At 62.2% G+C, this 114,965-nt stretch carries 101 protein-coding genes (1 of these 101 running past the window's edge); 52 read left to right on the top strand and 49 right to left on the bottom strand.

Going from position 1 to position 114,965, the window contains the following annotated elements:
• Window positions 1–705, bottom strand: the 5' portion of a protein-coding gene (locus E9677_RS07835; RefSeq protein ID WP_235882886.1) for an N-acyl amino acid synthase FeeM domain-containing protein. Its footprint begins 15 nt before the window's first position; only the first 705 of its 720 coding nucleotides appear in the window; it begins with the start codon at window positions 703–705; its stop codon lies off the left edge, out of view.
• 236 nt (window positions 706–941) lie between these two features.
• On the bottom strand, window positions 942–3,251 hold the full coding sequence (locus tag E9677_RS07830) for a putative bifunctional diguanylate cyclase/phosphodiesterase (protein ID WP_136557544.1): 2,310 nt from the start codon (window positions 3,249–3,251) through the stop codon (window positions 942–944).
• 382 nt (window positions 3,252–3,633) lie between these two features.
• Here E9677_RS07830 and E9677_RS07825 point away from each other — a divergent pair, with 382 nt between their 5' ends.
• Window positions 3,634–4,185: a TRAP transporter small permease subunit gene (locus E9677_RS07825; protein ID WP_136557543.1), complete on the top strand. Its 552-nt coding sequence runs from the start codon at window positions 3,634–3,636 to the stop codon at window positions 4,183–4,185.
• A 1-nt stretch (window position 4,186) separates the two neighbouring features.
• Complete coding sequence (locus E9677_RS07820) at window positions 4,187–6,046, top strand: TRAP transporter large permease (RefSeq protein WP_136557542.1); 1,860 nt, start codon at window positions 4,187–4,189, stop codon at window positions 6,044–6,046.
• Between the two features lie 120 nt (window positions 6,047–6,166).
• Here the strand turns inward: E9677_RS07820 and E9677_RS07815 are convergent, their stop codons facing one another.
• The 5 genes from E9677_RS07815 to E9677_RS07795 form a co-directional block, all read right to left on the bottom strand.
• Window positions 6,167–7,273 carry a TRAP transporter substrate-binding protein gene (locus E9677_RS07815; protein WP_136557541.1) on the bottom strand — a complete coding sequence of 369 codons (1,107 nt, stop codon included), beginning with the start codon at window positions 7,271–7,273 and terminating at the stop codon, window positions 6,167–6,169.
• Window positions 7,274–7,529: 256 nt separating this feature from the next.
• Window positions 7,530–8,009 carry a hypothetical protein gene (locus E9677_RS07810; protein ID WP_136557540.1) on the bottom strand — a complete coding sequence of 160 codons (480 nt, stop codon included), beginning with the start codon at window positions 8,007–8,009 and terminating at the stop codon, window positions 7,530–7,532.
• Window positions 8,010–8,086: 77 nt separating this feature from the next.
• Window positions 8,087–9,049 (bottom strand): 2-hydroxyacid dehydrogenase, encoded by a 963-nt coding sequence (locus E9677_RS07805; RefSeq protein WP_136557539.1) that lies wholly within the window; start codon window positions 9,047–9,049, stop codon window positions 8,087–8,089.
• Between the two features lie 57 nt (window positions 9,050–9,106).
• Window positions 9,107–10,123 (bottom strand): LacI family DNA-binding transcriptional regulator, encoded by a 1,017-nt coding sequence (locus E9677_RS07800; RefSeq protein WP_136557538.1) that lies wholly within the window; start codon window positions 10,121–10,123, stop codon window positions 9,107–9,109.
• Between the two features lie 76 nt (window positions 10,124–10,199).
• Complete coding sequence (locus tag E9677_RS07795; protein ID WP_136557537.1) at window positions 10,200–10,727, bottom strand: MarR family winged helix-turn-helix transcriptional regulator; 528 nt, start codon at window positions 10,725–10,727, stop codon at window positions 10,200–10,202.
• A 92-nt stretch (window positions 10,728–10,819) separates the two neighbouring features.
• Between E9677_RS07795 and E9677_RS07790 the strand changes: the two genes are divergently transcribed.
• From E9677_RS07790 to E9677_RS07775, 4 genes are all read left to right on the top strand, one after another.
• Window positions 10,820–11,617 (top strand): creatininase family protein, encoded by a 798-nt coding sequence (locus E9677_RS07790; RefSeq protein WP_136557536.1) that lies wholly within the window; start codon window positions 10,820–10,822, stop codon window positions 11,615–11,617.
• Window positions 11,618–11,710: 93 nt separating this feature from the next.
• Window positions 11,711–12,814 carry a CobW family GTP-binding protein gene (locus tag E9677_RS07785; RefSeq protein WP_136557535.1) on the top strand — a complete coding sequence of 368 codons (1,104 nt, stop codon included), beginning with the start codon at window positions 11,711–11,713 and terminating at the stop codon, window positions 12,812–12,814.
• Between the two features lie 66 nt (window positions 12,815–12,880).
• On the top strand, window positions 12,881–13,867 hold the full coding sequence (locus tag E9677_RS07780; RefSeq protein WP_136557534.1) for a WD40 repeat domain-containing protein: 987 nt from the start codon (window positions 12,881–12,883) through the stop codon (window positions 13,865–13,867).
• Window positions 13,868–14,166: 299 nt separating this feature from the next.
• The gene (locus tag E9677_RS07775; RefSeq protein WP_136557533.1) at window positions 14,167–16,002 is read left to right on the top strand and encodes a methyl-accepting chemotaxis protein; all 1,836 of its coding nucleotides are present in this window, start codon (window positions 14,167–14,169) and stop codon (window positions 16,000–16,002) included.
• 72 nt (window positions 16,003–16,074) lie between these two features.
• Here E9677_RS07775 and E9677_RS07770 read toward each other — a convergent pair whose 3' ends face one another.
• The 3 genes from E9677_RS07770 to odc2 form a co-directional block, all read right to left on the bottom strand.
• Window positions 16,075–16,689 (bottom strand): outer membrane protein, encoded by a 615-nt coding sequence (locus tag E9677_RS07770; RefSeq protein ID WP_136557532.1) that lies wholly within the window; start codon window positions 16,687–16,689, stop codon window positions 16,075–16,077.
• Between the two features lie 550 nt (window positions 16,690–17,239).
• Window positions 17,240–17,836, bottom strand: a complete 597-nt coding sequence (locus E9677_RS07765) for a GNAT family N-acetyltransferase (protein WP_136557531.1) — start codon at window positions 17,834–17,836, stop codon at window positions 17,240–17,242.
• 69 nt (window positions 17,837–17,905) lie between these two features.
• Window positions 17,906–19,039 carry an ornithine/lysine decarboxylase gene (gene odc2 / locus E9677_RS07760; protein ID WP_136557530.1) on the bottom strand — a complete coding sequence of 378 codons (1,134 nt, stop codon included), beginning with the start codon at window positions 19,037–19,039 and terminating at the stop codon, window positions 17,906–17,908.
• Between the two features lie 567 nt (window positions 19,040–19,606).
• Here odc2 and E9677_RS07755 point away from each other — a divergent pair.
• The 3 genes from E9677_RS07755 (at window position 19,607) to E9677_RS07745 (ending at window position 22,346) form a co-directional block, all read left to right on the top strand.
• On the top strand, window positions 19,607–20,500 hold the full coding sequence (locus E9677_RS07755) for a LysR family transcriptional regulator (protein ID WP_136557529.1): 894 nt from the start codon (window positions 19,607–19,609) through the stop codon (window positions 20,498–20,500).
• Window positions 20,501–20,589: 89 nt separating this feature from the next.
• Window positions 20,590–21,234, top strand: a complete 645-nt coding sequence (locus E9677_RS07750) for a DUF1007 family protein (RefSeq protein ID WP_408014698.1) — start codon at window positions 20,590–20,592, stop codon at window positions 21,232–21,234.
• On the top strand, window positions 21,228–22,346 hold the full coding sequence (locus E9677_RS07745) for a nickel/cobalt transporter (protein ID WP_136557527.1): 1,119 nt from the start codon (window positions 21,228–21,230) through the stop codon (window positions 22,344–22,346). The genes E9677_RS07750 and E9677_RS07745 overlap by 7 nt, the downstream gene beginning before the upstream one ends.
• Before the next feature lie 5 nt (window positions 22,347–22,351).
• Here the strand turns inward: E9677_RS07745 and E9677_RS07740 are convergent, their stop codons facing one another.
• The 4 genes from E9677_RS07740 to E9677_RS07725 all read right to left on the bottom strand — a co-directional run bounded on the left by E9677_RS07740 (window position 22,352) and on the right by E9677_RS07725 (window position 24,989).
• Complete coding sequence (locus E9677_RS07740; RefSeq protein WP_136557526.1) at window positions 22,352–22,753, bottom strand: hypothetical protein; 402 nt, start codon at window positions 22,751–22,753, stop codon at window positions 22,352–22,354.
• Window positions 22,754–22,767: 14 nt separating this feature from the next.
• Entirely contained in the window at window positions 22,768–23,457 is a 690-nt protein-coding gene (locus tag E9677_RS07735; RefSeq protein WP_136557525.1) for a GNAT family N-acetyltransferase, read from the bottom strand.
• A gap of 107 nt (window positions 23,458–23,564) precedes the next feature.
• Window positions 23,565–24,263, bottom strand: a complete 699-nt coding sequence (locus E9677_RS07730; RefSeq protein ID WP_136557524.1) for a tellurite resistance TerB family protein — start codon at window positions 24,261–24,263, stop codon at window positions 23,565–23,567.
• 87 nt (window positions 24,264–24,350) lie between these two features.
• Window positions 24,351–24,989, bottom strand: coding sequence for a 2-dehydro-3-deoxy-phosphogluconate aldolase (locus E9677_RS07725; RefSeq protein WP_136557523.1), 639 nt, complete (start codon window positions 24,987–24,989; stop codon window positions 24,351–24,353).
• A gap of 154 nt (window positions 24,990–25,143) precedes the next feature.
• Between E9677_RS07725 and E9677_RS07720 the strand changes: the two genes are divergently transcribed.
• The 3 genes from E9677_RS07720 (at window position 25,144) to trhO (ending at window position 27,591) form a co-directional block, all read left to right on the top strand.
• A complete protein-coding gene (locus E9677_RS07720; protein ID WP_136557522.1) occupies window positions 25,144–25,632 on the top strand; it encodes a CYTH domain-containing protein in 489 nt (162 codons plus the stop codon).
• Window positions 25,616–26,524: a CHAD domain-containing protein gene (locus E9677_RS07715; protein WP_136557521.1), complete on the top strand. Its 909-nt coding sequence runs from the start codon at window positions 25,616–25,618 to the stop codon at window positions 26,522–26,524. The genes E9677_RS07720 and E9677_RS07715 overlap by 17 nt, the downstream gene beginning before the upstream one ends.
• Window positions 26,525–26,646: 122 nt before the next feature.
• On the top strand, window positions 26,647–27,591 hold the full coding sequence (gene trhO, locus E9677_RS07710; RefSeq protein ID WP_136557520.1) for an oxygen-dependent tRNA uridine(34) hydroxylase TrhO: 945 nt from the start codon (window positions 26,647–26,649) through the stop codon (window positions 27,589–27,591).
• Between the two features lie 28 nt (window positions 27,592–27,619).
• On the opposite strand, the gene E9677_RS07705 is transcribed toward trhO, so the two are convergent.
• The 3 genes from E9677_RS07705 to E9677_RS07695 all read right to left on the bottom strand — a co-directional run bounded on the left by E9677_RS07705 (window position 27,620) and on the right by E9677_RS07695 (window position 30,996).
• Window positions 27,620–27,868, bottom strand: coding sequence for a hypothetical protein (locus tag E9677_RS07705; RefSeq protein WP_136557519.1), 249 nt, complete (start codon window positions 27,866–27,868; stop codon window positions 27,620–27,622).
• Window positions 27,869–27,938: 70 nt separating this feature from the next.
• The gene (locus E9677_RS07700) at window positions 27,939–30,173 is read right to left on the bottom strand and encodes a bifunctional diguanylate cyclase/phosphodiesterase (protein ID WP_136557518.1); all 2,235 of its coding nucleotides are present in this window, start codon (window positions 30,171–30,173) and stop codon (window positions 27,939–27,941) included.
• A gap of 184 nt (window positions 30,174–30,357) precedes the next feature.
• Window positions 30,358–30,996, bottom strand: a complete 639-nt coding sequence (locus E9677_RS07695; protein ID WP_136557517.1) for an NAD(P)H-dependent oxidoreductase — start codon at window positions 30,994–30,996, stop codon at window positions 30,358–30,360.
• Between the two features lie 161 nt (window positions 30,997–31,157).
• Between E9677_RS07695 and E9677_RS07690 the strand changes: the two genes are divergently transcribed.
• Entirely contained in the window at window positions 31,158–31,553 is a 396-nt protein-coding gene (locus E9677_RS07690) for a winged helix-turn-helix transcriptional regulator (protein ID WP_136557516.1), read from the top strand.
• A gap of 36 nt (window positions 31,554–31,589) precedes the next feature.
• Here E9677_RS07690 and E9677_RS07685 read toward each other — a convergent pair whose 3' ends face one another.
• Window positions 31,590–32,963 carry a GH1 family beta-glucosidase gene (locus E9677_RS07685; RefSeq protein ID WP_136557515.1) on the bottom strand — a complete coding sequence of 458 codons (1,374 nt, stop codon included), beginning with the start codon at window positions 32,961–32,963 and terminating at the stop codon, window positions 31,590–31,592.
• A gap of 471 nt (window positions 32,964–33,434) precedes the next feature.
• Window positions 33,435–34,607, bottom strand: a complete 1,173-nt coding sequence (locus E9677_RS07680; RefSeq protein WP_136557514.1) for a Gfo/Idh/MocA family protein — start codon at window positions 34,605–34,607, stop codon at window positions 33,435–33,437.
• Between the two features lie 183 nt (window positions 34,608–34,790).
• Here E9677_RS07680 and E9677_RS07675 point away from each other — a divergent pair, with 183 nt between their 5' ends.
• The gene (locus tag E9677_RS07675) at window positions 34,791–35,426 is read left to right on the top strand and encodes a CatB-related O-acetyltransferase (RefSeq protein WP_136557513.1); all 636 of its coding nucleotides are present in this window, start codon (window positions 34,791–34,793) and stop codon (window positions 35,424–35,426) included.
• A gap of 3 nt (window positions 35,427–35,429) precedes the next feature.
• Here the strand turns inward: E9677_RS07675 and E9677_RS07670 are convergent, their stop codons facing one another.
• The 4 genes from E9677_RS07670 to E9677_RS07655 all read right to left on the bottom strand — a co-directional run bounded on the left by E9677_RS07670 (window position 35,430) and on the right by E9677_RS07655 (window position 40,278).
• Window positions 35,430–36,482: a sugar phosphate isomerase/epimerase family protein gene (locus tag E9677_RS07670; RefSeq protein ID WP_136557512.1), complete on the bottom strand. Its 1,053-nt coding sequence runs from the start codon at window positions 36,480–36,482 to the stop codon at window positions 35,430–35,432.
• Window positions 36,483–36,623: 141 nt separating this feature from the next.
• Window positions 36,624–37,577, bottom strand: coding sequence for a substrate-binding domain-containing protein (locus E9677_RS07665; RefSeq protein ID WP_136557511.1), 954 nt, complete (start codon window positions 37,575–37,577; stop codon window positions 36,624–36,626).
• A gap of 69 nt (window positions 37,578–37,646) precedes the next feature.
• The gene (locus tag E9677_RS07660; protein ID WP_136557510.1) at window positions 37,647–38,657 is read right to left on the bottom strand and encodes an ABC transporter permease; all 1,011 of its coding nucleotides are present in this window, start codon (window positions 38,655–38,657) and stop codon (window positions 37,647–37,649) included.
• A gap of 94 nt (window positions 38,658–38,751) precedes the next feature.
• On the bottom strand, window positions 38,752–40,278 hold the full coding sequence (locus E9677_RS07655; RefSeq protein WP_136557509.1) for a sugar ABC transporter ATP-binding protein: 1,527 nt from the start codon (window positions 40,276–40,278) through the stop codon (window positions 38,752–38,754).
• A 176-nt stretch (window positions 40,279–40,454) separates the two neighbouring features.
• On the opposite strand from E9677_RS07655, the gene E9677_RS07650 reads away from it, so the two are divergent.
• A complete protein-coding gene (locus E9677_RS07650) occupies window positions 40,455–41,474 on the top strand; it encodes a LacI family DNA-binding transcriptional regulator (protein WP_136557508.1) in 1,020 nt (339 codons plus the stop codon).
• Between the two features lie 16 nt (window positions 41,475–41,490).
• On the opposite strand, the gene E9677_RS07645 is transcribed toward E9677_RS07650, so the two are convergent.
• Window positions 41,491–42,303 carry a hypothetical protein gene (locus E9677_RS07645; protein WP_136557507.1) on the bottom strand — a complete coding sequence of 271 codons (813 nt, stop codon included), beginning with the start codon at window positions 42,301–42,303 and terminating at the stop codon, window positions 41,491–41,493.
• A 145-nt stretch (window positions 42,304–42,448) separates the two neighbouring features.
• Between E9677_RS07645 and greA the strand changes: the two genes are divergently transcribed.
• Complete coding sequence (gene greA, locus E9677_RS07640) at window positions 42,449–42,931, top strand: transcription elongation factor GreA (RefSeq protein WP_136557506.1); 483 nt, start codon at window positions 42,449–42,451, stop codon at window positions 42,929–42,931.
• A gap of 247 nt (window positions 42,932–43,178) precedes the next feature.
• On the opposite strand, the gene xylA is transcribed toward greA, so the two are convergent.
• From xylA to E9677_RS07615, 5 genes are all read right to left on the bottom strand, one after another.
• Window positions 43,179–44,489 (bottom strand): xylose isomerase, encoded by a 1,311-nt coding sequence (gene xylA / locus E9677_RS07635; RefSeq protein ID WP_136557505.1) that lies wholly within the window; start codon window positions 44,487–44,489, stop codon window positions 43,179–43,181.
• 161 nt (window positions 44,490–44,650) lie between these two features.
• Window positions 44,651–46,105: a xylulokinase gene (gene xylB / locus E9677_RS07630; protein ID WP_136557504.1), complete on the bottom strand. Its 1,455-nt coding sequence runs from the start codon at window positions 46,103–46,105 to the stop codon at window positions 44,651–44,653.
• A 24-nt stretch (window positions 46,106–46,129) separates the two neighbouring features.
• Window positions 46,130–47,155 (bottom strand): substrate-binding domain-containing protein, encoded by a 1,026-nt coding sequence (locus E9677_RS07625; protein WP_136557503.1) that lies wholly within the window; start codon window positions 47,153–47,155, stop codon window positions 46,130–46,132.
• A 170-nt stretch (window positions 47,156–47,325) separates the two neighbouring features.
• Window positions 47,326–48,909 (bottom strand): DHA2 family efflux MFS transporter permease subunit, encoded by a 1,584-nt coding sequence (locus E9677_RS07620; protein WP_136557502.1) that lies wholly within the window; start codon window positions 48,907–48,909, stop codon window positions 47,326–47,328.
• 33 nt (window positions 48,910–48,942) lie between these two features.
• Window positions 48,943–50,130, bottom strand: coding sequence for an HlyD family secretion protein (locus E9677_RS07615; protein WP_168801149.1), 1,188 nt, complete (start codon window positions 50,128–50,130; stop codon window positions 48,943–48,945).
• 173 nt (window positions 50,131–50,303) lie between these two features.
• On the opposite strand from E9677_RS07615, the gene E9677_RS07610 reads away from it, so the two are divergent.
• From E9677_RS07610 to lysS, 5 genes are all read left to right on the top strand, one after another.
• The gene (locus E9677_RS07610; protein ID WP_136557501.1) at window positions 50,304–50,966 is read left to right on the top strand and encodes a TetR/AcrR family transcriptional regulator; all 663 of its coding nucleotides are present in this window, start codon (window positions 50,304–50,306) and stop codon (window positions 50,964–50,966) included.
• An 83-nt stretch (window positions 50,967–51,049) separates the two neighbouring features.
• Entirely contained in the window at window positions 51,050–51,808 is a 759-nt protein-coding gene (locus E9677_RS07605) for a TerC family protein (RefSeq protein ID WP_136557500.1), read from the top strand.
• Between the two features lie 149 nt (window positions 51,809–51,957).
• A complete protein-coding gene (locus E9677_RS07600) occupies window positions 51,958–53,727 on the top strand; it encodes an SLC13 family permease (RefSeq protein ID WP_136557499.1) in 1,770 nt (589 codons plus the stop codon).
• 454 nt (window positions 53,728–54,181) lie between these two features.
• A complete protein-coding gene (gene gltX / locus E9677_RS07595) occupies window positions 54,182–55,639 on the top strand; it encodes a glutamate--tRNA ligase (RefSeq protein WP_136557498.1) in 1,458 nt (485 codons plus the stop codon).
• A gap of 170 nt (window positions 55,640–55,809) precedes the next feature.
• Complete coding sequence (gene lysS, locus E9677_RS07590; protein WP_136557497.1) at window positions 55,810–57,306, top strand: lysine--tRNA ligase; 1,497 nt, start codon at window positions 55,810–55,812, stop codon at window positions 57,304–57,306.
• A gap of 78 nt (window positions 57,307–57,384) precedes the next feature.
• Here lysS and E9677_RS07585 read toward each other — a convergent pair whose 3' ends face one another.
• Both E9677_RS07585 and E9677_RS07580 read right to left on the bottom strand, forming a co-directional pair.
• Window positions 57,385–58,758, bottom strand: a complete 1,374-nt coding sequence (locus tag E9677_RS07585; protein ID WP_136558117.1) for a M20 family metallopeptidase — start codon at window positions 58,756–58,758, stop codon at window positions 57,385–57,387.
• Window positions 58,759–58,983: 225 nt separating this feature from the next.
• Window positions 58,984–60,495 carry a putative sodium/potassium/calcium exchanger gene (locus E9677_RS07580; RefSeq protein WP_136557496.1) on the bottom strand — a complete coding sequence of 504 codons (1,512 nt, stop codon included), beginning with the start codon at window positions 60,493–60,495 and terminating at the stop codon, window positions 58,984–58,986.
• A gap of 212 nt (window positions 60,496–60,707) precedes the next feature.
• Between E9677_RS07580 and E9677_RS07575 the strand changes: the two genes are divergently transcribed.
• From E9677_RS07575 to arsA, 5 genes are all read left to right on the top strand, one after another.
• A complete protein-coding gene (locus tag E9677_RS07575) occupies window positions 60,708–61,595 on the top strand; it encodes a metal ABC transporter substrate-binding protein (protein WP_136557495.1) in 888 nt (295 codons plus the stop codon).
• Window positions 61,592–62,479 carry a manganese/iron ABC transporter ATP-binding protein gene (locus E9677_RS07570; RefSeq protein ID WP_408014697.1) on the top strand — a complete coding sequence of 296 codons (888 nt, stop codon included), beginning with the start codon at window positions 61,592–61,594 and terminating at the stop codon, window positions 62,477–62,479. Before E9677_RS07575 ends, E9677_RS07570 begins: the two co-directional genes overlap by 4 nt.
• Entirely contained in the window at window positions 62,460–63,362 is a 903-nt protein-coding gene (locus E9677_RS07565; protein WP_136557494.1) for a metal ABC transporter permease, read from the top strand. Before E9677_RS07570 ends, E9677_RS07565 begins: the two co-directional genes overlap by 20 nt.
• Entirely contained in the window at window positions 63,359–64,216 is an 858-nt protein-coding gene (locus E9677_RS07560) for a metal ABC transporter permease (protein ID WP_136557493.1), read from the top strand. Before E9677_RS07565 ends, E9677_RS07560 begins: the two co-directional genes overlap by 4 nt.
• Window positions 64,217–64,296: 80 nt before the next feature.
• Entirely contained in the window at window positions 64,297–66,063 is a 1,767-nt protein-coding gene (gene arsA, locus E9677_RS07555) for an arsenical pump-driving ATPase (RefSeq protein WP_136557492.1), read from the top strand.
• Window positions 66,064–66,078: 15 nt separating this feature from the next.
• Here the strand turns inward: arsA and E9677_RS07550 are convergent, their stop codons facing one another.
• Entirely contained in the window at window positions 66,079–66,975 is an 897-nt protein-coding gene (locus tag E9677_RS07550; protein WP_136558115.1) for a DMT family transporter, read from the bottom strand.
• Window positions 66,976–67,162: 187 nt separating this feature from the next.
• Here E9677_RS07550 and E9677_RS07545 point away from each other — a divergent pair, with 187 nt between their 5' ends.
• From E9677_RS07545 to E9677_RS07515, 7 genes are all read left to right on the top strand, one after another.
• The gene (locus E9677_RS07545) at window positions 67,163–68,071 is read left to right on the top strand and encodes a LysR substrate-binding domain-containing protein (RefSeq protein ID WP_136538057.1); all 909 of its coding nucleotides are present in this window, start codon (window positions 67,163–67,165) and stop codon (window positions 68,069–68,071) included.
• 288 nt (window positions 68,072–68,359) lie between these two features.
• Complete coding sequence (locus tag E9677_RS07540) at window positions 68,360–69,517, top strand: ABC transporter substrate-binding protein (protein WP_136557491.1); 1,158 nt, start codon at window positions 68,360–68,362, stop codon at window positions 69,515–69,517.
• Window positions 69,518–69,695: 178 nt separating this feature from the next.
• Window positions 69,696–70,685 (top strand): ABC transporter ATP-binding protein, encoded by a 990-nt coding sequence (locus E9677_RS07535; RefSeq protein ID WP_136557490.1) that lies wholly within the window; start codon window positions 69,696–69,698, stop codon window positions 70,683–70,685.
• Window positions 70,682–71,632 carry an ABC transporter permease gene (locus E9677_RS07530; protein WP_136557489.1) on the top strand — a complete coding sequence of 317 codons (951 nt, stop codon included), beginning with the start codon at window positions 70,682–70,684 and terminating at the stop codon, window positions 71,630–71,632. The genes E9677_RS07535 and E9677_RS07530 overlap by 4 nt, the downstream gene beginning before the upstream one ends.
• Window positions 71,622–72,437, top strand: coding sequence for an ABC transporter permease (locus E9677_RS07525; protein WP_136557488.1), 816 nt, complete (start codon window positions 71,622–71,624; stop codon window positions 72,435–72,437). Before E9677_RS07530 ends, E9677_RS07525 begins: the two co-directional genes overlap by 11 nt.
• 67 nt (window positions 72,438–72,504) lie before the next feature.
• Window positions 72,505–73,929, top strand: coding sequence for a gamma-aminobutyraldehyde dehydrogenase (locus tag E9677_RS07520; RefSeq protein ID WP_136557487.1), 1,425 nt, complete (start codon window positions 72,505–72,507; stop codon window positions 73,927–73,929).
• 149 nt (window positions 73,930–74,078) lie between these two features.
• A complete protein-coding gene (locus tag E9677_RS07515; protein WP_136557486.1) occupies window positions 74,079–74,516 on the top strand; it encodes an SH3 domain-containing protein in 438 nt (145 codons plus the stop codon).
• Between the two features lie 23 nt (window positions 74,517–74,539).
• Here the strand turns inward: E9677_RS07515 and E9677_RS07510 are convergent, their stop codons facing one another.
• From E9677_RS07510 to tal, 3 genes are all read right to left on the bottom strand, one after another.
• Window positions 74,540–78,202 (bottom strand): beta strand repeat-containing protein, encoded by a 3,663-nt coding sequence (locus E9677_RS07510; RefSeq protein WP_136557485.1) that lies wholly within the window; start codon window positions 78,200–78,202, stop codon window positions 74,540–74,542.
• 482 nt (window positions 78,203–78,684) lie between these two features.
• The gene (locus E9677_RS07505) at window positions 78,685–79,077 is read right to left on the bottom strand and encodes a GFA family protein (RefSeq protein ID WP_136557484.1); all 393 of its coding nucleotides are present in this window, start codon (window positions 79,075–79,077) and stop codon (window positions 78,685–78,687) included.
• A 106-nt stretch (window positions 79,078–79,183) separates the two neighbouring features.
• Window positions 79,184–80,140: a transaldolase gene (gene tal, locus E9677_RS07500; RefSeq protein ID WP_136557483.1), complete on the bottom strand. Its 957-nt coding sequence runs from the start codon at window positions 80,138–80,140 to the stop codon at window positions 79,184–79,186.
• 175 nt (window positions 80,141–80,315) lie between these two features.
• On the opposite strand from tal, the gene E9677_RS07495 reads away from it, so the two are divergent.
• Complete coding sequence (locus tag E9677_RS07495) at window positions 80,316–81,296, top strand: sugar-binding transcriptional regulator (RefSeq protein WP_136557482.1); 981 nt, start codon at window positions 80,316–80,318, stop codon at window positions 81,294–81,296.
• Window positions 81,297–81,436: 140 nt separating this feature from the next.
• On the opposite strand, the gene E9677_RS25510 is transcribed toward E9677_RS07495, so the two are convergent.
• The 4 genes from E9677_RS25510 to E9677_RS07475 form a co-directional block, all read right to left on the bottom strand.
• Window positions 81,437–81,670: a hypothetical protein gene (locus E9677_RS25510; RefSeq protein WP_235882885.1), complete on the bottom strand. Its 234-nt coding sequence runs from the start codon at window positions 81,668–81,670 to the stop codon at window positions 81,437–81,439.
• Window positions 81,663–81,962, bottom strand: a complete 300-nt coding sequence (locus E9677_RS07485; RefSeq protein ID WP_136557481.1) for a type II toxin-antitoxin system ParD family antitoxin — start codon at window positions 81,960–81,962, stop codon at window positions 81,663–81,665. Before E9677_RS07485 ends, E9677_RS25510 begins: the two co-directional genes overlap by 8 nt.
• 44 nt (window positions 81,963–82,006) lie before the next feature.
• Window positions 82,007–82,891 carry a methylated-DNA--[protein]-cysteine S-methyltransferase gene (locus E9677_RS07480; RefSeq protein ID WP_136557480.1) on the bottom strand — a complete coding sequence of 295 codons (885 nt, stop codon included), beginning with the start codon at window positions 82,889–82,891 and terminating at the stop codon, window positions 82,007–82,009.
• Window positions 82,892–82,971: 80 nt separating this feature from the next.
• Window positions 82,972–83,466 carry a DUF2244 domain-containing protein gene (locus tag E9677_RS07475; RefSeq protein ID WP_136557479.1) on the bottom strand — a complete coding sequence of 165 codons (495 nt, stop codon included), beginning with the start codon at window positions 83,464–83,466 and terminating at the stop codon, window positions 82,972–82,974.
• 25 nt (window positions 83,467–83,491) lie between these two features.
• Between E9677_RS07475 and nth the strand changes: the two genes are divergently transcribed.
• Window positions 83,492–84,271, top strand: coding sequence for an endonuclease III (gene nth, locus E9677_RS07470; protein WP_136557478.1), 780 nt, complete (start codon window positions 83,492–83,494; stop codon window positions 84,269–84,271).
• A 3-nt stretch (window positions 84,272–84,274) separates the two neighbouring features.
• On the opposite strand, the gene E9677_RS07465 is transcribed toward nth, so the two are convergent.
• Together E9677_RS07465 and E9677_RS07460 are read right to left on the bottom strand one after the other, a co-directional pair.
• Window positions 84,275–84,988: a sulfate transporter family protein gene (locus E9677_RS07465; protein WP_136557477.1), complete on the bottom strand. Its 714-nt coding sequence runs from the start codon at window positions 84,986–84,988 to the stop codon at window positions 84,275–84,277.
• Between the two features lie 63 nt (window positions 84,989–85,051).
• Complete coding sequence (locus E9677_RS07460; protein WP_136557476.1) at window positions 85,052–85,840, bottom strand: carbon-nitrogen hydrolase family protein; 789 nt, start codon at window positions 85,838–85,840, stop codon at window positions 85,052–85,054.
• 158 nt (window positions 85,841–85,998) lie between these two features.
• Between E9677_RS07460 and E9677_RS07455 the strand changes: the two genes are divergently transcribed.
• Window positions 85,999–86,487 (top strand): hypothetical protein, encoded by a 489-nt coding sequence (locus E9677_RS07455; protein WP_136557475.1) that lies wholly within the window; start codon window positions 85,999–86,001, stop codon window positions 86,485–86,487.
• A gap of 12 nt (window positions 86,488–86,499) precedes the next feature.
• On the opposite strand, the gene E9677_RS07450 is transcribed toward E9677_RS07455, so the two are convergent.
• Together E9677_RS07450 and E9677_RS07445 are read right to left on the bottom strand one after the other, a co-directional pair.
• The gene (locus E9677_RS07450; RefSeq protein WP_136557474.1) at window positions 86,500–88,335 is read right to left on the bottom strand and encodes an ABC transporter ATP-binding protein; all 1,836 of its coding nucleotides are present in this window, start codon (window positions 88,333–88,335) and stop codon (window positions 86,500–86,502) included.
• Between the two features lie 45 nt (window positions 88,336–88,380).
• A complete protein-coding gene (locus tag E9677_RS07445) occupies window positions 88,381–89,544 on the bottom strand; it encodes a M20 aminoacylase family protein (RefSeq protein WP_136557473.1) in 1,164 nt (387 codons plus the stop codon).
• A gap of 322 nt (window positions 89,545–89,866) precedes the next feature.
• Between E9677_RS07445 and E9677_RS07440 the strand changes: the two genes are divergently transcribed.
• The 3 genes from E9677_RS07440 to E9677_RS07430 all read left to right on the top strand — a co-directional run bounded on the left by E9677_RS07440 (window position 89,867) and on the right by E9677_RS07430 (window position 93,579).
• Window positions 89,867–91,573: a peptide ABC transporter substrate-binding protein gene (locus E9677_RS07440; protein ID WP_136557472.1), complete on the top strand. Its 1,707-nt coding sequence runs from the start codon at window positions 89,867–89,869 to the stop codon at window positions 91,571–91,573.
• Between the two features lie 76 nt (window positions 91,574–91,649).
• On the top strand, window positions 91,650–92,660 hold the full coding sequence (locus E9677_RS07435; RefSeq protein WP_136557471.1) for an ABC transporter permease: 1,011 nt from the start codon (window positions 91,650–91,652) through the stop codon (window positions 92,658–92,660).
• The gene (locus tag E9677_RS07430) at window positions 92,653–93,579 is read left to right on the top strand and encodes an ABC transporter permease (protein WP_136557470.1); all 927 of its coding nucleotides are present in this window, start codon (window positions 92,653–92,655) and stop codon (window positions 93,577–93,579) included. The genes E9677_RS07435 and E9677_RS07430 overlap by 8 nt, the downstream gene beginning before the upstream one ends.
• Before the next feature lie 19 nt (window positions 93,580–93,598).
• Here E9677_RS07430 and E9677_RS07425 read toward each other — a convergent pair whose 3' ends face one another.
• Window positions 93,599–94,300: a phosphatase PAP2 family protein gene (locus tag E9677_RS07425; protein ID WP_136558114.1), complete on the bottom strand. Its 702-nt coding sequence runs from the start codon at window positions 94,298–94,300 to the stop codon at window positions 93,599–93,601.
• A gap of 362 nt (window positions 94,301–94,662) precedes the next feature.
• Between E9677_RS07425 and E9677_RS07420 the strand changes: the two genes are divergently transcribed.
• From E9677_RS07420 to E9677_RS07410, 3 genes are all read left to right on the top strand, one after another.
• The gene (locus tag E9677_RS07420) at window positions 94,663–95,673 is read left to right on the top strand and encodes a P1 family peptidase (protein WP_136557469.1); all 1,011 of its coding nucleotides are present in this window, start codon (window positions 94,663–94,665) and stop codon (window positions 95,671–95,673) included.
• Window positions 95,674–95,804: 131 nt separating this feature from the next.
• Window positions 95,805–97,169 (top strand): bifunctional enoyl-CoA hydratase/phosphate acetyltransferase, encoded by a 1,365-nt coding sequence (locus E9677_RS07415; RefSeq protein ID WP_136557468.1) that lies wholly within the window; start codon window positions 95,805–95,807, stop codon window positions 97,167–97,169.
• Window positions 97,166–98,341, top strand: coding sequence for an acetate/propionate family kinase (locus E9677_RS07410; RefSeq protein WP_136557467.1), 1,176 nt, complete (start codon window positions 97,166–97,168; stop codon window positions 98,339–98,341). The genes E9677_RS07415 and E9677_RS07410 overlap by 4 nt, the downstream gene beginning before the upstream one ends.
• 42 nt (window positions 98,342–98,383) lie before the next feature.
• On the opposite strand, the gene E9677_RS07405 is transcribed toward E9677_RS07410, so the two are convergent.
• Window positions 98,384–99,436 (bottom strand): dipeptidase, encoded by a 1,053-nt coding sequence (locus tag E9677_RS07405; protein WP_136557466.1) that lies wholly within the window; start codon window positions 99,434–99,436, stop codon window positions 98,384–98,386.
• 140 nt (window positions 99,437–99,576) lie between these two features.
• Window positions 99,577–101,001 carry an amidase gene (locus tag E9677_RS07400; protein ID WP_136557465.1) on the bottom strand — a complete coding sequence of 475 codons (1,425 nt, stop codon included), beginning with the start codon at window positions 100,999–101,001 and terminating at the stop codon, window positions 99,577–99,579.
• A 424-nt stretch (window positions 101,002–101,425) separates the two neighbouring features.
• On the opposite strand from E9677_RS07400, the gene E9677_RS07395 reads away from it, so the two are divergent.
• The 8 genes from E9677_RS07395 to E9677_RS07360 all read left to right on the top strand — a co-directional run bounded on the left by E9677_RS07395 (window position 101,426) and on the right by E9677_RS07360 (window position 110,632).
• Complete coding sequence (locus E9677_RS07395) at window positions 101,426–102,523, top strand: ABC transporter ATP-binding protein (RefSeq protein ID WP_136557464.1); 1,098 nt, start codon at window positions 101,426–101,428, stop codon at window positions 102,521–102,523.
• Between the two features lie 11 nt (window positions 102,524–102,534).
• Window positions 102,535–103,449, top strand: a complete 915-nt coding sequence (locus tag E9677_RS07390) for an ABC transporter permease (RefSeq protein WP_136558113.1) — start codon at window positions 102,535–102,537, stop codon at window positions 103,447–103,449.
• The gene (locus E9677_RS07385) at window positions 103,442–104,251 is read left to right on the top strand and encodes an ABC transporter permease (protein WP_136557463.1); all 810 of its coding nucleotides are present in this window, start codon (window positions 103,442–103,444) and stop codon (window positions 104,249–104,251) included. The genes E9677_RS07390 and E9677_RS07385 overlap by 8 nt, the downstream gene beginning before the upstream one ends.
• A 32-nt stretch (window positions 104,252–104,283) precedes the next feature.
• Window positions 104,284–105,318 (top strand): ABC transporter substrate-binding protein, encoded by a 1,035-nt coding sequence (locus tag E9677_RS07380; RefSeq protein ID WP_136557462.1) that lies wholly within the window; start codon window positions 104,284–104,286, stop codon window positions 105,316–105,318.
• Window positions 105,319–105,388: 70 nt separating this feature from the next.
• The gene (locus E9677_RS07375; RefSeq protein ID WP_136557461.1) at window positions 105,389–106,570 is read left to right on the top strand and encodes a serine hydrolase domain-containing protein; all 1,182 of its coding nucleotides are present in this window, start codon (window positions 105,389–105,391) and stop codon (window positions 106,568–106,570) included.
• A gap of 21 nt (window positions 106,571–106,591) precedes the next feature.
• On the top strand, window positions 106,592–108,262 hold the full coding sequence (locus E9677_RS07370) for an amidohydrolase (protein ID WP_136557460.1): 1,671 nt from the start codon (window positions 106,592–106,594) through the stop codon (window positions 108,260–108,262).
• Window positions 108,263–108,278: 16 nt separating this feature from the next.
• Window positions 108,279–109,955: an amidohydrolase gene (locus E9677_RS07365; protein ID WP_136557459.1), complete on the top strand. Its 1,677-nt coding sequence runs from the start codon at window positions 108,279–108,281 to the stop codon at window positions 109,953–109,955.
• A complete protein-coding gene (locus E9677_RS07360) occupies window positions 109,952–110,632 on the top strand; it encodes a TetR/AcrR family transcriptional regulator (protein WP_136557458.1) in 681 nt (226 codons plus the stop codon). The genes E9677_RS07365 and E9677_RS07360 overlap by 4 nt, the downstream gene beginning before the upstream one ends.
• On the opposite strand, the gene E9677_RS07355 is transcribed toward E9677_RS07360, so the two are convergent.
• Entirely contained in the window at window positions 110,629–111,468 is an 840-nt protein-coding gene (locus E9677_RS07355; protein ID WP_136557457.1) for an amidohydrolase family protein, read from the bottom strand. The genes E9677_RS07360 and E9677_RS07355 overlap by 4 nt on opposite strands.
• Before the next feature lie 26 nt (window positions 111,469–111,494).
• Complete coding sequence (locus E9677_RS07350) at window positions 111,495–112,295, bottom strand: IclR family transcriptional regulator (RefSeq protein ID WP_136557456.1); 801 nt, start codon at window positions 112,293–112,295, stop codon at window positions 111,495–111,497.
• A 135-nt stretch (window positions 112,296–112,430) separates the two neighbouring features.
• Here E9677_RS07350 and E9677_RS07345 point away from each other — a divergent pair, with 135 nt between their 5' ends.
• Both E9677_RS07345 and E9677_RS07340 read left to right on the top strand, forming a co-directional pair.
• The gene (locus tag E9677_RS07345) at window positions 112,431–113,165 is read left to right on the top strand and encodes an SDR family oxidoreductase (protein WP_136557455.1); all 735 of its coding nucleotides are present in this window, start codon (window positions 112,431–112,433) and stop codon (window positions 113,163–113,165) included.
• A gap of 21 nt (window positions 113,166–113,186) precedes the next feature.
• Window positions 113,187–114,029: a fumarylacetoacetate hydrolase family protein gene (locus tag E9677_RS07340; RefSeq protein ID WP_136557454.1), complete on the top strand. Its 843-nt coding sequence runs from the start codon at window positions 113,187–113,189 to the stop codon at window positions 114,027–114,029.
• A 134-nt stretch (window positions 114,030–114,163) separates the two neighbouring features.
• On the opposite strand, the gene E9677_RS07335 is transcribed toward E9677_RS07340, so the two are convergent.
• The gene (locus E9677_RS07335; protein WP_136557453.1) at window positions 114,164–114,874 is read right to left on the bottom strand and encodes an outer membrane protein; all 711 of its coding nucleotides are present in this window, start codon (window positions 114,872–114,874) and stop codon (window positions 114,164–114,166) included.
• Window positions 114,875–114,965: the final 91 nt, after the last annotated feature.

The raw sequence follows: 114,965 nt of genomic DNA, 5'->3' as shown, positions 1-114,965 counted from the left end.
GGCGATGGCACCGGAGATCTTGCCTGCCGCCACGAGCCGCGCCGAGGGCAGGATCGTCAAGGGTGTCGTCGGCAGTGCCCCCTCCCCGCGTCCGAACATCATCCGCCGCTCGTAGACGCCAGAATCGAAGAAGGGGTAGCGCTTCAGGAGCTTCTCTCCTGTCGTATGCGTGTTCGTCGCCATCAGGGTGAGCTCACGACCATAAACTTCGGTCATCCGCCGCTCAACGACCGTCTCCGCATAGAAGACTCGCTTGTAGAAGGCCGCGTGCGGCGGTCGCACGGGTTGTAGAACCCGGTCTGCCTTGAAATAGGCGGCAGCGACGATGCTTGGTCTGAGCGTGATATAGGGAAGAACGGAAACCTCCGTTGCAAAAGCGGGATCCACCGCGAAGCGCGCGGGGTCGATGATGGTCAGCCCCGCGTCGAGATACGCCTCCATGACGTCGGGAAAGACCTGGGCCGATTGCGAGAGCGGATGCTCCGGCGTCACATGATGAAGCCTGATCGTGCTGACCAGTTCCTCGAAGTAGTAGATCCCGAAGACATAGGCATGCGGGTCGAAATCCGCTTCGTCTATCATGCTGGGCGCAGCGCGCGGGATCATGTCGGCCGCCTTGTAGGTCTTGTAGCGGAGCTGCTCGATCCCCTCGAAATCCTCGTTAGTCTCGATCCGCCGATACTCGATGAAATCGAGGTGACGCATCAATCGTTCCGAAAAGCCTTCCAATTCCATGCCAGACGCTCGCTACGGTTACCGCCGATAGCTCCCGGGGTATCACGCAGGGATCCGGTCCGCGCCCCTAGATATTAACAATAGATTAAAGTCTTCCCTATTAAGGTTAACGGTCACATATGAAACCGACTGAGTTCAATTGACTTCTGACTAATACAGCATTCAAGCAACATAGAAAGTATTGCGTGGGTTTTATACCGTCTGCGTCAGGCCACGCCGCTCTGCCCTGTCAGCCCGGTGATCTCTGCTTCCTGCGCTAACGCTTCCACGGCCTGCGCAGCGATTGGCATGGAGAAGACATAACCCTGGATCAGGTCGGCGCAGTTGTGCTTCCTGATCAGCGCCAGCTGCTCCCCCGTCTCGACGCCCTCGATGACAATCCCGATATCGAGCCCCCGTGTGAGCGCAACGATGCCGCGCAGCAGTTTCAGGCGGCGCGGGTCCTCTCCGATGTTGCGGACGAAAGAGCGATCGATCTTCACGACATCGACCGGAAGCGTATCGAGGTAGCTGAGGCTCGAGAACCCCGTTCCGAAATCGTCGATCGAGATCGTGATGCCGAGGCTGCGCAAGCGATCGAGGACCGCACGCGCTTCGGACAGTTCCTCGATCAGGCTGCTCTCGGTGACTTCCAGATGCAGGCGCCGCGGTGCAAGCCCGGTTTCCGCCAGGATTGCCTCAACCGTTTCGGACAGGTCTTCGTGGCGGAGGTCGTGGACGGACAGATTGACCGACACCCCTATGGTCTCGGGCCAGCTGCGGCAGTCGATGCAGGCCTTGCGCAGCACCTGCTGCGTTATGGACGTGACAATGCCCATCTCCTCGGCGATCTGGATGAAGATATTGGGCGCGATGGCTCCCTTCTCGGCATGATGCCAGCGCGCCAGCGCCTCGCAGCAGACGAGCCCATGGCCATCGGGCGTGAACATGGGCTGATAGACGACCGTGATCCCTTGATCGTCGACGGCCGCACGCAAATCCGCCTTCAGCCGTTGCCGTTCCAGGTGGCGTGCATCCATCTCCTCTTCGAAGAGCGTAAACTGGCCGCGATTGCGCGCCTTGGATTCGAACAGCGCGATGTCGAGTTTGACGGGCCACTCCTCCATCTTCGGTTCCGCGCTATCAAGCAAGACGCCTCCAGCGGAGAAGACGACCGGTATTTGCGCCCCGTCGACCTTGTAGCGGTTGCATGCCGCAGCATGCAGTTGTCGCATCTCGTCGCCGAGATCGCCGGCTTGCTCCACATTCGGGAAGAAGAGAATGAAGTGATCGCCGACCAGCCGCCCCACCACCGCCTTGCCGGCTGCGAGCTCCGTAAGCCGGGTCGCGATTGCGGAAAGCAGCCTGTCTCCGGCGAGATGCCCCTTGAGATCGTTCACATGCTTGAAGTCGGCGACGTCGAGGATCATCAGCCCGATCGTCCGCCCGACGGCATCCGCCTGCTCCAGCCGTTCGCGCACGATATCGTTGAAATAGGCGCGTTGCGGCAGTCCAGTCAGGCCGTCGTAGCGCGCCATGTGCAGGATCTTGCGGTCCGCACGCACCCGCGCAGTGACATCCTCGAATATCAGCACGACACCGCCCTCGTCCCGCCGCCGGGCCGAGAACTCAAGCACCAGATCCTCCGAGAAATGCATCACGGCGCGGTTGGAGATCCCTTGCGTCAGCTGCGAGAGCTGCTTCTGCAGGAGGCTGGGCATGGTGCCGTCGATGAAGGTGTGGCGAACACCGTAGCGCAGCACGACATCGAGATCGCAGCCCGTCAGCCGCCGGCGATCCCCGAGATTGAGCAGTTCGCAGGCCTTGCGATTGACCACTTCGATCCGGTTGTCCGGATCGAGCATCAGAAGACCATGGGTCATGTTGCTGAGCGCTGTATCGAAACGATCGGCGATCTTCGCCATTTCGCGCGACGCAATGACATTCTCGTAAAGGAAGTCCCGAACCCCGTTTGCCATGGCCCGGGTGGTCAACCAGAAGGGGATCAGCAACAGCGACAGAAGCGACTTGTAGACATCCTGCGACAGCAGGCTGCCGATCACCATGGGCGCGCAGCAGGCCAGCGTCTGAAGATCGACCGCCAGCCGGGAACCATAATTGCGCCCGACAATGGAGACCATGGTCGCCATGGCAACCGAAATGCAGGCGAGTTCGGCGAACGTGTCCTGGAAGGCGAGCATCGCATAACCGCTGCCGATCCCGAGGATCGCCATCGTCGATGCGCCCCCCAAAACGTAACGCCGCTCCCAGGCTGCGATCTGCGCTCGGCTGAGCGTCGCCTTGTCTTTGCGATCGAAGACGAAAAACGAGTGGAGGCGGAAGGCGAAAATCAGAACGAAGCAGCCGCATAGCAGCAGATAGAAGGTGGCCCCGGTTTGCACGAAGACCGTGATGAAGGTCAGGATGTGGACAAACATGCCGGTGAACAGCGTGAAACGGTTGCCGAACAGAGAACTCACGAACGACAGATAGACATCCGTGGGCACGGTCTGGTCGCGCCGCTTCTCGGCCCTCATGACTTGTCCTCCCGGCGAGGCTGGACGCGAAACCTCAGCTGTCAAAAAACGCCTCTTCCAATCCCGATGGCCGGATCCCGGCGGCTAAAAAAACCTGTCCTGAAACGTCACAGTAATGCATGAAACGAAGCAAAGTCTAAAATGCACTGCTTCGAAGCGGGACGCAAACGCGTACGTCACAACCCGTTAAAGGCGGCATAGGGAAATCGTTCAAATGCCACGGGATGGCCAAGGCCGAGTGCACCTGGCGACACTGTGAGCCCGCACCCGCAATTGCACGAAAGTTCAACTTTCGTAGGCTCCCCGACAAGGGCTGGCCTGTGCAGTTGCGCGCCGTTTACCATTGCTCTAAGCACGAAAGGACAAGGGGAGAACACACACAATGACAATCCTGTTGGCTGTTTCCCGGCTGATCGACGCGATCAACGGGGCCATTGGGCGCTGGGTTTCCTGGCTGCTTCTGGCCGCCGTCCTGATCAGCGCCGGCAATGCCGTTATTCGCAAGGCCTTCGACATTTCATCCAATGCCTGGCTCGAGCTTCAGTGGTATCTCTTTGGTACCGTGTTCATGCTTGCCGCTGCCTATGCACTGCTTCGCAATGAGCATATCCGCATCGACATCCTGTCGAGTGGATGGACGAAGCGGACACGGGACTGGATCGATCTGATCCTCCACATCATCTTTCTGGTGCCCTTTTCCACTCTGATGGCCTATCTGGCCTGGCCCTGGTTCTGGTTGTCCTTCCGGTCGGGAGAAGTCTCTTCGAGCGCCGGGGGCCTGATCATCTGGCCTGCCAAGGCTGTCGTGCTGATCGGCTTCATGCTTCTGACCGCCCAGGCCTTCTCGGAAATCATCAAGCGCGCTGCCGTACTGATGGGCCGGATCGAAGACCCGAACGTGGCACCGCCGGTGACTGAAGGCACGGAGGCCTGAGATGATCGACCTTATCGCCCATAATCTCGCGCCGATCATGTTCACCAGCGTCATGCTGATGTTGCTGCTCGGCTATCCCGTCGCCTTCACGCTCGCCGCCGGTGGCTTGATCTATTTCGTCGTCGGCGTCGAAGTCTCGCACATCTCCTCGGAGATCCGCCTGTTCTGGCCGCTCCTGCAATCCCATCCGGAACGCATCTACGGGATCATGTACAACGACACCCTGCTGTCGATCCCGTTCTTCACCTTGATGGGGCTCATTCTCGAACGGTCACGCATGGCCGAAGACCTGCTCGATACGATCGGCCAGCTGTTCGGCCCCGTGCGTGGCGGTCTCGCCTATGCCGTCATCCTCGTCGGCGCCCTGCTCGGCGCGACCACCGGCGTCGTAGCGGCCTCGGTCATGGCCATGGGCCTGATCTCGCTGCCGATCATGCTGCGCTACAAGTATAATGGCCCGCTGGTCTCCGGCACCATCGCCGCTTCCGGCACGCTCGCCCAGATCGTCCCGCCCTCGCTCGTCCTGATCGTCATGGCCGACCAGCTCGGCCGCTCGGTCGGCGACATGTATGTCGGCGCGCTCTACCCGGCCCTGATGGTCATTGCCGCCTATTGCGCCTACATCTTCGCTGTGACCCTCATCAAGCCGGAATGGGCCCCGGCCCTTCCCAAGGAAGCCCGGACCCTCGGCGACGGCGTCACCTCGCTTCTCGTGATGATCGCAATCGGCACCGGCCTCTACTTCCTCGGCTACCACATCCTGTTCACCGGCATCGCCAGCGCCGAATGGCAACTCGTGGCCGCACTCGCCTTCGGCGTCATCTCTGTCTACGTCTTTGCCCTGGTCAATCGCGGCATGAACCTCAACGTGATCTCCCGGCTCGCCCAGCAGGTGATCATCGTCATGGTCCCGCCGCTCGCACTGATCTTCCTCGTTCTCGGCACGATCTTCCTCGGGATTGCAACACCGACGGAAGGCGGCGCCATGGGTGCGACCGGCGCGCTCATCATCGCGACCGCCAAGGGACGCATGAACCTTTCCATCCTGAAGAATGCGCTCGACGCCACAACGCGTCTCTCCGCCTTCGTCATGATGATCCTGATCGGAGCCCGCGTCTTCGGCCTGACCTTCTACGGCATCAACGGCAATGTCTGGATCGAGGATCTGATGCTGGCCCTGCCGGGTGGCGAATACGGCTTCCTGATCGTGGTCACGATCATCATCTTCATCCTCGGCTGCTTCCTCGACTTCTTCGAGATCGCCTTCATCATGGTGCCACTTCTGGTGCCCGTCGCCCAGAGCCACGGGATCGACCTCGTCTGGTTCGGCATCATTATCGGCATCAACCTGCAAACGTCCTTCCTGACGCCGCCCTTCGGCTTCTCGCTCTTCTACTTGCGCTCCGTCGCCCCGGAGGGACGCTGGAAGGACAAGGTGACCGGACAGATGCGGGACGGCATCAAGACCATGGATATCTACAAGGGTGTATTGCCGTTCATAATCATCCAATTCCTGGCAATCATCACCGTCATCGCCTTCCCGGGCCTGGTGATGCATTACAAGGATACCCCGGTGGTATCGGACCCGAGCACGATCCAGATCGAACTGCCCGGCTTCGGCGCGCCCACCACGCCATCCTTCGGACAGCCGGGCACCGGCGGTGGAGCAACGCCGGCCCCGTCCTTCGGCCTGCCACCTCCCAACTTCGGCTCCAGCCAGCCGTCCGCCCCCGCCCCTGCGGGTTCGGCACCTGCGGCTCCTGCTCCAAGCCTGGGTCTTCCGCCTCCGGATTTCGGCGGAACCCCGGCGCCGGCAGCACCCGCTCCGCCGGATCTCAGCCAGCCCCCCGCGTTCAATTGAACAGCAACGAAGGCCCCCCATGCGGGGGCTTTCTCTTTGCCGGCTTTGGGCCAAATGCATGACGCACAAAAAAACCGGCCCCCCCGAAGGAGGCCGGTCGAAAAGCGAAATCCGGAAGGCTCAGAGTTTGCCGGCGCGCTGCTGCATCATCATGAAGGTGTCGTAGGTGTATTCCGACAGCTGCATCCACAGATAGGCTTCGCGCTTGAACGCGACCTGGTCTTCGTAGATCTTCTTGAACGACTCGTTCGACGCGGTGATTTCCGCATAGACCTCAGTCGCAGCGTTGAAGCAGGCCTCGAGGATTTCCTGGCTGTAGGGACGCAGCTGCGTGCCGGCGGCCACGAGTTCCTTGATCGCCTTCGGGTTCTTCAGGTCGTACTTCGCCATCATGTTGGTATTGGCGAAGGCGCACGCATCACGCAGTGCAGCCTGATAACCGGCCGGCAGGCCTTCGAACTTCTCCTTGTTGGCGAAGGCGTGAATGACCGGGCCACCTTCCCAGAAGGCCGGGTAGTAGTAGTAAGGCGCAACCTTGTTGAAGCCGAGCTTCTGGTCGTCGTATGGGCCAACCCATTCGGCGGCGTCGATCGTGCCCTTTTCAAGCGCGGGATAGATGTCACCGCCTGGAATCTGCTGCGGCACGACGCCGAGCTTCTCGACCACGCGACCGGCAAGGCCGGCGATGCGCATCTTGACGCCCTTGAAGTCGTCGACCGTGTTGATTTCCTTGCGGAACCAGCCGCCCATCTGCGCGCCCGTATTGCCGGCGAGGAAGCCGACGATACCGTGCGTGGCATAGAATTCGTTCATCAGCGTATTGCCGTTGCCTTCATAGAACCAGGCATTGGTCAGGCGCGCGTTTAGGCCGAAGGGGATGGCCGTACCGATGGCGAAAGTCGGATCCTTGCCGACGTAATAATAGGAGCACGTATGGCACATTTCGACAGTGCCGGCCGAGACTGCATCGGCGGCCTGAAGGCCCGGAACGATTTCGCCGGCTGCAAAGACCTGGATCTGAAAATTGCCGTCGGTTGCTTCCGACACATGTTTGGCGAGATCATCCGCACCGCCATAGATGGTGTCGAGCGACTTCGGGAAAGACGACGTCAGGCGCCAGGTCACTTTCGGTGCACCTTGCGCAATTGCAGGAGCTGCGAGCACGGTGGACGCAGCGGCGCCTGCACCGGCAACGCCAGCCTTCTTGATGAATGAACGACGATCCATGAACTACCTCCCAGTTGTTGCCCCACCGGCGGGCATCGTCGGCCCCTCCCGGCAGCGATGCGCGAGCTAACCATTTTAGCCAAAGCCGTTCAAGCGCTTGGCCTCATTCTTTTGGCTTAGAAACTGGTTGGCATGAAGAAAGTTGAGCTTGAGACTATGTTAGCGCAAGCAAAGAATTTTGCGCGCTGGCATGTGTTCGGATCACGGGGACGCCACGCCTCGACTGAACAAGACGATCTCCGCACCCAGTCCGCGATCAAGGCAACATCAGGAGAGCAAGATCGGCACCCGGCTCATCTGCCGCTTCGTAGGAAAAGTGCCGCCCCCGCACAAGCGTCAACAGGATCGCACCATTGGAGTCCGAAATGATGACACTGCCATCTTCATTCTGCGTCCAGTTGCTCGCGCGTGCCAATCCTGGCCAGACTTGCTCACAATCCGGTGGCGCATAGAAGTCTCGACTACGGCTGGTCAGAGCCGCTCCCCGTTCCACGATACAGACGGTTTTGCGGGTAAAGTTGGAAACCGAAAAGATTGCGGGAGGCGACATCACATGCGCCTGAAAGGAGGACGGGACGGACGATGTCGAGCGCAAGGCCGACGGAATGGTCCCGAGGACGATCGGGTCCGCCGCTTCCTGCGCGACCTGCCGAGGGCCGGCCCAGAAGCCGATCCCGATCGCTGAAATACCAGCACACACCACTGCCGTCGCGACAATGACGAAAGAGGACTTCATCGCAGCATCCTTCCGCTTGAGACCTCATGATCCGCACAGGATGCGGCATCAAGCTTGCGGAAGGCTGGCGTAGCGAATCAGCGCGGCGAAACCGGCGTCTCGGGAACCGGGGTCAGCGGACGGCCGGTATCGAACCAAGAAATCACGTTGTCGGCCACGAGATCGGCCATGGCATCGCGCGTCGGCACCGAGGCCGAGGCGACATGGGGCAGCAGCGAGACATTCGGAAGGTCGATCAGCGCTTGCGGCACATGGGGTTCTGCAGTGAATACATCGAGACCGGCGGCCGCGATCGTGCCATTCTGAAGCCCTGCGATGAGAGCCGCGTCGTCCACCGTTGTACCGCGACCGACATTGATCAGAACGCCGTTCGATCCAAGTGCTGCCAGAACCTCGGCATTGATCGCGCCGTTCGTCTGCGGGGTCGAAGGAACGATCGAGATCAGGATATCGACCGCCTTGGCCAGCCCAACCAGGCTGTCGTGATAGACATAGGACACGTCCTCGCGCGGGCGGCGGGTATGATAGGCGATATCCACCTTGAACGGCGCGAGCCGTGCTGCGATCTCCATGCCGATCCGTCCAAGGCCATGGATGCCGACCTTGCGGCCTTTCAGGGACAAGGGCGAAAGAGGAAAGGCCCCTTCGCGCTCCCAACGTCCCTCGCGCAGGTAACGTTCGGCAAAATGAAACTGGCGCACGGTGTTGAGAAGCAGCGCGATCGTGGTGTCCGCCACTTCGTCGTTGAGCACATCGGGCGTGTGGGTGACGATGATCCCCCGCGCCGCAGCGGCACCCACATCGACGCCGTCATAGCCGACCCCGAAACTGCCGATCATCTCGAGCTTCGGCAGGCGTTCGATCAGGGAAGCGGGAAAGCGCCCGGACACGGCAGCGCCGCGCACCCGCGCCAATTGCTCTGGCGTCGCTTCCGCAGCAGATGCATCGGCGACTTCGAGGACCTCGAAGCGTTCTGCGAGGCGGGCGCGGACACGCGGATGTATGCGACCGGGGATCAACACGAGGGCTTGATCGGACATGACTGTCTCCAGGCGGGTAGAATGAGAAGGCGGCCGGACATGGAAGCCGGCGGAGGTTCAGCGGCGGATCGGGGCCGTCGACTGGCGAATGCGCATTTCGGGCTTGATCAGATGGATACCGTCGGGCTCGTGGCTGCCGGCGAGCTTGTCGAGCAGCGCACGTGCAGCGAGACGTCCGACCTCCGCCTGTCCGTTCCAAACGGTCGTCAGCGACGGCGTTGCGATCGAGGCTTCCTCGAGGTCGTCATAGCCGGTGACGGATATATCCTGGCCTGGGATCAGCCCCGCGCGCGCGATGCCGTTCATCAACCCGATCGCGACGAGGTCGTTCCAGCAGACGGCCGCCGTTGGCTTCTGCGGCAGCGACAGGAAATTGACCGCCGCCTCGAAGCCGCCCTGCTTTGTACGCGGCCCCGGGATACGCAGGCCTGGATCGACTTCGATCCCCGCCTTGCGCAACGCATTCACATAGCCCTGGTAGCGGTCACGTCCCGTCGAGGTCTGGTCCGTGCCGCCGATCATCGCGATCGAACGGTGGCCGAGGCCGATCAGGTGGTTGGTCGCCAGCGAAATGCCATAGGTGTCGTCGCCACGATAGATCGGCACATCCAGCCCATCCATCGAACGCGCCACGAAGATGGCCGGCATGTTGTTGTTCTCGGCCAGCAAAACGTCTTCCGGCGGCGTGCCGATGGCCGGCGACATGATCACGCCGTCACCGCCGAGCTGCAGCAGCGTCTCGATGAACATGCGCTGCTTGTCGACGCTGTCATAGTGATTGGAGAGAATGAAAGTATGACGGCTGCGGTCGAGCTCGGTTTCGATCGCCTTGAGGATTTCCCCATAGAACGGGTTCATGATGTCATGTACGACGACACCGATGATGCCGGACCGCGAGGTGCGCAGGCTCGCAGCACGGCGGTTGTAGATGTAGCCGAGCGCGCGGGCCTGGTCCTTGATCTTTTCACGGGTGTCGGCCGCAACCAGCGGACTGTCGCGCAGGGCGAGCGATATGGTGGCAGTGGAGAGACCGAGCGTTTCCGCAATGGTCGACAGCTTTACCTTTTGTGCCACGTTTCCTCCCTCGCAGCAGGCCGGTGGGCGTTCGCGCGCCCTTAAATGTTTTAATTAAACAATTTAATCTGCGATTTCAATCGTCGTCGTCGGACGTAGCAGAGGGCCTGGCAACCCCGTTCTGGACGAGATTGTCTTCGATCACCGAAAGCAGCTTCACCAGCGTCTTCAACTCTTTGCCCGACAGGCCCTCCAGCGCCTGCGCCTCGCAAGCCTGCATGGCTTCCTCGATGCGCGCGACACTGCCGCGCCCTTCGTCGGTGAGATAGACCTTGGTGAGCCGCCCGTCGCGACCGTCGGTGCGACGCTGAACGAAACCCTGCGCCTCCATCCGTCCGATCGTACGTGTCATGGTCGGCGCCTTCACCCCGAGCTGATGAGCAAGCGCACCCGGCGTCTGGCCATCCTCCTGAGCGAGCAGTTGCACCACGCCGTCCTGACCGGGGTAGAGGCCGCTCTCGGCGAGCCCGTGCGACAGCCTCGTGCGCAACGCCCGGGCGACCTGAGTGACCGTGGAGCTGAGCACCCCGAAGGCCGGAGGCTCCTTCTTCTTGGCCTTCTTCTTTTCGCCGCGGTCCTTGTCGGCCTTGTCCTTTTTCGCCATGACTCTCCCCGATGGACACGCGCTACAACCGCTGCATTACCCGCCGCGACGTTTGGTTGCCATGCATAACGAAGATCAGGAGCTTAGACCAGATGGTGAAACCGGTGTCGTGGTACGACCAGAACGATCCGGCCCTGACGTCTATTGACCGCGCCGACTGGATCGCCGTCCTTCCCCTCGGCGCCCATGAACAGCATGGCCCGCACTTGCCCTTAGAGACCGACACGATCATTGCATCGGGCATTGCAAACCGCCTGGCGGAGGCCCTCCCCGCCCATCTGCCTGTGACCATCCTGCCGGTCGAAGCGATCGGCTATTCCATCGAACACATGGATGTGGAAGGCACGCGCACTCTCACCTTCGAAGATGCCGTCCACCGCTGGCTCGGCATCGCCGAGACCCTGAACCGCCAGGGCATCCGCAAGCTCGTGCTGCTCAACGCCCATGGCGGCAACTCGCCGCTCCTGACCATCGTGGCGACCGAGGCCCGCATTCGTTTTAACATGCTGGTGGTCGCCACCAGCTGGACCCGCTTCGGCATTCCGGACGGCTGGATGAGCCCAGAGGACAAGGCGATCGACATCCACGGCGGTGATATCGAGACCTCGGTCATGCTGGCCCTGGCCCCGAAGCAAGTCGATATGACCAAGGCTCGCAACTTCCCCTCGCGCCAGTCGGACTTCGCGGCGCGCTACAAACACCTGCGCGCCTACGGGCCCCATGCCTTCGGCTGGAAGATGTCGGACCTCAACCCGGACGGCGTCACCGGCAATGCGGCGGCGGCAACGGCGGAGCGGGGTGAGGCACTGATCGCTCACGCAGTGAGGGGCATTTTGGAACTGCTGGATGACGTACATGCGTTCGACGTCTCAGACATGGATACAGCTTGACGAAAGCCTTTGAACTGGCGAAGCGGAACGCCTATATGGGGGTAATACCATTACAGCCGCATCGCCCGGCGCCCCCTGACATCAGAGGCTTTCATGACCGAAGCATCCGTAAAACCGACACCCGTCACCGTGCTCACCGGCTATCTCGGTGCCGGCAAGACGACGCTCTTGAACCGTATCCTGTCGGAAAACCACGGCAAGAAATACGCCGTCATCGTCAACGAGTTCGGCGAGATCGGTATCGACAATGACCTGATCGTCGAGTCGGATGAAGAAATCTACGAGATGAACAATGGCTGCGTCTGCTGCACGGTGCGCGGCGACCTGATCCGCGTTGTGGAAGGCCTGATGCGCCGCCCGGGCCGCTTCGACGGCATCATCGTCGAAACGACAGGCCTGGCTGATCCGGTCCCAGTCGCTCAGACCTTCTTCATGGATGACGATGTCCGCGCAAAGACCGAGCTCGACGCCGTGGTGGCTCTGGTCGATGCCAAGCATCTGCCGCTGCGCCTCAAGGACAGCCGCGAGGCCGAAGACCAGATTGCCTTTGCCGACGTCGTCGTGATCAACAAGGCCGATCTCGTCAGCCATGACGAACTGCACCAGATCGAGCACATCGTGCGCGCGATCAACCCGTCCGCCCGCATCTATTCGACGACGCGTTCGGGCGTGGATCTCTCCAAGGTACTCGATCAGGGCGCCTTCAACCTTGAGCGCGCGCTGGAAAACGACCCGCACTTCCTCGACCATGACGACCCGGATCATGTCTGCGGCCCGGATTGCGACCACGACCACCACCATGGGCATGATCACCATGACCATGACCACGGGCACGAACACCATCATCACGACCATGGCCACCACCACCACGACCATGCCCCCTCTGCGATCCACGATGTTACCGTCACCTCGGTTTCGCTTCGCGGCGGTGAGATGAACCCGGACCGTTTCTTCCCCTGGATCCAGAAGGTGACCCAGACGCAAGGTCCGAACATCCTGCGCCTGAAGGGCATCATCGCCTTCAAGGGCGACGAAGAGCGCTATGTCGTGCAGGGCGTCCACATGATCGTCGAAGGCGATCACCAGCGCCCGTGGAAGGATGGCGAGAAGCGCGAAAGCCGCCTTGTCTTCATCGGCCGCGAACTCGATCGCGAGAAGCTGGAAGCAAGCTTCAAGGCCTGCGAAGCGACCGCCTGAATTGACTGACCGGGGCGCTTTGCGCCCCCTTACCCTTGAAATCTGCCCGAAAGAAAGCCTGTCCGTATGCCCACTGTCGCGCCACTCGATATCGAAGGTCACGTTGTCTCCACCCATTTCCTCGGAGACATCCCGGTCTTTGCTGCCGCGACGGGTGCTGTTCACCGGCTGGACGGCGGCGAGAAGGTGACGGAGGCCAATGCCGGCCTCCTCACTTGCATCAAGGATCCGGCAAGCCAGACGCTGCTGACCGGTGGTGAAGACGGTCGCGTGCTGCGCATCGCCCATGACGGCACCGTGACCGAACTCGCCCACGTGCCGCGCAAGTGGATTTCCGTCGTGGCGCCAGGCCCGCAGGGTGCCGTCGCCTATGCCCATGGCAAGTCGGCCTTCGTGCGTCTTGCCGACGGCACAACGAAGGAATTCACCGAGGAGCGCACGGTCGAGGCGGTGGATTTCGCGCCCAAGGGCCTGCGCATCGCCGTCGCACGCTACAATGGCGTCACGCTGCACTGGGTCGGAACGGCAGGCGCGCCTGTCGATCTCGACTGGAAGGGAGCCCATACCGGCGTCACCTTCTCGCCTGACGGCCGCTTCGTCGTCACCATGATGCAGGAATCGGCGCTGCATGGCTGGAAGCTCGACGGCAAGGCCGCCGACACCCGCCACATGCGCATGACCGGCTATCCGGCCAAGGTCAAATCCCTGTCCTGGTCCCTGAAGGGCAAGTGGCTCGCCTCGTCAGGCGCGCCGGCTGCAATCGTCTGGCCGTTTTCCGGCAAGGACGGCCCGATGGGCAAGGCTCCGCTGGAACTCGGCACCCGCGCCAACATTCTCGTCACTCAGGTCGCCTTCCACCCGATCGAAGAGGTTTTGGCGATCGGATTCATCGACGGCATGATCCTCGCGGTCCGCATTGCCGACGGCAAGGAGGCGCTTCTGCGCCGCCCGGGCAAGGGCGCTGTCACCTCGCTCGCCTGGAGCAGCACGGGCAAGCTCCTCGCTTTCGCCTCAGAGGCCGGAGACTGCGGCGTGATCGATATCACCGGCTGATTGCCGAAAACATGGATCTAAAGCGCTATAGTTGCGTGTATGCACGGTGAAAATCCCGCCTGACGGGCTAATACTATAAAAAGTCGTAGTAACCAGTTCACCAAATACTCAGCTTAACCATGTGGTAGTAATTCCCTCCCTATTTTTCGGGGAGGCGAGCGAGAGACAGAACAGCCGCGTCTCGTCTGGACTGAAAGTTTACCAACGAATCCTCTTCAGTTTTCTTCAACCACGGCAACCCGGCCGAGGGCGCATCTTCATGCGCCTGCTCGGCGGACGGACTTGCGAACGGACGCAACATGAACCTGAACCTGAAAATCGTGGTGACCGCGGCAGGTCTTGCCCTGGCCGCCGGCATAGTGGCCGTCGCAGGCGTCGGCGCTCAGACGCTGCAGACACTGAAAGTCAACGGTCCGATCTACAAGCAGATCGTCGACGGCAAGGACCTGATCGCGGACATCCTGCCTCCACCGCTCTACCTGATCGAATCCTACGCGCTCGCCAATGAAGTTTTCATCCATCCCGAAACCGCGGCAGTCAACGTGCCTCGCTTCGACCTGTTGAAGAAGCTCTACGACGAGCGTCGCGAATACTGGAAAACCTCGACCCTTCCCGACAATCTTCGCGCAAAGCTCTATGACGAAGTCATCGCAAAGGGCGACCTCTTCTGGAGCACCCTGCAGAACGAAGTTCGCCCCGCTCTTTCCGCCCGCGATGCCAGCGCTATCACCCCGGCGCTCGCCAAGCTGAAGGTCGAGTTTCACGAACACGAAGTCTCGGTCAACGAGTTGGTGACGATGGCGACCGACTACCTCGTCGGCCGCGAGGCCTATGCCGCAGCGGAATCGGCGAGCCGCGAAACCATCGTCTTCACGCTTGGCCTCCTGCTGCTTGGCACCGCCCTGGGCAGCGTCTACTTCATCCACCGCCGCGCCCTGAAGCCGCTCGGTGAAATCACCGGTTTCATGACCAACATGGCAGCCGGCGACTTTACCTCAGCGGTTCCCTATGCCAATCGCCGCGACGAAATCGGTCACATCGCAGCGGCAGTCGAAGTTTTCCGACAGGCAGGCCTCGAGAACCAGCGCCTACAGGCGGAAACGGAAGCCGCGCGCGCCGAAGTCGATCACGAACGCAGCCTGCGCGACAAGGACCGGATGATCGAAGCCGAAGCTCTGCGTTTCGTCATCGAAGCGCTCGGTGCCGGCCTGCACCGCCTGGCCGAGTGCAATATTCGCATGACACTGGACGAAGCCTTCGAACCGCGCTTCGAGCCTCTACGTCAGGACTTCAACCACTCCATCGCCACCTTCCAGGCGACGCTGGAGCGGGTTCTGGAGGAAACGCGCAGACTTCTGGAGAACAGCCAGGAAATGCGCCAAGCCTCCGGCAATCTTGCGACCCGCACGGAGCAGCAGGCAGCCGCTCTAGAGGAAACCTCGGCGGCCCTCGAACAGGTGACCGCAACGGTCCGCGCCTCCGCCCAGCGGACCAGCGACACGCGAGAACTGGTGCGCGACGCCAAGAACTGTGCCGTCTCTTCCGGTGAAGTCGTTCGCTCCGCAGTCTCCGCCATGGAACGCATCGAATCGGCCTCGTCCGAAATCGGCCAGATCATCGGGGTCATAGACGAGATCGCGTTCCAGACGAACCTGCTGGCGCTCAATGCCGGCGTCGAAGCAGCGCGTGCCGGTGACGCCGGCAAGGGCTTTGCTGTCGTCGCCCAGGAAGTCCGCGAACTCGCCCAGCGCTCTGCGAATGCCGCTCGCGACATCAAGGGTCTGATCCAGAAGTCCAGCGTCGAGGTCTCATCGGGGGTTCAACTCGTCGGCGAAACCGGCAACGCGCTCGATCAGATCGGCGATTTTGTCAGCCGGATCGACACCAATGTCGATGCAATCGCCACAGCCGCCCGCGAACAGGCACTCGGACTGCAGGAGATCAGCGCTGCCATCAACAGCATAGACCAGATGACCCAGCAGAACGCCGCCATGGTCGAGGAAACGACCGCGATCAGTCATACTCTGGCGGAAGGCGCCGTCCAACTCACGACGCTGGTCAATCATTTCCAGTTGAATCGCCGGGCCGAAATCCGCGACAGCGGGGCACGCCAGATCAACCATCGCGCCGCCTGAGCCTTCAGAGCGAAGACAAAAAAGCCCGGCCTCCGTAAGGAAGCCGGGCTTTTTCATGTCTGATGAATTAGATCAGAACTTGACGGCGAGGCCGACATTGACCGTGTGCTGGCTGAAATCGACGTCTGTGCCGCCAACGTTGCCATTGCCGAAGTCGTTGTAACGATATTCGACGCGAGTGAACATGCGGTCGGTCAAGGCGTAGTCGACGCCACCACCGATGGTCCAGCCATGCAGCGTGTCGTCGCCGAGCGGGCCTTCAACATTGGTACCGGTGTAACCACCAGCTGCGAAGAGCAGCGCGCGGTCCATGGCGTAACCAACGCGGGCACGAGCGGACCAGTTCAGGCCGGTTTCATAGTCGGCGCCAGCAATGGTTTCTTCGTTCCAGTCGTAGTTCAGGTCACCTTCGACACCGACGACCAGCTGGTTGCCGAGATCCCAGTTGTAACCTGCGAAACCGCCGAAGCGTGCGCCGTCGAAGCTCTCGTCGAAACCAGCGACTTCGCCGTCACCCCAGCCGTAGCCAGTGAGGATACCTGCATAGCCACCTGCCCAGGAAAACTGCGGCACGGTTTCGACAGCGATCGGCGGTTCAGCCGGAGCTTCGTAGATTGCGTCAGCCGCAAAAGCCGAGGTCGAAATCGCCAGAGCGGCGGCAGATCCGAGAAGGATGCTCTTCATCATATTTTTAACTCCTGTGTTACAAGGCCACTTATAACGCCATCTCTGGTTAAAGTATGTGATGATTATACAACATAACCATCTAAACCCAACCGGCGCTTTTGTTCCCGCCCGTGCGAAATTTTTCGCGCCGGACCCCGCAGCAGGAAGCTTCGAACAGGAAAATGGTTCCTTGATGTGGCCGAAAAAAGATCAACTGTGTCAGGAACCCGTGATCGCCGTGTGAAACCTGCCACACCGACAGGATGAGCGCCCCGCGTGGCGGCAGACCCGGCGTTCTCAACCTTCGAAGAACCGAGACTTTCCGGGCTTCATGCCCTGGCGCAGATTGAAAAAGATAAAGGCGGCTGCCATCGGCTCCGCTCTCCAGTCTCAACAGGACCGAATTGTGATCAGAAGCGATAGGGGGCGCCTGTGGCCGAGGCGACACAGCCAGAGGTGACGATTGGCAAAGGCGGGGCCGGCAAACCGCCTGCACACCAAAGCAAAAAGGTAAGGGCCCGGCGCGACGAATCGCGGCCGGGCCCTTCAGCGAGCATCCGGGAGCCTTCGATCATGCTGCGCGGCGCGAGACCATCGGCTGCGACAGCTTGCGCCCGGACGCGACCACCATGCCGGCGGCTCCTTCAAGCCAGCCATGCACGAGTTCCAGCGCCAGGAAGCGGTCACGCGCAAACGGACCCGGCATCACCAGATGCTGCGTCTTGTCGGCAAAGAAGCCGAAACGCTCATAGTACGCGGCATCGCCGACGAGCAGAACAGCGCCGTGCCCGCGCTTGCGCGCTTCGAGAAGAACGGCCCGCATCAGTGCAGCCCCGATCCCCTTGCCTTCATGGGCGCAGTCGACGGCAAGCGGACCGAGTAGCAGGGCATCGATCGCCCTGCCCTCACGGCAGATCCCAGCTTCGACGTTCCACAGGCGCACGGTGCCGATGACATGGCCGGCGGCATCACGGGCGACGAATGCCAGCCCTTCGGCAGGAATGCGACCGCGGCGGATCTTCTCCGACGACTTTTTGCGGCGGTCGCGGCCCATGGTGCGGTCAAGCAGCGCTTCGCGCGCGACCACGTCGGCCGGCGTTTCATGATCGATGACAAATGCAGGCGCCGGCGCGAAAAGCGCGCGCATGCTGTCCAGAACAGCGGCCATTCTGGCCTCCCATCCCAAGCGATGACGATAATTGTGAGGGTCCGCGCCGGTTGGCCGGCGCGGGAGACGTCAGATGACGTAAGACTTCAGCGGGTCGAAGCCGTTGAACGCCACCGCCGAATAGGTGGTGGTGTAGGCGCCGGTACCCTCGATCAGAACTTCGTCGCCGATCGAAAGCGAGATCGGCAACGGATACATGTTCTTCTCGTACATCACGTCGGCCGAATCGCAGGTCGGACCGGCGAGAACGCAGGGCTCCATCGCGTCAGCGTCATGGGCGGTGCGGATCGGGTAACGGATCGCTTCGTCCATGGTTTCGGCGAGACCGCCGAACTTGCCGATGTCGAGGAACACCCAGCGATGCTCGTCATTATCAGACTTCTTCGAGATCAGAACGACTTCCGCCTTGATCACGCCGGCATTGCCGACCATGCCGCGGCCCGGCTCGATGATGGTCTGCGGGATGTTGTTGCCGAAGTGCTTCTTCAGCGACGCATTGATCGCCTGACCATAAGCCTCTGCGGACGGGATGTCGCGCAGGTACTTGGTCGGGAAACCACCACCCATGTTGACCATCTTCAGGACGATGCCCTGCTTGGCGAGCGAGTTGAACACGCGCTTCGCATCAGCAAGGGCGCCATCCCAAGCATCGACCTTGGTCATCTGCGAACCCACATGGAACGAGACGCCGAAGGATTCGAGACCGAGCTGATGTGCGTAGACGAGAACGTCGACGGCCATCTGCGGCACGCAGCCGAACTTGCGGGAAAGCGGCCATTCGGCGCCTTCGCCGTCTGTCAGGACGCGGCAGAACACACGGGCGCCGGGAGCGGCACGGGAAATCTTCTCGACTTCCTCATGGCTGTCGACGGCGTAGAGGTTCACACCGAGCGCGAAGGCACGGGCGATGTCGCGTTCCTTCTTGATGGTGTTGCCGAAGGAGATGCGCGAGGCATCCGCACCGGCATCGAGCGCCATCTGGATTTCAGCAACGGAAGCGCAGTCGAAGTTCGAGCCGAGCGAGGCCAGGAGCTGGAGGATCTCCGGCGCCGGGTTCGCCTTGACTGCGTAGTAGATGGCGCTGTCCGGCAGGGCATGACGGAAGGCACCGAAATTGTCGCGCACGACGTCGAGGTCGACCACGAGGCAGGGACCTTCGGGACGTCGGGTGTTGATGAAGTCGAGGATGCGTGCAGTGGTCATCGGTCTAACCCTTCCAAATTCCAAGAATGTCCGAAGCTGCCAAGCTTCGGATGGACAAAGGACGGCGAGACATCGCTCGAAACCAGTCGGTGGAGACACCGGTACCGTACGAACGCTCGACGCGCGAAACGATGGATCAACGCACTCGAAAATGAGTACATAAATCCGCTTTGTCTGCCATGGATTGGAGGGAGACCCTACCGCACTTCCGGCAATGATGGTGTGCCTCTGAAGTAACTCCGGCTGATGGAAAGCCGGAAGAGACTAGAAAGGCCCGCACCGTCGTTGCTTCGTATGTCCTCGCATTTTCCGGTTGGCCGGAATAGCGACTGGAGGGGTTAGTTCCAGGTACCTTACCGATAACCTCACCTTAGGGATAAATCCCAGTTCGAGGGTCGGCGGACACACACGGGCACGTGCGACTTTGGGCTGGACTGGAGATAAGAAATGTAACCGTCATAATCAAGAGGAATTTTCGCCCCTGGTTAATTTCGCCGCCCAGGACACTTTTCTTTGAACAATTTCCTCCATACGTTCACAAATAGCGACAGATGTGGGGGGATAGAGATGGACACGCTCACTCGGATACGTGCCTTCATCGATGTGGTCGAAGCCGAAGGCTTTTCCGCCGCCGCCCGCAAGACTGGCCGCTCCAAGGCGCTTTTATCCAAATATGTCAGAGAGTTGGAGGATGAGCTCGGGGCGCTTCTGCTCAACCGCACGACGCGCCAATTCTCTCTGACCGAGGCCGGACACACTTACTTTCGTACAGCAGCCGACATTCTGAAGGAGATCGACAACCTCGCCGATCTCGTGCGCGAGAACAATGCCGACCTCAAGGGCAAGCTGAAAGTCACAGTTCCACGCACCTTCATCGACGCGGATGTCGGCCAATCGCTCATCGATTTCGCCAAAGAAAATCCGCAGATCTCGCTTGAGATCGTCGCGGAAGACCGATTCGTCGACTTGATCGAGGAAGGTTTCGACCTTGGCATCCGAATCACTAAGCTCGACGATTCCGGCATGATCGCGCGCAAGCTCTCCGACTTTCGGGTTTATGCCTGCGCGACACCCGCCTTCATTGCCGAGAATGGCCCGCTGACCCATCCGAGCGAACTGTCGAGGATACCCTTCCTCATCGACACAAACTCGCGCTCGCACAACAGCCTGCGCTTCGTAGACACCAATGGCGACATGATCTCGGTCAGCGTGACCGGCCCGATCGAGGTGAACAGTCCCCTGGCGACGCTCCGGGCGGCGCGCGCCGGCATGGGCGTTGCGATGATCCCGGATTTCATCGCCCGCCCCTACCTGGCTTCAGGTGAACTCGTCTCCCTGTTCGACGACTTCATTGCCAAGGATCGCGGCATCTATGCTGTCTATCCCCATCGCCGCTATCTGCCGGCCAAGGTCCGCGCCTTCGTCGACTACCTTCACGCATGGTTCAAGCGCTATTCCTAAGCGATAGAGGCAGCACAGGGTCCCACTTTTGTCCCATTCATCGGACAGGGAGAGGGCACAAGCTGGAATTCGGGAAGGGTATTTGAAGCATGCGGAAGAGCCTCGGTTATTGCGCGGCCGGAGCGGTCATGGCGTTTGCATCGCCGGCCCTTTCCCATCCGCACATTTTTGCCGAGGCACGCGTGGAGATCGTCGCGACGGACGACGGCATGCTGAAGGAACTGCGCAATGTCTGGCGCTTCGATGACATCTTCTCCTCCAGCGTCCTCATGGATTTCGACAAGAACAGCGACCTGAAGCTCGACCACGGCGAATTGAGCGAGATCGCCAACACGATCCGCGATTCACTCGGCGACTACAGCTACTTCACATTCATCACCAAGGATGGCGCTTCGAGCGACGTCGCCAAGCCCGAAATCTTCAACGTCGACTTCAAGGACAACCAGCTTCTGGTCTTCTTCGTTGCCAAGCCCAAGACGCCGATGAAGATCGGCGGACGCATGACCATTGGCGTCTACGACCCGACGCTCTATACCGCGATCGACTTCGCCAAGGATGAGGACCTAGTGGTGGAAGGCAAGCCCTTCGAGGCCTGCACCCACAAGGTCGTGCGCCCCGATCCAGACCAGGTGATCGCCCAGAACCAATCGAACCTGACGGAAGCCTTCTTCAACGATCCGGCCGGCACCGACATGGGCAAGCTCTTCGCTACGCGTCTGGAGGTGACATGCTGAGGATTGCCGGGCGTCAGTCCCTCGCACGCTTAGCCGTCGCCGCTCTCGCCTGCCTCCTCGTCGCCGGCCTCGCCCATGCCGCTTCGCCGCTCGGGATCGGTACGGCCGAGCCGAGCTATCAACCGACGAGCGGCCCTTTCGCCGAACTGCTGATCTGGATCAACACCCATCAACAGGCCTTCTACCGCTCGTTGACGAACGCGCTGAAAGCCATGCGCGAGGATCCCTGGAGCCTTGTCACCCTGGTCGGCCTCTCCTTTGCCTATGGTGTCTTCCATGCAGCAGGCCCCGGACATGGCAAGGCGGTCATCTCGTCCTACCTGCTCGCCAACGAGATCGAGCTGCGCCGCGGCATTCTCGTCTCCTTCGTCTCGGCCTTCCTCCAGGCGTTCGTCGCCATCGCCGTGGTCGGCGTGACCTACATGCTGCTGCGCGGCACTTCGATCAGCATGACCGATGCGACGCAGACCCTTGAGATCGCAAGCTACGCGATGATCGTCGCCTTCGGCATCTGGCTGCTGGTGCGCAAACTGAAAGCCTCGTTCGCCAGTGCGATGCCGGTGGGCACGACCGGAGCCCTGTTCGGAAGCACTGAAGCCTCGACCACCGGCAGCGTGACCGCCTCGCTCTTCGCCGATCCAGTGGAATCCACAAGCACGCGCGAAATGACAGGCTCCCGCTTCCGCGCCATGGCGGTCGCCCATGACCATGATGCACTGGCGCCGGGCTCCGTCTGCCATGAATGCGGGATCGCCCATGTGCCGGATCCGAGCCTTGTCGGCGGCAGCACATTCAGCCTGCGGGATGCCTGGTCGGCGGTGATTGCGGTCGGCATGCGCCCCTGCTCCGGTGCGCTCCTCGTCATGACGTTCTCGCTGCTGAACGGCCTGCTGCTCGGCGGCATCCTTTCGGTGCTCGCCATGGCGCTCGGCACGGCGATCACAGTCTCAGTGCTCGCAAGCCTTGCCGTTGGCGCCAAGAGCGTGGCTCTCAGGCTCTCCGGCCCCGGCTCCCGTCGGGCAGGCCTCGTCGCAAGCGCGATAGAAGTGGGAGCAGCACTGCTGGTGATCTTGCTCGGTGCGCTGCTGTTGGCCGCAAGTCTGACCGCCTGAGCCGATCAGCTCTCGTCGGCCTCATGGCTGCGCTGATAGCGCGAACGGAGCCAGAGGATCAGGAAGATCGCCATCAGAGCAATGCCACCCACAAGGGCGCCGAGCTCCGGCGAATAGCGGCCGAGCCAAAGCACGACGGTCGGTACTACGAGCATCAGTCCGAAGATGACGGCAACGACAACTGCAGCCTGTCTTGTCTGGGAGCGGGAGGAAGGAGCAGCACCGTCTTTCCGGGCAACCTTCTTTGGCTCCGGCAGAAAGCGGAAGGCGTAGACCACGAGACCGATCGCCAAGCAGATGCCGACCGACCAGGCGATGGTCGCGCTCTTGTAACTCCCATAGGCGAGTGCTGCGACAACCACGGCCGTGCCGACATTGAGGATGATGCTGAAGATGTTCGGCTTCACGGTGTCATTTCCTATCAGGTCGCGGAGGCTGCGATCTCGGCGCGCAGCTCTTCCAGCCGACGCTCCTGGCGTCCGGCATCGTCGAAATTGTGAGGATCGAGCCAGGCCTCGAAGGCAGCCCGGATGAGTGGCCATTCGCCGTCGATCATCGAGAACCAGGCGGTGTCACGGTTCTTACCCTTGGACAGCATATGCTGGCGGAAGACGCCCTCGAAGCTGAATCCGTAGCGCTTCGCCGTCACCTTGCTCGGCTCATTCTCGTTGTGGCACTTCCACTCGTAGCGGCGATAGCCGAGATCCTCGAAGACATGGCGGGCGAGCAGATAATGCGCCTCGGTCGCGAGCGGCGAACGGCTCATCGCGGGACCATGGGCCACGCCACCGACCTCGACCACGCCGTTTGCCGGGTCCGGCCGCATATAGTTGGCCATGCCGACGACCTTGCCGGTCGCCTTGTCCCGAAACACTTCCGTGACCCATCCGCCCTTCTGGACGGCGGTCAGCCAGGTATCGAAATCCTCGATCCCCTTGAAGTCCGGCTGGGTGAAATAGGTCAGTAGCGGATTGACCTCATGGCCACCCAGGCCCTCCCACAGGGCTTCGAGATGAACAGCGCGGTCATAGGGTTCGACCACGACGAAGCGCCCTTCCAGCCGCACGGGCTGGGGAGCAGGACATCCCTTGAAGGTGGACAGGTCACGCATGGAAAAGCCTCGGGCGGATTGATCGCCCGAGGCTTAAGTCACGCAGGCGTCAAAGGCAACCGCCGCAGAAGGCACCCGGCCGGACCGGATGCCGCAGCCAACCGCTATCAGAGACTGATCTTGGCAGAAGCGACCGTCGCTTCGATATGGTCGACCAGGGCATCGGGAAGTCCGAGACGGCCGGCGAGCATGTCGAGATAACCGCGTTCGGTGCGGGTATCCGGCTCGATGGTCAGGCGCGACGCCGTATAGATCTCGACCTTCTGCTCCTCGGTCTTGGCCGAAGCGACGAGTGCGTCGAGGTCGATGGGCTTGGCGAGCTCGGCCTCGATAAAGGCTTCCGCCTCTGCGCCCAGGCCGGACAGATGCACCTTGTCCATGATCCGCGAACGCTCGCTCGCATCGATATGACCGTCGGCCTTGGCAGCTGCGATCATTGCACGCACCAGCGACAAGGCGAAGTCGTTGGAGACGGCCTGGGGCTCGGTGCTGAAAGGCGAATCCGTCGGCGGCGGCAGGAGTTCGGGAAGTGCCTGGGTCGGCTCGGGTTTTTGACCGGCCTGGTAATTCTTGTAGGCCTGGTAGCCGAGACCGGCGATGACGGCGAGACCACCGAGCTTCAGGGCATTGCCGCCGAGCGAGCGTCCGGTCTTCGTGCCGAGAAGCACGGCAGCAAGCGCACCACTCTTCCAGGGATTGGCCTTGGCCATACCCAGGAGATCGTTCCCCTTCTGGCCGACTGAGCCTGATGCTCCCGGCATCTGCGATCCCAGGAATTGATCCAGCAGCTTCTTGGCGTCGAACATCGCGGTCTCCTTGTTGTCTCTGTCGCTCCCTAGATAGGAAGCGACTTCGACTTTACAAAGAGCGTGACGATGAAGCTGACGTGAATGTCAGCCCTTGAGCGCCGAGGCTTCGCTGGCGAGCTTGGTAATGCCTGCCCAGTCGCCGGCCGAGACCAGTTCCTTCGGCGCGACCCAGGAGCCGCCGACGCAGACCACGTTCGGCAGCGACAGATAGTCCATGGCGTTCTTCAGCGAGATACCGCCGGTCGGGCAGAACAGCGTACCAGCGAGCGGCGAGGACAGCGCCTTGAGATAGGCGGCGCCCCCGGCCTGTTCGGCGGGAAAGAACTTCAGAACCTTGTAGCCCTCTTCGCGCAGCGCCATCACTTCAGAAGCGGTCGCCGCACCGGGCAGAAGCGGAATGTCGGACTGGCGGGCGACATCGAGCAGTTCCTGGGTCGTTCCGGGGCTGACGATGAACTGCGAGCCGGCATCGACGGCTGCGGCATAATGCGCAGCGTTGAGGATGGTGCCGGCGCCGACCACGGCACCTTCGACTTCCTGAGCCACGAGGCGCACGGCTTCGAGCGCGGCTTCCGTGCGCAGCGTGATCTCGATTGCCTTCAGGCCGCCTGCGACAAGAGCGCGCGCCAGAGGCACGGCCGTCTTGGCATCCTCGATGATCAGGACCGGAACGACCGGCTGAAGCTTCAGTGTGGAGAGGAGCTTTACGGTTTTGTCGCTCATGGCAGGACCCTCTTTTAAAACGATTAGATCGGGAATTCACTAACGCGCGTCCGCTTCGATGTCGAGCCCGACAGGTAACATGGAATCTTTCGGGTTTCCTAACACCCTCGCCTCCGCTATGGTTCGGCGGCGTAATATTTCGGAGCGTGAGCGTATGGCGAAGGAAATCGAGCGCAAGTTTCTCGTCCGGACCGATGGCTGGAAAAGCGCCGTCACTTCCGAAACCCGAATCCGGCAGGCCTATATCGCGGCAGAGACGGATCGCTCGGTGCGCGTCCGCACCCGCAATGACGAGACGGCCCAGCTGACCATCAAATTCGGCAAGGGCATGCTCACCCGGGATGAATTCGAGTATCCTATTTCTCACGACGATGCCTTGGAAATGCTTGCCTTTTCGATCGGCAACGTGATCGAGAAGACCCGCTACACGGTGAACTTCGAAGGCTTCACCTGGGAGATCGACGTCTTCGAGGGTGTCTATCGCGGTCTCATCACCGCCGAGGTCGAGATGGCCTCGGAAGACGATGCCCCGGCCCTGCCGGCATGGCTCGGCCGTGAGGTGACCGGCGACAAGCGTTATTCCAACCAGGTCCTCGCCACCGAGCGCATGCGGCCGGAGCTGGTGCATGCCATATCGCATTAGGCCGGACCGCCCGCTTCTCGCCGAGGTGCAAACCGTTGCGCGTCGGGAACTGGAAAAGGCGATCGAGACGCTGGAGGCGCAACCGGAAGGCCTGCACGAGGCAATCCACGCGGCCCGCAAGAAATTCAAGCGCCTGCGCAATCTTTATCGGCTGATCGCGAGTGGCGACAAGCCGTTCCGTCGTGCGGAGAATGCGCGACTGCGCGATGCCGGCCGCAGCCTGTCGCGCATCCGCGACGCCACGGCCTTGATCGAAACGGTCGAACATCTCTCAGTCCATGCCCTGACCGACGACGAGGCCGAGACGCTCGCTGCAGCCCGCGAAGTTCTGGCCCTGCGCCGCGACGAAATCGCCGAGACCGAAAGCGATCTCGAGACCAAGGTCGCTACGGTGGTCGCAGAATGCCGTGCCGCGATCAAGGCGCTCGAAAGTCTCTCTCTCCCATCCAAGACGGGTCACGCCGCCCGCCTCATGGCCAAAGGCTGGCGCAAGGGCCTCGACGAGGCCCATGAGGCGCTCGAAACCTGCAAGGGCGAAAGCCATGGCGAGGCCTTCCACGACCTTCGCAAGGCCGCCCAGGCCTATTGGATGAACCTCTCGCTCTTGCGCGACCTTTGGCCGAGCGCCTTTGGCGCAAAGCGCACCGAAGCGAAGACCCTGGTCGATCTGCTTGGCCACGAGCACGACCTCACCGTGCTTACCACCCTGCTCGACCACGAACCCGAGACCTTCGGCGATGGCGAAGGCCAGTCCTTCCTTCTCGCCATCATCATCCGCCGCCAGATGGATCTGCGCCGCGAGGCCCTGGATCTCGCCGACCGGGTTTTCGCCGACCCCGCGAAACACGAGGCCGGCATCGTCGAGGCATTGTGGATGCGAGCGGCGACCTAGATGCCCGACCGATTCATGCCAGCCATCACCCACAACCCTCACCTCACTTGACGATTTTCAAACTTGACCCAAATAGCGGAAATCCGTTGCACCGCAGGGGCCGAGGCGGTATTTCGCAGGCCATGACAGAACACACGACAGCCCCCCGCCCCGAGACAAGCGGCGCCTTTTGCGTCGCCGCCCTCTATCACTTTGCCAAGTTTCCGCGTTTCGAGAGCTTCCAGGAGCCGCTTGAGGCGCTCTGCAAGGCAGAAGGGGTCAAGGGCACGCTGCTCATCGCTCATGAGGGCATCAACGGCACGATTGCCGGCACCGACGCCGGGATCGCAAAGGTTCTGGCCTTCCTCCGCAGCCAGCCCGAATTCAAGGCGCTGCAGCACAAGGAAAGCCGTGCATCCAAGATGCCGTTCCTGCGCATGAAGGTGCGGCTGAAGAAGGAAATCGTGACCATGGGCGTCGAGGATATCGACCCCAACGAGATCGTCGGCACCTATGTCGCCCCGAAAGACTGGAACGAGCTGATCGCGGACCCCGATACGATCGTCATCGACACCCGAAACGATTACGAGACGGCGATCGGCATCTTCCGTGGCGCCGTCGACCCGAACACCAAGACGTTTCGCGAGTTTCCCGACTGGGTGAAGAACAATCCCGGCCTGCACAACAAGCCGAAGATCGCCATGTATTGCACCGGCGGCATCCGCTGCGAGAAGGCGACCGCCTTCATGAAGCAACAGGGTTTCGACGAGGTCTATCACCTCAAGGGCGGCATCCTGAAATATCTGGAAGAAGTGCCGGAAGAGGAAAGCCTATGGGATGGCGCCTGCTTCGTTTTCGACGAGCGCGTGTCGGTGACCCATGGCCTGAAGGAGGGCAATCACAAGCTCTGCCACGCCTGCCGTAATCCGATCACGGCCGAGGAACTCACCCATCCCCATTACGAGGAAGGTGTTTCCTGCAGCCATTGCTACGGAAGCCGCACCGAGGCCGACCGCGACCGCTATCGCCAGCGCCAGCTACAGATTGCGCTCGCCAGGAAACGCGGCGTACGGCACATCGGCAGCTGACCGCCGCCGTCATGCGCTGAAAGACTGATCACCCCGAAATCACGTCACCGCGTTTCCAGTCGCTACGGCTCCAGTTGCGGAGGCGCATGCGCCGCGCAACGGCAAGGGCGAAGAAGGGCGACGCAGTGAAAGCAGCGACGACGACGAAGGGCAGCAGGATCTTCGCCTCGGCAGCCAGTGCCGGAATCGACAGGACGAAAACAGCGCCCACGCCGAAGATCACGGCATTGATCATCATGCTGCAGACGATGGTGATCCAGGTATCGGTGGTAAACATCGGACGTCTCCTTTTCTAGAAGGAGAAGGGTCGAGCCCCGTCTTGGGTTCCCGAAGGTCCACTTGTTATGTCAGACCAGCATCGCGCCGTCGCGGCTGCCGGCGAAGGCGAGCTCGGCGGCTTTGGCCCGCAATTCCATCGGCCGCAGCATTAACGAAGCGATCTCTTCAGGCGATTGCGGGCGGCCGAAGAGATAGCCCTGCAACTGGTCGCAGCCGGCCAGCCTGAGGATGACGGCCTGCTGTTCGGTCTCGACGCCTTCAGCAGTGACCGGAATGCCGAGTGACCGCGCGAGTGCAACCGTCGCCTGCAGCATTTCGACCGCGCGGTGCCCGCGATCCAAGGACTGGACGAGCGACCGGTCGATTTTCATCCGATCGAACCCGAACTGCCGCAGATAACCGACGCTGGAGAATCCGGCGCCGAAATCGTCGAGCGCAATGCGCAGCCCGAGCGCCCTTAGCCTCTCCATCGCGAGCCGTGCGCGATCCGGGCTTTGGATGAAATAGGTTTCCGTCATCTCCAGCACGACGCGGCCGGGTTCGATATCGGCCTCGTCGAACACGCACGCGACGTGATCGACAAAGGAAGGATCCCGGAACTGCCCCGGAGAGACATTGACCGAGAGCTTCAGATCGGGCCAGTGCGCCAGCTGTTGCAACGACCGCCGCAGGACGCAGAGGCCGAGTTGATCAATCAAGCCGCTCGTTTCCGCGATCGGGATGAAGACATCTGGCGAGACGGCGCCATGTCCCTTGCGGTTCCAACGCGCCAGCGCCTCGACACTGACAAGCGAAAAGGTCTTCGCATCGACGACGGGTTGGTAGACGACCTCGATCTCGCCGCGGGCGATCGCCCCGCGCAGATCGATTTCCATCTGGTTGCGGGTCTCCCGCTCCTCGTCCATGCGCGGGTCATAGACCGTCGATCGACCCCGCCCGCCATCCTTGGAGGAATACATCGCCATGTCGGCGCGACGCGTCAGCTCGCCACCGTCGACGATCCCGCCTTCGGAGACGCAGATGCCGATGCTACAGCCCACAACGACAGTCCGCTCTCCGAGAAGCACGGGCTCGTCGAAGAAGGCGAGGATCGACTCCGCGAGCTTGGATGCGCGCGATTGGGCCTCCTTGCCGGTCAGAACGATGCCGAACTCATCGCCGCCGATGCGGGCAAGCCCGGCATTTTCACCGACCAGCACCGACAGACCTGCGGCAACCGCGCGGATCAGTCGATCCCCCGTCGCATGGCCATAGGCATCGTTGACTTCCTTGAAGCCGTCGAGGTCGAGATAAAGCAGGACGACATCTTCACCCGCATCACGGCCGCGCTGCACTTCGTCTTCAAGCAATTGATTGAGACCCGCGCGATTGAGAAGCCCGCTCAGCCGATCGGTTTGGGCAAGCTTGACGGCATCGGCCTCATCTGCCCGCACGCGCCGCATCTCGGCATTTCCGATGACCACGAGCAAAAGGCAGTAGATGACGATGATCACGAGCGCCGCGGTGATCAACGGCTTGACTTGCTCGCGGCTCTGGTCACCCGGTGCACGCGGGGTCCAGGCAAGCGAGGCGACGGGCTCGCCGGACGGAGCGGAGATCGTGACGGATGTCTTGTTAGACGATGGCGGAATGAGATTGAGGCCGGGAAGCACATAGGCCTCCGAGATCCGCTTCACGGTCGAGGGCGAGAGATGCCGGATGAAGGAGAGATAAACGAATTTCTCCGGCGGCTGGCCGATATCTCCGGATTTCGGTCGGATGAGCGCAACACCGGCGGAGCCGATCCCCTTCTCGGTCCTGACGAAGCCGAGCGCCTGTGGGACGAGCCCACTCGTACCGGAACGCACGCTCTCGAAGAGCCCCATGAGTGTCGGCGTCAGATATCCCTCGGCGCCCCCGTCGATCGGCTGGCCGTCGGCATAGGCCATCATCGGACGGCCTTGTGCATCCAGCACGATTGCGACGTCGAAAAGGTCACTGTCGAAGGTCATGTCGCCGAAATTGCTGATCATCCAGGCCATGTCCTGGTTGTCATAGGCATTGACGGCAGCATCGTCCCAGGCAGTGTAATCGAGCAGCGTCGCGCCCAGCTGGTGCTCGAATGTCTGGATGGCGCCGACAAGCGTCTCGCGCGACCGTTCCTCGTCTAGATGATTGGCATAGGTCGCGACACGGTCGAGGGCAGACATCACGATGGAGGCGACCATCATCGCCATGGTCGCGAACACTACGAGCAACGCGGCGACTGCCACCCGGCGGGTCGCGAGAGGCCGTAGCCGTTTGTCCAAATGGTGAAGCCGCATGCACATTACCCAAGGCTGAAACCCCACCTTGCGGCACAATGTGTTCAATTTGACTTAACATGTTGAACGACATGCCGAATAACGATCAATCAGAGTATACTTAAATGGCTCCAATCGAAAGAAGCCCCGGTTGCCCGGAGCCCTCACGGCCGGCCTGGAGGTGCCGACACTGGATCGTTCTTGGTCAGGCGACGACCGAAACGAACTGGTCTTTCGGGCGCCGCACCTTCTTTAGGCCAGCAAGCCAGTCGCCTTCGGCGGCGCGGTAGCCGATCGGCAGAAGGGTGACCGAACGGAGGCCCTTTTCCCGAAGGCCGAGAATCTCGTCGAGCTTCGCAGCATCGAAGCCTTCCATCGGCGTTGTGTCGACACCCTCGAATGCAGCCGCAGCGACGGCCATGCCGAAGCCGATATAGGCCTGACGGGCAGCATGTTCGAAATTGGTATCGGCCTCGCGCCCCGGATACATGCCGAGCAGCATCTGGCGATAGTTCTCGAAACCCTCGTTGGTGAAGCCGCGTTCTTCGTTGGTGAGGTCGAACATGTGATTGATGCGCTCGACCGTGTAATTGTCCCAGGCGGCGAAGACGAGAAGATGCGATGCCTCGGTGACCTGGGCCTGGTTCCAGGCGATTTCCTGGATCTTGGCGCGCACATCCTTGTTGGTGACCACGATGACTTCGAAGGGCTGCAGGCCACTGGAGGTCGGAGCAAGCCGCGCCGCTTCGAGAATGCGCTCGACCTTGTCTTCGGAGACGGTCTTGGCCGGGTCCATTTTTTTGGTGGCGTAGCGCCAGTTCAGCTTTTCGATGAGTGCGGACATGGTGTCGATCCTGGTTGGACCCGTGCGGCGCCTTTGGAGTTGGCAGGACCAGCAGGGTCTGGTATCAATTCGTAACCAGGCCTAGATATGTAACCGGATATTTTGTGCAAGAAGGCACATTTTTGATACCAGGTTACACCGAGTGAACGATAGGACCCGCCATGTGCGACAACTACGACCCGTCCAAATGTCAGACCGTCAGCGAAATGCTCGCCAGATTAGGTGACAAATGGACGGTTCTTGTCATCATGATGCTCGGCGACGGGCCGCAGCGCTTCTCCGACCTGAAGCGCTCGGTAGTCGGCATATCCCAGCGCATGCTGACATTGACGTTACGGGCGCTGGAGCGAGACGGCATCGTCGAGCGCACGGTGCATCCGACCGTACCGCCCAAGGTGGAATATGCGCTGACCGACCTCGGTCGTTCCTTCGGCGAGCCGATCCGGGCGCTGGGCGGCTGGGTTTTCACCCATCATGAGCGCATCCAGACGGCCCGCGCCGACTTCGACCGGCGTAACGAGGTCGATACCGGCAACAAGTTGATCAAGCTGGGATGAGATCGAGAATGGCGCGAGGCACCAGGCCCCGCCCTTTCAGTCGGCCGAAACATTGCCCTTCGGAAATTCGAGCGCCAGATCCCGATACCACTTGCCGCTCTTCTTGATGGTGCGGACCTGCGTGTCATAGTCGACATGTACGAGACCGAAGCGCATCTTGTAGCCTTCCGCCCATTCGAAATTGTCCATCAGCGACCAGGCGAAATAGCCCTGCATCGGATAGCCCTCGGCGATCAGGTCGGCGACCTTGTCGAGATGCTCGGCGTAATAGTCGAGCCGCGGCTGGTCATCGACCTCACCACCCTCGACTTCCATGTTGTAGCAGGCGCCATTCTCGGTGATGTGGCAGGGGGGAAGTTCGTAGCGGGCATAGAGCCGCTCGACGAGCGACTTCAGCGCCGGCGCATAGACCTCCCAGCCGATATCGGTCTTCACCTTGGAGACCGGCGGTGCACCCACCGTGGCGGGGAATTCGGCACCCGGGGTTGGATCGTCGGAGACGCGCATCGGCGTGTAATAGTTCAGCCCCCACCAGTCGAGTGGCTGATTGATGATGGCGAGATCACCCTCCTCGATCTTCGGCATGCGATGGCCAAGCGCCGAGAGGAGCTCGGTCGGATATTCGCCCTTGAAGACCGGATCAAAGAAGGCGCCATTGTGGAACTGATGCGCCCGTTCGGCGGCAGCGAGATCTGCAGCGCTCTCCGAACCCGGCAGCGTCTCATGCGCGTTCAAGACCAGCCCGACCGGCACGTTCGGCGCAATCTCGCGGATCGCCTGCACGGACAGTCCATGCGCCAGATTGGTGTAGTGCAGTGCATGCAGCGCCGCATCCATGTTGCGCTCGCCGGGCGCATGAACCCCGTAGAGATGGCTGAGCCAGACCGAGCACCAGGGCTCGTTGAAGGTCGCGACGGCATCGAGACGATCACCCAGCCGCTCCATCACCACTTTGGTGTAGCGCTGGAAGGCCTGCGCCGTGGACCGCGCCGTCCAGCCACCCTCGCCCATCAAGGCAAGCGGCAGATCCCAATGATAGAGCGTCGCATAGGCCTTGATCCCGCGCGCCTTCAAGCCATCGACGAGGTTGTCGTAGAAATCGAGCCCCTTCTCGTTGATCGGCCCGGTACCCTCGGGAATGACGCGCGGCCAGGCGATCGAGAAGCGATAGCCGGTGACGCCCATGTCCTTGATGAGGTCGAGATCGCTTTCCCAGCGATTGTAATGATCGCAGGCGACATCGCCATTATGCCGCCCGAAGACCCGGCCCGGCATGTTGGAAAACGCATCCCAGATCGAGGGCTTGCGCCCGTCGGCCTTCGACGCCCCTTCGATCTGGAAGGAGGCGGTCGCCACACCGAACAGGAAGTCACCGGGAAAACGCGAGGCGAGAGCCTTGGGATCGATCATGGGAAATGTCCTTCGTCGGGTCGAGGCGGAAGGGCCGCCGCTGGTCAGTCGGAAGCGGTTTAGAGCAATCGAACGACGCGGTGAAGACATCGGGAACAAAAAACTGCAACGTTGCAGCTTTCACACCCTGCCCGTGAGGGAGAGGGGCGGAGCGAAGCTCCGGGGTGGGGTGACCGCCCGCGTGACCGCCTCTCCCATCGTGAAGAGGATCGCCATGTACAGCGGAGGCAGGTTGAGGGGGCGGATCAACGAAGCATCTGCATGGCTCATGAAACCATGCCCCTCATCCGCCTCCTGAACCTGTCGAAGGGCGGGCACCTTCTCCCCGCGAGCGGGGAGAAGGCCTCGCCGCCGGACACACATTCCTCCCTCTCCCCGCCTGCGGGGAGAGGGTAGGGTGAGGGGCAAGTTTACAGGCTCACCCCCACCCGCCGCTTCGCGGCGACCTCCCCCTCAAGGGGGAGGTGAACCTTACACCTTCACCCATCCGCCATTCTTCTTGCCCGACTCGATACAAGCCGTGACGAAAGCCACACCCTTCACGCCGTCATCCACCGTCGGATAAACCACGGCCGCATCGACCGCTGTCCCGGCCTTCGCTGCATTGATAGCGTGAGCCGCTTCCGTATAGATCGTGGCAAAGGCTTCGAGATAGCCTTCCGGATGGCCGGACGGGATGCGGGTCACCCGGCCAGCTGCGGCATTCGCCCCGGCACCACCACGGGTGATCAGCTGCTTCGGCTCGCCAAGCCGGGTAAACCACAGATAGTTCGGATCGGCCTGCGTCCATTCGATCCCGGCCTTGGTGCCATAGATGCGGACCTTCAACCCATTCTCGTTGCCGGTCGCCACCTGGCTGCACCACAAGAGGCCCTTGGCGCCGCCCTTGAAGCGCAGCATCACATGCGCGTTGTCGTCGAGACGGCGCCCTTCGACGAAGGTATGGACGTCGGCTGCCAGCTCATCGAGCTCTAGGCCGGAGATGAACGAGCCAAGGTTGTAGGCATGCGTACCGATGTCGCCGGTCGAGCCGCCCGCACCCGACTGCTTCGGATCGGTGCGCCAGGCGGCCTGTTTCTGGCCGGTCTGCTCGATCGGCTCGGCCAGCCAATCCTGCGGATATTCCATCTGCACCAGCCGGAGATCACCGAGTTCGCCGGAGCGCACCAGTTCGCGCGCATGCCGCACCATCGGATAGCCGGTGTAATTGTGCGTCAGGATGAACAGCGCCTTCGCCTTGTCGGCAACGGCCTTCAGCGCCTTGGCATCTTCCAGGTTGGAGGTCAGCGGCTTGTCGCAGATCACATGGATGCCGCGCTCCAGAAAAGCTTTTGCTGCCGGGAAATGCACATGGTTCGGCGTGACAATCGAGACAGCCTCGATACCATCGGGACGGGCCGCTTCCTTCTCGGCCATCTCTTCGTAGGAGCCGTAGCATCGCTCCGGATCGAGGCCCAATTCGCGACCCGATGCCAGCGACTTCTCCGGCGTCGAGGACAGCGCACCGGCGACGAGATCATACTGGTCGTCGAGCCGTGCCGCCATGCGATGCACCGCGCCGATAAACGCACCGGCCCCGCCGCCGACCATGCCCAGCCGGATCTTCGGTGTCCGCTCGCCCGATTTGCTTGCTTCGATCGCCATGATGATTTCTCCTTCGATTAACCGCGTCTGGAGTTCACGCTCCAGATCCGTTAGACTGGCATCCGTAAAGAAGGATGCCCTGACAGTGAACATCTGAGATCCGCCTCTACAGAGGCAAAGCAAACGAGCCGGTGTCAGCGATCGACGCGACGCCACAACTCCGCTTTTGCAAGGATCTCGACCATGCCTTTTCTCGACCCGAGACAACCCTATCCCATCACGCTCGCCGACGGCACACCCTATCGCGAAACCGTCCAGCTTGCCGCTGTCATCGACCATCCCCGCATCGAGATCGGCGACTTCAGCTATTTCACCCATTCCGGCGAAGCGGACGAAACGGCAGCGATCCTCGCGCCCTATCTCTATCCCTTCAGCCAGGAACGGCTGGTGATCGGCCGCTTCGTGCAAATCGCCCGCGAGGCCATCTTCATCACCAGTTCCGCCAATCACGCCATGTCTGGCGTGACGACCTATCCCTTCCGGGTCTTCAGCCCTGAAACCATCGGCGGTTACCAGGACCTGCCGTTCCGCGACACCGTGGTTGGCCATGATGTCTGGATCGGACATGGCGCCACGATAATGCCGGGGGTCACGATCGGGGCCGGCGCCATCATTGCCGCTCGCGCCGTGGTGACCCGCGACGTCCCTCCTTATGCGATCGTCGGCGGAAATCCCGCTCGGTTGATTCGCATGCGCTTCACGGATGAAGAGATCTCCGATCTGCTGGCGCTATCCTGGTGGGACTGGCAGCTCGACCGTATCGAACGCGCCCTGCCCCACCTCGAGAGCGGCGACATCGCCGCCCTCAGGAAGAGCTGATCATCAGAGACCCAGCATCCGGCGGTTTGCGGCATCATCCGTGCCGCCGGAGGCGAAATCGTCGAACGCCTTCTCGGTCACTCGGATGATATGCGCCCGGACGAAATCGGCCCCTTCGCGGGCGCCGTCTTCCGGATGCTTCAGCGCGCATTCCCATTCGACAACAGCCCAGCCGTCGAAATCATTGGCGGCCATCTTCGAGAAGATCGCGCCGAAATCGACCTGGCCGTCGCCGAGTGAGCGGAAGCGCCCGGCCCTGTTGACCCATCCCTGGTAGCCGCCATAGACGCCCTGCCGGCCGGTCGGATTGAATTCCGCGTCCTTGACGTGGAACATCTTGATCCGGTCCTTGTAGATGTCGATGTTGTCGAGATAGTCGAGGCACTGCAGCACATAGTGCGAGGGGTCATAGAGCATGTTGGCGCGGGGATGGTTCTTCACCCGCTCCAGGAACATCTCGAAGGTCACGCCGTCATGCAGGTCTTCGCCGGGGTGAATTTCGTAGCAGACATCGACGCCCTGCTCGTCCGCATAATCGAGGATCGGTGTCCAGCGGCGCGCCAGTTCGTCGAAGGCGGTCTCGACGAGACCGGCCGGGCGCTGCGGCCAGGGATAGATGTAGGGCCAGGCAAGCGCGCCCGAGAAGGTCGCATGCGCCTTGATGCCGAGGTTGCGCGAGGCCTTCAGCGCATACTTGACCTGTTGGACGGCCCATTCCTGGCGCGCCTTCGGATTGCCGCGCACTTCGGGTGCCGCAAAGCCGTCGAAAGCCTCGTCATAGGCCGGATGAACCGCGACCAGCTGGCCCTGAAGGTGAGTGGAAAGCTCGGTGATCTCGACGCCGTTCTGGCGCGCCACACCGGCGAGTTCGTCGCAATAGTCTTTGGATTCGGCTGCCTTCTTCAGGTCCATCAGCTGGCCGGCCCAGGTTGGAACCTGCACGCCGACATAGCCCTTTTCGGCAGCCCACTTCGTAATTCCATCCCAGGTATTGAAGGGTGCTGCATCACCCGCGAACTGGCCGAGAAAGATTGCCGGTCCCTTAATCGTCTTCATGAATTCTCCTCCCTGAGATCCCTGCAACGTTTCCGTAAACGATTACAGGAGATGGATTTTCGACACAACCGCAATGATGACTGCGATGAAAAATCTGCCCGGGAAAACCCGGGCAGACTGATATTGCTGGGCTTTCCGGGATCAGAACGGCGAATCCGGGAAGTAGTAGCCTTCCGCGTTTTCAGGCGTGATCAACGTCGCGTCCAGTGTATAGGTGCCATGGACCGGAACGCTGTCGTAGAGGGCAGCAGCAGTCATCTCCAACGCGGTACCGACCATCGACGGCGGGTAGAGAACGTTGACCGGGACCATCTTGTCGCCGTCCATGACCTTCTTGATCATGTCCTTCGAACCGGCACCACCGATGATATACTGAATGTCGGTACGGCCGGACTGTTCGATGGCCTGGAGCACACCGACAGCCATGTCGTCATCCTGGCACCAGACCACGTCGATCTTCGGATACTTGGTCAGGTAGTCCTGCATCACCTTGAAGGCATCGTCACGGTTCCAGTTGCCGAACTGGCGGTCCAGGATCTTGACGTTCGAGCCTTCGATGCCCTTGTCGAAACCGTCCTGACGCTGCTGGTCGATCGGGATCGGCATGCCGCGGATGACCACGACTTCCGCATCCGGCGTCGTATCGGCGATATACTTGCCGGCGACTTCGCCGAGAGCCGGGTTGTTACCGGCGACATAGAGGTCGCGGACGGTGTTGTCGTTGACGGAAGGTGCGCGGTCGACGAGAGCGACGAACTTGCCGCTATCCTTGATCTGGCGGATGGCGTTGACCAGCGGATCCGGATCCGTCGGCAGAATGACGAGCGCGTCGATGCCCTGCGTCGCCAGATCCTGCACGGCATTCGCCTGGCTGGACGGATCAGCAGAGGTCTTGACGACCACGTTGAGGCCCGGATGGCGCTCCATCAGCTGCTTGGCAATACGCTCGGCATGATAGATGACGCCCGATGTCCAGCCATGTGTAGCAGCCGGGATCGAGACTCCGATCGTCTTGGCATCCTGGGCATGCGCCGCGCCGAAGATCGACACGAGCGCGGTCATGGCGACGGCCATTCCCAAAAGTTTCTTGTGCATTGGTTTCCTCCCAAAGTGACGAGGGTCGAGTTTGAACGAACCGGGCGACCCTCCTGCCCGGCCGTTTCCTTACGCCTTGCGCGCCAGCGACCGCTGGACGAGCATCGCGATGATGATGATCGTGCCCTGGATGGCGCCGATCAGATATTCGGAGATGAAGTTCGACAGCAGCATGATGTTGCCGACGAGTTCGAGGATGAAGGCGCCACAGATCGTGCCCCAGACGCGGCCGGCCCCACCTTTCAGCGCCGTACCACCGACAACGACTGCAGTAATGGCCTGCAGCTCCCACAGGATGCCTGTCGTCGCCGAGGTCGAACCGAGGCGCGGCACGTAAAGCAATACGGCAATGGCGACGCAAAGCCCCTGGATGACGAAGGCGATGGTGCGCACCCGGTCGACGGCAATGCCGGAATAGCGTGCGACATCACGATTGGAGCCGACAGCGACCACATGGCGGCCATAGCGCGTGCGGTAGAGCACGAAGGCGGCGATCGCGGTCACAACCAGAATGATGACGATAGGCACGGGCAGACCGAGGATCGAGCCGAAATAGACGGGCCGATAGATTTCCTGCTGGGCCGGGTCGCGCAGCGTGATCGCCCCGCCCTGGGAAAGCCAGGTCGTCAACCCGCGATAGATGCCCATAGTGCCGAGCGTGGCGATGAAAGGCTCGATCTTGCCGACGGTGGTGATCAACCCGTTGGCCAGCCCGCAGAGCGAACCGATAATCACAGCGAGCGCCATGGCCGCCGCGATCATCAGGCCGGGATCGGCGATCGCGCCGGAATTCATGAACAGGATCATCAGGCTGGCGACAAAGGCCACCATCGAACCGACCGACAGGTCGAGGTCGCCCGAGGAGATGACGAAGGTCGCGCCGACGGCAATGATCGCGATGAAGGCGGAGCGTGTTGCCACATTGGCCAGGTTGGTGAGGCCGATGAAGTTCGGGTTCACCAGTGCGCCGACGATCAAGAGGATCAACAGCGCAGCAAAGGGCGCCACGGCGCGCATATCCACGTCACGCCAGGTACGGCGGGCACGGCCAGGTGTGGTCGTTTCAGTCTCGGCAGTCATGTCTTCCCGTCTCCTCCCGCGCGCCTCGGTTCGAGGTCGCGCACCCTGAAGTCCTTGCTTCGAGCCCGGTCTCTTGCCGGGCTTTGTTACTCGCTCAGCTCGCCATCTGCCGTTTCAACCCGGCGGCGTAGCGCATGATCGTCTGTTCATTGATGTCGTCGCCCTCAAGCAGCCCGACCATGCGGCCTTCGCGCATCACGGCAACGCGCGTGCAAAGCCCGATCACCTCCGGCATTTCCGAGGAGATGACGATGATCGAGCGGCCCTCGCGGGCAAGCGCTGCGATAAAATGATAGATCTGCTGTTTGGTGCCGACATCGATGCCGCGCGTCGGCTCGTCGATGATGACGATGTCGGGCTCGACTTCCATGATCTTGGCGAGCAGCAGCTTCTGCTGGTTGCCGCCGGACATGCGCCCAACCCGCACCTTGTCGTCGCGCACACGGATATCGAAGCGGCGCTTGGCCCTCGCCATGGCTTTGGCCTCGCTGCCGGGATCGAGGTAGCCGTGGCGGACATGATTATCCATCGATTGCAGCGTCAGGTTCGCCGTCATGCCCTCACCGAGCAACAGGCCCTTGCCCTTGCGATCCTTAGTCATGTAGGCGAGCCCGCGCCGGTTGGCCTCACGGAAATCACCCGCATCGAGAACCGTCCCCTTGAGCCGCACCTCGCCGGACAGACGCGGACGCAAGCCCGCAACCGCCTCCATCAGCTCCGTGCGCCCGGAACCGATCAGACCGGAGAAGCCGAGCACTTCACCACGCTTCAGGTCGAAGCTGGCACTCTTGACGAATACCGTCGACAGATCCTTGACCGAGAGAACGATCTCCTCGTCGACATCAGGCTCGTGTTTCGTCGGATAGAGGCTCGACAATTCACGCCCGACCATCAGTTGGGCGATCGCCTCGCCGTCGAGTGCTGAGGTCGCCGCGGTCTTCACCCACTGGCCATCGCGCAGCACCGTGACGCGGTCCGTGAGTTCCATCACCTCATCCAGCTTGTGGGAAACGAAGACAAAGCTCGTGCCGCGGGCGCGCAGCTTGCGCACCTGGTCGAACAGCACTTCCGTTTCCTCGCGCGACAAGACCGCCGTCGGCTCGTCCATGAAGACAATGCGCGCCTTCCGGCTGATCGCCTTGGCGATCTCGACCATCTGCTTGTCGGCCACAGCCAGCGAGCTGATCAGCGCATTCTCATCGATCCTGGAGCCGAGCTGATCGAGCACGCGCCGCGTCTCGGCCCGCATCACCTTGCGATCGAGAACGCCGAAACGCGTGACTTCACGCCCGAGAAACAGGCTTTCGGTCACGGTCAGATGGTCGGCGAGATTGAACTCTTGGTGGATCAGCACGATGCCGAGCGCTTCAGCCGCACCATTGGCCGGCAGCGTCACGGGCTCGCCGTCGAGCAGGATGCGCCCCGCCGTCGCTTGCTCGAAGCCCGAGAGGATCTTGACCAGCGTCGATTTGCCCGCGCCGTTCTCGCCCATGAGCGCATGAACCTCGCCCGGCAAGACGTCGAAATCGACGCTGAACAGCACCTGGACTTCGCCAAATGATTTGGAAATACGCTCCGCCACGAGCACGGGTGTCCGCGCTTCGTCCCCAGCCAATGTCATGCAATCCTCCCGGCGGCTCCTCAACCGCTATGCCATTTGTGTAAACCTTTACATGGCCAATGTAAAGGTTTACATCATCCGATCATGGGGACAATGTGAGCCCTGCCGGCTTTCGCAGCCGCAACAGGAACGGTAAGGTCTCCAACGATTCCATGCGGATAGGGGGATGGAGCCGCGTGCCGAATTCAGCACCAGCGACGATCGAGGATGTGGCGCGCATCGCGGAAGTGTCGATTGCGACGGTGAGCCGTGCGATCCACACGCCCGACAAGGTGGCCAAGACCACCCGCCAGCGGGTAAACCAGGCCATCGCGATTACCGGCTACACGACCAATGCCATGGCCCGCTCGCTGCGCATGGGCCGGTCGAACATGATCCTGATCCTCGCCCCCGATATCGGCGATCCGAACTTCTCTTCGACGCTGATCGGACTGGAAAACGAAGCCCGCGCCCATGGCTATGGCGTTCTGATCGGCCACACCCAGAACGACCCGGAACGCGGCCTCGAATACCTGAAATTCCTGAGCTCCGGCCAGGCGACCGGCCTGGTGCTTTTCACCGGTCACGAACCCTTCGGCCATCAGGTCGTCGGCCAGCGCCTGCCGCCCTCCGTCGCCGTGTTCGAACCGGTATTCGGCTCGAAGATCTCCTATGTCGGCGTCGATGACGTCGCCGGTGCCCGCAAGGCCGCAGAACATCTGCTTTCGGCCGGTCACCGCTCCATTGCTTTTGTCGGCGACAGCAAGACTAGGCTCGGCCACCAGCGCCGCCGCCAGGGCTTCGACAAGGCGCTCGATGCCGCCCGCATCCCGCCCAACCAGCGCTTCGTATTGGAAGGCGAAGGCACGATCGAAAACGGGCGCCTGGCAGTCGAGCAACTCTTCATGCGCGACCAGCTGCCCACCGCCTTCATGTGCGTCAATGATGCGACCGCCGTCGGCGTGATCAACGGCCTGACCGCCCGCGGCTACGACCTGCCCCACGACTTCTCCGTCATCGGCTTCGACGACGTGCCCCAGGCGACTTATCTCAACCCGGCATTGACCACGATCCGTCAGCCACGCACGGCGATCGGCAAACAGGCCATGGCGCTGCTCCTGAAGTCTCTCTCCGACCGCCCGACGGAGCGCCAGGAAATCTTGCTGATGCCGGATCTGATCGTGCGCGGCTCGGTGACGGGGCCGGCCAGGCGATAAGCGCGCTGCAGCAGCCCTAGTGGATCTGGACGTGGATATGGTCGTCGTGACGCGCGGCGCGGCACCCCTGGAAGCGGACCGCCGGAGCCGCAACGCCCAGCGCATCCGTGAGATGCGGCTCAAGGAAGACTTTCTCGACCCCATACTCGGCAACGCCCGTCTCCGCGAGCCAGGCAACGGCCGCGCGCATTCGCTCGGGCTCGATCCCGTAGACAGGAAAAAACGGCTGTAGCGATGCGAGATCCCAGCGCGTCGTCAGCCAGTCATGACGCCCGGCACAAGGCTGCTTATCCGTTGAATTCGGCTGCTCGAAGGCGAAATAGCCGATCGGCGACCGCGTGACGCCATTGAGGAAGCGATCCTCGCCGTCGCGATAGTAGAACGCAAGATCCAGCTTCCTGCCATCGGCATGGGAAAGATGCGGCAGCAGCGGAAACCCGTCGATGAACGGAAAGTTGGCATCCAGGGCAACAGTGACCGTGCCAGGGAAACGGGTATCCATGTGGTCTGCCAACCCCTCGGCCATCCGCAACAGGCCGGGCGTGACATAGTTCCGGTTGAGGGCACAGTAGAGGGGCGATCGCACAACGAGATGATCCGCTGGCTTGGCAAAGCAGGAGAGCGCTACGCGGCCGAAATGCGGTGCGATGAACGTCGCGGCGTAGGTTACGCCCATGTAGAAGGCAAGGAAAAGGCTGATCCTTGCAAGCACGCTACCAAGGCGCAAAACCCTGGCCACACCGAGTGTCGCAATGTAGGCGAGCCCTCCCAGCTGTGTCAGCGCTGTGAGCAGAATGAAAAGAATAATCCGGTTCGCGATTTTCGCCATGGAAACACTTAGGTGCTGAAACTGTTAGGAGACTGAGGGAACGCCCGACTGAATGCAACTGCACCTCTGCCGACCCCCGAACTTCTTGGCATACCAGCCCGCTGCCCCTATGTTGGCAGCCCACGATTTATGATCGGAATACCCCATGAGTGTCGCCTTCACCAAAGAAGAGAGTTCGGAAACCGCGGCAGAACTCCATCTTCCGGACCGGCCGATCTCGCCTCATCCAAACCTGGCGACGGCGCAAGGGCTGGCGCGGCTTGAGGCCGAGGCAGAAGAGGCCCGCATCGCCTATCTCGCGGCACAAGCGATCGAGGATGTGAACGAGCGCCGCCGCCAGTCGGCGGCCCCCTATCGTGACCTGAAATACCTGACGGAACGCCTGCGCACCGCCCAGGTCATCTCGGCACCGGAGAGCAATGCGGTTGTTGCCTTCGGCAGCAAGGTTACCTTCGAGCGTGACGACGGCCGCGTCCAGACCTACCGCATCGTCGGCGAAGACGAGGCTGATCCCAAGGCCGGCTCCATCTCCTTCGTCTCGCCCGTTGCGGCACGCCTGATGGGCAAGAGCGTCGGCGATGTCGTGACGGTCGGCGACCAGGAGCTGGAGATTACGGCCATAGCTTGAAGGCCGGTCGTCAAGCGACGCCTTCACCGCCGTCATCCTCGGGCTCGCCCCGAGGATCCACTGCCGACTGACGGAAAATCGAGGTTTCAGGCGGTTGTTGCGCCCGCCCAGCATTCCGGTTTAGGCCCACCCGCAGCCACTCTCGGCAGATCCTCGGGACGAGCCCGAGGATGACGACCGGCAAAGGAATGCAGAAGGCCGGGACGCTTTCGCGCCCCGGCCCTTGTCTCATCAGAAAACGCTCAGATCAAACGTAGCGGTTGACCACGTTTTCCAGCAGTTCCTGCTTGCCGGAAACCGGCTGCGGGTTGACGTTCTGGGCTTCAACGCGAGCAGCAATCGCATCAAGGCTTTCCTCGCCGCGCAGCATCTTCTGGTTCTCGGCCTTGTCCCAGCCGGCATAACGATTGCCGAGCGGGCCGGAAAGCGCCTTGTCTTCCACCATTTTGGCAGCAGCCTTCAGGCCGCGGGCGCAGCAGTCCATGCCACCGATATGGCCGATCAGCAGGTCTTCGGCGTCGAGCGACTGGCGGCGCAGCTTGGCGTCGAAATTTGTGCCACCGGTGGTGAAGCCGCCGGCCTGCAGAACCTGGTAGTAGGCCAATGCCATTTCCGGAACATTGTTCGGGAACTGGTCGGTATCCCAGCCGGACTGGTAGTCGTTGCGGTTCATGTCGATCGAGCCGAAGATGCCGAGCGCATTGGCAAGCGCCAGCTCGTGCTCGAAGCTGTGGCCGGCGAGGATCGCATGGCCCTGCTCGATGTTCACCTTCACTTCGTTTTCGAGACCGTAACGCTTCAGGAAGCCGTAGACCGTCGCGACGTCATAGTCGTACTGGTGCTTCGACGGCTCCTGCGGCTTCGGCTCGATGAGGATCGCGCCCTTGAAGCCGATCTTGTGCTTGTATTCGACGACGAGATTTAGGAAGCGGCCCATCTGATCGAGTTCGCGACCGAGATCGGTGTTGAGCAGGGTCTCATAGCCTTCGCGGCCGCCCCACAACACGTAGTTTTCACCGCCAAGTTTCAGCGTCGCGTCCATGCAGGTCTTCACGGTCGCAGCAGCAAAGGCGAAGACATCCGGATCCGGATTGGTGGCCGCACCCGACATGTAGCGGCGATGCGAGAACATGTTCGCCGTGCCCCAGAGCAGCTTGACGCCGGTCTCTTCCTGCTTCTGAGCGAAGTAATCGACGATCTCATTCAGGTTCTTGGTGTTCTCAGCGAAGCTGTTGCCCTCGGGGCGAACATCCGCATCGTGGAAGCAGTAGTACGGCGTGCCGAGCAGCTGGAAGAATTCAAAGGCGACATCGGCCTTCATCTTCGCCGCATCCATCGTGTCCTTGAACCAAGGACGCTCGAATGTATTGCCGCCGAACGGGTCGGTGCCCGGCCACACGAACGTGTGCCAGTAGGCAATGGCAAAGCGCAGATGGTCTTCCATCCGCTTGCCCATCACCACTTCGTCGGGATTGTAATGGCGGAAAGCCAGCGGATTGGTGCTGCCCTCGCCTTCATATTTGATCTTCTGGATATTGCCGAAGAAACCTGTGCTCATGAGTAGTCCTCCTTGGTGTGTGTTCGTTGAATTGTGATGGCATTGGGTGGGGTTCCCCCTCACCCTGCCCTCTCCCCGCTGGGGAGAGGAGGATGCCGGCGCGTGCCGCTTGTCTCTTCTCCCCAGCGGGGAGAAGGTGCCGGCAGGCGGATGAGGGGGCGTCAGCTGCCGAGGGAACGGATCGCCGGATAAAGCGCCCGGTAGCGCCCGTAAGCCGCCTCATAAGCGCCCGTCAGCTCAGCAACCGGCTCCACCGTCTCTGCCGTTTCAGGCGCCGTGCAAACCGAAAGCGGATTCGCGCCCGTCGCGGCAATCAATCCCAAACGTGCCGCACCGAAAGCCGCGCCGAAATCGCCGTCGGCGGGAATATCGACCGGCATGTCGAGTGCGGTCGCGATCGAAGACAGCCAGTAGCGGGAGCGCGAACCGCCGCCGATCGCGGTGACCCGGTCGATCTTGGTGCCGGCGGATTTCAGCGCTTCGAGACTGTCGCGGATGGCAAAGGTCACGCCTTCCAGCACGGCCTGGGTCAGCACCGCACGGTCGCTCTCATGGCCAAGTCCGATGAAGGCCCCGCGGATCGTCGCATCGTTGTGCGGCGTGCGTTCGCCCGAGAGATAGGGCAGGAAGGTGACGCCCGTCGGAGCCATGAGCGCATCGCCCAGTTCGCCCGTGAGCTCGCCGGCCGACTTGCCGGTTACGGTCGAGTGCCAATTGAGCGCATCGGTGGCAGAGAGGATGACGCCCATCTGATGCCAGGTGTCGGGCAGTGCGTGACAGAAGGCATGAACGGCACTCTCCGGCTTCGGCAGATAGGAAGCATTGGCCGCGAACAGCACGCCAGACGTGCCGAGCGAGACGAAGGCCTGGCCTTCCTTGACCGTCCCCATGCCGCAGGCCGAGGCCGCATTGTCCCCTGCCCCGCCGGCGACGACGACGTCAGAGCCGAGGCCCCATTTTGTCGCGAGTTCGGCGCGCAGCGTACCGGCGCGATCGGTCCCCTCGACGAGGCCCGGCATCTGTTCGACGGTCAGCCCCGTGGCTTCGAGCAGTTCCGTGGACCAGGCCCGCTTGCCCGTATCGAGCCAGCTTGTGCCGGCAGAATCCGACATGTCAGAGAGATATTCCCCTGTCAGCCAGAGGCGCAGGTAATCCTTGGGGAGCAGCACCTTGGCGACCTTGGCAAAGGTCTCCGGCTCGTTGTTCTTCACCCAGGCGAGTTTCGGCGCTGTGAAGCCTGGAAACACGATATTGCCCGTCAGTGCCCGGAAGCGCGGATCGGCATCGAGAACTGCTGCTTCCGCATGACTGCGCGTGTCGTTCCACAGGATGCAGGGCCGCAGTACCCGATCCTTGTTGTCAATCAGCGTTGCGCCATGCATGTGACCTGACAGCCCGATGCCCTTGACGGCGGAAAGTTCCTTCGGATGCGAAGCCTTCAGCGCCGCGATCGCTTCGTCCGTCGCCCGCAGCCAATCGCCCGGCGCCTGTTCAGACCAGCCGGGATGCGGCCGCTGCACGGTCAGCGCCGCATGGCCGACGCTGACCACTTTCTGATCGTCGTCGATCAGCATGGCCTTCACGCTCGATGTGCCGAGATCCAGTCCGAGATACATGGATAACCTCCCAATGCTCTGCCTTCAGGGCAGATTGTCCTTCAAGAATATGTCGATACGAATGCGCTCCTGGGCCGCCACGACAGAAAGTCCGTCGGCCTTGGCCTTCAGCACGCGAATGGCACTGCGCACCTCATGGCCGGCATCCTGGTTGAGCACGGCGTCGATCAGGCCCGCCTGAAGCGCACCGCGCGTCGTCTCCGTCAGTTCATGGGCAACGACCACCGGACGCAGCCGTGCGGGCACGCGCTCGAGCGCCTTCACGAGACCGCGATTGCCAGCGCCCAGGCTGTAGAGCGCGACGATCTCTTCGAGGCCGGAGAACAAGCCGGAGACCATCTGCTCGACGACGGCAGGATCGTCCCGCCCCTCAAGCACTGGCAGTACGGAAAGCCGGGCAAAATCCTGCGCCATGACGGCGGCGAAGGCCTCGCAGCGCTCGCGGTGGTCGCGCACCAGCATGGAGCCGGCGAGCACCGCGACCTTGCCCTTGCCACCACCCGAAAAACGGCCGAGCAGGCTGGCGGCGGTGCGGCCGGCAGCGGCATTGTCAATACCGGCATAATGATCCCGCTCGGCACCCGACAAGTCCGAAACGAGGGTGACCAGCGGAATGCCAGCAGCCACGATCTCGGCAGCCGCAGCCGCCACCTCCGGCGCATCCACCGCCACGAAGGCGATCCCGGCCGGCTCCGCGGCCGCTGCCGCTCTCAGTGCCATCGCAAGCGCTGCGGCATCGAAGGCCGGCACGTCGACGAGACGAATTGCAATACGCTCGACGCCGGCCCGCACCCGCGCCTCATCCAGTGCCACCCTCAGGCCCCGCATGAAGGAATTGTCGTTCGAGGGAATGATGAATGTCAGCGGATAGGTCCGCCCTTTCGCAAGGTTGGCGGCAGCGACATCGCGGACGAAGCCAAGCTCATGCACAGCTTGGTCCACCTTCTCACGCGTCCGCGCACTGACCCCCGGCCGCCGGTTCAGAACCCGGTCGACGGTGGCAAGGCTGACGCCTGCGCGGCTGGCGATATCATGGACAGTCGGCCTCATTCTCTCCTCCGGCGCCTGTCCTACACCAGCAAATGAGGTACGTAAATCAGAAATCTGATGTACGTACCTCCTTGCGATACAAAAAAGTGGCCGCCCCATCTGTGGGAGCGGCCGAGACTTGGAGATCGAGAGCAACACTGGACCCGCAAGCTTATGCGGGCATGGTGCCATCAATGGCCAGCGCCAGCGGGTGCCGCGCCCTTCGGCTTCTTCAGCAGCAGCACCATGAAGACCAGCGCAACAAAGAGCACTGTCAGCCCCATGAAAACGTCCATGAAGGACAGAAGCCATGCCTGCTGGGTGACGACGCCCGACAACTTCCTGATGGCAACGGCTGTGCCGTCGAGTCCATAGCTGTCGTAATTGGCACCGACACTGGCAAGCCAATCGAGGGCCGCCTGGTTGCTCCAGCTGACCTGTTCCGAAAGCCGGGCATAATGGTCGTCAGTGCGCTGCGTCAGCATGGTGTTGATGATCGCCAGACCCACGGCCCCGCCCAGGTTCCGGGTCAGGTTGAAAAGGCCAGATGCATTCTTGATCCGCTCTGGCGGCAGTGTGCCGAGCGCCAGGTTGTTGATCGGCACCATGCAGATCATCAGCGAACAGCCGCGCAGGATCTGCGGCACGAGCAGTTCGTAGAAATCCCAATCCGCCGTGATGCCCGTCATCATGTAAGTGCCGAGGCCGAAACCAGCAAAGCCGATCATCATCATCACGCGCGGATCGAGCTTGTTCGAAAGAGCGCCTGCCACCGGCGCGGTCAGGAACATCGCCGCCCCCGAGACGAACATCGTCTCGCCGATCATCAGACTGTCATAGCCGCGGATGCGTCCGAGATAGAGCGGATAGAGATAGGTGAGGCCGTAAAGGCCGACCCCCATGACGAAGGAAAATAGCGATCCGAAGGCAAAATTGGCGTTGGAGAACGCCCTGAGGTCGACGACCGGCAACTCTACCTTGAAGACGCGGCGGAAGAAGATGAAACCGCCCACCACCATGGCAATCGTACCCATGACGATATGATGGTCGTTGAACCAGTCCTTGTTGTTGCCCTCTTCCAGCACGAACTCCATGGAGCCGAGGAAGACAGCCATGGAGGCGAGGCCCCACCAGTCGAATTTCTTGAACAGCTTCAAGTCCGGTTTGTCGAAATCGATCAGGCTCCAGGCGGCAGCCGCGACCAGCACGCCAGGGATGACATTGATCAGGAACAGCCAATGCCAGGACATGGCATGGCTGATATAGCCGCCGATCGTCGGGCCGATGGTGGGCGCGAGCGTGGCAACGAGACCCACCATCGGTGAAACGATGTTGCGCTTCGACGGCGGGAAGATGGTGAAGGCAGCCGCAAAGACCGACGGGATCATGCCGCCGCCAATGAAACCCTGGATCGCCCGGTAGACGATCATCTGCTCGATATTGGTCGCCGTGGCGCAAAGCGCACTCGCCAGCGTGAAACCGGCCGCGCAGAAGGTGAAGAGCACCCGTGTCGAAACGATCCGCGCGAGCACGCCCGACAGCGGGATCATGATGACCTCGGCGATCAGATAGGATGTCTGCACCCAGGCCACTTCGTCGGAGCCGGCCCCAAGACCCGCCTGGATTTCGGCAAGCGAAGCCGAGACGATCTGGATGTCGAGGATCGACATGAACATGCCGAAGACCATCGCCAGAAATGCGAAGACGCGTCTGGGATCCATCCGCTCCTCGGCAGGCGCCGAGGGAGCGATATCGGATGTGGTGATTGCGGCCATGACACGGCCCTTTCGATAACGACTGCCGGTGGTTTACTTCGCGGCAAGCGCCCGGCCCTCTAGGGCCGTGCGGGTGTCGACGTCGACGATGACGCTGAGGCCGGCGCGCAGATGGCCGCCGGCGAGCGCGTCTTCAGGCAGCGCGATGCGAACCGGAACGCGCTGGACGACCTTGGTGAAATTGCCGGTCGCATTCTCGGCCGGAAGCATCGAGAAGATCGCGCCAGAAGCAGGAGCGATGGAGGTCACCGTGCCTTCGAGCGGCTGGTCGCCATAAGCATCGACATGGATCGAGACCTTGGAACCCGGGACGAGATCGGCGATCTGCGTCTCCTTGAAGTTCGCCTCGATATAAAGCTCGTTCGTCGGCACCAGGGCTGCGAGCCGCTTGCCGGCAGAAACGAGATCGCCCGCCTGGACGGACAGATTGCCCACGACACCGTCATAGGGCGCTTTCAGAACGGTGAAGTCGAGATCACGCCTGGCCTTGGCGACGACTTGGTCCTGCACGCGCACGGCATTGATCGCCTCGTCGCGCTGCGCCTTCAGGATCGCAAGATTGGCCTCGGCGGAAGCGACCGCTGCCTGACCGGCGACGAGATTGGCGCGCGCCTGATCGAGTGCGACCTGGGCGTTGTCGAGATCGGCGGTCGTTCCGACGCTCTTGGAGGCAAGTTCATTGGCGCGCTTTTCGGTGATCCCGGCGCCACGCATGGCAGCTTCGAGGGATCCAAGCTGCGCCTTCGCCTGGGCGACACTCGCCTGGCCACCCACGATCTGGGCATCGATCCTGCTCACCGCGAGCTCCGAGCTCTGCTTCCCGGCGACTGCCTGATCATAGGCGATCTGGTAGTCGCCACCATCGAGCGTCACGAGGGGATCACCCGCACGGACAATCTGGTTGCTGGCGACGTTCACCTTGGCGACATAGCCGGATACTTTCGGCGAGATGATCGCAATGTCACCTTCGATGTAGGCGTCTTCCGTCGACACCATGAAGCGACCATCCGTCCACCATCCATAGCCGTACCAGGCACCGCCGGCGAGCAGCGCCGCGAGGATGACAGGCACGACCGGGCTGCGCCGCTTGGGCTTGGTCGCTGCAGGCTTTAAAGCCTGATCGGGCACCCCGGAATCCGTCTCTGTCGCGGGCGCGGCCTCATTCCGATCGACTGGAGTGGAATTGGAACGAAGGGCGGTGGATCTTTGCGTCGTTGACATGGCACGGACCGGGGATTGGTTGAAATTGTTCGAACTGAACCGTTCGGTTCGATTGACATAGACAGTTTTTTCCCCCATATCAAGTGGCACAGGCGAGCTTCTGCGCAGCGGATGTTCGGTTACGTTAATTTTTCTTTGGTCAGGATATGTCGAAACAAACCCAGGAAACTGCCATGACACCCCCTTGCTACCCCGTTGCCGGGGTTGGCCGCTTTGCAGCGGGGGCGGATCCCGTCAAGCGGGGGCAGATCCTGGACGGTGCGCATCGCGTCTTCATGAAGATGGGCTATGATGCCGCCAGCATGAATGACGTCACCCGCGAGGCGGGCGTGTCGAAGGGCACGATCTATGTCTATTTCCAGAGCAAGGAAGAGCTCTTTGCCGCACTGATCGAACGAGCCAAAGGCCTGTTCACCGAAAGCGTGCGCGAACTGCTCTCACAGCATCCGGATCCGGATGAAGGCCTGCGTCTTTTCGCCTATGCCTTCGTCGACCAGATATTCAACACCGAAATGATCCCGGCCATGCGCATTCTGCTGGGGGTCATCGATCGCATGCCGTCACTCTGTCAGCGCTTCTTCGCGGGCTCGCCGAACAATGCGCGCTCGGTGCTGAAGGATTATCTCGATCAGCAGGTAACCGCCGGTCGACTGAACATCGAGGATACGAACCTCGCTGCCGCCCAATTCATCGAACTCACCGTCGGCAGCTATTTCAAGGGCAAGCTCTTCAACGAAGCCCCGACGCGGCCCGAGGATTCCGAATTGGAACGCGTCATCGGTGGCGGTATGAAGGTGTTCTTCTGCGCCTATGGTGCAAAGTCGAACGGGCTTTGAGGTCGGCTTGACGCCGGCCCTTGCCATGTGCGCCAATTTGTCCCATCTCCTGCGGGTCCCTTCCCAATCCATGGAACCCCTTCATGCAGGATATTATTCCGCTCCTTCAGGACCCCGCCGCCTGGGTCGCACTCGTGACGCTGGTCGTCATGGAGATCGTCCTCGGCATCGATAACCTGATCTTCATCTCGATCCTGACCAACAAGCTGCCGCAGGAAATGCGCGAAAAGGCGAGACGGATCGGCATCGGCCTCGCTCTCGTCATGCGCCTCGCACTGCTGGGCACCGTTGCCTGGATCGTGCAATTGACCACGCCGGTCTTCGAACTGTTCGGCCAGGGCTTCTCCTGGAAGGACATGATCCTGATCGCCGGTGGTCTCTTCCTGGTCTGGAAGGCCACGAAGGAAATCCACCACAGTGTCGACCCCGTCGACAAGGAAGAGGACTTCATAGCCTCGACCGCATCGACCACCTTCGCGAGCGCCATCGGGCAGATCCTGCTGCTCGACCTCGTCTTCTCGATCGACAGCATCATCACCGCTGTCGGCATGACGCCGCATGTCCCGATCATGGTGGTCGCTGTGGTGGCGGCTGTAACCGTCATGCTCGTCGCGGCCACTCCGCTGGCGAATTTCATCGAGAAGAACCCGACAATCGTCATGCTGGCCCTGGCCTTCCTCATGATGATCGGCACGACGCTGATCGCCGAAGGCATGGGCTTCCATGTGCCGAAGGGCTACGTCTATGCCGCCATGGCCTTCTCGGCCCTGGTCGAGGTGCTCAACATGTTTGCGCGACGCAAGCGCGAGAGGGATCGAAAGCTCAACCTGACCACCCACTGATCACGGCTGAAGCTTGACCTCGGGAAGGCCCGTCGCTCAGACGGGCCTTTTCCCTGGCGAAGAGAAGCGCTGGAACCGATCGGCCCTTGCCAGACGTCTCGCCAGCACTTAGGCCTTTTCTCACAAAGCCAGCATCACGCCGGAACCCCATGACATATGAGCAGATCCTCGCCTTTGGCATAATAGCCATGATGATGGCGGCCTTCCTTTGGGAGAGATTCCGCTACGATGTGATTGCCTGCTGTGCCCTGGTCGTGGCCGTCGCCGTCGGCCTGGTTCCTCCGGGCGAGGCTTTTTCGGGCTTCTCCGACGACATCGTGATCATTGTCGGCAGCGCTCTGGTGGTCAGCGCCGGTGTTGCGCGGTCCGGCGTGGTCGATCTTGCCATCAAACGGTTCTTCCCGGCGCTCACCGCGTTGCATGGACAGATGCTTCTCCTTCTCCTCACGGTGGCCATTCTCTCCGCCTTCATCAAGAACATCGGCGCGCTCGCCATCATGATGCCGGTGGCTTTTCAGTTCGCCCGCAGATCCAGCGTGCCACCTTCCGTCTTCCTGATGCCGATGGCCTTCGCGGCCCTGCTCGGGGGGCTGATGACGCAGATCGGCACCTCGCCGAACATAGCGGTATCCCGGCTGCGGGAAGAAATGACCGGCCAGCCATTTTCCATGTTCGACTTCACACCGGTCGGTGGACTGCTGACTGCCGCCGGTATCGTCTTTCTGATCTTCTTCTACTGGCTGGTGCCACGCCGGGAGAACCAGAACCCGTCATTGCAGGAGGCCCTGGAGAGTTCGAGCTTCGCAACCGAAGCCATGATCACCCGCCAGTCGCCATTCGTCGGCAAGACGCTGCACCAATTGTTGCAGACGTCACACGGCGAGGTGACGGCAACCGCCATCCTGCGCGGTCACACGCGCCTTTCGCCTTTCCCGGACGTCCTGCTGCACGCGGAAGACACGCTCCTGCTGGAAGGCGCGTCCGAAGCACTCGACCGGATCGTCTCGCAGGGCAATCTCAGCCTGTCTGGCAATACCGACGGCGACATTAAGACCCGAGGCGACATCTCGTCTGTCGAGGCCGTGATCGGGCGCGGTTCACCTTTGATCGGCCAGACGACCAGCGAGCTCTCGCTCGTCCATACCTATGGCGTGAACCTGCTTGCCGTCAGCCGCCAGGGAAAACGCATCCGCGAACGCCTCGGCCAGCTCACCCTGCGCTCCGGCGATGTCGTGCTGCTCCAGGGACTGCGCCAACAGATGCCGGCAATCCTGACCGAACTGGGTTGCCTGCCGCTCGCCGAACGCGAGATCCTGCTCGGCACCAGCCGCAACATCGTCATCCCCCTCGCCATCCTGGTCATCGCCATGGGATCCACGGCGCTCGGGCTGGCACCTGTAGCGATCGCCTTCTTCGCGGCCGCCCTCGCCATGGTGGCCTTCGGCGTCATTCCGGTCAGTGAAGTCTATCGGGCGGTCGATGGGCCGATCCTGGTCATGCTCGCCGCTCTGATCCCCGTCGCCGATACGCTGCGCACATCCGGCGGCAGCGACGTGATCGCCGGCTGGCTGAACGCTGTCGCGGGAGGCCTGCCGGTCTGGGGCGCCGTTGCCATCATCCTGCTGACGGCGATGGCCGTGACGCCTTTCCTCAACAATGCAGCCACCGTGCTGGTCATGGCGCCGATCGCCGCGAGCTTCGCGAGCGGCCTCAGCTACAAGCCGGAGGCCTTCCTGATGGCGGTCGCGATCGGTGCCGGTTGCGACTTCCTCACCCCCATCGGTCATCAGTGCAACACGCTGGTCATGGGACCCGGAGGCTACAAGTTCTCCGATTACCCGCGCCTGGGCTTGCCATTGTCGATCCTGATCGTGCTCGTCTCCGTTCCGGCCCTCCTCATGGTCTGGCCCGTTCGATAAGGTGAAGCGTGACGGCAAGGAACGCGCAAAGAAAAACCCGTGTCGGCGGACACGGGTTTTCCTTTGGGGCGGGGACTTGGGGAGAGCGCCGGCCTTGCGGTTAAGGGGCTCGCTTGCCTGGGTCATCCGAGGGAAAAAGTGGCGGGGGCACCGACTTCTCTGATCCTCGCATTTGCCAGACATGACCTGCGCTCTGCAGCAAATAACGCCACACCCGCCGACGGGTTCCCATTGCCGATCGATTTTTTTAGAAATTTTTGCAGCCGGGCCGGATCCCACCGGTTTCCGTGGTTTTTCTTGACGCAAGGCCATGAATATGGCCTAAGGCCAGCCGGTGGAACAGGCGGCACATTTGCCGCCTGTTCCTGTCCGCGCAGCCATCAAAGGCAGTCTCATAACCTTGTCGATCCGGCGCTTGTGCGTCTGGTCCCCGCACGCACCACGAGCTGAGTTCATGACCAATTCCGGCGTCCGCGTCCGCATCGCACCCTCCCCGACCGGCGAACCCCATGTCGGGACCGCCTATATCGCGCTGTTCAACTACCTCTTCGCGAAGAAATTCGACGGCGAGTTCATCCTGCGCATCGAGGACACCGACGCGACCCGCTCGACCGCCGAGTTCGAGCAGAAGGTTCTGGACGCGCTGATATGGACAGGCCTCACCTGGTCGGAAGGCCCCGATGTCGGCGGCCCTTATGGTCCCTATCGCCAGTCCGAGCGCAAGGATCTCTACCGCCCCTTCGTCGACAAGATGCTCGACAATGGCGGCGCCTTCCGTTGCTTCTGCACGCCCGAACGCTTGGAGAGCATGCGCGAAGCGCAGCGCGCAGCCGGCAAGCCGCCCGGTTATGACGGCCTCTGCCTGCATCTGAAGGCCGAAGAAGTCACCGCTCGTGTCGAAGCCGGCGAGCCGCATGTCGTGCGCCTCAAGGTGCCGACCGAAGGCTCCTGCGATTTCCACGACGGCGTCTACGGCGACGTGTCGATCCCGTGGGAAAGCGTCGACATGCAGGTATTGCTCAAGGGCGATGGCATGCCGACCTATCACATGGCCAACGTCGTCGACGACCACATGATGAAGATCACCCACGTCGCCCGCGGCGAGGAGTGGCTGGCATCGGTCCCGAAGCACATCCTGATCTACAAGCATCTCGGTCTCGAGCCGCCTGTCTTCATGCACCTGTCGCTGATGCGCAATCACGACAAGTCGAAGCTCTCGAAGCGCAAGAACCCGACCTCGATCTCCTATTACTCGGCCCTCGGCTACCTGCCGGAAGCCCTGATGAACTTCCTCGGCCTGTTCTTCATCCAGATCGCAGAAGGCGAAGAGCTGCTGTCGATGGAAGAGCTGATCGCAAAGTTCGACCCCGACAACCTCTCCAAGGCCGGCGCGATCTTCGACATCCAGAAGCTTGACTGGCTGAACGGCCGCTGGCTGCGCGAAAAGCTTTCACCGGAAGACTTCGTCGCCCGCGTCCTCGACTGGTCGATGGAAAATGACCGTCTGGTGGAAGGCCTGAAGCTCGCCCAGAGCCGCGTCACCAAGCTCGGCGAAGTCCCGCCGCTTGCCGGCTTCCTGCTCGCCAACGACGTCGGCCTGACGCCCGCCTCCTTTGGCGGGTTGAAGACCAGCCCGGCCGAGACGCTCGAAATCGTCACCACCGTTCAGGCGGATCTCGAAAAGATCCTCGAATGGAACGTCACGACCATCGAGGAAGAGCTGCGCGCGATCTCCGAACGCATGGAAAAGAAGCTCCGCGTCGTCACCCCGCCCCTCTTCGTCGCCGTCTCCGGCAGCCAGCGCTCGCTGCCGCTGTTTGACAGTATGGCGCTGCTCGGCCGCTCGGTCGTGCGCCAGCGGTTGAAGGTGGCGATCCAGGTGCTGACCGCGATGGCGGGTGCACAGAACTGAGGGAAAGCCCCTCCCCCTCGTGGGGAGGGGCTGGGGAGGGGTTTTTGCCCCGAGCAAGACGCCTCCCCTCCCCGTCGCTTCGCTCCGACCTTCCCCACAAGGGGGAGGGTTGACCGAGCCAGCCGCACCGGCGAACTGAAACGAACAAAGCCGTAGAAGGCATTCACACGATGACCGAACAGACACCTGAAACCGCCCTCTCCTCCGACCCGACGGAAGTCCGCCGCCAGAAGCTCGCGCTGCTGCGTGAAAAGGTCGGTGACGTCTATCCGGCGCATTTCCACCGCACGATGACCAATGCGGAGTTCGCCGAAAAATACGAGGGCCTTGAGCTCGACCAGGTGTCTGATGACATCATCACGGTCGCTGGTCGCGTCTATTCCTCGCGCAATTCCGGCATGTTCATGGATATCCATGATGCCTCGGGCAAGATCCAGATCTTCTCCCACAAGGACACAACCCCGGAAGAGGCCCGCGCTCTTCTGCCGATGATCGACCTCGGCGATATCATCGGCGTCACCGGCCAGGTCCGCCGCACCAAGCGCGGCGAGCTGACCATCAACGCCCATGAAATCACCATGCTGACCAAGACGCTCCTGCCCATGCCGGAGAAGTATCATGGTCTTGCTGACATCGAGCTGCGCTACCGAAAGCGCCATCTCGACATCCTCACCAACGAGGAATCCAAGCTCCGCTTCCAGCAGCGCTCGAAGATCGTGTCCGGCATCCGCCGCTTCATGGAGGCCGAAGGCTTCCTCGAAGTCGAGACCCCGATGCTGCAGACCGTCTATGGCGGCGCAACGGCCGAGCCCTTCAAGACCCACCACAACACGCTGAAGATGGACATGTACCTACGCATCGCGCCGGAACTGTTCCTGAAGCGCACGCTGGTCTCAGGCCTTGCCGACAAGGTCTTCGAGGTCAACCGCAACTTCCGCAACGAAGGTGTGTCGACCCGCCACAACCCCGAATTCACCATGCTGGAATGCTACTGGGCATACGCCGATTACGAGGACATCATGGGCCTCGTCGAGCGCATGTTCGAGACGCTGGCCGTCTCCATCCATGGCACCACGGACATCAAATTCGGTGACAAGGAAATCTCCTTCAAGGGCCCGTTCAAGCGCGTGCCCATGCCCGACGCCGTCAAGGAAGCAACCGGCATAGATCTCCTCGCCATGAAGACCGACGAGGAAGCCCGCACCGCCGCCAAGGCTGCCGGCTTTGAAGTCGAGAAGGACTGGACCTGGGGCGAATGCCTCGCCTTCATCTTCGAGGAAAAGGTCGAGGGCACGCTGATTCAGCCGAGCCACGTAACCCACTTCCCCAAGGACATCTCGCCCTTCGCCAAGGAAGTGCCGGGCGAACCGCGTCTCGTCGAGCGTTTCGAGACCTATTGCAACGCCTGGGAAGTCGGCAACGCATTTTCCGAACTCAACGACCCGGAAGAACAGCGCAAGCGCATGGTCGAGCAGCTCGAACAAGCCCATTCGCGCGGCGAAAAGGACAAGCAGCTCGACGACGAGTTCCTCGATGCCATCGACCAGGGCATGCCCCCCGCCGGTGGCCTCGGCATCGGCGTCGACCGCCTCGTCATGCTGCTCACCAACGCTCCGTCGATCCGCGACATCATCCTCTTCCCGGCGCGGCGCAACCGCAACGACTGAGCGCGCGACAGAGCCAAAGTCCAGATCCCGGATCTCGCAGGAGGTCCGGGATTTTTTGTTCGAGCCGCGATATCGATGTCAGCCCGGTTCAGGTGCCTGCCCTTCCCCGATATCGAGGAAGAGGCCCGTCATGATCCGCATTCCTTCTTCCGCGATCGACAGAAGCGCATGCTCGTTCGGCCCATGCTGACCGCATTCGGCGTGCGCATGCGGAATCCAGATCGTCGGGACGCCGAGGACGTCGGTGAAGACGTCGTTGGGCAGCGACCCCGCGAGATTGGGCAGAACATGCGGCTGCTTGCCCGTCGTCGCGGTGATCGACTTCTCCACGAAACGCACCCAGGGATGATCGGGCGGAAAACGCGTCGCCTTGAAGGCCGCGCCCTTCGGCCGGACCTCTACCATCGGAAAACCTGCCGCATCGAGATGCCTCCGTAGCGCTGGCAGGATCTCGTCCATGTCGGTGCCGACGACGAACCGCTGCTGGCAGGTTGCCCGCGCGGACCCGGAAATCGCGTTCTGCGGACTGGCGATATTACCCGCCGAGATCGCCAGCACGGCAAGCGAGTTCCATCCGAAGACGCGCTCGGACGGCGTGAGATCCGCCTCGCCCCAATCAGTATCGTGTCTGCGTGGCGGGAGGTCCTTCAGCGCCGCACGAATATCGGGCGTGAGACTTGTTGGACGCCATTCCGGCACGAGGATCTGGCCGCGCCGATCAACGATCGCGGCGATGGCATGGCTGAGCAAGATAACAGGATCGGCGAGCAAGCCGCCGAAATTGCCGGAATGATGGTCCCCGGGCCTCAAGTCTACGACAAGATCGAAGCTCAAACCGCCGCGCGATCCCATGAACATGGTCGGCGTATCGACCTGCAGCCTTGGTCCGTCTGAGGCGATCAGAACATCTGCCGCAAGCAGGTCTCGCTCGCGCTCAAAAAATTCACGCAGTCCAAGCGATCCCGTCTCCTCTGCCATTTCGAGTACGATCTTGACGTTGAAGCCGAGCTTGCCCTGCGCCGAAATCACGGTCTCCAGCGCCTTGATGTTGATAAGATGCTGGATCTTGTTGTCGGCGGTTCCCCGGCCGTAGAGCCGGTCACCTTCCTCAACCATCCGGAACGGATGAAGCCCCTCGCGCCAGCGCACAGCCTCTCCGTTGCAGACATCGCCATGTCCGTAGATCAGGATGGTCGGCAGCCCCTCATCCTCGATCCGGCACCCGACGAGAAGAGGAGCGCCATTCGGCAGCGGATTGTCGAAGATGCGGCAGTCGAACCCGATGCCTTCGAGCATAGGCCGCATGTCCTCGTCGAGATAGGCGAGAAGATCCTGCGGCCGTCCCTCCGACTGGCTGATCGAGGGCCGTACCACGAGCTGTGTCAGGTCGGCGGCGAGACGGCCGCCGGAGGCATAATCCGAAGCTTGCTGAAGTAGAATATTGCGGTCCATGGTTCCCGATCGCGTCACAAGGGACCTCCCGGCAAGAGACTACAGGATTCGCTGATGATGACGACCCGTCAGTTGTCCATGGGCATGAACAGACAAGTCATGCATCCATCCGCGCGACCGGGCAGGGCCAGCGGCTTGCAGCCTCCATAAGCGAATGCGTCGCGATGCAGACCGGGATCGCAGTCCCCCGGAAAGTCCGGGCCGGCCACACGACAATTGCCCGCTTCAGTGCCCGGCCTTGGCGTGTTCGTCACCCTTGGCCGTAGCCTTGGGCGGGAGGACCGCCTCATCTTCGGCGGGAACGCTATGACCGTCCTGGGTGTGGGTATCGCCAGACTCGGCGGCATGCTCCCCGACCGGTGCATGCCCATCGGTCGCAGCCCCGTGCTCTTCGGGCTTGGCGGCCGGCTGTACGGCACCACCGGATGAAATCGGCTGCGCTCGCATCTGTTCGAGCCAGGCAGCGCCATGGTCGGTGCTTGCAGCATCTGCGTCTTGCGAAGGCTCGGTCTTTGCAGCGGTATCCTCGCTAGGGACCTCCTCCTCGGAGCCTCCCAGGCCAACCATACCCTTGATCGAGTCGAACCAGCCCCCGTCCGTGTCGGACGTTTCCTCTGTGGAGGCCTTGTGATCTGCAGCCTCATCGACGGCAACGTCGTGATCTGCGGCTTCAGCGTGAGGTGCCGTGTCTTCCGCAGGGCCATGCGCCGTCTGTTCGTCGGCATGCCCGGTGTCGGCAGCCGGTTGCTCCGCATGAGTATCGGTGGAAGCCGCAACATGATCCGTCTCGGCTTCAGTCTCGTCCTCGCCATGCGCAACGGACGCAGGTTCGGCATGATCCTCGGCCGGTGCCTCATGGCCCTCAGCGACAGCGCCGTGTCCATCCGCCGGAACAGCGTGGCCTTCGGCCGGCGCTTCATCGCCACCGAGGCCGACCATGCCCATCAGCGAGGCCATCCAGCCCTTGCTTTCCTCCGCACCATGTTCGGCAACCGGGGTCTCTTCGCCATGCTCGCCGGCTGGCGTTTCGCCATGCGCGTCGGCAGGTGCCTCCCCATGCCCATCGGCCGGGGCTTCACCATGCCCACCGCTTTCGCCATGGCCTTCGGCCGCCTTCTCGCCATGCCCGGCTGCCGGAGCGCCGTGGCCGTCGCCTTCCGGCAAGGCGGTTTCAGACTTCACGCAATCGGTCTGGTCGTTGAGCTTGGCAACGAGCGCCTCGATATCGACCTCGAGCATATCGACCCGCTCGCCGAAGAAGTCGCCGTTCGGCGCAGCAAGACCGTCGACGTACCGCGCCGTGAACATACGCGCCGAGACGTCTTCCGGCACGTGGGCGGGATCGGGAACATAGACGACATCCGCACCGACGGCGCGACCGCGCATGCCCGAACGATCCTTCGGACCATTCACATCGAGCACGACGACCTGCACCAGATCCGCCTTCTTGCTCTCCTGCACCGCCATGGCCACGCGCAGCGCCGTCTTTACGCGCGTCAGCCCGTCGCCGGGCTTGTCGGTCGTGACGAATGTGCGGACCCAGAAACGATCCTTCTTATGGATTTCGACCGAAGTGACCTCGGTGCATTCGAGCCCGTTGAGCTCCGCATAGGACGGACCGAGAAGCGTATCTGCACCGATGTAGACGGCAGCGGCACCCGTGCCGCCGAGGGTGACGAGCACTCCGCCCAAAACCAGCATGAGCTTTCGCGAAAGGTGGATCTTGGGCACCTTCACGTTTGGAACTCCGCCATGACACTGTCCCGACTGTTTACGCAATACTGAGGTCCACCATACGCCCCTCTCCTTGCGGAACCTTTAACCCCGGCTTTCCAGTTCCGGCACAACTCGCCGACGGGTCTTTTTGCGAATGATTTGCAAATGCATTGACATCGACGCAGCACGCGATAGATTTTAATGCGAATGACTTGCAAGAATGGGAATAGACCATGGTCTTTAAGCTTGCCTGCCGCCTTTTCGCACTTGCGCTCTTGCTGCCGGGGGCTGCCCTTGCTGACGAAAAGCCGAAGGTCGTCACGACATTCACCGTCATTGCCGACATTGCGCAGAATGTTGCGGGCGACGCCGCGACTGTGGAAAGCATCACCAAGCCCGGCGCAGAAATCCACGGCTATCAGCCGACACCGCGTGATATCCTGAAGGCCCGCGACGCCGATCTCGTGCTGCGCAACGGCCTGAACCTCGAAGCCTGGTTCGAGAAATTCCTCGCCAATCTCGGGGATGTGCCGACGGTCACCGTCAGCGACGGCATCGAGCCGATGGGCATCGCGGGGGGCGCCTATGACGGCAAACCCAATCCGCATGCCTGGATGTCGCCGGAAAACGCACTCATCTACGTCGAAAACATCCGCAAGGCCCTGACTGACATCGACCCGGCCAATGCCGCGATCTACGAGGCCAATGCCCGGACCTATTCCCAGCAGATCAGCGCCGAGATCGAGCCGATGAAGGCAGAAATCGCCAAGATCCCGGAAAACGAGCGCTTCCTGGTGACGAGCGAAGGCGCCTTCTCCTACCTCGCCCGCGATCTCGGCATGCAGGAACTCTATCTCTGGCCGATCAATGCCGACAGTCAGGGCACGCCCCAGCAGGTCAAGGCCGTCGTCGACCAGGTGATCGAGAACAAGATCCCCGTCGTATTCTCCGAAAGCACCGTTTCCGACAAGCCGGCGCAGCAGGTCGCAGCGGAAACCGGCGCCCGCTACGGCGGTATCCTCTATGTGGATTCACTCAGCGAGGCTGACGGTCCGGTTCCGACCTATCTGGATCTCTTGAAGGTGACGGTTTCGACCATCGTGAAGGGATTTGCCGGATGATCATGGGATCGGGCACGAGACGCAGCCGCGAAGGCATCGCCGCGCAGGATGTGACGGTGACCTACCGCAACGGCCACACGGCCCTGCGCCATGCGAGCTTTGCCATCCCACCCGGAACCATCACCGCGCTCGTCGGCGTCAATGGCGCCGGCAAGTCCACCCTCTTCAAGGCGATCATGGGCTTCGTGCCCGTCGCGTCAGGCGAGATCCGTGTGCTCGGCATGAGCGTGAAGCAGGCGCTGCGAGAAAATCTCGTCGCTTATGTGCCCCAGGCGGAAGAGGTCGACTGGAACTTCCCGGTCCTTGTCGAAGATGTCGTAATGATGGGCCGATACGGCCACATGAACTTCCTGCGCATCCCCTCGAAACGCGATCACCAGTTGGTTGACGAAGCGCTTGCCCGCGTCGGCATGGGCGACTACCGCAAGCGCCAGATCGGTGAACTCTCCGGCGGCCAGCGCAAACGCGTTTTCCTCGCCCGCGCGCTGGCCCAGGAAGGCCAGGTGATCCTTCTCGACGAACCCTTCACCGGGGTCGACGTGACCACCGAAGAACAGATCATCGGCCTTATGAAGGACCTGCGCGCTGAGGGCCGCGTCATGCTGGTCTCCACCCACAATCTCGGCAGCGTGCCCGACTTCTGCGACCGCACCATCTTCGTCAAAGGCACCGTCATCGCCTCTGGCAAGACCGAGGACACCTTTACTGAAGAAAACCTCAAGACTGCATTCGGCGGCGCGCTACGCCACTTCGTGCTGGCCGGCCGCGACCTGCACGACGATGATGACGGCCGCGAGGTCACCGTCATCACCGACGACGAACGCCCCTTCGTCATCTATGGCGCCAAGAAACCGGGAGCCGCCGATGCTCGCGACCCTGGTTGAGCCCTTCACCTATGATTACATGCGCAACGCCATTCTGGTGAGTGCGCTTGTGGGCGGCGTCTGCGGCTTCCTCTCCGCCTATCTCATGCTGAAAGGCTGGTCCCTGATCGGCGATGCGCTCTCCCATGCCATCGTGCCGGGCGTTGCAGGCGCCTATATGCTGGGTCTTCCCTTCGCCTTCGGCGCGTTCATGTCCGGCGGGCTGGCAGCCCTTGCCATTCTCTTCCTCAACCAGCGCACCAAGCTGAAGGAAGACGCGATCATTGGCCTGATCTTCACCTCCTTCTTCGGGCTCGGCCTGTTCATGGTGTCGATCTCGCCCGTCTCGATCGACATCAAGACAATCGTGCTCGGCAATATCCTCGCGATCACGCCAGCCGATACGCTGCAGCTCGTGCTGATCGGCGGCGTGAGCCTGCTCGTTCTGACGTTGAAGTGGAAGGACCTGATGGTCACCTTCTTCGACGAAAACCATGCCCGTTCGATCGGCCTGAAACCCGAACGCCTCAAGGTGATCTTCTTCACCCTGCTAGCGGCCTCCACCGTCGCCGCCATGCAGACCGTCGGCGCCTTCCTGGTCATTGCCATGGTCGTCACTCCGGGCGCCACTGCCTACTTGCTCACCGATCGCTTCCAGCGGCTCATCATCATGGCCCTCGGCATCGGTGCCGGCACCAGCTTCGTCGGGGCCTATGCCAGCTATTTCCTCGACGGCGCCACCGGTGGGATTATCGTCGTTCTGCAGACCGTGATCTTCCTCGCAGCATTCCTCTTTGCACCCAAGCATGGCCTGCTCGCGGCCCGCAGCCGCGCCCGGGAAGCGCTTGAGCCGATGTCAGCGGCAGGCGAGACTCACCGCCTCCCCGAGGAGCGCCACGCATGAGCGAAACCCTCGAACTCGCCCTCCTGCCCTTCCAGCTGCCCTTCATGCAGACGGCTTTTGTGGTCACGCTGATGATCGCGATGCCGATGGCGCTGCTCTCCTGCCTGCTGGTTCTCAAGGGCTGGTCCCTGATGGGGGACGCCGTTTCCCATGCCGTGTTACCCGGCGTCGTCATCGCCTATATCGTCGGCATTCCGCTCGCCATCGGCGCCTTCGTCGCCGGCCTCGTCTGCGCCCTGCTCACGGGATTTATCAAGGAAAACAGCCGGATCAAGGAAGACACGGTGCTCGGCATCGTCTTTTCCGGCATGTTCGGCCTCGGCCTGGTACTCTATGTCCAGGTCGAAAGCTCTGTTCATCTCGACCACATCCTCTTCGGCGACATGCTCGGGCTCCTGACTTCGGATCTAATCGAGACCGGCCTGATCGCCCTTTTCGCCACGCTCTTCCTGATCGTCCTGCGCAAGGACCTGCTAGTCCACGCCTTCGATCCGCAGCATGCCCAGGCGATCGGCCTGTCGGTGCGCCTGCTGCATTACGGCCAACTCGCCGTGCTCTCGCTCGTGGTGGTCGGCGCACTGAAAGCCGTCGGTATCATCCTGTCCGTTGCCATGCTCGTCGCCCCCGGCGCCATCGCCTTCCTGCTGACGAAACGCTACGGCGTGATGCTGGTGACGGCCGTGATCGTGGCGGTCTCTTCCTCACTCGCAGGCATCTATCTGAGCTTCTTCATCGATAGCGCCCCCGCACCGACGATCGTCTTGATCATGAGCGGCATCTTCATCCTCGCCTTCTTCCGGACACTCTGGCAGGCCCGCAGCACCAACCGCATCGCCGCGGCAGAAAACATCTGATCGTCTCCCACTTGGCCTGGATCAAGTCCGCCAGGGCAAGGGCGAGCTAGAGTCTCCTCAACAAAACGAGGGTGAAGCCCATGCCGCCGATGAAACTGCTCAACAACCCTACCCGCCACCTGTTCTTCACTGGCAAGGGCGGCGTCGGCAAGACCTCGCTCAGCTGTGCGACCGCCATTGCGCTCGCGGACAAGGGGCTGAAGATCCTGCTCGTCAGCACCGATCCCGCCTCCAATCTCGACGAAATGCTCGGTTTCACCCTCGGCAGCGATCCGTCACCGGTCCCCGGCGTAACCGGCCTGTTTGCCATGAACATCGATCCGGAGAGTGCTGCCGAGGACTATCGCCAACGCGTGCTCGACCAGATGGAACCTGAAGCCACCGACAAGGACCGCGCCACCGTGCGCGAACAATTGTCCGGCGCCTGCACCACAGAAATCGCCGCCTTTGACGAATTTGTCGGCCTGCTGGCCGATGACGACCCGCGCTTCGACCACATCATCTTTGACACAGCTCCGACCGGCCACACCTTGCGGCTCCTCAGCCTGCCCAAAGCCTGGACCGGATTTCTCGAAGCCAACGAACGCGGAGCCTCCTGCCTTGGACCGCATTCCGGGCTGAAGATGCAGGAAGACCGGTTTCGCACAGCGCTGGAATGCCTCGGAGATCCCGCCCGAACCACCATCGTGCTCGTGACGCGTGCCGATCGCGGCGCCATCCGCGAAGCCGCCCGCACGGCCGGAGAACTCTCCGAACTCGGCCTCTCCAACCAGATGCTCGCCGTCAACGGTCGCTTCACGCCGTCAGATCCGAACGATCAGGTGGCGAGCGCCTTCGCTGCAGAACAGACAAAGGCGCTCGCCGAACTTCCGCCTACCCTGGCAGCCCTTCCCCGCGACGAGGTTGCCCTCAAACCCTTCGACATGGTGGGGTTCGACGCCCTGCGTGCGCTTCTGTCCGAAACGCCCTTTGTGCCTCCCGCTGATGCAGCAGGCGAAATCTCCGAAGGCCCCGACCTCCCCCGTCTCTCGACGCTGGTCGATGAGATCGCCGCAAGCGGCAAGGGCCTCGTGATGGTCATGGGCAAGGGTGGCGTTGGCAAGACCACCGTGGCCGCAGCCGTGGCTGTCGGGCTCGCCGCCCGCGGTCACAGCGTGCATCTCACCACCACCGATCCGGCCGCCCACCTCTCCTTCGTCGTCGGCGCAGGCGCAATGCCCGGCTTGACCGTTGACCGTATTGACCCGGAGGCGGAGACGGCCCGCTACATCGACAAGATCATGGAGACCAAGGGCCGGGATCTGGACGAGGCCGGCCAGGCACTGCTGCGCGAGGATCTCGCTTCGCCCTGCACCGAGGAAGTCGCCGTCTTCCACGCCTTTTCCCGCGTTGTCGGCGAAGCCCGCTCGAGCTTCGTCGTCATCGACACGGCGCCGACTGGCCACACGCTGCTGCTCCTCGATGCGACCGGTGCCTATCACCGCCAGATGACCCGGCATATGGACGACAATGCTCCCGGCCGCATGGTCACGCCGCTGATGCGCCTGCAGGATCCCGCCTATACACGCGTCCTGCTCGTGACGCTGCCGGAGACGACACCGGTCTCGGAAGCCTCCGCCCTGCAGGACGACCTGCGCCGCGCCGGCATCGCGCCCTATGGCTGGGTGGTCAACAAGTCGATGGCCATCACAGGCACCCGCGATCCGCTGCTGCGTGCCCGCATTCGGGGCGAAAAGGCGCAAATCGAACGGGTGAAGCGCGACTGCACAAACCGCGTATACGGCTTGGACTTCCGACCTGTCGCACCGATGGGACTGGAAGAACTGAGACGGATCGCTGAGGAATGACGTTTCCGCAGCGCCTCAGACCCGCCCCACTTCCTCCGCCCTCCGTGCACGGCGCGACACCACCCATTCCCGCCAGACGGTGAAGAGGCCCGCACCGACAACGATCACGGCGCCGACGACCGTGTTCCAGCGCAGGACCTCACCGAACACAGTTACCGCTATCATCGCGCCGAGCACGAGCTGCCAATAGGAAATCGGCTGCACGATCACGGCATCGAGGTTTTCATAGGCCTTGATCAGTGCCAGATGACCGATAATGCCCGTGCAGCACAGCGCGATCATCAGACCCCATCCAACCGGCGTGAACGGCGTCCAGAAGAAGGGGCCGAGCAGGTTCGAGCCGATAAAGCCGACGATCGCGAGATAGAAGAAGCTGGTGGACGGCTGGTCGTCGCGACTGACAAGCCGCGTGGCGATGCCGTAGATCGCCCCGAGCACGGCACAGATCAACGGCAGCCATATGTAAGAGTTGAAGCCATCTCCATCAGGGGCAAGCATGATCACCACGCCGACGAGGCCGAACAGGATCGCCGTCCAGCGCCGCCATCCGACCTTTTCCCCGAGGATCGGCATGGAAAGGAGCGCCACGAAAATCGGACCGGCCGCAAAGATCGCCTGGCTCTGCGCCAGCCCCACCTGCGTGAAGGCGACGATCGAGATCAGGATCTGCGAGAAAAGGATCAAGCCCCGGAGGATCTGCAGAAAAGGCCGCTTTGTATTGACGGCAGCCTGCAATCCGCCTGACGACCGCATGGCGAGAAAAAGTGCGAAGGCGACAAAGGCCCAGTAGCGTACCATCGCCACCTGCACGGGTGAATGTGTTTCTCCCAGATGTTTGGAGAGACCGTCCTGGATGGCAAAGACGGAGAAGGCAAGGAAGGTGAAGAGATAGCCGAGCGGCGTCGATTTCATAGGGACAAGGAAACTTTGCACGAGGAGGGATCCGTGGACGAAGCAACGGCGCGGGCGAGATGATCCTACACCCTGGATGCTCTTTGACCAGCCCAGTATTGCATAGCTGCCCTGTAACCTGACAACCTCTTGCCAACCGGCTTGGCGACCGCCTTGCCTCGCAGCGGGTGCCGTGCTTCAAAAGGCCATGGCCTTCACCCTCCGCCAATTGCAATATTTCGTCGCCGTCGCCGAACAGGGATCGGTCACCCGCGCCGCCCAGAACCTGTCGATCTCGCAGTCCTCTGTGACCGAGGCGATCAAGGAACTGGAAGGCGATCTCGGCGTCGAACTCTTCGAGCGCCACCCGCGCGGCCTGACCATCACCTATAACGGCCACCAGTTCCTCCGCCACGCAACGAAGATCCTCGCCGATGTCTCGGATGCCCGCAACGTCTTCACCGAGACCCAGAACAGCACTGGCGGCACTCTCAACATCGGCGTCACCTCGCTCGTCGCCGGTTATGTGCTGTCGGACCTCCTCGCCCGCTATCGCCGGGCCTGCCCGGGCGTCGAGGTCTCGGCCATCGAGGATAACGGCTCCTATCTCGAACACCTGCTGATCGGCGGTGAACTGGATGTCGCGGTCATGGTCATCTCCAACCTGCGCGATCGCATGGCGCTGCAGGCCGAGATCCTGGAAACCTCGCCCTACCGCCTCTGGTTGCCCATCGGCCACCCGCTGGTCTCCGCCGATATCATCTCGATTGCCGATATCACCAAGGAGCCGCTGATCATGCTGACGGTGGATGAAATCGAGGAGAACACCGGCAAGCTCCTATCGGCGCTGGGCGCCCGCCCGCATGTCGCCTTCCGCACCCGTTCGGTGGAAGCAGTCCGCAGCCTTGTCGCGACCGGTGCCGGCGTGGCGCTCCTGCCGGACCTCGTCTACCGCCCCTGGTCGCTGGAAGGCGACCGCATCGAAAGCCGCGACGTCTCGGGCGCGCTTCCAGTGGTGCAGGTCGGCATGGTCTGGCGCAAGGGGTCCAGCCTGCCCCAGTCGGCAAGGGATTTCGTCGGCATTGCCGAGGCAAGCCGCAGCGGACGGGTCAGGTAATCACCTGCAGTAACTGCCCCTCATCCCCCTGCAGAGACCTTCTCCCCGCAGGCGGGGAGAAGGCGGAAACGGCAGCCCCATCGGCCTTCTCCCCGTCTGCGGGGAGAAGGTGGCGGCAGCCGGATGAGGGGCATTCAGCAACAACCGCCGAAGATGACCTATCCATCGGAAAAACCGATACCGGCATTCTGGCGAATGAATTTGCGAATGCGGAAAATTCGCGGCAACTTTCTCGCCGGGAACATAAGGCTGCGAAAACGCGGCCCCTCACAACCGGGAGACCTCGCGATGAAATCTCTTCTGAAGTCTTGCACTGTCCTCGCCTCTGTATTGAGCATGACCACCGCCGCTGTTGCCCAGGAGCCGTTGCAGGCACTCGGAGCCGGCGAAGGCGCCCTCTCCATCGTCGCGTGGGCCGGCTATATCGAGCGCGGCGAAACCGACAAGAATTTCGACTGGGTCACCGAATTCGAAAAGAAGACCGGCTGCATGGTCTCAGTGAAGACCGCCGCCACCTCGGATGAAATGGTCGCCCTGATGAACGAAGGCGGCTTCGACCTCGTAACCGCCTCGGGCGACGCGTCGCTCCGCCTCGTCGCCGGCAAGCGCGTCCAGCCGATCAACACGGCCCTCATCCCCTCCTGGAGCACCATCGACGAGCGCCTGCAAAACGCCCCCTGGCATACCAAGGACGGCGTCCATTACGGCACGCCTTACGTCTGGGGCCCGAACGTGCTGATGTACAACACCAAGGCCTTCGGCGACAAAGCGCCCGACAGCTGGAATGTTGTCTTTGAAGAGATGACGCTTGCCGACGGCAAGTCCAACAAGGGCCGCGTCCAGGCTTATGACGGCCCGATCCATGTCGCCGACGCCGCCAACTACCTGATGTTCCACAAGCCGGAACTCGGCATCAAGGACCCCTTCGAGCTGAACGAAGATCAGTACAAGGCAGCCCTTGACCTGTTGCGCGGCCAGCGCCAGCTCGTCAGCCGCTACTGGCACGACGCCTTCATCCAGATCGACGACTTCAAGAACGAAGGCGTGATCGCCTCCGGCTCCTGGCCGTTCCAGGTCAATCTCTTGAAGGCCGACCAGCCCGTGGCATCGGTCTTCCCGAAGGAAGGTGTCACCGGCTGGGCCGACACGACTATGCTGCATGCCGAGAGCGAGCACCCGAACTGCGCCTATATGTGGATGGAGCATTCGCTGTCGCCCAAGGTCCAGGGCGACGTCTCTGCCTGGTTCGGGACGGTTCCCTCCGTACCGGCCGCCTGCAAGGGCAATGCGCTGCTGACCGACGAAGGCTGCACGCGCAACGGCTTCGACAACTTTGAACAGATCAAGTTCTGGAAGACCCCGGTTTCAAAATGCGAAAGCCAGGGCGAATGCGTGCCCTACCACCGCTGGGTTTCCGACTACATCGGCGTGATCGGCGGACGGTGATCTTCCACCTCCCCCTTGAGGGGGGAGGTCGCACGGAACGCGCGGGTGGGGGTGATCTCTAAACGATACTCTGGTGGTCACCCCACCCCGGACCTTCGGTCCGACCCTCCCACTCAAGGGGAGGGTGTAGACCCACGCTGGCCTTGTGTCGGCACCCTACTGAAATTCTGGAGCCCCCATGTCCGCAGCCGTCTCCTTCTCGAAGGTCTCGCGCCATTTCGGCAGCGTGAGAGCCGTCGATGCCGTCGACCTGACCGTCGAGCCAGGCGAATTCTTCGCCATGCTGGGCCCTTCCGGCTCCGGCAAGACGACCTGCCTGCGCCTGATTGCCGGCTTCGAACAGCCGACGGCCGGCCATATCGAGATCTTCGGCGAGACAGCTGAGGGCGTTCCGCCCAATCGCCGCAACGTCAACACGGTCTTCCAGGACTATGCCCTCTTCCCGCATCTGAACATTCTCGACAACGTCGCCTATGGCCTGATGGTCAAGGGTGTGGCCAAGGCCGAACGCCACCGCGAGGCCGAAAAGGCGCTCGAGATGGTGAAGCTCCCCGGCTACGGCGCCCGCAAGCCCGGCCAGCTCTCCGGCGGCCAGCGGCAGCGCGTGGCGCTGGCCCGCGCTCTGGTCAACAAGCCCAAGGTACTGCTGCTCGACGAGCCGCTCGGCGCGCTGGACCTGAAATTGCGCGAACAGATGCAGGAGGAGCTGAAAAGCCTGCAGCGTTCGCTCGGCATCACCTTTGTCTTCGTCACCCATGACCAGGGCGAGGCACTCTCCATGGCCGACCGCGTCGCCGTCTTCAATGACGGCAAGATTGTCCAGGCCGGCACCCCGCATGAGATCTACAAACGCCCCCGCACCCGTTTCGTCGCCGATTTCGTCGGCTCCTCCAATGTAATTGCACCTGAAGCCATGAAGGCGCTGGGCGGAGAAGCCCGCTGGACGAGCCTGCGCCCCGAAGCGATCCGCATCGTCTCTGAAGGCGGTGTCGAAGCAACCGTGCGCTCGACGAGCTTCCTCGGCGCCTCGACCAAACTTTTCGTCGAGACGGCCGTGACCGCTCTCACGCTCTCGCTGCCCGCCGGCCAAGCCGCACCTCAGACCGGCGAAAGCATCCGCATCGCCTGGTCGCCCCCCGACCTGCATTACATGGAGGCCGGCGCATGACTGCGATCTCCTCAACCGCCATCACCCCTGGCCGTCAGTGCCTGATGGGGCGGCTCTCAGATCTGTTCTGGCGGAGGCCCAACCTGCTGCTGGTTCTGATGCTGGTGCCGCCCCTGCTCTGGCTCGGCATCATCTATGTCGGCTCGCTGCTGGCGCTGCTGCTCCAAAGCTTCTTCTCGATCGACGAATTCTCCGGCCTGATCAATTACGAGTTCACGCTCGCGACCTATGGCGAACTCCTGCGACCGGCCAATTTTGACATCATCCTGCGCACGCTGCTGATGTCGGCTGCCGTCACGCTCGCCTCCGCCGTCATCGCCTTCCCGATCGCCTATTACGCCGCGCGTTATGCCAAGGGCCGCTGGAAAGCCGTCTTCTATCTCGGCATCATGCTGCCGCTCTGGTCGAGTTATCTCGTCAAGGTCTATGCCTGGAAACTGATCCTCGCCAAGGAAGGCATCCTGACCTGGATCTTCGCCAAACTGCATCTGACCTGGCTGCTCGATGGGCTGCTCGCCATACCCGTCATAGGCGGCAATTCGCTCTCCATCAGCTATCTCGGCACCTTCATCGTCTTCGTCTATGTCTGGCTGCCCTTCATGATCCTGCCCACCCAGGCAGCCCTGGAGCGCGTGCCCGGCAACCTGATCGAAGCGTCAGGCGATCTCGGCGCCGATAGCCGCCAGACCTTCCGCCATGTGCTCTTTCCGCTGGCGCTGCCCGGCATTGTCGCCGGCTCGATCTTCACCTTCTCGCTCACCATGGGCGACTACATCATCCCGCAGATCGTCGGCACCTCGCGGCTCTTCATCGGCCAGGCCGTTTATGCTCAGCAGGGCACCGCGGGCAACATCCCGCTCGCCGCTGCCTTCTCGGTCGTTCCGATCGTCATTATGGGAATCTATCTGACCATCGCCAAACGCATGGGGGCCTTCGATGCGCTCTGACCGCTCCCAATCCGCGGGCCTGTCGCTCAAGATCGCCGCCGGCGCGGGCCTTGCCTTTCTGCACCTGCCGATCCTGCTGATCTTCGTCTATGCCTTCACCACGGAGGAAAAGAGCTTCCAGTGGCCACCACCGGGCTTCACCACCAAGTGGTTTGCGGTCGCCTGGAACCGCCCTGATATCTGGGAAGCGCTCTGGCTCTCGGTCAAGGTCGCGAGCATCGCAACCGTCATTGCCATGGTACTCGGCACGCTGGCGGCTGCTGCCGTCGCCCGCACCAAGTTCTTCGGCCGCGAAGTGATCTCGCTGCTCGTCATCCTGCCGATCGCGCTCCCCGGCATCATCACCGGCATTGCGCTGCGCTCGGCCTTTTCGCTGGCGGATATCCCCTTCTCCTTCTGGACGATCATCCTCGGCCACGCCACCTTCTGCGTCGTCGTGGTCTACAACAACGCCGTCGCCCGCTTCCGCCGCACCTCCGGCTCGCTCATCGAAGCCTCCATGGATCTCGGTGCCGATGGCTTCCAGACCTTCCGCCATGTGATCCTGCCGAACATCGCAACGGCGCTTCTGGCCGGCGGCATGCTCGCCTTCGCGCTCTCCTTCGACGAAGTCATCGTCACGACGTTTACCGCCGGCCAGCAATCGACACTGCCGATCTGGATGCTGGAAGAACTGATCCGCCCGCGCCAGCGCCCGGTCACCAACGTGGTCGCCATGGTGGTGGTGATCGTCACGTTCCTGCCGATCCTGGCGGCCTATTATCTGACCCGCGATACCGACCAGATCGCAGGCAGCGGCAAATGAAACACCCGAACCCATGCGGCCTTGACCGCCGGTCTCGCAATTGAAGTCTGATAAAAGGGAGAACGACATGGACACCCAGATGCTGATCGGCGCCAAGTTCGAAGCCGGCACGGAGACGGACGAGAAGATCCTGAACCCCAAAACCGGCGAACTCATCGTCGATCTCCCGGAAGCCTCGCTCGCCCAGGTCGAGGCGGCCGTGGATGCTGCAGAAGGCGCCTTCGTATCCTGGTCGCAGACCACGCCCGGCCAGCGCGCCGGCTACCTGCTCGCCATTGCCGACGCGATCGAAAAGGACGCAGCCGCTTTCGCCGCACTCGAAAGCCTCAACTGCGGCAAGCCGATCAATGCCGTTCTGAACGATGAAATTCCGGCGATCGTTGACTGCTACCGTTTCTTCGCCGGTGCGATCCGCACGCTGCAGGCCCCAGTCTCGGGCGAATACCTGCCGGGCTTCACTTCGATGATCCGCCGCGATGCCGTCGGCGTCATCGGCTCGATTGCGCCGTGGAACTATCCGCTGATGATGATGGCCTGGAAGCTGGCGCCAGCACTTGCCGGCGGCAACACCATCGTCTTCAAGCCGTCGGAACAGACGCCGCTGACGGCGCTCAAGCTCGCCAAGGTCATGGCCGACATCCTGCCCGAGGGCGTGGTGAACGTGGTGCTCGGCCGCGGCGAAAGCGTCGGCAACGCGCTGATCAACAACCCGAAAATCCAGATGCTGTCGATCACCGGCGATATCGCCACCGGCAAGAAGATCATGACGGCAGCCGCCAAGACGGTGAAGCGCACCCATCTGGAGCTCGGCGGCAAGGCCCCGGTCATCGTCCACGATGACGCCGATATCGACGCCGTCGTCTCCGCCATCCGCACTTTCGGCTACTACAATGCCGGCCAGGACTGCACCGCCGCTTGCCGCATCTATGCGGCAGACAAGATTTACGACCGCTTCGTTGCCGATCTGGCCGCCGCCGTATCCACGATCAAGTTCAACCAGGCCGACGATGCCGAAAACGAGATCGGCCCGCTGATTTCCAAGCGCCAGCGTGACCGCGTTGAAAGCTTCGTTACGCGCGCTGCCGAACACAAGCATATGGAAGTGGTCGCCGGCGGCAAGCTCGGCTCCGACAAGGGCTTCTTCTACACCCCGACCGTCATCGCCGGCGCGACGCAAGACGACGAAATCGTCCGCCGCGAAGTCTTCGGGCCCGTGGTCTCCGTCACCCGCTTCACCGAAGCCGAACAGGCAGTCGCCTGGGCCAATGACAGCGACTATGGCCTTGCCTCCTCCGTCTGGACCAAGGACATTTCCCGCGCCATGCAGAGCGCCGCCAAGCTGCGTTACGGCTGCACCTGGATCAACACCCACTTCATGCTCTGCAACGAAATGCCCCATGGCGGCATGAAGCAGTCGGGCTATGGCAAGGACATGTCGATCTATGCGCTGGAAGACTACACGACCGTCCGCCACGTGATGATTGCACATTAAATTCCCAGGGGGGCCTGCGGGCGATAAGGGGAAGGGGTCACCTCGGTGGCCCCTTCCCTTTTGGCTGCTGGCATTTACCCTGACGCAGCAAAGCGGTGGCGGCATCACGCAGCCGCCGGTATGATGCGAAGCACTTCAGGGAGCCTCGCATGCACCACCGCGCTACCATGATCATCCTGACCGCCCTCGTCTGCATTGCAGGTACGAGCCCTGCGGCGCATGCTCAAGAGCCGAAGGTCATCCCCGCCCCTGACATCGATGACAGCACTCTGATGGACACCTATCTCTGGCATGTGCGCGGCCTGCCGCCTGGCCAGCGCCTTGCCGTCCATTCCGGCGCCGGGCCGAATTTCCGCGTCATCCACGCCCTCGACGAAGGTCAACCGATCGAGCGCCTCTCCTGCAAGGATAGCCGCGGCGGCTATTGGTGCCGTGTCGCCACCGTCGATCTTCCCCGCATCTCCGGCTGGGTCGACGGACGTTTCCTGCTCGAAGAAACTGGCTTCGCCCCGCCGGACGACCTGCGCAACCCGTCATTCGAGCCGGAGATTGTTATCGATCCCTTCATAAGGCCGAGAAGGCCCTGAGCGACCATCCGTGATCCGTCAGATCAAATGTCCCGATAAGCCGCGATAACTGCCGCGAGCTGGTTGTCGTTCATTGACTGGACCTGCGGGGTCGTCAATGCGAGGAGTTGGGCAGTGCTCAGATCATCGATGTCCTCGGACGACAGGCCGGCAATCGCTCCCGTAGCAATGGCGGCTATGTCTTCGGTGGAGAAGAGCTGCAGGTCTCCATTTTCGAGAGCACGGATCGCGGCCGAACCGAGGGCACCAACCTGGGCCGCAGTCAGAGCCTCGATCTGCGCCGTGGTCATGGCGACGAGCTGATCGGTAGACAGCGAACCGATTACCCGCGAGCTCAACTCTGCGATCCGAGCGGTATCCAGGGCGACGATGCTGTTGGTCGACAGGTTCCGGATCTGCGTAGACGTCAGAGCTGAAAACTGGCTGTTCGACAGGCTGGTGACCTGATCCGACCTCAGCGCTTGAATCTGAGCTGTCGTCAGCGCACTCACCTGCGCCGTGGTCAAGCCGGCAAGCTGAGCGCTGTCGAGGGCTGCGATGTTCGCCGTCGACAACCCGGCGATCGCGCGCGAACTGATTGCTGCGATGTCGCTCGGATCGAGCACGTCCAGGTCTTCCGTCGTGAGGCCGGCGACAGCTGAGCTCGAGAGCAAGCCCAGCAGGGCCGTCGTCAGAGACCCGATCTGCTCGGAGGACAATGCCCCGATCTGGGTGGAGTCGAGCCCAGCAAAGGCGCGGGTGTTGATCGCGGCCACCTGGCTTGTCGAGAGCGAGGCCAACGTATCCGTGGTGAGGGCACGCAACTGCGTACTGGACAGGGCGCCGATGGCCGCAGCCGTCAGGCCGCCGAACTGCGCACTGTTAAGGGCAGCAATCTGCGTCGTGGTCAGCGCCGCGGCCTGCCCGGACGCGAGCCCGGCCAGCTGGGTGGTATCGAGTGTAGCAAAGGAGGATGGGGCGATGGAGGCAATCGTCCGGGTGCTCAATACAGCGAGTTCCGACGATGTCAGCGTATCGAGCTGGGCAGTGACCAGCGGCGCGCTGCCAAGCGCTGCGAGTTGCGACGTTGAAAGGGCCGCAAATTCAGCGCTGCCGACAGCAGACCACAGAGTGCTGCCAAGGTCGGACAGGGCGCGCGTGCTCAAGGATTGCATCTGGCTGCTGGACAGAGAACCGAACTGCTCGGGCGTCAGCGACCGAAGCTGGGCGCTGGTAAGCCCGGCAACGGCCGCCGTGGAGAGGGCGTCGATCTGGCCGGTGCTCAGGACGTCGATTTGACCTGATGTCAGCGCAGCGACCTGCGCGGCGGTCAGGCTCGAAATCTGGTCGGAGCTGAGCGCCGCGATGCCGCTAGTCGAAAGCGTGCCGATGATACGAGAAGGCAGAGCGGCGATCTCGGTAGATGTCAGGGTCCCGACGGCGCCGACCGTCAGGGCGCGGATAGCAGCCGAACTTAGCGCGCCCAGTTGCACGGTCGTGAGGGCATCGAAGGTCGCCGTGCTCAGGGCAGACACCTGTTGTGACGTCAAAGCCGCGATGCCACGCGTGCTGATCGCCCTGATCTGCGACGTATCGAGCAATGCAAGTGCAGTGTTCGAAAGCGCCGCGATCTGGGCCGACGACAGCGTCGCGATCTGGCTCGTGGTCAAGGCATTCAGCTGATTGCTGTCGAGCGACCCGATAATGGCGGTCGAGAGAGCTGCGATCTGGGCCGAGGTCAGGGTAATCAGCTGGGTCGAGGTCAACGTGGAGAACGCGCCGGTCGTCAGACCAGCCAGCGCACGGGAGTTCAAGGCAGCAATGTCGGCAGAATCGAAGGTCGAGAAATCATCGGCCCCGAGTGCTGCCACAGAGGTCGAGGAGAGGGCTGCAATCTGGCCGCTCGACAGGCCGGCGATCTGCGCCGAGGTCATGGCCGCAATCTGCGCTGAAGTGAGTGCCGCAACGGCGCGCGTGTTCAAAGCGGCGATCAGCGTGGTGGACAGGTTGCCGATGACAGAAGTGGAGATGCCACGAATGGCAGCGGAGGTGAGTGCGGCGAACTCGTTCGTGGAGAAGGTCTCCAGGTCGCTGGCCGAGAGCGCCGCGACGTCGCTCGACGAGAGTGCTGCGATCTGGGCCGACGTCAGCGCCGCGATCTGGTCGCTGGTCATGGCATCGAGTTGGGCGCTGGTGAGCGCGCCAATGGCGCGGCTGTTCAGTGCTGCTATCTGCTCGGTCGAAAGAGTGGTGATGTTGACGTTTCCGAGAGCAACAATCTGGGCGGAACCGAGCGCGGAAATCTGAGCGGTGCTCAAACCGTCGATCTGACTGCTGTTGAGTGCCGCCACCTGGGCTGTCGTCAGGCTCGCAATCTGGCCGCTGGAGAGAGCCGTCAGCTGAGCCGAGAGCAGGCTTGCAAGCTGGACCGTGGACAGCGCCTGCAGCGCACGGGAATTCAGAGCCGCGAGTTCGGTCGAGGAAAAATTCGCGAGATCGTCGGTGCCGAGCCCGGCCACGCCTGCCGAGGATAGGGCGGCAAGCTGCGAGGTCGAGAGGGCCGCGATCTGCGCGCTGTCGAGCGCGGCAAGCTTGGCTGAACCGAGCATGGCGATCACGCGGGTAGACAGGCCGCCGATCTGCACGGTGCTGAGCGAGAGCAGCGTGTCGGAGTTGAGCGCGTTCACTTGAGCGCTCGAAAGACCGGAAAGCGGGGCGGGGGTCAGACCATCGACCTGATCCGAAGTGAGGGACGCGATCTGCGCCGTGGTCAAGGCGGCAATCTTGGCTGAGGTGAGGCTGGTGAGCTGCGCGGAACCGAGCGAGGCAAAGACGGCGACGGAAAGGCCGGCCAGGGCGCGCGTCGCGATGGCGGCGACGTCATCCGCAGTCAGCACATCGATATCATCAGAATCGAGGCCTCCGATCGCGGCGGAGGTGAGCGCAGCAAGCTGACCGGTCGTCAACACCTCGATCTGCTGCGTCGAGAGTGCCGCGACCTGTGTCGATGACAGGCCTGCGAACACACCGCTCTTCAGGGCGACGATCTGCTCGGTCCCGAAGGTGGCGAGCTTGTCGGTGGTGAGCGCCGAAATCTGGCGCGAGGTCAGACCCGAGACCTGCAGCGCGGAGAGACCGTCGATCTGACTGGTGGTCAGGCCGGCAATGACAACAGTGGACAGAGACGCAATCTGGGCCGTGGTCAGGCCGGAGAGCTGATTGCTTGTGAGAGTGGCAAAATTGGCGGGAGACAGACCGGACAGCGCGCGTGTGGACAGAGCGGAGAGCTCGGCGGAGGTCAGGGTCGCAATATCCTCCGTTCCGAGAGCGGCGAGCGCCACACTGGTCAGCGCGTTCAGCTGGGAGGTCGACAGCGCATTGAACTGTTCAGCTGAAAGCGCTGCAATCTGGCCAGAAGAAAGCGCACCGAGCTGACGGCTCTGAAGTCCGATGATCTTGGCACTGTCGATGACGGCGAGCTGATCGATGGTCAGGCCGCGAACCGCAGCGACGGAAACCGCGCGCAGCTGGCTGGATGAAAGATTATCGAAATCATCAGTTTGCAAGGCGGAAATTTGCTTCGACGACAATGCGGCGATCTGTGTCGAGCTGAGCGCATTGACATCTTCGCTGCTGAAAGCCGCGATCACCGACGTCGCCAGCGTCCGGATCTGGTTGATGCTCATCGAAGGAATAATCGTAGCCATGAACGCGCGCGCCCTAAAGAAATGTGGTTCAAAAAAGCATTGCGACGAAAGCCAGGACCAGCACCGCTCCACGACATCCGAGGGATGACATGACAGCCCGGCGTTTCCTGCCAGGCGCGCGCTTAAGAGCGGGCGAAAGCTGGCAGTCCGGCAGAGGACGCAATTTCAGTAGGTACATGGCTCCTTAGAGCCGGGCGTTGGATTGGGCATCATGCAGCAGAACGGTCTCTGCTTCCCCCGCCATCACAAATGATTCCGGTCGGGAAATCCCGCCGCTCGCCTCACTCAATCCGATTCGGAACATGAGACGCATCATTCATGCGATATGACGCAGAAATTAACCATTCGTCAATCATTAAGGCAGCCCTTCTTGTAGCCTAGGGTTGGCTTCGAGCTGCCATTGCTCGCAACTGATGCGGTGCGTCACGGCAATCAAACCGCAGAGCCAGCTAGCCATAACGAAAGACAGGAATACCACCGCGTCACTCTTCTCCTCGCCCCTCCCCGGGCCGGTCGCGCTCGTATCGCTGCTCCACCGCAAACTCCGGGAGCCAGGCTTCCCGGCGGATCGTCCAGAGCTCGTATGTCGGTTGAAACACATTGATATCGTCGAAGGCCCCGAGATGAAGCTCGACCTCGTCGCCGCTGCGATTGAAGACGCGGGAACCACAGGTGGTACAGAAGAAGCGACCGTCATACATCCGGGGCTCGCCGGTGATTAGCACCTGCGCGTCCCGATAGATCGCCGCCGCAAGGAAGAGTGCGCCGTGATACTTCCGGCAATCGAGGCAATGGCAGATGCCGACGCGGTCGGGATCGCCCTCCGCCTCGAACCGCACGCTGCCGCAGGCGCAACCGCCTGATAGGATCGCCATATCTGTCCTCCTCCCCCAATCGGCATCAGTCCGGCACCAACGAGAAATGGCCGCAGCTTTCGCCACGGCCATTTCCGAACTTTGAATTGGCGTTTTGGTTGCCTGATCAGGCGGCCAGTGCCTTGGAGATCTGGCCGCGCAGCGTGCCGAGATCCTTGGCAAAGCCGCGGATGCCTTCGGCAAGCTTTTCGGTCGCCATGGCATCCTCGTTCATCGCCCAGCGGAACGCCTTTTCGTCCAGCGAGACCAGCGGCTCGGCCTTCGCCTTTTCCGGCGACAGCGCGCGGGTGAGCATGCCCTCGGCCGCATTCAGTTCGTCGAGCAACTGCGGGCTGATCGTCAGTCGGTCGCAACCAGCCAGCGCTTCGATTTCGCCGGCGTTGCGGAACGAGGCGCCCATGACGATCGTGTTGATGCCGTTTGCCTTGTAATAATCGTAGATGGCGCGCACCGAGACGACGCCAGGATCGGTTTCGGATGTGTAGTCCTCACCGGTCGACTTCTTGTACCAGTCAAGAATGCGGCCGACGAAGGGCGAGATGAGAAACACCTTGGCTTCCGCGCAGGCGATTGCCTGGGCCTTGGAGAAGAGCAGCGTCAGATTGCAGTCGATGCCTTCCTTCTGCAGCACTTCGGCAGCACGAATGCCTTCCCAGGTGGAAGCGAGCTTGATCAGGATGCGATCCTTTTCAATGCCGCGCTCCTTGTAGCCGGCGATGATCTGGTGCGCTTTCTCGACGGAAGCCTTGGTATCGAAGGAAAGATCGGCATCCACTTCGGTCGAGACACGACCCGGAACGAGCTCGGCAAGCGCTGCACCGACGGAGATCGCCATGCGGTCGGCGATCGCGCCGATCACCGCTTCATCCTGACCGCCCTTGGCCTTGCCCCAGGTGATCGCTTCCTGGAAAGCGTCCTTGAAGGCATCCGTGCCGAGTGCCTTCAAGACGATCGACGGGTTGGTGGTGCAATCGACGGGCTTCAGGCGGCGGACGGCCTCGATGTCGCCGGTATCGGCGACCACGGTCGTCATGGAACGAAGCTGTTCGAGTTTCGAGGTCATCGGGTGATCCTTAAGGCTGCGCGAGAAGGGTTAACGACCGGCGGCAGACACCGATCTATTGATCGGACTATCGCCATCCGAAGGTGGCAAAGTCAAGACATATGTCCTTTGAATTTGACATAAGTATCATGACAACGGATAGTGGCGACTGGAAGTTCCCCATTCGAGAGAGATCTTGGCCAAGCTCCGACGCGACACGCATTCGACCTATACGGACGCAGCCGCGCTGCGTATCCGCGCCGCATGGCTCTATTACAACGAGGGCCTGACGCAAAAGGACGTGGCCGACCGTCTCGGCATAAGCCGCTCGACCGTCATCCGCATGCTGGAGGAGGCGCGCAAACGCGCTGAAGTGCAGATCTGGATCAGCGATGGCGTCGCCGACTGCGTCGACCTCGCGGTCAGGCTGGAAAAGGCCTATGGCTTGGACGAGGCCGTTGTCGTGCCCTCCCCCGACATGGCCGACGCAGCCTCGATCGCCAAGGCAGTCGGTCTGGCGCTGGGCCAGTTCCTCACCGAAGTCATCACCAACGACATGACCATCGGTGTCGGCTGGGGCCGCACCATGACCGCCTCGCTCGCCGGCTTCCGCCCGCCAAACCGTGAGAACTGCAAGGTCGTCTCGCTGCTTGGCGGCATCGTCGCCGTCCACCAGACCAACCCGATCGACTACACCTGGCGGCTGGCAAGCCAGCTCGGCGCGGAATGCTATATGTTCCTGGCACCACTGCTGGTCGATTCCGTCACGACAAAACGTGCGTTGATCGAAGACTGCGGGCTGAAGGCGATCTACGACCTCGCCGAAAACCTCGACCTCGCCATCGTGTCCTGTGGCGACATCGGACCGCATTCCACCTCGCTCTCGGAGGGCTTCATCAGCCACCAGACCTTGACCGAACTCGTGGAGGCCGGCTGCGTCTGCGACACCATGTTCAACTTCCTCGACGCCGAAGGGAACTCGGTCGCCCACCCGATCAACGAACGGGTGATGTCGGTTGATCTCGACACGCTGAAGAAGGCAAAGCACATCGTGCTGTCTTCGGGCGGCGCGCATCGTGCCAAGGCGATCCGCGCGACAATCCGGCGGATTGGCTGCAACACGCTGATCACCGACGAGGCGGCGGCGCGGGAGTTGCTGGGGCTGGCGACTGGGTAAGTCGTCTACTCGTCGCCGAAGCTGCGTGGCAGATGTCGCTCCACCTCCATCGCATCATGCAGGATGCGCCCCACACCGATCAATTCGGGCATGACATGCCGATAGAGGATGAAGTGTCGCGGCCGGCGAACTATTCCGGTTTAATGGCGCGCCCGATCGCGGCTGTTGCGCAGATGGTAGCTATGGACACCAAGTCCGAGCTCAGGCCGTGTCATGGCGCCATTTCGCCAGTTCGAGACGGCGAGATCGGAGAGAGCAGTGACAATCAGAAACTCATAGCGGAGTAGCGCGTCCCCGCCAAAGTCCGCATAGGTTCTGGTCAGAATATCGAGAATGTCGGCATCGGCTTCAGTCGAAAGCCGAACCTCAACCATCGTCCCTCACCTGCTTGTTCGCCTGTAAGATCGCCTCTCGACCGATCCTCGCGACATGGTCCGCCAACTTTTCGACCGGCACTTCGGTGAAACGGCCCTGGTCCAGATCTGCAAAGCCTCGATCCGCAGCTTGCCGCAAAGCCTCAACTTTGGCCGCTTCGCCGGCAGCCTTCTCCTCGACAAGCCGAAGTCCTTCGCGAAGCACATCATCAGCATGATTGAAGCGACCGGACTCGACCAGACTGTCGATCCGGCGGCTGATGTCGTCAGGGAGTTGAACCGTGTTGCGCATGGCTCATCCTCTCACAGAAGCAGCCATCAGAAAAGCGCCGCGCTTCACCCCTTCCCCGCCTCCCAGCCGAGCATCGCCCGCTTGCGCGTCAGCCCCCAGTGATAGCCCGTCAACGCACCGCTCTTGCCGAGCGCCCGGTGGCAAGGAACGACGAATGAGATCGGGTTGCGTCCGACGGCCGCCCCCACGGCACGGCTGGCGGTCGGCTGGCCGATCTTTTGGGCGATGTCGGAATAGGTGACGGCCTTGCCGAGCGGGATCTGGAGAAGGCTCTCCCAGACGCGGATCTGGAAGTCTGAGCCGATCAGTACGACGCGCAAGGGTTCCTCAGCCGACCAGCGCTCCGGATGGAAGACGCGCGCCGCATAGGGTGCCGTCGCCTCGACATCCTCGACGTAAAGCGCATTCGGCCAGCGTTGCGCCATGTCGTCGAAACAGGCGACCTCTCCGCCGGCATCGGCAAAGGCCAAGCCCGCAAGCCCTCGATCGGTGACCATGACCAGCGCCAGCCCGAAGGGCGACGGGTGGTAGCCGTAGCGGATCGTCAGCCCTGCCCCCCGCGCCTTCCATTCACCGGGGCTCATTGCCTCGTGGGTGACGAAGAGGTCGTGCAGCCGCCCCGGTCCAGAGAGGCCCAACTCCAGCGATGTTTCGAGCAGTGGCAGTTCCTCGCGGCCCAGCAGCCGCTTGGCATGGTCGAGCGTCACAGCCTGCAGAAAGGCCTTCGGCGACAAGCCCGCCCAGCGTGTAAACGTCTTCTGCAGCTGCGTCGGCGACTGGCCGAGCCGCTCGGCGATCAGCTCCAGGGATGGCTGGCTCTGATAGTCGAGCGTCAGCATCTCGATCACCTGCCGCACGGTCTCGTAGTCCGTGCCTTCGGGCGTGATGTCTGTGCTGCGGGAAAGGTCGATCTGTTGTGCGAGCGTCATGGTGAATTCCTCATATGGTGAGGACTTCACCACGGGAAAGCTTGCGATGCCACCCGTTTCTTGCGGGGCGACCCGAGAGGTCAGATGCGCTGCTTGGCCGTCGCCAGCGCACCCTTGAAGGCCTTGGCGAAGCTCTCGCGATCATCCGGGTTGAGGAAGGAGCCGACATCCGTCTGCCGCCCCTCGCCCGCGACCGCCATGGAGGTGATACCGAATTCCTCGTGCCGCTGGACGAAGAAGCGTGCCCAGAGCGTCCTGAACGTGTGCTCGGTCATCCGCCCCGCCGGCGTGAATTTGCGGATCGACAGGCTGGTACGCGACACGGTCACTTCTTCGCGGGCGCGTGCTGCCCGATAGTTCAGCCAGAAGGCGCCGTAGAGCAGCAGAAAGTCGAGGCCGAAGAACAACCCGATCGGCCAGGCACCAGTCGCCATGAAAAAGATCGCATGCACGAGACACACAGTCCCCGTTACAGCGAAGAGTATGCGATAGCCTTTAGGCCCCAGCGACCGGTAGGGCGTCAGTTCCGCTGCGAAAATCGGCCGATCCGCCGCCTGCTCGAGATTGCCTTCCATCACCGCGCCCGATTATAGGTTTTTCATGACTGATGCGAAGCCGAAATCCAGCACCCAAACTTTGAAAAAGTCAAATCCTGCGACCCGTCGCAAGCCAGCGGCACGCCGTCGCACGGCTTACTCACGGGCAGAACTGGACGAGATTTTCCGCCGCTTCTCGATCCAGAGGCCGGAGCCCAAGGGCGAGCTGGAACACGTCAACCCTTTCACGCTTGTCGTTGCCGTTGCACTCTCTGCCCAGGCAACGGACGCAGGCGTAAATAAGGCGACGCGAGCCCTCTTCAAGGTGGCAGATACGCCGGAAAAGATGCTTGAACTGGGTGAGGAAAAGGTCCGTGACTACATCAAGACGATCGGGCTTTATCGCAACAAGGCGAAGAACGTCATCGCGCTGTCCCAGAAGCTGGTCGACGACTTCGGCAGCGTCGTACCGCGCACCCGCGAGGAACTGGTAACGCTGCCGGGTGTGGGTCGCAAGACCGCCAATGTCGTCCTCTCCATGGCCTTCGGCATCCCCACCATGGCGGTCGATACGCATATCCTGAGGATCGGCAACCGCATCAAGCTCGCGCCGGGCAAGACGCCCGACGAGATCGAGGACATCCTGATGCGGATCATCCCCGAGCAATATCTCTTTCACGCCCACCACTGGCTGATCCTGCATGGGCGCTACTGTTGCAAGGCGCGGCGTCCCGAATGCGAGCGCTGCGTCATCGCCGATATCTGCAAGTCGCCGGAAAAGACGGTGGATGTGCCGGCACCGCTCGTCGAGCTGCCGCCGCAGGCGATCAGCGCCGTCGAATGACGCTCAACGGGCGATCGCCGCATCCCGCGCCGTCAGAGCCTTGTGCAGATGCACCATCAGGCCCGCGGCAAACAGCGGCGTCAGCAGGTTGAGGATCGGCACGGCGAGGAAGCCGGCAATCAACAGGCCGGCCATGAACACCGTGCCGGAATGCCGTGACCGGAGCAGTTTGGCTTCTTCCACGCTTCGGAAGCGCATCGCGGCGAACTCGAAGAATTCCCGGCCCAGCAGATAGCCGTTGACCAGGAAGAAGGCGAGAATGTTGATGCCCGGGATGAAGAGCAGCATCAGCGCGATCAGGTTGCCGACGACGACGATGCCGAAGAACTTGATCGAGGCGATGATCGCCTGGCCCGTCGGCATGGCCTTGCCCGGCGGATCGCTGGGATAGTCGCGTTTCTCGACGACTTCGGCGACGTCGTCGAGGAAGAGGCCCGCAATGATCGCGGTGACCGGCGAGAGAAGCAGCGCCAGCCCGAGTGCCAACCCGATGCTGGCGAGGATGCCGAAGATCAAGGTCAGCCAGCCTGCCCAATCCGGCAGATCCGGAATGAAACCCTGGAGCAGCGGCATGATGAAGGCGATGAAGCTCTCGCGCAGGCCAAACCAGAGACCGATCAGGACGAGGATGGTCAGGCCCAGCGTCTTCCAGAAGACGTTGCGGGTCTCCGGGGCGAACAGGTTGCGCAGGGACAACGCGGCAGCGTCGAAAATCATCGGGGTCTCCTTCATCTGTCGCTGTGATGTAGGAGACCCGAGCGCCCGCTGCAATGCGGAGCGTCAGCCCAGACGATAGAGGCCGGGCCGGCGATCGATCAGATAGGGGTTCTGCGCCTTCGCGTCGTCATAAGCCGTCGGGTCGATTTCCGCGACCAGCAATGTTTCCCGCATGCCGGCTCGCGCCAGTTCGTCACCATCGGGTCCGAGGATCACCGAGCGGCCGCCATAGGAGAGCCCGTTCTCCTCGCCGCAGAGATCGGCATAGACGAGGAAAACGCCATTCTCGAAGGCGCGTGTCGGCACAACCGTATCGGCGATCCGCCGGCTGATGATGCCTTCGGGCAGCGCCGTCGGCACCAGGATCAGTTCGGCACCAGCAAGTGCCAGCGTGCGGACGTTTTCGGGGAACTCCACATCGTAGCAGATCAGCATGCCGGTCTTGATGCCATTGAGATCGAAGACGTGCGGCGCCTCCGAGCCCGGCACGAAGGCCGCCCGCTCGCCATCGCCGTAGAGATGGCTCTTGCGATAGAATTCCGTGCTGCCGTCAGGCCGGATGAGCACAGACGAGTTGAACACCTGATTGCCGTCGCGCTCCGGGAAACCGGCGCAGATGGCAAGGCCGCAATCAGCGGCAATTTCCGTGAGCGCGCCGATTATCGACCCGTCACGGCCTTCCGCGACCTCCTCGAACTGGGCGCCGAGCGCATAACCACTCGTGCCGAGTTCCGGCGTGACGAGCAGTTCCGCCCCCATTTCCGCCGCCGCGATCGCCGCTTGCGCGATCTTGCCGATATTGCCCGGAACATCGCCGGAAAGCGGCTGCATTTGATAGAGCGAAATCAGCATGATGCACCTGTCTGCGTCGGAGGTTGAAGTCGAACGTTAGAACCGCAGGGCTAAAGGACGCAAGCGGCAACTCCAAGGCAGCCGAACAGCGGTTGCCTTTCGCGTCATCGACCTTATCTTGTCAGGATGAAACACTTAACCGAAGCCGACCCTTCGTAATGCCCTTTGTCATCACGGCCGCCGTCGCCTTGCTGCTGATCGAGCTCTTCCTCAGGCGCCGTCCCTGGGCGATTGCGCTCACCACTCTGGTTGCCATCGTCGCCACGGTCGTCTGGATCTTCAGCGCCGATCAATCTCGCCAGCAGCAGAATGCCGTCTCGGCCGTGACGGTAACTGTCGCGGCCGACGCGACGGTCTGCGTCGATCCCCAGCTGCCGGTCGCAGCGACCTTGACCAACGATTCGGGCCAGACGGTGAACCGCATGTCTTTCGACTTGATCGGGCGAGAACCTGGACAGTCGGGCATCGCCTATCGAGGCACGCTCCGTCACGACCGGGCGCTTGGTCCCGGTGAAACGATGACGCGGTGTTATGCCTTGCTCTATCACGGCTTCGCCCATCCCCGACCTCAGATCGTGGATGCGACGAAATACGAGTGGACGACACATGTCTCGCTGGTCGGCTTCGGCAACGCACCCGTCGAGTGATCGAGACCGACGCTATATCTGAACGAGATGCCCCTCGGCCACCTGCCGATACTCGCGCACCGGCGGCTGGAAACCCACTGGCCGGATCGGGCTCTTGATCTCGTCGGTCGAAAGATTGCGCTTCAGCTTCCGTCGCGCCGGATCCGGCACCGGCACCGCCGCCATCAGCTTCTTCGTGTAGGCATGCTGTGGATTGTCGAACACGGCCTGGCGCGGGCCGATCTCGACTATTTCACCGAGATACATCACAGCCACCCGGTGGCTGACCCGCTCGACGACGGCCATGTCGTGGCTGATGAACAGATAGGCGAGGTTGAAGCTCTGCTGCAGATCGAGCAGCAGATTGCAGACCTGCGCCTTGATCGAAACGTCGAGCGCCGACACGGCCTCGTCCGCCACGATGATCTTCGGATCTAGCATCAGGGAGCGGGCGATCGCGATACGCTGGCGCTGGCCGCCGGAAAACTCGTGCGGGTAACGCGGCATCATGTCGGCAGAGAGCCCGACGCGCTCCAGGAGATCCGCAGTCTTGTCCCGCGCCTGTGCTCTCGAACCCAGCTTGTGCTCGACATAGGGTTCCATGACGGCATGCCCGACGCTCATGCGTGGATCGAGGCTCGCAAAGGGATCCTGGAAGACCATCTGGATGCTGCGGCGCATCGTTCTGAGCGCCGCCTGGTCGAGCCGGCCGACATCATATCCGTCGACGGCGATGTGGCCGGAGGTCGGCTCGACGAGGCGCGTGATCGACCGGCCCGTCGTAGATTTTCCGCAACCGGATTCGCCCACCAGCGACAGGGTTTCGCCGGGCCTCAGATCGAAGGAGACATTCTCCACCGCATGAACGGCACCGCTCTTGCGACCCAGAATGCCCGAGCGGATGTCGAAGCGCGTCGTCAGGTTCTTCACCTCCAGCAGTGGACGGCTGCCATGTTCGGGCACCCCCGTCTCGGCTTCAGGGATCAAGGTGGCGCCGGTCTTGATGTCGATGACGGGAAAGCGCATCGGACGTTCGCGTCCGCCCATCGAGCCGAGCTTCGGCACGGCCGAGAGAAGCGCCCGCGTATACGGATGATGGCCGCGATTGAAGATGTCGTCGGTCGTGCCGGTTTCCACCGCTTCGCCGCGGAACATCACGATCGTCCGGTCGGAAACCTCGGCGACGACACCCATGTCATGGGTGATGAAGAGGACGGCCATGCCCTCCTCGTCCTGCAGCGTCTTGATGAGATCGAGGATCTGCCCCTGAATGGTGACGTCGAGCGCCGTCGTCGGCTCGTCGGCGATCAGGAGTTTGGGCCGGGAGGCGAGCGCCATGGCGATCATCACGCGCTGGCGCATCCCGCCGGAAAACTGATGCGGATATTCATCGAAGCGGTTCTTCGCGTTTGGAATACGCACGCGGTCGAGCAACCGCAGCACCTCTGCCTTGGCCTCGGCATTCGAGATGTCGCGGTGGCACGTGATCGCTTCCGCGATCTGTTTGCCGATAGGGAAGATCGGATTGAGCGAGGTCATGGGCTCCTGGAAGATCATCGAGATCTGGTTGCCGCGCACTTGGCGCATCTGCTCGCCGTCGAGCGTCAGAAGCTCGCGGCCCTCCAGCTTGACGCTGCCTTCGAGGCGGCTCGTCAGTTGCGGCAGAAGCCGCATAATGGACAGCGAGGTCACACTCTTGCCCGAGCCCGATTCGCCGACGATCGCGACTGTTTCGCCGGCCGCGATGTCGAGGTTCATGTTGCGCACCACCGACCGCCATTCGGTCCCGATCCGGAACGAGGTCGTCAGCCCCCGTACCGACAGGACCGGCTCTGCGCCCATATCTTTTCCCTGATCCACCGCAGCCATATCCCGTTCCCCTGTTTTCTTGTGTGTCGAGATCTGGTCGTCGGTTCAGGCGGCGAGCGCCGTTTCGGCGAGCGTCACCCAATAGCTGATGCCATAGGGGATGACCTCGTCGTTGAAGTCATAGGCCGAGTTGTGAAGGTTGGCCGTATTTCCATTGCCGATGAAGACGAAGGAGCCCGGACGTGCTTCGAGCATGTAGGAAAAGTCTTCCGCGCCCATGGCCGGCGGAAAGGTGTCGCTGACGGCATGGTTGCCCGCCACCTTGCGCATGATGTCGAGTGCGAACTCGGTTTCCGCTTCGTGATTCATAGTCACGGGATAACCGCGGTGATAGCGAAGCGTTGCCTTGGCGCCCATGGCCATGGCAACGCCTGTGGCGATCTCGCCGATGCGGGTCTCCGCCATGTCGCGCATCTCCGGCAGAAGCGTGCGCACGGTCCCGGACAGGGTGACGGCGTCAGGAATGACATTATAGGCATCGCCGCCATGGATCTTGGTGACGGTGATGACGACGGAACCCAGCGGATCGGTCTCGCGGGACGCGATCGACTGTAGCGCCACGACCACCTGGGCGGCGGCGAGCACGGGATCGACGCTCTTGTGTGGCTGGGCGGCATGGCCGCTGCGGCCCTCGATGACAATGTCGAACTGGTCGGCGGCAGCCATCACCGAACCCTTGCGGGTGGCAAATGTGCCGACCGCCATGCCCGGATGATTGTGCATGCCGTAGACTTCCTTGATGCCGAAGGTCTCCATCATGCCGTCGGCGACCATTTCGCGGGCACCGCCGCCGCCCTCTTCGGCCGGCTGGAAAATGACGGCGATCGAGCCCCGGAAATTGCGTGTCTCGGCCAGATACTTCGCCGCACCGAGCAGCATGGCGGTGTGACCGTCATGACCGCAGGCATGCATCTTGCCAGGCGTCTTGGAGGCCCAGGGCTTGCCCGACATTTCGAGGATCGGCAGGGCATCCATGTCGGCGCGAAAGCCGAAGACCGGGCCGTCGCCGCGATTGCCCTTGATGATCGCGACCACACCGGTGCGGCCGATGCCCGTCTTTACCACATCGCAGCCGAATTCCTGGAGTTTCTCCGCCACGAAGGCGGCCGTCCCATGCACATCGAACAGCAGTTCCGGGTTCTGATGCAGATGGCGGCGCCACTCAGCGACCTCTGGCTGAAGTTCGCTGGCGCGGTTGAGCACTGGCATGAATGACCTCTTTTTTTGTCGTTGTTCCCCGCAGGATTTCGCGCATACTGTGCAGCGATGCGCAGCTTTGGCAAGCCGCAAAATTCCATCTTGCATGGAAAATAGGCTTGTGTTTACATGGCCTAAATTTTAGCCAACCCGACAGAAGCATAGCTGTTCGGGAACGCTTGCCTCGACTCCTGAAATCGGCAATCAGAGACGAATTTTCCTGCAATACCAAAAAGATAGGTGATTGACATTTGACGAATGCGCTGGCCACATCGCGGGCCGGCAGATCGGTTCACCATCATGCCTGCAAACAAAAATAATGGGGAATGAGCACATGTATACTCGCAAACTGATGCTGGCGGCGTCCGCTGCCGCCTTCGCGCTGACAGGCGCACCGGCCATGGCCGAGCGCGGCACAGACGGCGACCTGAAGATCATCTTCTGGCAAGCCGTCTCGACGATGAACCCGTATCTGTCCGGCGGCACCAAGGAAGTTTACGGCGCCTCGATGGTCATCGAGCCGCTGGCCCGCTATGACGAAACCGGCAACCTCGTGCCGATGCTGGCCACCGAGATCCCGACCGTCGAGAACGGCGGCGTCTCCGCCGACCTGAAAAGCATCACCTGGAAGCTGAAGCCCGACCTCAAATGGTCCGATGGCTCGGCTGTGACCGCCGAAGACGCGATCTTCACCTGGAAATACTGCACGGCGCCGGACGGCGGCTGCGCGCAGGGCGCCTATTACGAAGGCGTGAGCAATGTCGAGGCGGTCGACGCCTCCACCATCAAAGTGTCCTTTGCCGATGCCAAGCCCTATCCCTACAGCGCATTTGTCGGCGCGCAGGCACCGATCATCCAGGCTGCCCAGTTCAAGGATTGCCTCGGCGCCAAGGCACCGGAATGCACCTCGGCCAATTTCGGCCCGATCGGCACCGGGCCTTTCGTCGTCAAGGAATTCAAGCCGAACGACGTCGTGACCTTCGAAGCCAACCCGAATTATCGCGACGCCGCGAAGCCGGCCTTCGCCACGGTCACCCTGAAGGGTGGCGGTGATGCGGCCTCTGCCGCCCGCTCGGTTCTGGAAACCGGCGAGTTCGACTATGCCTGGAACATGCAGGTCGAGCCGGAGATCCTCGAACAGATGATGTCCGCCGGCAAGGGCAAGATCGAGGTCGCATTCGGCACCCAGGTCGAGCGTATCGACCTCAACCCCTATGGCGTCGATCCCTCGCTCGGTGACGCGCGCTCGACAAAGGAAGCAGGTCCGCATCCGGCCCTCTCCGACCCGGCCGTACGCCGGGCGCTTTCGATCGCCATCGACCGTGAAATCATCGACGAAGCCGGCTATGGCCCGAACGGCCAGCCGACCTGCAACATCCTGCCCGCTCCGGATATCTATGTCTCGACCGCCGTCGACTGGTGCCTGACGCAGGACATCGAAGGCGCGAACAAGCTGCTGGACGACGCCGGCTGGGTCATGGGCTCGGACGGTGTGCGCGAAAAGGACGGCGTCAAGCTCTCCTTCCTCTTCCAGACCTCGACCAACTCAGTCCGCCAGGGCACCCAGGCGCTTCTGAAGGACATGTGGAGCCAGATCGGCGTCACCGTCGAACTGCGCAACATCTCCGCCAACGTCTTCTTCGGCGGCGACCCGGCATCTCCGGACACGTTCCAGAAGTTCATGGCCGACGTACAGATGTACACCAACAACTTCGACGGCACCGACCCGGAAAAGTACATGGCCGGCTGGATGTGCGACAAGATCCCGAGCCCGGCCTCCGGCTGGCAGGGTGAGAACATCGTCCGCTATTGCAACCCGGAATATGACGCCCTCGTCAAGCAGCTCGGCACCACAGGCAAGCTCGAAGATCGCGCCGCCATCGCCAAGCAGTTGAACGACATGCTGTCCAACGACGTCGCCCAGATCCCGCTCATACATCGTGGCCAGCCTTCGGCTGTCAACAACACGCTCGTCGGCGTCAAGATGAACGCCTGGGATTCCGAACTCTGGAACGTCGCAGACTGGTCTCGCGCGAAGTAATGCGTCTGGCGCCGGGCCTGCCCTCATCGGCGGACCCGGCGCCAGCATTTTTCAGTGACAGTCTGGAGACCAGCCGATGTTTACCTTCACCGTCCGGCGGCTGCTGTTCGCAGTCCCGACGCTACTGGCCATCAGTTTCATTATTTTTGCCCTGCTCGACCTTTCGCCGGGCGACCCCTTAAGCGACCTGCCGCTGACCATTCCACCGGAAGTGCGCCAGCAGATCCGCGACGCCATGGGCCTCGATCAGCCCTTCCTCATCCGCTACATGAAATGGCTGCAGCAGTTTTTCATCAATGAACCGCTCAACATCTTCGAACAGATCACCGGCCTGACCGTCGGCTCCGGCGAGCGCATGCGCGTTCTCTCCTGGGCGACGCGCAGCCCCGTTGTCGACTTGATCGTCCAGCGCCTTCCGCAGACGCTCTGGGTCGTCGGCCTCTCCTATCTCTTCGGCGTCCTGATCGCGATCCCGATCGGCGTCATCTCCGCCTACCGCCAGTATTCCTGGTTCGACCAGATCGGCACCTTCGTCTCGATGGTCGGCTATTCCGTGCCGACCTTCTTCACCGGGGTCCTGCTGATCGTCGTCTTCTCCTCCTGGCTGCAGTGGTTCCCGTCGATCTACGACACCACCCTGGTGGTCGACAGCTGGTCGAGCTTCGTGCTCCAGGTGAAGCAGATGTTCCTGCCCGTGCTGGTGCTCACGCTGTTCAACGTCTCGCAGATCAGCCGCTTCGTGCGCGCCTCCATGTTGGACAACCTGAACATGGATTATGTCCGCACGGCGCGTGCCAAGGGCGTGAAGGAAAAGATCGTCTTGCTCGTGCATGTCCTGCGCAACAGCCTGATCCCGGTTGTTACCGTCATCGCGCTTGGTGTGCCCACCATCTTCTCCGGCGCCATCATCACCGAACAGGTCTTCCGCGTGAACGGCCTAGGACAGCTGCTGATCACGGCGATCCAGGGCGCCGACATCCCGCTCGTGCAGACGCTGACCTTCATCTTCGCGATCCTGATCGTGCTCTTCAACCTGATTGCCGACGTTCTCTACGGCATACTCGATCCGAGGATCCGCTATGAGTGATGCTGCAATCGCAACAACGCCAACGCCGCAGACGAGGCCTCAGAGCGGCGCCTTCTGGCCCATGCTCTGGCGCCAGTTCCGCGCCCATCCGGGCGGCGTCGCCGGCCTGATCGTTTTCGTCTTCATCGTCGCCGCCGTCTTCATCGGTCCATACATTCACACGATCGACCCGAACAAGATCGACATCCGCGCCAAGAACCAGGGCCCCTCTTGGGCGCATCCATTCGGCACCGACAATCTCGGCAAGGACATGCTGGCCCAGGTTTTGGCCGGCGGCCAGATCTCGCTCGCCGTCGGCATGACGGCCATGGCCCTTGCGCTCCTCGTCGGCACCCTGATCGGCGTGCTCTCGGGCTATTCCCGCAAGCTCGACGGCCCACTGATGCGTTTGACCGACCTCTTCCTAGCGCTGCCGCTCCTGCCGCTGCTGCTCGTTATCATCATGCTCTTCCGCGACACGCTACGCGCCGCCTTCGGCCCGGAGACCGGCATCTTCATCCTGATCGTCTTCGTCATCGGCATCACCAGCTGGATGCACACCGCCCGCATCGTCCGCGGCGACGTGCTGGCGATCAAGAGCCAGGAATTCATCCTGGCGGCCAAATCGAGCGGCATGCGCGAACACCGCATCATCATCAAGCACATCCTGCCCAACGTGATGTCCTCGATCATGGTCTCGGCAACGCTCGGCATCGCCACCGCCATCATCACCGAATCCGCGCTCTCGTTCTTGGGGCTAGGCTTTCCGCCCGACTTCCCCACCTGGGGCCGCCTTCTCTTCGACGGCGCCAACTTCCTGCAGATCAACCCCTCCCGCGTCATTTGGCCCGGCCTGGCGATCTCGCTGACGGTGCTGAGCGTGAACTATATCGGCGATGCAATCCGCGATGCGCTTGACCCGAAGGCGTTGAAGCATTGAGAGATGAGCAGCGGGCGCCCTAGCGCCCGCTCGGCCGCCCGAGCATCCACCTGGCCATGAACCAGCTGCCGCACGCCCAGACAGTCCCCGCCGCCCAGCCGCCGAGCACGTCGGTCGGGTAATGCACGCCGAGATAGACACGGCTGAGGCCGATCAGGAGCGTCAGTACGACCGCGACCAGCGGGAAGAAATAGCGCAGCGAAGGCGTCTCCTCGATGCGTGACAGCATGGCGCCGAGCGTCAGGTAGGTGATGGCAGACAGCATGGCATGGCCGCTTGGAAAGCTCATATCCGTGACTTCCACGAGATGCTGCACGACTTCGGGTCGTGGCCTTGCGATGCCGATCTTCATCGCACTGCTCAGGCCCCAACCACCGAGGATCGAGACTGTGACGAAGGCGGCGGTGCGAAACTTGCGGCGCAACGCCAGATAGACCACGACGAGCGTGACGAGCAGCGTCAGCACGGTGACGCCACCAAGCGCGGTGATATCCACCATCATCTTGGTGAGCCAGGAGGGGCCCGCCGGCATGGCCGGATCGGCGGCATCGCGCAGCATCAGCAGCACGCCCTCGTCGAAGGCCCTTGTTTCGCCTTCCAACACCTCTCCCGTCAGCTCGAAGAAGAAATAGGTGACGAGTGCCGCGATCAGCGCCGTCAGCCAGACGCGCCGTTCAGCAACCGAAACGAAGCGGGTGAGATGGTGCTTGAGGGGCTGGATGGGGCGGAGGAACCGCTTGTAGGCTTGCTCGGTCAAGGATGAAGTCTTTCGCTCATGGGTTGGACACTGGCATTGCGGTAGCGCGCCGAGGGACTAAGCCTGAGCCCCGGACCGCCGCGACGCATCTTACGCGTCACCCGGCCCGTTCGACATGCATTTTGCGTTAAAGTTGAAATGCGCCCGAAAAGTTGCATGTCGGCGGGCGCCGGACATCGAAAAGTCTGGGACGCTTAACGACGACGACGCGACTGTCTCCCCGATATCGGATCGACGGGATTGCGAAGATGCAGCCGATTGCCTCAATCCGCTTGCCATCACCGGCGACCACAGTCACTTTCCGTAACCAGATACGGAGACGCCGCATGCCCCATGCTCCCCTCAATCTGCTAACCGATGTCGCCGGCCTCTCCGTCGGCCATGCGACCGATCTGACCCTCGGTTCCGGCGTCACCGTAATCCTCTTCGACGAAGCGGCAACTGCGTCAGGCACGGTGCTCGGCGGGGCGCCGGGCGGGCGGGATGTGAGCCTGCTCGATCCCTCGATGACGGTACAACAGGTGGATGCCTTCGTGCTTTCGGGCGGCTCGGCCTTCGGGCTGGATGCGGCGGGCGGCGTGCAATCGGGACTGCGCGCGGCCGGGCGCGGTTTTGCCGTCGGCCCGATGCGCGTTCCGATCGTGCCGCAGGCGATCCTGATGGATCTCTTGAACGGCGGGAATAAGGACTGGGGCCTGCATGCGCCCTATCGCGACCTCGGCTACCAGGCCTTCTTCAATGCGGAAAAAGGCGTCTTCCCGCTCGGTACCGTCGGCGCGGGGACGGGCGCGACGACAGCCAATTTCAAGGGAGGCCTCGGCTCTGCCAGCGCCGTCTCGTCCGCAGGTCACACGATCGCAGCGCTGGTCGCCGTCAATGCCATGGGCTCTGTGGTCGTGGGCGACGGCCCGCATTTCTGGGCGGCGCCCTTCGAGGAGGGAGACGAATTCGGTGGGCTCGGCCAGCCTGGCAATGTGAGTGCAGAAGATCGGGCGATGCGCATCAAGGGGCTCAGGCTGACAGCCACGACGATCGGCGCCGTGGTGACCGACTGCGCATTGTCGAAAGCTGAACTGCACCGCCTGTCGCTCTCGGCCCATGACGGCCTCGCCCGCGCCGTCCTGCCGGCGCATCTGCCTATGGACGGCGACACGCTCTTCTCCGCATCCACTGCGAAACGGCCGAGCAATGGCCTGGCCGACCTGCTCGAACTCTGCCATCTGGCGACATTGGTCATGGCCCGCGCGATTGCGCGCGGGGTCTATGAGGCGGTGGCATTGCCCTATCCCGACGCGCAACCGGCCTGGCGGGATCGGTGGGGCCGCTCCCTCCCTTGACCCAAGTCAAGGACAGCCCACTCTTCACCGCAGAGATTGCCCGCCAAGGTTGGTCATGCGCATGACGCAGACCGGCCGCAGGATGACACGGATCGGGGGAGGACGGTTCGACAATGGAAGACGAAAGCGACATGGAAAGACCTGTCCTCACCAACCGCATGTTCGACGAGCTGAAACTCGGCGACGCAGCGAGCCTGACCCGCACCATCGGGCCTGACGACATCGAGCTGTTTGCGGCGCTGTCAGGCGACAACAATCCCGTGCCGCTCGGCCAGTCGCTGATCCCGGCCGGCATGATCGCGGCGGTGCTCGACACCCGCCTGCCCGGCCCGGGCACCGTCTATCTCGGCCAGGATCTGGAATTCTGGAAGGACATCGCGACCGGCGACCGGATCACCGCGACCGTCACGCTGATGACCAAGGAAAGCGACGGCCGCACGCTGGTCTTCGACACCCGCTGCGTCAACCAGCAGGGCCAGCCAGTGCTTGCCGGCAAGGCACGTGTTCGGGCGCCTCAGGAGCGCATCAGCTGGTCGGAGAACCTGCCCCCTGGTGTCTCCCTGCAGCGCCATGACCGTTTCGATACCATCGTCGCCGAGGCCCGCAGCCTGCCCATGGTAAAGACGGCGCTCGTGCATCCCTGCTCACCGGAGGCGATCGAGGCTGCGGTGGAGATCCGCGACGAAGGTCTGCTCGACCCGATCCTGATCGGCCCCGAGGCGAAGATCCGCGCGGCGGCCGAACAGGCCGGCATATCCATCGACGGCTTCGAGATCCTCCACACCGAACACAGCCATGCCGCGGCAGCACTCGCCGTCGAACTCGCCGTCGCCGGCAAGGTCGGCACGGTGATGAAAGGCAGCCTGCATTCCGACGAACTCCTCGGCGCGATCGTTGCCAGCGGTTCCGGCTTGAAAACCGAACGCCGCGTCAGCCACGTCTATGTCATGGATGTGCCGGCCTATTCGAAACTCCTGATCGTGACGGATGCCGCGATCAACATCGCCCCGACGCTGGAACACAAGCGCGACATCTGCCAGAACGCCATCGACCTGATGCATATGCTGGGGGTGCCGCAACCCAAGGTTGCCGTGCTCGCCGCTGTCGAAACGGTGAACGACAAGATGCCGGCCACACTGGAGGCAGCAGCCTTGACCGTCATGGCCGCCCGCGGACAGATCACGGGCGCCAGGGTCGACGGCCCGCTCGCCTTCGACAATGCGATCAGCAGGGAAGCCGCCCGTACCAAGGGCATCATCTCGCCCGTGGCGGGCGACGCCGATATTCTCTTGGTGCCGGACCTCGAAGCCGGCAACATGCTGGCCAAGCAGCTCCTCTATTTCGCCAATGCCGATGCCGCGGGCCTGGTGCTCGGCGCCCGCGTGCCGATCATCCTGACCAGCCGTTCCGACAGCTTGCGCGTCCGCATCGCATCCGCGGCACTGGCAAAGCTCGTTGCCGCCAAGCGCGTGGCAGCGCTGGGGACGCTGGCATGAGCCAGAAGCTGCTGCTGACCTTCAATGCTGGCTCGTCCACGGTGAAGATCGGAATTTTTGCTCGCTTGCCCACGGATGCCAAACGCATCGGGAAAGGCGTCATCGACTTCCGCGCGGACCCGCTGACCTTCCATCTGGTGGAGGGTCCATCGATCTTCGACGTGCCCCTTGTCGCAAAGACAGACGACCTGCTGCACGACGTGCTGGAAGAGGTCTTCGCCTGGCTCAGTCAACATTATGACCTCGACGCGGTCACCGCCGTCGGCCATCGCGTCGTGCATGGCGGCGACCTCTTCGCCGATGCCGTCCTCATCGACGAGAAGAGCCTTTCCGGCATAGAGAGCCTGGTGACGCTTGCGCCGCTGCACCAGCCGCAAAATCTGCGCCTGATCCGCGCCATTGCCGAACTAAAACCCGGCATGCCGCAAACGGCATCCTTCGACACCGCCTTCCACCGCACGCAGTCCGATATCGTCCGCCGCTTTGCCATCCCGCGCGCATGGTTCGACAAGGGGGTGAAGCGCTACGGTTTCCACGGCCTGTCCTACGCCTACATCGCTGGCTCCTTGAAGGGGCTGGAACCGCAGACGGCAGGCGGCCGCGCGGTCGTTGCCCATCTCGGCTCGGGTGCCAGCCTCTGCGCACTGGAACATGGCTCTAGCCGCGACACCTCCATGGGCTTTTCCACCATTGACGGCGTGCCCATGGCCACCCGCTCCGGTGCGATCGATCCCGGCGTGCTGTTCCACCTGATCGAAGCCCATGGGCTGAGCATCGGCCAAGTCGAGGAACTGATCTACAAGCAGTCGGGCCTGCTCGGTCTCTCAGGGATCAGCGCCGACAGCCGGGTGCTGCTGGAGACCCCTTCCAAGGAAGCCTGTCAGGCGCTCGACGTCTTCACCTTCCGCATCGCAGGCGAAGTGGCGCGGCTCGCTGCCTCCCTCGGTGGCTTGGACACGCTGGTCTTCACGGCCGGGATCGGCGAGAACCAGCCGGCGATCCGCCGCTCCATCGTCGAGCGCCTGCGATTCCTCGGTCTCCTTCTCGACGGCGAGGCGAACGATCGCAACGAGGCGGTGATCTCTCGGGAGGAAAGCCGCGTGAAGATCCGCGTCATCGCGACCGACGAGGAACAGGTGATTGCCGACGACGGCCTGAAGCTGCTTGGCTGAGAGGATCCGTCGCGGCTGATGACCGAGGCGCCCCCTCCCCGCTTACTCGTGCCAGGCGGAGGCCAGCACTCGGAGCCAGTTCTCCCGGCAGATCTTGTCGAGGTCGGAAGGACCGTAGCCCCGATCCTTCAGCGCGGTGACGAGCCGCTGATTCCCAGCAGCATCACCGATCACGTTCGGTATGGTGGCGCCGTCGAAATCCGAGCCGAGGGCGACGCAGTCGATGCCCATACGGTCGACGAGATAATCGACATGGCTGACCATGGTCGCAAGCGAAGTCTCGGCATCGTCACGCCCGTCGGGCCGCAGCATCGTGACGGCGTAGTTGAGACCCACGAGCCCATGGCTCGCCTTGATCGCGTCCATCTGCCGGTCGGTCAGATTGCGCGCGACAGGCGTCAGTGCATGCACGTTGGAATGACTTGCGATCAGGGGCTGGTCACTCAGGCGCTCGACGTCCCAAAAACCCTTTTCGGTCAGGTGAGCGAGATCGATCAGAATGCCGAGGCGATTGCAGGCCCGCACCAGTTCTTCGCCGGCGCGCGTCAGGCCCGGCCCCGTGTCAGGCGAACTCGGATAGGCGAAGGGCACGCCGTGGCCGAAGATGTTGTTGCGGCTCCAGACAGGGCCGAGCGAACGAAGGCCGGCGGCATGGAACACCTCCAGTGTATCGAGATCGGCATCGATCGCCTCGCACCCCTCCATATGCAGGACGGCCGCGAAGACGCCGTCCGTCATGGCCTCGCGGATCTCCGTTGTAGTGTGGCAAAGCCGCCAGCTGCCGTCCTGATCGAGGCGATGCGCGATCGCTGCCATTTCGAGTGCGATGTCGAGCGATGAGGCCCGTTCGAGTGGCGGATCGAGCGGCGTGGCATAGTGCCCGTTCGCATCCGGCTCGCGCAGGGTGAAGTCATGCGGCGACGGGATGTAGATGGCGCAAAGCCCGCCGGCGAGCCCACCGCGTTTCGCCCGCGGCGCATCGATATGCCCGGCACTGGTCCCGTTGCGGAATTCGGCCACGGGATTGCGGCCCTCGTTTCGGCTGCGCCAAAGGCGAAGGAGAACGTCATTGTGGCCGTCGAAAACGAGATTCATATAGGCAGATCCAGAAATGTTATCCCGGCGGCAAAGCCGGGCGGGACGGAGTGGTGGGGCGTCGTAGCGAAACTCTTTCGGAATCGTTGGACGAAATCATGTCGCGCTTCAAGTCGCCGGCCAATTTATCGTGCAAGACCTCAAGACAGAGCTGGAACACGCGTGAGCCAGTCGGTTGCCGCCTCGTAAGCAGCAGCAACGGAGAGAACGGCGGCATCGGCCCTCGGGCGACCGATCAACTGGAAACCGTTCGACAATCCCTGCGCGGAAAAGCCAGCCGGCAGTGCTGCAACCGGCAGTCCTGCCATGCTCGGTCCGATCACCACCTCCATCCAGCGATGATAGGTGTCCATGTGTCTGCCGGCGATCTCGCGTGGCCAGGGAATATCCACATCGAAGGGGAAAACCTGCGCGGCGGGCGCGACGAGATAATCGAAACGCTCGAAAACCTTCAGAAGAGCCTGATACCAGGCCGTCCGGACCGCCGAGGCCTCGTAGACGTCGGCAGCGTTGATGCGCAGACCCGAGCGGACCTCATAGAGAATTTCCGGCTTCAGCGAGCCGCGCCGACCGGGGTCTTCGTAGTAATCCCGCATGCTTCCGGCGGTGAAGAAACTGCGCAGCGTCGTCCAGGCCCACCAGAGGCGATCCATGTCAAAGTCGATTTTTACAGGCTCTGCGGCGTAGCCGATGTCTTCGAACACGCCGAGCGCCTTCTCGTTGAGCTCGAGCACACCCGGCTCGAAGGGCAGATGCCCGCCGAAATCGCCGAGCCAGCCGATGCGGCCGCGCTTTTTGGCAATGTCCCGGTCGAGGCTGAGCGGCCCGCTCTCGAACGAGGCCGGATCGCGCGGATCGAAACCGGACTGGACGTTGAGGAGTGTGACCACATCCTCGACCGAGCGCCCCATGGGCCCGAGCGTCGCGAGCTGGTTGAGATAGGCGTCGCGCCCGGGCAGTGCCGGGATGCGCCCGAAACTCGGCCGGAAGCCCACGACATTGTTGAAAGCCGCCGGATTGCGCAGCGAGCCCATCATGTCGCTGCCATCGGCGATCGGCACGAGACGCGCCGCAAGCGCCGCCCCCGCCCCGCCGCTCGAACCGCCGGCCGAGCGGCTCAGGTCCCAGGGATTGCGGGTCGCACCGAAGACCGGGTTGTAGCTATGCGAACCGAAGCCCCATTCCGGCGTGTTGGTCTTGCCGATGATGATGGCGCCGGCAGCCCGGATCCGCTCCACCTGGATATCGTCGAAGTCAGGCACATAATCGTGGAACAGCGGCGAGCCATAGGTACAGAGGATGCCCTTGGCCTCACTCAAATCCTTGATGGCAACAGGGACGCCATGCAAAGCGCAGCGGGCGACATCCTGACCTGCCTCCGCGTCCCTGGCTCGCGCCTCGGCGATCAGCGCCTCTCTCGGTCGAAGGCTCACCAGAGCATTGATATCAGGATTGATCCGTTCGATCCTGTCGAGACAGGAGACCATGACCTCTTCGGCCGTCAGGCTGCGCCCTTTCAGGGCCTTCAGGAGATTGGTCAGGGACAAGGAGGTCGGGTCGGACACGCGTGGCTCCGTTGGGATGGGCGCTCAGGTGGGGCAAGCGCCGACGATGGGTTCCTAATTGAGACCTGTCAAGCTTCGGGCCGAGCGCTTCATGCAGGCCTGCCATGCGGATCTGGAAATCTTCGAAACCGTCCAAAATAAAAATGGTCAAACGACCAAATTAGAGGCAACATGCCACAAAAGAGGATGATGCGGGTCTCGTCGAACCGCATCGCCGAAACACGGGAACGTCGACGAAATCAGGCGAAAGCCAGCAATTGCGCTCTCCGAGGCGGCATTGCGCGCTTTGCCAAAGGGGAGAGATCAGCATGCCCAAGAGCTGGCACGTGACTTGCGTGATACCATCTGCGCCAACCCTGGAACGGCAGCATCTGCCGGGCTCCGGGTCGAACGAAGCCTATTGCGCATAACCAGGGGGCACAGCTTGAGTTCCGCATCTGACAAGGCAGCCATCGAAATCCGCGGCGTCAGCCGCATCTACGGAACCGGACACGACAAGGTCAAAGCACTCGACGGGATCTTCCTCGACATCAGGGAAAACGAGTTCTTCACGCTGCTCGGCCCGTCCGGCTGCGGCAAGACAACCCTTCTGCGCTTGATCGCCGGCTTCGATTTCCCGACGACAGGCGAGATCCTCCTCCACGGCGAGGACATCGCGCCGCTCCCGCCCTTCAAGCGGCCGGTCAACACCGTCTTCCAGTCCTATGCGCTCTTCCCGCACATGACGGTCGCCGACAATATCGGCTTCGGCCTCAAGATGCTCGGTAAGCCGAAGGCCGAAGTGGAGGCGCGCGTCGCCGAGATGCTCGACCTCGTGCACATGACCTCGATGCGCGATCGCCAGGTGAGCCAGATCTCTGGCGGCCAGCAGCAGCGCGTGGCGCTCGCCCGGGCACTGGCCCCCAAGCCGAAGGTCCTGCTGCTCGACGAGCCCCTGTCGGCACTGGATTACAAGCTGCGCAAGGAAATGCAGATCGAGCTGAAGCGGGTGCAGGCCGAGACCGGCATCACCTTCATTTTCGTCACCCACGACCAGGAAGAGGCGCTGACCATGTCGGACCGCATCGCGGTCATGTCGACGGGCAGCCTGCGCCAGGTGGGTTCGCCCTGGGACATCTACGACCGCCCGGCCGAGCGCTTCGTTGCGGACTTCATCGGCGAGACCAATTTCCTCGAAGTCGAAGTCGCCTCGGTCGCGGGCGATCGGGCGAGCGTCAGGCTACGGTCCGGTCACGAAATTCTGGCAACCTTCCCGGAAGGCACCACGCCGAAAGGCAAGGTGACCATCGTCATCCGGCCGGAGCACGCCGAGATCGTTGAGCCGACGGCCGCGGCCTTGAAAGGTGTCATCGAAAGCGTCGTCTATCTGGGCACGGACACGAACATCAATGTGCGGCTCGAAGGCGGATCGCTGTTCACCGTCCGCCAGCAGAACAGTCGAAGCGGCAGTTGTGGCAGGACGGAGGGCCAATCCGTCGGCATCCTGGTCAGCGACGATGTCGCGCAGATCCTGAGGGATTGACCATGAGCGCGATGAAAACGGCCCCCGAAAATGCCAGATCGCGCGACATCAAGAACCGCTGGTTGCTGAGCCTCCCGGCGCTTACGATCATCTTCGTCGCAGCGCTCGGCCCTCTCCTTGTCATGGTGCTGTACTCCTTCCTGGAAAAGGGCGACTACGGCGACGTGAAGTTCGGCACCTTCTCGCTCGAAGGCTGGACGTCGGTCTTCATGCAGCGCGACATCTTCGACGACACGCTCGGGATCGCCGACGCCCATCTCGCAATCTTCTGGCGGTCGATCAAGCTCTCGCTCTACACGACGATCTTCACCCTGATCCTCGGCTTCCCGACCGCCTATTTCATTGCGACACGGCCGGCCCGAACCCGCGAGATCTGGGTCTTCCTGATCACCATTCCCTTCTGGACCAACCTGCTCATCCGCACCTTCGCCATGCAGCAGGTCATCCGCAACGAGGGCATTCTCAACAACCTGCTGATCTGGCTCGGCGTTATCGATACGCCGCTGCAGATTATCTACACCGACACGGCCACCCTGCTTGGCATGACCTATGTCTACCTGCCGCTGATGGTGCTGCCGCTTTATGCGTCGATCGAAAAGCTCGATTTCCGGCTGGTGGAGGCGGGTTACGATCTCTACGCCAACCGCCTGCAGGTGCTCTGGCGGATCGTCATTCCCCTGGTGAAGCCCGGCCTCATCGCCGGTTCCATCCTGGTCTTCATCCCCTCGCTCGGCGCCTATGTCATCCCGCGCGTGCTGGGCGGCGGCAAGAACCTGATGCTGGGCAACCTGATCGAGCTGCAGTTCGGGGCCGGCCGCAACTGGCCGCTGGGCGCTGCCATGTCGATCACGCTGATGGCGCTCGTCATGATCGCCCTGCTCTTCTATGTCCGCAACGCCGCGAAATCGGGGGTGCGTCATGGCTGAACGTCGCTTCGACATCCGCTCACAGCCGGGCTTCGGCCTGATCGCGCTCTTCACCTTCTTCGCGCTCTACCTGCCGATCGCCACGCTGGTAGCCTACGCCTTCAACGCGAGTGACTCGCTGTCGACCTGGGGCGGCTTTTCCCTCCGCTGGTTCGCCTCGGCCCTGGACAACAACGCCGTACAGGCCGCCGCCATGCGCTCGATCATTATCGCGCTCTGGGCGGCGGGACTTGCGACGATCGCCGCCACCATGGCGGCACTCGCCACCACGCGAACCGAGCCCTATCGCGGACTGACCGCAAAATATGCTGTCATCAACCAGCCGCTGATGATCCCGGAAATCGTGACCGCCGTAGCGCTCCTGATCGTCTTTTCCCGCATCAAGGTCTGGACCGGCTATTCCGGCCTCGGCTACCTGATCATGGCCCACACGGCCTTTTGCATTCCCTTCGCCTACCTGCCGATCCGGGCGCGACTGGAAAGCATGGACCTGACGCTGGAGCGTGCAGCCGCCGACCTCTACGCCACGCCGTGGCAAGCCTTCCGCTTCGTGACGCTGCCGCTGCTGCGCCCGGCCATCATCGCCGGCTTCATGCTCGCCTTCGTCATTTCGCTGGATGATGTGGTCATCACCGAATTCGTCAAATCCGGCGGGCAGGATACGCTTCCGACCTACATGCTCGGCCAGATCCGACGCGAGACGACACCGGAGATCAACGCGATCGCGACGATCTTCCTCGCCGCCTCGACGGTGCTGATCGTGATCTTCTTCTTCATCAATCGGCGAAAGCCGCAAGCATAACGGCAACCAAAAGAGAGGAACGGAGAATGACAATGAAATGGATGACGACCACGGCGATTGCCGCCATCTCGGTGCTGAGTTTCGCAGGCGCGGCCTCGGCCGCTGGCGAGCTCAACATCTACAACTGGGGCGACTATACCAGCCCCGAACTGATCAAGAAGTTCGAGGAGCAATTCGACGTCAAGGTCACCGTGACCGACTATGACTCGAACGACACCGCACTCGCCAAGGTTCGTGCCGGCGGCCACGGCTTCGACATCGTCGTGCCCTCGGCCAACTACATCCCGATCTGGGTCAAGGAAGATCTGCTGCTCGAAGCCCGTCCCGACCAGATGGAGAACTTCAAGAACGTCGACCCGCGCTGGGTCGATGTCGATTGGGATCCGGGCCGCCGCTATTCCGTTCCGTGGCAGTGGGGTCTGACCGGCATCGGCGTCAACACCAAGTTCTACAAGGGTGACGTGAACACGTCCGCGATCTTCCTCGATCCGCCGGAAGAGCTGGTCGGAAAGATCAATGTGGCACCGGAAATGAACGACGTGCTCTACGCCACCATCAAGTATTTCGGTGGCGACTGGTGCACGACGGACAAGGAAGTCCTCATGAAGGTGCGCGACAAGCTGGTCGAAGCGAAGACGAAGTGGCTCGCCATGGACTATAGCGTCACCGACAAGCTGCCGACCGGCGATTATGCCGGCGTCTACTACTGGAACGGCGCCATCATGCGCTCGCGCCTGCAGAACCCGGAAGTCAAGTTCGGCTATCCCAAGGAAGGCTATCCGGTGTTCATGGACAGCGTCGCGATCCTGAAGGATGCCAAGAATGTCGACAACGCCAAGGCGTTCATGAACTTCATCATGATCCCGGAAAACGCCGCTATGATCTCCAACTTTGCAAAGTATGCAAACGGCATCACCGGTTCGGAAGCCTTCATGGTACCAGAAATGAAGGACGCGCCGGAACTGGTCATTCCGGCGGAATTCGAAAGTGCTGGAGAATTCTTGAAGAGCTGCGAACCGGAAGTGCTGCAGCTCTACACCCGAATCTGGACCGAAGTTCAGAAGTAACCTCGATCCGACAATCGAAATGACCGAAACGGGAGGGCCCATGGCCCTCCCGTAGGAGGAGCATACCCTGATGACGACGCAGTTTGCCGAAGCCTATGGTTTCGAGAGAAGTGCCGTGACGCTAGCCAATTGGCGCACGGCCCCTTTCAGCCGGTTCAGCTTCGGGCATGCCGAAGAAGTGGTGCCGAGCACCGTGATCGCAGCGAGAGCCGAGGTGACCGAAGGTGCGCCCGTGGTCTCCAACCTCTTGCGCCAATCACTACCTGAGGGTCTTGCCGGGCAGCCTGATGTCGGCGCCTATCTCGACTATGCGCATACCGACGCCTTCGTGCTGATGAAGGCAGGCAAGATCGTCGCCGAGCGCTATGCACGGCATGCGGGCATCGACCAGCGTCACATCGTCTTTTCGATCAGCAAGTCTCTGACAGCTCTCGTCATTGCGTCCCTCGAAGCCGAAGGGCTGATCAACCCGGAAGCCCCGGTCACCAGCCTCCTGCCCGAGGCGGCAGGCTCCGCCTATGGCGACTGCACCATCCGCGACGTGCTCGACATGCGCGTCAGCCTCGCCTTCGACGAGGCTTATCTGAACACCGACGGCGCCTATGCCCGCTACCGCCGCGCCACGCTCTGGAACCCGGCCGATCAGAGCCAGCCGGATGAGACACTGCTCGCATTTCTGCTGACTTTGAAGAAAGACGCCCATCCACATGGCGGCGCTCACTTTTACGCCTCGCCGAATTCCGATCTGCTCGGCATCCTGATCGAACGTGCGACCGGCCAGCGTTACGCAGAGGCGCTGTCCGAGCGCCTGTGGAAGCCCCTCGGGGCCCGCCACCATGCGAGCGTGACTGTCGATGCCGAAGGCACGGCCCGCGCGGCCGGCGGCATTTCCGTGACGGCCCGCGATCTCGCCCGTGTCGGCGAGATGCTGCGCAACGGCGGCATGGTCGACGGACAGCGCATCATCCCGCAAGCCTGGCTGACGGACATGCTGACGGCGGGCGATCATAAGGCCTGGGTGGACGGCGAATCCAACTTCTTCCCCAACGGACGCTATCGCAGCCAGTGGTACCAGTCGGGTGAGCCTGATGGTGCCTTCTGCGCAATCGGCATCCATGGCCAGTGGCTCTATGTGGACCCGTCCACCGAGACCGTGGTCGTCAAGCTATCGTCGCAGCCGAACCCGCTAGACGACGAACTGAAACACGACAATTTCGCCTTTTTCCGCGCGCTTTGCGCCTGGACCGCATGACATCAGAGGACTGAACCCGGCATGGCAACGACCGCAGACATCATCATCACCAACGGCCGCGTTCTGACCATGGACGGCGCCGCCCCACGCGCCGACGCCGTGGCCCTTGCCGGCAACCACATCCTCGCAGTCGGCCCACGATCAGAGATCGACGCTTTGATGGGACCGACAACGACGGTGATCGACGCCAAGGGCGGAACCGTCATGCCGGGCTTCAACGAAGCCCATATGCACATCTTCCCGGGCTCCGTTTCGCTGCGCCAGCTGAACCTGCATGGCATCCAGGGCTTCGAGCCATTGAAGGCCGCCATCCTCGATTATGCGGAAAAGAACCCCGATGAGCCGCTGCTGATGGGCTTTTCCGCCGACTATTCGATCATTTCGTTGACCGAGCCCTGCACCCGTCATCATCTCGATGCGATCCTGCCCGATCGCCCCTTCATGATGTTCGCGCCAGACCACCACACGGCCTGGGCCAACACGGCTGCGCTCAAGAAGGCCGGAATTCTGGAGGGCAAGGATGTCGGCATCGGCAACGAGATCGTCATGGGGCCTGACGGCCTCGCCAATGGCGAACTGCGAGAAGGCAATGCCTTCGGTCCAGTCTCGGCACTCGCCTCGACCGGCGGCCGCGAAGAATTGGGCATGGTGACCGGCATGGACCCGAAAAACGTCACGCCCGAGCAATTCGCCCTCGACCGCGCAATCCTGAAGTCCGGCCTCGACTACTGCGCCTCCTGGGGCGTCACCTCGATCCACAACTTCGACGGCAATCATTACCAGCTGCGGCTGATGCGCGATTTGGAAATGGCGGGCGAACTCACCTGCCGCATTCGCATCCCATTTCACATGAAGAACTTCATGCCCCTGTCAGACCTCGACAAGGCGGCCGAGTGGAAAAAGGAATTCGCCACCGACATGCTGCGCGGCGATTTCGTCAAGGTCTTCATGGACGGCGTGCTCGACAGCCAGACAGCCTATATGCTGGATGGCTATGGCGACCGGCCGGGTTATACCTATGAGCCGCTGTTCACGCCGGAAGCCTTCGATGCCATCGCCGTGAAGGCCGACGCACTCGGCCTGCAGGTGGCCGTGCACGCCATCGGCAGTGCTGCGATCCGCCAGACCATCGACGGTTACGAAGCCGCCCTGAAGGCCAACGGGAAGCAAGACAACCGCCACCGCATCGAGCATATCGAGATCATCCATCCGGACGATATTCCGCGCTTTGCCGAACTCGGCATCGTCGCCTCAATGCAGCCGGTGCACTATCCCGGCGGCACCTGCTTCCCCGCAGAGCCGACCACGGCGAAGATCGGCGAGGACCGTTGGGACTATGCCTATGCGTGGCGCACCATGAAGGAATCCGGCGCCCCCGTCGTCTTCGCCTCCGACTGGCCGGTCTCCCCCGTTTCGCCCTTCCAATGCATCCAGGATGCGCTGACCCGCAAGCCCTGGAAAGAGGGGCTGAAGGACCAGCGCTTCTCGCTGATGGAGGCGCTCGAAGCCTATACCGCGATCGGCGCATGGGTGGAGTTCATGGAAGACCGCAAGGGAATGCTGAAGCCAGGCTACCTCGCCGACGTCGTGATCCTCACCAGGGATATAGAAGCCGTCGCACCCGAAGACATCATGGACACCGTACGTCCCGCCGTCACCATCTGCGATGGCCGCGTGACCTTCCAGGCCTGAAGAGAGAAGCCAGACCATGAGCGCCGAGATCGTCATCCACAACGCCCGCATCCTGACCATGGACGACGATCACCCGCGCGCGGAGGCCATAGCGCTCACCGGCAACCGCATCATGGCCGTAGGCGGCAATGCCGAGATCCTGGCCCTCGCCGGACCCATGACTCGCGTCGTGAATGCAGGCGGCGCCACTGTCCTGCCGGGCTTCAACGAAGCCCATATGCACATCTTCGGCGGCTCCGTCTCGCTCGGCGAACTGTCGCTCTTCGGCGTCAAAGGCTTCGACGCGCTGTCGAAAGCCGTCAAAGACTATGCGGCGGCCAATCCTCGCCTGCCACTGCTGGTCGCGCAGACGGCCGATTATACGATCCTGTCGGAGACCGAGCGCGTCACCCGCCATCACCTCGACCGTATCATTGCCGATCGCCCGTTCCTGATGCTTGCTCCCGATCACCATACAGCCTGGGCCAACACAAAGGCGCTCGAAATGGGCGGCATCCTCCACGGCAAGGATGTCGGCGTAGGCAACGAGATTGTCATGGGCGAAGACGGCCTGGCCAATGGCGAACTGCGCGAAACCAATGCGATCAGGCCGGTCGCTTCGATGGGCGTCACGGGCGGACGCGAGAGCCTGGGCGTCGGCACCGGGGGAGAGCCGGACCATGTGACAGCGGAGGAACGGGCCGGCGACATCGAAGTCTTGAAGAAGGGCCTCGCCTATTGCGCCTCACTCGGCATTACCTCCTTCCAGAACATGGACGGCAACCTCTACCAGCTGGAAATGCTGGATGAAATCGAGAAGACAGACGGCTTGGCCGTTCGCGTGCGCATGCCCTACCACATGAAGAACTTCATGCCCCTCTCCGATCTGAAGGAGAAAGCCGCCGCCTGGAAGGCACGCTTCGACACGGACAAGCTGCGCTGCAACTTCGTCAAGCTGTTCATGGACGGCGTGACCGAGGGCGAGACGGCTGTCTTTGTCGATGACTACGCTCACAAGCCCGGCTGGAAGGGAGATCCGCTGTTTTCATCTAACTCTTTCAATGCTGTCGCGACCGAGGCAAACCGCCTCGGCCTGCCGGTCGCGGTCCATGCGATCGGTGATGGCGCAGTCCGCATGGTGCTCGACGGCTACGAGGCCTCGATCCGCACCAATGGCCGCAACGACATGCGCAACCGTATCGAGCACATCGAGGTCGTGCATCCAGACGATATCGAGCGGTTTGCGGAAACGGGCACGGTTGCTTCCATGCAGCCCACTCATCCGCCGGGTTCCGCCGGGTTGCCGCTCGAGCCCTACCTCACCTATATCGGCCGCGAACGCTGGCCCTATGCTTTCGCCTGGAAGACCTTGGTAGACGCCAGTGCCACGATCGTCTTCGCCACCGACTGGCCGGTCTCGCCACTGCCGCCGCTGAGCTGCATCGGCGACGCGATGACACGCCAGCCCTGGGCCGAGGATATGCCAGACCATCGGCTCAGCCTGGAGGAAACGCTCACCGCCTACACCCGCACCAGCGCCTGGGTCGAATACATGGAAGATCGCAAGGGCATGCTGAAACCCGGCTATCTTGCAGACATCGTCGTTATCTCCGGCGACATCGAAGCGACCGCGCCAGAGAACATCGCAACACTTTCGCCCGTTCTCACCATCTGCGATGGCCGCGTCACCTTCGAAGCCGGAGGAGACCGATGAGCGAAGCTGCGGAGACGACAATCGAAAAACCGACCGGCTCCACGGGGCGTGGCCGCCCTGCCGGGGCGACGCGCAAGGGGCTGGAAACCCGAGTGCGCATCATCAAGGGCGCCCGCGAGGCCCTCGAAGAGGGCGGCATGGAAGCGCTGACGACGAGGCGCATCGCCGCCTCAGCTGGTGTGAAGCTGGCGACGCTGCACTACTACTTCGACAGCAAGGAAAGCCTGTTACTGGCCGTGCTGGAAGACCTGATCTCCGACATGGAGACCGCCTACCGCGAGGATGTAGCCTTGCCGGGAGCGCCGGAGGATCGGGTCGAAGCGTTGATCCGTGCGAGCTGGCGCTACATCCAGCGCACCCGCAACAAGCAGATCGCCCAGACGGAGCTGACCCTCTATGCCTTGCGTACCAAGGGCTCCGAATGGCTCGCGGCACGCCAGTACAATGCCTATATCGATTTCTACGGCCACCTCGTATTCGAGGACGACAGAAATGAAGAGCTGCGCCGGATCGGCAGGGCGGTTGCCCGCCAGATGCTGATCGGCATCGACGGGATCATCCTGCAGAGCTATGCGCTGCAGGATCTCTCCGCCTCGAACGACGACATCGAAGCCCTGATAACAGCTATGCGCGGCTACCTCCGCCGCCTGCTCGCCGAGCGCGACAGGGCGCGCTAACCGAGCTGCCAGATGTGCCTGGCATTCCCGGAGAACAGCTTGTCTTTTTCCTCCGCCGTGCAGCCATGAAGCAGCGCCTGCGTCGTCGCAACCCATGTGGAAAGCCCGCCGCCCAGCGTGCAGACCGGCCAGTCGGATCCCCAGATGGCGCGGTCGAAGCCAAAGGCGGAGATGACATGCTCGAAATAGGGCTTCAGGTCGTCGAGAGTCCAGTTATCGAGATCGCCATAGGCTGGGATGCCCGAGATCTTCACTCGAACATTGTCTCGCCTGGCGATCTCGCTGATGCCGGTCTTCCAAGTGTCGTAGCCATGCCCCTTGATGTCGGGCACCCCGCAATGGTCGAGGATGAAGGTAACGTCGGGCGCGAGATCGACGAGTGCCTTCGCCTTGTCGATCTGATGCGGCAACATGCAGAGATCGAAGGTAAGGCCCGTACCGGAGAGCCGCTTCACATTCTCCCGGAAAAGCGCGCCTTCCGAGACATCGTCGGGCACGACATGCAGCACACGGCGAAAGCCCTTCACGAAGGGATTGGCACGCTGCGCTTCGAGATAGGCGGCAAAGCCCCGGTCTTCGGGGCGGCAGGAGGCGATGACGCCGCGGATGAGGCTGTCCGGCGTCCGCGATAGTTCCTGAACCATCTCGGTTTCGGCGGGAATGTCCTCGGGCGCAACATCCACCTCCATATGCAGGACGGAAGAAATTCCGAGCCTCTTTGCTTCCCGCGAATAGGCCTCCCAGGTGAAGTCGGCATCCAGCGCGGGCACCTCCCTCAGCCAGGGATAGCTGAGGCGGTCGCGATAGATGAGATGCAGATGGGTATCGATGATCATGGCGGGCCCTCCCGAGGCCGTGGAATCTAGTTGGTATCGATGGTGTCTGCGCCAAGACCGGCCCCAGCGAGCTCCGAAATATGCCGTGCCGTCTCCGTCAGCGCCTCGATGGTGCGGGTGATGTCAGGCGCCTCGGGCGCGTTGATGATGGTGATGTAAGGCACGGTGAGCGCGCCTAAGGACTCGCCGTCGGCACCGACGATCGGCGCCGAGAGGTTGATGACGCCGGCTGTCTGGGCACTGGGCATCATCTCGTATCCGCGGGCCCGGATCTGTTCCAGCCTGGCGATGAAATCCGCCGTCATGCGCCCATCCGGCCCGCCGCTCGCGACATGCTCCGCGACCATCATCGCACGCACCTCGGGGCTGCGAAAGGCAAGCAGCACATGGCCGGAGCCGGTGTCGAAAAGCCCCATGCGCGAACCGACACGGATCGAGATACCCCAATAACCTGGCGCCTCCAGCTGCGCGATGACGACGGGATGGCCCCGGTCGTAGACGACGATGTGGTTCTCCTGTCGGGTGATCTCGGCCAGCTCCCGCATCAGGGGCATGGCCAGCGACGCCAGCCGCCGCGTCGGCGCGTGCAGCTGGGCAAGGCCGAAGAGCTTGAGCGTCAGAACATAGCGGTCGCCATCGAGCCGCGCGACATAGCCGCGCTTCACCAGTCGGTCGAGCATCCGGTAGAACTCGTTGGGGCTGCGGTCGAGCTTCTTGGCAATCTCTGCCTGGCTTAAGCCGCCATCGACGCCGGCCAGTAGCTCGATGATATCGAGCCCTTTGTCGAGCGCCGGTGCCCGGTAGCGGTCCTGGTCGAGGTCATTCACGCATTTCGATCCTTCAATTCGCCGGTCTGACCTTGACGTTCATGAATAAATGTTTTGCATATGAATGATGCTCGCATCGACTGCCGGATTATGCAAGGGTCGAGTGACGAGGGATCGGCTGGAGGAGCCAAGAGGATGTACCTGCCCCTTGATAAAAAACATGTGCTGGTAACCGCCGCCGGCCAAGGCATCGGCCGCGCAAGTGCCATCGCCTTCGCCCGCGCCGGTGCGACAGTCGTCGCGACCGATATCAACACCGAGGCCCTGGCGACGCTTGAGGGTGAAACCGGCATCGTCACCCGCCAGCTCGACGTCCTGAATGACGACGCGGTGAAGGCCGTGGTCGCCGAGACCGGCCCGTTCGACGTCCTGTTCAATTGCGCCGGCGTCGTGCATGGCGGTACCATCATGGACATGGCCGACAAGGATTTCGACTTCGCATTGAACCTGAATGTCCGCGCCATGATCCGGACAATCCGGGCCGTTTTGCCAGCCATGCTGGAGCGGGGCGACGGCTCGATCATCAACATGGCCTCGGTCGCGAGCTCGATCAAAGGCGTGCCGAACCGGTTCGCCTATACAGTGACCAAGGCGGCTGTCGTCGGCTTGACCAAATCGGTCGCAGCCGACTACGTCACGCAAGGGATCCGCTGCAACGCCATCTGCCCGGGCACGGTGGAAAGCCCCTCGCTCCAGGACCGTATGCGCGCTCAAGGCGATTACGACGCAGCCCGCGCTGCCTTCATCGCCCGCCAGCCCATGGGTCGGCTTGGCACCCCGGAAGAAATCGCCGACCTCGCCGTCTACATCGCCGGCGCCACCTATACATCGGGCCAGGCTTTCGCCATCGACGGCGGCTGGACCATCTGATTTTCGGAAAGGAAGAAGACCATGAAACTCATGCGCGTCGGCCCGCTCGGCCAGGAAAAGCCTGCGATCCTCGACAAGGACGGCAAGATCCGTGACCTCTCCGCCCATGTCGCCGATATCGGCGGTGCCGCCATCTCGCCGGACGGCCTGGTGAAGATCGCCGCCCTAGACCTGGCCTCGCTGCCGGAGCTCGCCGCAGACCGCATCGGCGCCTGCGTCGCCGGCACCGGCAAGTTCATCTGCATCGGCCTCAATTATTCCGACCACGCCGCCGAAACCGGCGCTGCCGTGCCGCCGGAACCGGTCATCTTCATGAAGGCGACCTCTGCCATCTGCGGCCCCAACGACGACGTTCTGATCCCGCGCGGCTCGGAAAAGACCGACTGGGAAGTCGAACTCGGCGTCGTCATCGGCAAGACGGCCAAGTATGTCTCGGAAGCCGATGCCATGGACTATGTCGCCGGCTACTGCGTCTCCCACGACGTCTCAGAACGTGCCTTCCAGACCGAACGCGCGGGACAGTGGACCAAGGGCAAGTCCTGCGACACCTTCGGCCCGATCGGCCCCTGGCTCGTCACCAAGGATGAGATCGCCGATCCGCAGAACCTCAAGATGTGGCTCTCGGTCAATGGCAAGATGATGCAGGACGGCTCGTCGAAGACCATGGTCTACGGCGTCGCCCACCTCGTTTCCTACCTCAGCCAGTTCATGAGCCTGCATCCCGGCGACGTCATCTCCACCGGCACGCCTCCGGGCGTTGGGCTGGGCATGAAGCCGCCGCAGTTCCTCAAGGCCGGCGACGTGGTCGAACTCGGCATCGAGGGACTGGGCACGCAGAAGCAGACGTTCAAAGCGGACGCCTGAATAGATCCGGTAGGATTGTTACTGACCCCGTCCTCGTGGCGGGGTTTTTCGTTTCCCGGCCATGAGCAAAAAAGCCGAGCGTCGACGCTCGGCTTTCTCGTTGCGTGCTTGTAGGATCCCTGCATGAGCGGAGATCAGAACCTGTAGTTCACACCAACCCGGAACAGATGGCTCGAAGGGTCCGACTTGTAGCTGTCGAGCGGGCTGACCGTGCTGAGCGGCGACGTGCGCGAACGATAGTCAGTGTAGAGATATTCGGCCTTGAAGCTGAGCGCTTCCGTCATCGCATATTCGGCGCCAACGCCGGCGACGTAGCCGAAGTAAGTCTGCTTGTCGTCCCCATCGATCGCACCGACGATCGGGTCGACGCCACCTTTGCCTTCGGCAACGGCGAGACCACCGGTCACGTAGAGCAGCGTCCGGTCCATGGCGACACCAATGCGCGCACGCGCGGTCCCCTGCCAGCCCAATTCATAGCGGCACGTCTGCGATGGAAAGCCTTCGCAGGCCTTGTCGCCCTTGATTTTCGCCCAGGAAACATCTGCTTCGACGCCGTAGACCATATTTCCGTTCTGGATGTTATAACCCGCCGTCACGCCGGCCATGCCACCGCGCAAGGGCGTTTCGGAAAACAGCGTCCCGGATCCGGTCTGCGTTTCGACTTCGCCGACCGCGCCGCCACCGACGACGCCGACATAACCGCCGCCCCAATCGTCAATGATATCCGCCACGGCGCTCTGTGGCGGCAGCGGTTGTGGTGCATCAGCGGAATTGAGGTCGGCCGCCGTCGCTGCCGTTGCAATGTACCCGGCAGACATACCGGCAAGAAAGAACTTGGTGCTCACGAAAACTCCTGCGGTCACACTGGCCACAATTCAAGTGGCATATGGTTAACGTCCGGTTTTCCCGGCAACCCATGGAAGAAGAAAAGCCGGG

It is taken from the genome of Peteryoungia rhizophila, assembly GCF_004912145.1.
Lineage (GTDB): Bacteria > Pseudomonadota > Alphaproteobacteria > Rhizobiales > Rhizobiaceae > Allorhizobium > Allorhizobium rhizophilum.
Note: the sequence above shows the minus strand (reverse complement) of the source record. Positions and strands in the feature narration are given on the sequence as shown.

What these genes read in the sequence shown, in the direction of transcription:
- E9677_RS07830 (WP_136557544.1), bottom strand. Translation starts at nt 3,251, where the DNA reads ATGAGGGCCGAGAAGCGGCGCGACCAGACCGTGCCCACGGATGTCTAT.
- E9677_RS07825 (WP_136557543.1), top strand. Translation starts at nt 3,634, where the DNA reads ATGACAATCCTGTTGGCTGTTTCCCGGCTGATCGACGCGATCAACGGG.
- E9677_RS07820 (WP_136557542.1), top strand. Translation starts at nt 4,187, where the DNA reads ATGATCGACCTTATCGCCCATAATCTCGCGCCGATCATGTTCACCAGC.
- E9677_RS07815 (WP_136557541.1), bottom strand. Translation starts at nt 7,273, where the DNA reads ATGGATCGTCGTTCATTCATCAAGAAGGCTGGCGTTGCCGGTGCAGGC.
- E9677_RS07810 (WP_136557540.1), bottom strand. Translation starts at nt 8,009, where the DNA reads ATGAAGTCCTCTTTCGTCATTGTCGCGACGGCAGTGGTGTGTGCTGGT.
- E9677_RS07805 (WP_136557539.1), bottom strand. Translation starts at nt 9,049, where the DNA reads ATGTCCGATCAAGCCCTCGTGTTGATCCCCGGTCGCATACATCCGCGT.
- E9677_RS07795 (WP_136557537.1), bottom strand. Translation starts at nt 10,727, where the DNA reads ATGGCGAAAAAGGACAAGGCCGACAAGGACCGCGGCGAAAAGAAGAAG.
- E9677_RS07790 (WP_136557536.1), top strand. Translation starts at nt 10,820, where the DNA reads ATGGTGAAACCGGTGTCGTGGTACGACCAGAACGATCCGGCCCTGACG.
- E9677_RS07785 (WP_136557535.1), top strand. Translation starts at nt 11,711, where the DNA reads ATGACCGAAGCATCCGTAAAACCGACACCCGTCACCGTGCTCACCGGC.
- E9677_RS07780 (WP_136557534.1), top strand. Translation starts at nt 12,881, where the DNA reads ATGCCCACTGTCGCGCCACTCGATATCGAAGGTCACGTTGTCTCCACC.
- E9677_RS07775 (WP_136557533.1), top strand. Translation starts at nt 14,167, where the DNA reads ATGAACCTGAACCTGAAAATCGTGGTGACCGCGGCAGGTCTTGCCCTG.
- E9677_RS07770 (WP_136557532.1), bottom strand. Translation starts at nt 16,689, where the DNA reads ATGATGAAGAGCATCCTTCTCGGATCTGCCGCCGCTCTGGCGATTTCG.
- E9677_RS07765 (WP_136557531.1), bottom strand. Translation starts at nt 17,836, where the DNA reads ATGGCCGCTGTTCTGGACAGCATGCGCGCGCTTTTCGCGCCGGCGCCT.
- odc2 (WP_136557530.1), bottom strand. Translation starts at nt 19,039, where the DNA reads ATGACCACTGCACGCATCCTCGACTTCATCAACACCCGACGTCCCGAA.
- E9677_RS07755 (WP_136557529.1), top strand. Translation starts at nt 19,607, where the DNA reads ATGGACACGCTCACTCGGATACGTGCCTTCATCGATGTGGTCGAAGCC.
- E9677_RS07750 (WP_408014698.1), top strand. Translation starts at nt 20,590, where the DNA reads ATGCGGAAGAGCCTCGGTTATTGCGCGGCCGGAGCGGTCATGGCGTTT.
- E9677_RS07745 (WP_136557527.1), top strand. Translation starts at nt 21,228, where the DNA reads ATGCTGAGGATTGCCGGGCGTCAGTCCCTCGCACGCTTAGCCGTCGCC.
- E9677_RS07735 (WP_136557525.1), bottom strand. Translation starts at nt 23,457, where the DNA reads ATGCGTGACCTGTCCACCTTCAAGGGATGTCCTGCTCCCCAGCCCGTG.
- E9677_RS07730 (WP_136557524.1), bottom strand. Translation starts at nt 24,263, where the DNA reads ATGTTCGACGCCAAGAAGCTGCTGGATCAATTCCTGGGATCGCAGATG.
- E9677_RS07725 (WP_136557523.1), bottom strand. Translation starts at nt 24,989, where the DNA reads ATGAGCGACAAAACCGTAAAGCTCCTCTCCACACTGAAGCTTCAGCCG.
- E9677_RS07720 (WP_136557522.1), top strand. Translation starts at nt 25,144, where the DNA reads ATGGCGAAGGAAATCGAGCGCAAGTTTCTCGTCCGGACCGATGGCTGG.
- E9677_RS07715 (WP_136557521.1), top strand. Translation starts at nt 25,616, where the DNA reads ATGCCATATCGCATTAGGCCGGACCGCCCGCTTCTCGCCGAGGTGCAA.
- trhO (WP_136557520.1), top strand. Translation starts at nt 26,647, where the DNA reads ATGACAGAACACACGACAGCCCCCCGCCCCGAGACAAGCGGCGCCTTT.
- E9677_RS07705 (WP_136557519.1), bottom strand. Translation starts at nt 27,868, where the DNA reads ATGTTTACCACCGATACCTGGATCACCATCGTCTGCAGCATGATGATC.
- E9677_RS07700 (WP_136557518.1), bottom strand. Translation starts at nt 30,173, where the DNA reads ATGCGGCTTCACCATTTGGACAAACGGCTACGGCCTCTCGCGACCCGC.
- E9677_RS07695 (WP_136557517.1), bottom strand. Translation starts at nt 30,996, where the DNA reads ATGTCCGCACTCATCGAAAAGCTGAACTGGCGCTACGCCACCAAAAAA.
- E9677_RS07690 (WP_136557516.1), top strand. Translation starts at nt 31,158, where the DNA reads ATGTGCGACAACTACGACCCGTCCAAATGTCAGACCGTCAGCGAAATG.
- E9677_RS07685 (WP_136557515.1), bottom strand. Translation starts at nt 32,963, where the DNA reads ATGATCGATCCCAAGGCTCTCGCCTCGCGTTTTCCCGGTGACTTCCTG.
- E9677_RS07680 (WP_136557514.1), bottom strand. Translation starts at nt 34,607, where the DNA reads ATGGCGATCGAAGCAAGCAAATCGGGCGAGCGGACACCGAAGATCCGG.
- E9677_RS07675 (WP_136557513.1), top strand. Translation starts at nt 34,791, where the DNA reads ATGCCTTTTCTCGACCCGAGACAACCCTATCCCATCACGCTCGCCGAC.
- E9677_RS07670 (WP_136557512.1), bottom strand. Translation starts at nt 36,482, where the DNA reads ATGAAGACGATTAAGGGACCGGCAATCTTTCTCGGCCAGTTCGCGGGT.
- E9677_RS07665 (WP_136557511.1), bottom strand. Translation starts at nt 37,577, where the DNA reads ATGCACAAGAAACTTTTGGGAATGGCCGTCGCCATGACCGCGCTCGTG.
- E9677_RS07660 (WP_136557510.1), bottom strand. Translation starts at nt 38,657, where the DNA reads ATGACTGCCGAGACTGAAACGACCACACCTGGCCGTGCCCGCCGTACC.
- E9677_RS07655 (WP_136557509.1), bottom strand. Translation starts at nt 40,278, where the DNA reads ATGACATTGGCTGGGGACGAAGCGCGGACACCCGTGCTCGTGGCGGAG.
- E9677_RS07645 (WP_136557507.1), bottom strand. Translation starts at nt 42,303, where the DNA reads ATGGCGAAAATCGCGAACCGGATTATTCTTTTCATTCTGCTCACAGCG.
- greA (WP_136557506.1), top strand. Translation starts at nt 42,449, where the DNA reads ATGAGTGTCGCCTTCACCAAAGAAGAGAGTTCGGAAACCGCGGCAGAA.
- xylA (WP_136557505.1), bottom strand. Translation starts at nt 44,489, where the DNA reads ATGAGCACAGGTTTCTTCGGCAATATCCAGAAGATCAAATATGAAGGC.
- xylB (WP_136557504.1), bottom strand. Translation starts at nt 46,105, where the DNA reads ATGTATCTCGGACTGGATCTCGGCACATCGAGCGTGAAGGCCATGCTG.
- E9677_RS07625 (WP_136557503.1), bottom strand. Translation starts at nt 47,155, where the DNA reads ATGAGGCCGACTGTCCATGATATCGCCAGCCGCGCAGGCGTCAGCCTT.
- E9677_RS07620 (WP_136557502.1), bottom strand. Translation starts at nt 48,909, where the DNA reads ATGGCCGCAATCACCACATCCGATATCGCTCCCTCGGCGCCTGCCGAG.
- E9677_RS07615 (WP_168801149.1), bottom strand. Translation starts at nt 50,130, where the DNA reads ATGTCAACGACGCAAAGATCCACCGCCCTTCGTTCCAATTCCACTCCA.
- E9677_RS07610 (WP_136557501.1), top strand. Translation starts at nt 50,304, where the DNA reads ATGACACCCCCTTGCTACCCCGTTGCCGGGGTTGGCCGCTTTGCAGCG.
- E9677_RS07605 (WP_136557500.1), top strand. Translation starts at nt 51,050, where the DNA reads ATGCAGGATATTATTCCGCTCCTTCAGGACCCCGCCGCCTGGGTCGCA.
- E9677_RS07600 (WP_136557499.1), top strand. Translation starts at nt 51,958, where the DNA reads ATGACATATGAGCAGATCCTCGCCTTTGGCATAATAGCCATGATGATG.
- gltX (WP_136557498.1), top strand. Translation starts at nt 54,182, where the DNA reads ATGACCAATTCCGGCGTCCGCGTCCGCATCGCACCCTCCCCGACCGGC.
- lysS (WP_136557497.1), top strand. Translation starts at nt 55,810, where the DNA reads ATGACCGAACAGACACCTGAAACCGCCCTCTCCTCCGACCCGACGGAA.
- E9677_RS07585 (WP_136558117.1), bottom strand. Translation starts at nt 58,758, where the DNA reads ATGGACCGCAATATTCTACTTCAGCAAGCTTCGGATTATGCCTCCGGC.
- E9677_RS07575 (WP_136557495.1), top strand. Translation starts at nt 60,708, where the DNA reads ATGGTCTTTAAGCTTGCCTGCCGCCTTTTCGCACTTGCGCTCTTGCTG.
- E9677_RS07570 (WP_408014697.1), top strand. Translation starts at nt 61,592, where the DNA reads ATGATCATGGGATCGGGCACGAGACGCAGCCGCGAAGGCATCGCCGCG.
- E9677_RS07565 (WP_136557494.1), top strand. Translation starts at nt 62,460, where the DNA reads ATGCTCGCGACCCTGGTTGAGCCCTTCACCTATGATTACATGCGCAAC.
- E9677_RS07560 (WP_136557493.1), top strand. Translation starts at nt 63,359, where the DNA reads ATGAGCGAAACCCTCGAACTCGCCCTCCTGCCCTTCCAGCTGCCCTTC.
- arsA (WP_136557492.1), top strand. Translation starts at nt 64,297, where the DNA reads ATGCCGCCGATGAAACTGCTCAACAACCCTACCCGCCACCTGTTCTTC.
- E9677_RS07550 (WP_136558115.1), bottom strand. Translation starts at nt 66,975, where the DNA reads ATGAAATCGACGCCGCTCGGCTATCTCTTCACCTTCCTTGCCTTCTCC.
- E9677_RS07545 (WP_136538057.1), top strand. Translation starts at nt 67,163, where the DNA reads ATGGCCTTCACCCTCCGCCAATTGCAATATTTCGTCGCCGTCGCCGAA.
- E9677_RS07540 (WP_136557491.1), top strand. Translation starts at nt 68,360, where the DNA reads ATGAAATCTCTTCTGAAGTCTTGCACTGTCCTCGCCTCTGTATTGAGC.
- E9677_RS07535 (WP_136557490.1), top strand. Translation starts at nt 69,696, where the DNA reads ATGTCCGCAGCCGTCTCCTTCTCGAAGGTCTCGCGCCATTTCGGCAGC.
- E9677_RS07530 (WP_136557489.1), top strand. Translation starts at nt 70,682, where the DNA reads ATGACTGCGATCTCCTCAACCGCCATCACCCCTGGCCGTCAGTGCCTG.
- E9677_RS07525 (WP_136557488.1), top strand. Translation starts at nt 71,622, where the DNA reads ATGCGCTCTGACCGCTCCCAATCCGCGGGCCTGTCGCTCAAGATCGCC.
- E9677_RS07520 (WP_136557487.1), top strand. Translation starts at nt 72,505, where the DNA reads ATGGACACCCAGATGCTGATCGGCGCCAAGTTCGAAGCCGGCACGGAG.
- E9677_RS07515 (WP_136557486.1), top strand. Translation starts at nt 74,079, where the DNA reads ATGCACCACCGCGCTACCATGATCATCCTGACCGCCCTCGTCTGCATT.
- E9677_RS07510 (WP_136557485.1), bottom strand. Translation starts at nt 78,202, where the DNA reads ATGGCTACGATTATTCCTTCGATGAGCATCAACCAGATCCGGACGCTG.
- E9677_RS07505 (WP_136557484.1), bottom strand. Translation starts at nt 79,077, where the DNA reads ATGGCGATCCTATCAGGCGGTTGCGCCTGCGGCAGCGTGCGGTTCGAG.
- tal (WP_136557483.1), bottom strand. Translation starts at nt 80,140, where the DNA reads ATGACCTCGAAACTCGAACAGCTTCGTTCCATGACGACCGTGGTCGCC.
- E9677_RS25510 (WP_235882885.1), bottom strand. Translation starts at nt 81,670, where the DNA reads ATGGTTGAGGTTCGGCTTTCGACTGAAGCCGATGCCGACATTCTCGAT.
- E9677_RS07485 (WP_136557481.1), bottom strand. Translation starts at nt 81,962, where the DNA reads ATGCGCAACACGGTTCAACTCCCTGACGACATCAGCCGCCGGATCGAC.
- E9677_RS07480 (WP_136557480.1), bottom strand. Translation starts at nt 82,891, where the DNA reads ATGACGCTCGCACAACAGATCGACCTTTCCCGCAGCACAGACATCACG.
- E9677_RS07475 (WP_136557479.1), bottom strand. Translation starts at nt 83,466, where the DNA reads ATGGAAGGCAATCTCGAGCAGGCGGCGGATCGGCCGATTTTCGCAGCG.
- nth (WP_136557478.1), top strand. Translation starts at nt 83,492, where the DNA reads ATGACTGATGCGAAGCCGAAATCCAGCACCCAAACTTTGAAAAAGTCA.
- E9677_RS07465 (WP_136557477.1), bottom strand. Translation starts at nt 84,988, where the DNA reads ATGATTTTCGACGCTGCCGCGTTGTCCCTGCGCAACCTGTTCGCCCCG.
- E9677_RS07460 (WP_136557476.1), bottom strand. Translation starts at nt 85,840, where the DNA reads ATGCTGATTTCGCTCTATCAAATGCAGCCGCTTTCCGGCGATGTTCCG.
- E9677_RS07455 (WP_136557475.1), top strand. Translation starts at nt 85,999, where the DNA reads ATGCCCTTTGTCATCACGGCCGCCGTCGCCTTGCTGCTGATCGAGCTC.
- E9677_RS07450 (WP_136557474.1), bottom strand. Translation starts at nt 88,335, where the DNA reads ATGGCTGCGGTGGATCAGGGAAAAGATATGGGCGCAGAGCCGGTCCTG.
- E9677_RS07445 (WP_136557473.1), bottom strand. Translation starts at nt 89,544, where the DNA reads ATGCCAGTGCTCAACCGCGCCAGCGAACTTCAGCCAGAGGTCGCTGAG.
- E9677_RS07440 (WP_136557472.1), top strand. Translation starts at nt 89,867, where the DNA reads ATGTATACTCGCAAACTGATGCTGGCGGCGTCCGCTGCCGCCTTCGCG.
- E9677_RS07435 (WP_136557471.1), top strand. Translation starts at nt 91,650, where the DNA reads ATGTTTACCTTCACCGTCCGGCGGCTGCTGTTCGCAGTCCCGACGCTA.
- E9677_RS07430 (WP_136557470.1), top strand. Translation starts at nt 92,653, where the DNA reads ATGAGTGATGCTGCAATCGCAACAACGCCAACGCCGCAGACGAGGCCT.
- E9677_RS07420 (WP_136557469.1), top strand. Translation starts at nt 94,663, where the DNA reads ATGCCCCATGCTCCCCTCAATCTGCTAACCGATGTCGCCGGCCTCTCC.
- E9677_RS07415 (WP_136557468.1), top strand. Translation starts at nt 95,805, where the DNA reads ATGGAAAGACCTGTCCTCACCAACCGCATGTTCGACGAGCTGAAACTC.
- E9677_RS07410 (WP_136557467.1), top strand. Translation starts at nt 97,166, where the DNA reads ATGAGCCAGAAGCTGCTGCTGACCTTCAATGCTGGCTCGTCCACGGTG.
- E9677_RS07405 (WP_136557466.1), bottom strand. Translation starts at nt 99,436, where the DNA reads ATGAATCTCGTTTTCGACGGCCACAATGACGTTCTCCTTCGCCTTTGG.
- E9677_RS07390 (WP_136558113.1), top strand. Translation starts at nt 102,535, where the DNA reads ATGAAAACGGCCCCCGAAAATGCCAGATCGCGCGACATCAAGAACCGC.
- E9677_RS07385 (WP_136557463.1), top strand. Translation starts at nt 103,442, where the DNA reads ATGGCTGAACGTCGCTTCGACATCCGCTCACAGCCGGGCTTCGGCCTG.
- E9677_RS07380 (WP_136557462.1), top strand. Translation starts at nt 104,284, where the DNA reads ATGAAATGGATGACGACCACGGCGATTGCCGCCATCTCGGTGCTGAGT.
- E9677_RS07375 (WP_136557461.1), top strand. Translation starts at nt 105,389, where the DNA reads ATGACGACGCAGTTTGCCGAAGCCTATGGTTTCGAGAGAAGTGCCGTG.
- E9677_RS07370 (WP_136557460.1), top strand. Translation starts at nt 106,592, where the DNA reads ATGGCAACGACCGCAGACATCATCATCACCAACGGCCGCGTTCTGACC.
- E9677_RS07365 (WP_136557459.1), top strand. Translation starts at nt 108,279, where the DNA reads ATGAGCGCCGAGATCGTCATCCACAACGCCCGCATCCTGACCATGGAC.
- E9677_RS07360 (WP_136557458.1), top strand. Translation starts at nt 109,952, where the DNA reads ATGAGCGAAGCTGCGGAGACGACAATCGAAAAACCGACCGGCTCCACG.
- E9677_RS07355 (WP_136557457.1), bottom strand. Translation starts at nt 111,468, where the DNA reads ATGATCATCGATACCCATCTGCATCTCATCTATCGCGACCGCCTCAGC.
- E9677_RS07345 (WP_136557455.1), top strand. Translation starts at nt 112,431, where the DNA reads ATGTACCTGCCCCTTGATAAAAAACATGTGCTGGTAACCGCCGCCGGC.
- E9677_RS07340 (WP_136557454.1), top strand. Translation starts at nt 113,187, where the DNA reads ATGAAACTCATGCGCGTCGGCCCGCTCGGCCAGGAAAAGCCTGCGATC.